This window comes from Pseudomonas sp. NY15463 (assembly GCF_048068415.1).
In the GTDB taxonomy this organism is placed as follows: domain Bacteria; phylum Pseudomonadota; class Gammaproteobacteria; order Pseudomonadales; family Pseudomonadaceae; genus Aquipseudomonas; species Aquipseudomonas mosselii_C.
In genome coordinates this window covers 226,291-338,262 of the sequence record NZ_JBLUQD010000002.1, presented here as the reverse complement: position 1 = coordinate 338,262, position 111,972 = coordinate 226,291, and the positions used below count along the sequence as shown (strand labels likewise).

The 111,972-nt window shown below is 62.8% G+C and carries 111 protein-coding genes (2 of these 111 cut by a window edge); 85 read left to right on the top strand and 26 right to left on the bottom strand.

All coding sequences use genetic code 11. From position 1 onward, the window contains the following. The 14 genes from ACNFIC_RS05775 to ACNFIC_RS05710 all read left to right on the top strand — a co-directional run. Positions 1–352 carry the 3' end of a methyl-accepting chemotaxis protein gene (locus ACNFIC_RS05775; protein WP_138218677.1) on the top strand. 1,271 nt of this gene lie to the left of the window's left edge, so only the last 352 of its 1,623 coding nucleotides appear in the window; its start codon lies beyond the left edge, outside the window; the stop codon is at positions 350–352. A 5-nt stretch (positions 353–357) separates the two neighbouring features. Beyond that, the gene (locus tag ACNFIC_RS05770; RefSeq protein WP_138218675.1) at positions 358–873 is read left to right on the top strand and encodes a chemotaxis protein CheW; all 516 of its coding nucleotides are present in this window, start codon (positions 358–360) and stop codon (positions 871–873) included. Further along, entirely contained in the window at positions 870–2,108 is a 1,239-nt protein-coding gene (locus ACNFIC_RS05765; RefSeq protein ID WP_138218673.1) for a CheR family methyltransferase, read from the top strand. The genes ACNFIC_RS05770 and ACNFIC_RS05765 overlap by 4 nt, the downstream gene beginning before the upstream one ends. Next, positions 2,105–2,773: a chemotaxis protein CheW gene (locus ACNFIC_RS05760; protein ID WP_138218671.1), complete on the top strand. Its 669-nt coding sequence runs from the start codon at positions 2,105–2,107 to the stop codon at positions 2,771–2,773. The genes ACNFIC_RS05765 and ACNFIC_RS05760 overlap by 4 nt, the downstream gene beginning before the upstream one ends. Further along, positions 2,770–5,052: a hybrid sensor histidine kinase/response regulator gene (locus ACNFIC_RS05755; RefSeq protein WP_138218669.1), complete on the top strand. Its 2,283-nt coding sequence runs from the start codon at positions 2,770–2,772 to the stop codon at positions 5,050–5,052. The genes ACNFIC_RS05760 and ACNFIC_RS05755 overlap by 4 nt, the downstream gene beginning before the upstream one ends. Next, on the top strand, positions 5,049–6,062 hold the full coding sequence (locus tag ACNFIC_RS05750; protein ID WP_138218667.1) for a chemotaxis response regulator protein-glutamate methylesterase: 1,014 nt from the start codon (positions 5,049–5,051) through the stop codon (positions 6,060–6,062). Before ACNFIC_RS05755 ends, ACNFIC_RS05750 begins: the two co-directional genes overlap by 4 nt. Before the next feature lie 51 nt (positions 6,063–6,113). Next, positions 6,114–7,118, top strand: coding sequence for a response regulator (locus ACNFIC_RS05745; protein ID WP_138218665.1), 1,005 nt, complete (start codon positions 6,114–6,116; stop codon positions 7,116–7,118). 263 nt (positions 7,119–7,381) lie between these two features. Beyond that, a protein-coding gene (gene prfB, locus ACNFIC_RS05740) for a peptide chain release factor 2 (protein WP_138218663.1) occupies positions 7,382–8,477 on the top strand; the annotation gives its coding sequence in 2 pieces (ribosomal slippage) (positions 7,382–7,453 and positions 7,455–8,477; 1,095 coding nt in all). A gap of 93 nt (positions 8,478–8,570) precedes the next feature. Then, positions 8,571–10,073, top strand: coding sequence for a lysine--tRNA ligase (gene lysS, locus ACNFIC_RS05735; protein ID WP_138218661.1), 1,503 nt, complete (start codon positions 8,571–8,573; stop codon positions 10,071–10,073). 185 nt (positions 10,074–10,258) lie between these two features. Then, entirely contained in the window at positions 10,259–10,963 is a 705-nt protein-coding gene (locus tag ACNFIC_RS05730; protein ID WP_138218659.1) for a TetR/AcrR family transcriptional regulator, read from the top strand. A 26-nt stretch (positions 10,964–10,989) separates the two neighbouring features. Then, the gene (locus ACNFIC_RS05725; RefSeq protein ID WP_138218657.1) at positions 10,990–11,538 is read left to right on the top strand and encodes a hypothetical protein; all 549 of its coding nucleotides are present in this window, start codon (positions 10,990–10,992) and stop codon (positions 11,536–11,538) included. Positions 11,539–11,702: 164 nt separating this feature from the next. Further along, on the top strand, positions 11,703–12,980 hold the full coding sequence (locus tag ACNFIC_RS05720; RefSeq protein ID WP_138218655.1) for a flavohemoglobin expression-modulating QEGLA motif protein: 1,278 nt from the start codon (positions 11,703–11,705) through the stop codon (positions 12,978–12,980). Beyond that, the gene (locus ACNFIC_RS05715; protein ID WP_138218653.1) at positions 12,952–13,875 is read left to right on the top strand and encodes an alpha/beta hydrolase; all 924 of its coding nucleotides are present in this window, start codon (positions 12,952–12,954) and stop codon (positions 13,873–13,875) included. Before ACNFIC_RS05720 ends, ACNFIC_RS05715 begins: the two co-directional genes overlap by 29 nt. Next, positions 13,872–14,198: a hypothetical protein gene (locus tag ACNFIC_RS05710; RefSeq protein WP_138218651.1), complete on the top strand. Its 327-nt coding sequence runs from the start codon at positions 13,872–13,874 to the stop codon at positions 14,196–14,198. The genes ACNFIC_RS05715 and ACNFIC_RS05710 overlap by 4 nt, the downstream gene beginning before the upstream one ends. 116 nt (positions 14,199–14,314) lie before the next feature. On the opposite strand, the gene ACNFIC_RS05705 is transcribed toward ACNFIC_RS05710, so the two are convergent. From ACNFIC_RS05705 to ACNFIC_RS05690, 4 genes are read right to left on the bottom strand one after another with little or no spacing between them, the layout of a single operon-like run. Further along, the gene (locus ACNFIC_RS05705) at positions 14,315–15,103 is read right to left on the bottom strand and encodes an OmpA family protein (RefSeq protein ID WP_138218649.1); all 789 of its coding nucleotides are present in this window, start codon (positions 15,101–15,103) and stop codon (positions 14,315–14,317) included. A gap of 48 nt (positions 15,104–15,151) precedes the next feature. Then, a complete protein-coding gene (locus ACNFIC_RS05700) occupies positions 15,152–15,565 on the bottom strand; it encodes a DUF4398 domain-containing protein (protein WP_138218647.1) in 414 nt (137 codons plus the stop codon). Positions 15,566–15,621: 56 nt separating this feature from the next. Then, positions 15,622–15,810: a hypothetical protein gene (locus tag ACNFIC_RS05695; RefSeq protein ID WP_138218645.1), complete on the bottom strand. Its 189-nt coding sequence runs from the start codon at positions 15,808–15,810 to the stop codon at positions 15,622–15,624. A gap of 21 nt (positions 15,811–15,831) precedes the next feature. Continuing rightward, positions 15,832–16,176 carry a pilin assembly protein gene (locus tag ACNFIC_RS05690; protein WP_138218643.1) on the bottom strand — a complete coding sequence of 115 codons (345 nt, stop codon included), beginning with the start codon at positions 16,174–16,176 and terminating at the stop codon, positions 15,832–15,834. A gap of 144 nt (positions 16,177–16,320) precedes the next feature. Here ACNFIC_RS05690 and ppc point away from each other — a divergent pair, with 144 nt between their 5' ends. From ppc to ACNFIC_RS05655, 7 genes are all read left to right on the top strand, one after another. Beyond that, on the top strand, positions 16,321–18,948 hold the full coding sequence (gene ppc, locus ACNFIC_RS05685) for a phosphoenolpyruvate carboxylase (RefSeq protein WP_416780271.1): 2,628 nt from the start codon (positions 16,321–16,323) through the stop codon (positions 18,946–18,948). A gap of 259 nt (positions 18,949–19,207) precedes the next feature. Further along, the gene (gene adk / locus ACNFIC_RS05680; protein WP_028691565.1) at positions 19,208–19,858 is read left to right on the top strand and encodes an adenylate kinase; all 651 of its coding nucleotides are present in this window, start codon (positions 19,208–19,210) and stop codon (positions 19,856–19,858) included. A 157-nt stretch (positions 19,859–20,015) separates the two neighbouring features. Beyond that, positions 20,016–20,690 carry a tRNA (adenosine(37)-N6)-threonylcarbamoyltransferase complex dimerization subunit type 1 TsaB gene (gene tsaB / locus ACNFIC_RS05675; protein WP_416780269.1) on the top strand — a complete coding sequence of 225 codons (675 nt, stop codon included), beginning with the start codon at positions 20,016–20,018 and terminating at the stop codon, positions 20,688–20,690. Between the two features lie 149 nt (positions 20,691–20,839). Continuing rightward, positions 20,840–21,127, top strand: a complete 288-nt coding sequence (locus ACNFIC_RS05670; RefSeq protein WP_138218637.1) for a hypothetical protein — start codon at positions 20,840–20,842, stop codon at positions 21,125–21,127. A 3-nt stretch (positions 21,128–21,130) separates the two neighbouring features. After that, positions 21,131–22,000, top strand: coding sequence for a DUF72 domain-containing protein (locus ACNFIC_RS05665; RefSeq protein ID WP_416780267.1), 870 nt, complete (start codon positions 21,131–21,133; stop codon positions 21,998–22,000). Positions 22,001–22,031: 31 nt separating this feature from the next. Beyond that, on the top strand, positions 22,032–22,862 hold the full coding sequence (locus ACNFIC_RS05660) for an isocitrate lyase/PEP mutase family protein (protein ID WP_416780265.1): 831 nt from the start codon (positions 22,032–22,034) through the stop codon (positions 22,860–22,862). Between the two features lie 6 nt (positions 22,863–22,868). Further along, positions 22,869–23,558: an extensin family protein gene (locus ACNFIC_RS05655; RefSeq protein ID WP_416780263.1), complete on the top strand. Its 690-nt coding sequence runs from the start codon at positions 22,869–22,871 to the stop codon at positions 23,556–23,558. A gap of 2 nt (positions 23,559–23,560) precedes the next feature. Here the strand turns inward: ACNFIC_RS05655 and ACNFIC_RS05650 are convergent, their stop codons facing one another. Further along, complete coding sequence (locus ACNFIC_RS05650; protein ID WP_416780262.1) at positions 23,561–24,181, bottom strand: energy transducer TonB; 621 nt, start codon at positions 24,179–24,181, stop codon at positions 23,561–23,563. A 95-nt stretch (positions 24,182–24,276) separates the two neighbouring features. Between ACNFIC_RS05650 and ACNFIC_RS05645 the strand changes: the two genes are divergently transcribed. After that, on the top strand, positions 24,277–25,059 hold the full coding sequence (locus ACNFIC_RS05645; RefSeq protein WP_138218627.1) for a class I SAM-dependent methyltransferase: 783 nt from the start codon (positions 24,277–24,279) through the stop codon (positions 25,057–25,059). A gap of 113 nt (positions 25,060–25,172) precedes the next feature. On the opposite strand, the gene ACNFIC_RS05640 is transcribed toward ACNFIC_RS05645, so the two are convergent. Beyond that, the gene (locus tag ACNFIC_RS05640; RefSeq protein WP_171030917.1) at positions 25,173–25,802 is read right to left on the bottom strand and encodes a TetR/AcrR family transcriptional regulator; all 630 of its coding nucleotides are present in this window, start codon (positions 25,800–25,802) and stop codon (positions 25,173–25,175) included. A gap of 182 nt (positions 25,803–25,984) precedes the next feature. Between ACNFIC_RS05640 and ACNFIC_RS05635 the strand changes: the two genes are divergently transcribed. Both ACNFIC_RS05635 and ACNFIC_RS05630 read left to right on the top strand, forming a co-directional pair. Continuing rightward, on the top strand, positions 25,985–27,079 hold the full coding sequence (locus ACNFIC_RS05635; RefSeq protein WP_138218624.1) for an efflux RND transporter periplasmic adaptor subunit: 1,095 nt from the start codon (positions 25,985–25,987) through the stop codon (positions 27,077–27,079). A 6-nt stretch (positions 27,080–27,085) separates the two neighbouring features. After that, the gene (locus ACNFIC_RS05630; protein ID WP_416780259.1) at positions 27,086–30,154 is read left to right on the top strand and encodes an efflux RND transporter permease subunit; all 3,069 of its coding nucleotides are present in this window, start codon (positions 27,086–27,088) and stop codon (positions 30,152–30,154) included. Between the two features lie 86 nt (positions 30,155–30,240). On the opposite strand, the gene ACNFIC_RS05625 is transcribed toward ACNFIC_RS05630, so the two are convergent. From ACNFIC_RS05625 to plsB, 3 genes are all read right to left on the bottom strand, one after another. Further along, the gene (locus ACNFIC_RS05625; RefSeq protein ID WP_138218620.1) at positions 30,241–30,930 is read right to left on the bottom strand and encodes a DUF4197 domain-containing protein; all 690 of its coding nucleotides are present in this window, start codon (positions 30,928–30,930) and stop codon (positions 30,241–30,243) included. A gap of 32 nt (positions 30,931–30,962) precedes the next feature. Then, positions 30,963–31,361 (bottom strand): YbaY family lipoprotein, encoded by a 399-nt coding sequence (locus tag ACNFIC_RS05620; RefSeq protein ID WP_138218619.1) that lies wholly within the window; start codon positions 31,359–31,361, stop codon positions 30,963–30,965. Positions 31,362–31,501: 140 nt separating this feature from the next. Continuing rightward, positions 31,502–33,991, bottom strand: coding sequence for a glycerol-3-phosphate 1-O-acyltransferase PlsB (plsB, locus tag ACNFIC_RS05615; RefSeq protein ID WP_138218617.1), 2,490 nt, complete (start codon positions 33,989–33,991; stop codon positions 31,502–31,504). Between the two features lie 230 nt (positions 33,992–34,221). On the opposite strand from plsB, the gene ACNFIC_RS05610 reads away from it, so the two are divergent. After that, positions 34,222–34,431 carry a cold-shock protein gene (locus ACNFIC_RS05610; RefSeq protein WP_110992443.1) on the top strand — a complete coding sequence of 70 codons (210 nt, stop codon included), beginning with the start codon at positions 34,222–34,224 and terminating at the stop codon, positions 34,429–34,431. A gap of 119 nt (positions 34,432–34,550) precedes the next feature. Here ACNFIC_RS05610 and ACNFIC_RS05605 read toward each other — a convergent pair whose 3' ends face one another. The 4 genes from ACNFIC_RS05605 to ACNFIC_RS05590 form a co-directional block, all read right to left on the bottom strand. After that, on the bottom strand, positions 34,551–34,928 hold the full coding sequence (locus tag ACNFIC_RS05605) for a hypothetical protein (RefSeq protein WP_138218615.1): 378 nt from the start codon (positions 34,926–34,928) through the stop codon (positions 34,551–34,553). A 17-nt stretch (positions 34,929–34,945) separates the two neighbouring features. After that, the gene (locus ACNFIC_RS05600; RefSeq protein ID WP_138218613.1) at positions 34,946–35,758 is read right to left on the bottom strand and encodes a putative RNA methyltransferase; all 813 of its coding nucleotides are present in this window, start codon (positions 35,756–35,758) and stop codon (positions 34,946–34,948) included. After that, complete coding sequence (gene dapE / locus ACNFIC_RS05595; protein WP_138218611.1) at positions 35,758–36,909, bottom strand: succinyl-diaminopimelate desuccinylase; 1,152 nt, start codon at positions 36,907–36,909, stop codon at positions 35,758–35,760. The genes ACNFIC_RS05600 and dapE overlap by 1 nt, the downstream gene beginning before the upstream one ends. A 149-nt stretch (positions 36,910–37,058) precedes the next feature. Then, entirely contained in the window at positions 37,059–39,650 is a 2,592-nt protein-coding gene (locus tag ACNFIC_RS05590) for a glycosyltransferase (protein WP_416780256.1), read from the bottom strand. 224 nt (positions 39,651–39,874) lie between these two features. On the opposite strand from ACNFIC_RS05590, the gene tcdA reads away from it, so the two are divergent. Then, positions 39,875–40,684 carry a tRNA cyclic N6-threonylcarbamoyladenosine(37) synthase TcdA gene (gene tcdA / locus ACNFIC_RS05585; RefSeq protein WP_138218607.1) on the top strand — a complete coding sequence of 270 codons (810 nt, stop codon included), beginning with the start codon at positions 39,875–39,877 and terminating at the stop codon, positions 40,682–40,684. Between the two features lie 60 nt (positions 40,685–40,744). Here the strand turns inward: tcdA and ACNFIC_RS05580 are convergent, their stop codons facing one another. From ACNFIC_RS05580 to ACNFIC_RS05565, 4 genes are all read right to left on the bottom strand, one after another. Then, positions 40,745–41,155, bottom strand: coding sequence for a SufE family protein (locus ACNFIC_RS05580; protein ID WP_138218605.1), 411 nt, complete (start codon positions 41,153–41,155; stop codon positions 40,745–40,747). After that, positions 41,152–42,357: a cysteine desulfurase gene (locus tag ACNFIC_RS05575; protein ID WP_138218603.1), complete on the bottom strand. Its 1,206-nt coding sequence runs from the start codon at positions 42,355–42,357 to the stop codon at positions 41,152–41,154. The genes ACNFIC_RS05580 and ACNFIC_RS05575 overlap by 4 nt, the downstream gene beginning before the upstream one ends. A gap of 78 nt (positions 42,358–42,435) precedes the next feature. Further along, a complete protein-coding gene (dapD, locus tag ACNFIC_RS05570; RefSeq protein ID WP_138218601.1) occupies positions 42,436–43,470 on the bottom strand; it encodes a 2,3,4,5-tetrahydropyridine-2,6-dicarboxylate N-succinyltransferase in 1,035 nt (344 codons plus the stop codon). Between the two features lie 31 nt (positions 43,471–43,501). Continuing rightward, complete coding sequence (locus ACNFIC_RS05565) at positions 43,502–43,849, bottom strand: ArsC family reductase (RefSeq protein WP_138218599.1); 348 nt, start codon at positions 43,847–43,849, stop codon at positions 43,502–43,504. A 282-nt stretch (positions 43,850–44,131) separates the two neighbouring features. On the opposite strand from ACNFIC_RS05565, the gene ACNFIC_RS05560 reads away from it, so the two are divergent. Further along, positions 44,132–45,778, top strand: a complete 1,647-nt coding sequence (locus tag ACNFIC_RS05560) for a Na+/H+ antiporter (RefSeq protein ID WP_138218597.1) — start codon at positions 44,132–44,134, stop codon at positions 45,776–45,778. Here ACNFIC_RS05560 and ACNFIC_RS05555 read toward each other — a convergent pair. The 4 genes from ACNFIC_RS05555 to map form a co-directional block, all read right to left on the bottom strand. Next, on the bottom strand, positions 45,771–46,520 hold the full coding sequence (locus tag ACNFIC_RS05555; protein ID WP_138218595.1) for a hypothetical protein: 750 nt from the start codon (positions 46,518–46,520) through the stop codon (positions 45,771–45,773). The genes ACNFIC_RS05560 and ACNFIC_RS05555 overlap by 8 nt on opposite strands. A gap of 144 nt (positions 46,521–46,664) precedes the next feature. Further along, positions 46,665–47,861 carry a succinyldiaminopimelate transaminase gene (gene dapC, locus ACNFIC_RS05550; RefSeq protein WP_138218593.1) on the bottom strand — a complete coding sequence of 399 codons (1,197 nt, stop codon included), beginning with the start codon at positions 47,859–47,861 and terminating at the stop codon, positions 46,665–46,667. Positions 47,862–47,882: 21 nt separating this feature from the next. Then, on the bottom strand, positions 47,883–50,585 hold the full coding sequence (locus tag ACNFIC_RS05545) for a [protein-PII] uridylyltransferase (RefSeq protein ID WP_416780251.1): 2,703 nt from the start codon (positions 50,583–50,585) through the stop codon (positions 47,883–47,885). A 26-nt stretch (positions 50,586–50,611) separates the two neighbouring features. Next, complete coding sequence (map, locus tag ACNFIC_RS05540) at positions 50,612–51,394, bottom strand: type I methionyl aminopeptidase (protein ID WP_138218589.1); 783 nt, start codon at positions 51,392–51,394, stop codon at positions 50,612–50,614. Between the two features lie 450 nt (positions 51,395–51,844). On the opposite strand from map, the gene rpsB reads away from it, so the two are divergent. The 23 genes from rpsB (at position 51,845) to ispD (ending at position 77,827) form a co-directional block, all read left to right on the top strand. Beyond that, positions 51,845–52,582 (top strand): 30S ribosomal protein S2, encoded by a 738-nt coding sequence (rpsB, locus tag ACNFIC_RS05535; protein WP_138218587.1) that lies wholly within the window; start codon positions 51,845–51,847, stop codon positions 52,580–52,582. 185 nt (positions 52,583–52,767) lie between these two features. Continuing rightward, on the top strand, positions 52,768–53,631 hold the full coding sequence (tsf, locus tag ACNFIC_RS05530) for a translation elongation factor Ts (protein WP_138218585.1): 864 nt from the start codon (positions 52,768–52,770) through the stop codon (positions 53,629–53,631). A 181-nt stretch (positions 53,632–53,812) separates the two neighbouring features. After that, entirely contained in the window at positions 53,813–54,556 is a 744-nt protein-coding gene (gene pyrH / locus ACNFIC_RS05525; protein ID WP_003252294.1) for a UMP kinase, read from the top strand. Further along, positions 54,553–55,110, top strand: a complete 558-nt coding sequence (frr, locus tag ACNFIC_RS05520; protein ID WP_138218583.1) for a ribosome recycling factor — start codon at positions 54,553–54,555, stop codon at positions 55,108–55,110. The genes pyrH and frr overlap by 4 nt, the downstream gene beginning before the upstream one ends. A gap of 15 nt (positions 55,111–55,125) precedes the next feature. Next, entirely contained in the window at positions 55,126–55,881 is a 756-nt protein-coding gene (gene uppS, locus ACNFIC_RS05515) for a polyprenyl diphosphate synthase (RefSeq protein ID WP_138218581.1), read from the top strand. Further along, positions 55,881–56,696: a phosphatidate cytidylyltransferase gene (locus tag ACNFIC_RS05510; protein ID WP_138218579.1), complete on the top strand. Its 816-nt coding sequence runs from the start codon at positions 55,881–55,883 to the stop codon at positions 56,694–56,696. The genes uppS and ACNFIC_RS05510 overlap by 1 nt, the downstream gene beginning before the upstream one ends. Then, positions 56,693–57,883: a 1-deoxy-D-xylulose-5-phosphate reductoisomerase gene (ispC, locus tag ACNFIC_RS05505; protein ID WP_138218577.1), complete on the top strand. Its 1,191-nt coding sequence runs from the start codon at positions 56,693–56,695 to the stop codon at positions 57,881–57,883. The genes ACNFIC_RS05510 and ispC overlap by 4 nt, the downstream gene beginning before the upstream one ends. 42 nt (positions 57,884–57,925) lie before the next feature. Beyond that, on the top strand, positions 57,926–59,278 hold the full coding sequence (gene rseP, locus ACNFIC_RS05500) for an RIP metalloprotease RseP (protein WP_138218575.1): 1,353 nt from the start codon (positions 57,926–57,928) through the stop codon (positions 59,276–59,278). A gap of 76 nt (positions 59,279–59,354) precedes the next feature. Further along, positions 59,355–61,703, top strand: coding sequence for an outer membrane protein assembly factor BamA (gene bamA, locus ACNFIC_RS05495; RefSeq protein WP_138218573.1), 2,349 nt, complete (start codon positions 59,355–59,357; stop codon positions 61,701–61,703). Positions 61,704–61,747: 44 nt separating this feature from the next. Further along, entirely contained in the window at positions 61,748–62,251 is a 504-nt protein-coding gene (locus ACNFIC_RS05490) for an OmpH family outer membrane protein (protein ID WP_138218571.1), read from the top strand. A gap of 1 nt (position 62,252) precedes the next feature. Beyond that, on the top strand, positions 62,253–63,308 hold the full coding sequence (gene lpxD / locus ACNFIC_RS05485; protein WP_138218569.1) for a UDP-3-O-(3-hydroxymyristoyl)glucosamine N-acyltransferase: 1,056 nt from the start codon (positions 62,253–62,255) through the stop codon (positions 63,306–63,308). A gap of 112 nt (positions 63,309–63,420) precedes the next feature. Further along, positions 63,421–63,861, top strand: a complete 441-nt coding sequence (gene fabZ / locus ACNFIC_RS05480; protein ID WP_003252314.1) for a 3-hydroxyacyl-ACP dehydratase FabZ — start codon at positions 63,421–63,423, stop codon at positions 63,859–63,861. After that, complete coding sequence (gene lpxA, locus ACNFIC_RS05475; RefSeq protein WP_138218567.1) at positions 63,858–64,634, top strand: acyl-ACP--UDP-N-acetylglucosamine O-acyltransferase; 777 nt, start codon at positions 63,858–63,860, stop codon at positions 64,632–64,634. The genes fabZ and lpxA overlap by 4 nt, the downstream gene beginning before the upstream one ends. 1 nt (position 64,635) lies before the next feature. Further along, complete coding sequence (gene lpxB, locus ACNFIC_RS05470; protein ID WP_138218565.1) at positions 64,636–65,763, top strand: lipid-A-disaccharide synthase; 1,128 nt, start codon at positions 64,636–64,638, stop codon at positions 65,761–65,763. 1 nt (position 65,764) lies between these two features. After that, complete coding sequence (gene rnhB / locus ACNFIC_RS05465; protein ID WP_138218563.1) at positions 65,765–66,388, top strand: ribonuclease HII; 624 nt, start codon at positions 65,765–65,767, stop codon at positions 66,386–66,388. 89 nt (positions 66,389–66,477) lie between these two features. Continuing rightward, positions 66,478–70,002 (top strand): DNA polymerase III subunit alpha, encoded by a 3,525-nt coding sequence (gene dnaE / locus ACNFIC_RS05460; RefSeq protein WP_138218561.1) that lies wholly within the window; start codon positions 66,478–66,480, stop codon positions 70,000–70,002. 105 nt (positions 70,003–70,107) lie between these two features. Continuing rightward, positions 70,108–71,055 carry an acetyl-CoA carboxylase carboxyltransferase subunit alpha gene (locus ACNFIC_RS05455; protein WP_138218559.1) on the top strand — a complete coding sequence of 316 codons (948 nt, stop codon included), beginning with the start codon at positions 70,108–70,110 and terminating at the stop codon, positions 71,053–71,055. Between the two features lie 158 nt (positions 71,056–71,213). Further along, entirely contained in the window at positions 71,214–72,497 is a 1,284-nt protein-coding gene (gene tilS / locus ACNFIC_RS05450; protein WP_138218557.1) for a tRNA lysidine(34) synthetase TilS, read from the top strand. Positions 72,498–72,765: 268 nt separating this feature from the next. Next, a complete protein-coding gene (locus ACNFIC_RS05445) occupies positions 72,766–74,394 on the top strand; it encodes a CTP synthase (RefSeq protein WP_138218555.1) in 1,629 nt (542 codons plus the stop codon). A gap of 3 nt (positions 74,395–74,397) precedes the next feature. Continuing rightward, positions 74,398–75,243 carry a 3-deoxy-8-phosphooctulonate synthase gene (kdsA, locus tag ACNFIC_RS05440; protein WP_138218553.1) on the top strand — a complete coding sequence of 282 codons (846 nt, stop codon included), beginning with the start codon at positions 74,398–74,400 and terminating at the stop codon, positions 75,241–75,243. Between the two features lie 152 nt (positions 75,244–75,395). Further along, complete coding sequence (gene eno, locus ACNFIC_RS05435) at positions 75,396–76,685, top strand: phosphopyruvate hydratase (protein ID WP_003252333.1); 1,290 nt, start codon at positions 75,396–75,398, stop codon at positions 76,683–76,685. Positions 76,686–76,841: 156 nt separating this feature from the next. Then, the gene (gene ftsB, locus ACNFIC_RS05430; RefSeq protein WP_138218551.1) at positions 76,842–77,123 is read left to right on the top strand and encodes a cell division protein FtsB; all 282 of its coding nucleotides are present in this window, start codon (positions 76,842–76,844) and stop codon (positions 77,121–77,123) included. Continuing rightward, entirely contained in the window at positions 77,120–77,827 is a 708-nt protein-coding gene (gene ispD, locus ACNFIC_RS05425; RefSeq protein WP_138218549.1) for a 2-C-methyl-D-erythritol 4-phosphate cytidylyltransferase, read from the top strand. The genes ftsB and ispD overlap by 4 nt, the downstream gene beginning before the upstream one ends. 120 nt (positions 77,828–77,947) lie before the next feature. Here the strand turns inward: ispD and ACNFIC_RS05420 are convergent, their stop codons facing one another. Beyond that, positions 77,948–78,850: a LysR substrate-binding domain-containing protein gene (locus ACNFIC_RS05420; RefSeq protein ID WP_138218547.1), complete on the bottom strand. Its 903-nt coding sequence runs from the start codon at positions 78,848–78,850 to the stop codon at positions 77,948–77,950. 108 nt (positions 78,851–78,958) lie between these two features. Here ACNFIC_RS05420 and ACNFIC_RS05415 point away from each other — a divergent pair, with 108 nt between their 5' ends. The 8 genes from ACNFIC_RS05415 (at position 78,959) to rpoS (ending at position 86,195) form a co-directional block, all read left to right on the top strand. Continuing rightward, positions 78,959–80,071: an S-(hydroxymethyl)glutathione dehydrogenase/class III alcohol dehydrogenase gene (locus tag ACNFIC_RS05415; protein WP_013971270.1), complete on the top strand. Its 1,113-nt coding sequence runs from the start codon at positions 78,959–78,961 to the stop codon at positions 80,069–80,071. 10 nt (positions 80,072–80,081) lie between these two features. Then, a complete protein-coding gene (gene fghA, locus ACNFIC_RS05410) occupies positions 80,082–80,930 on the top strand; it encodes an S-formylglutathione hydrolase (RefSeq protein ID WP_138218545.1) in 849 nt (282 codons plus the stop codon). A 166-nt stretch (positions 80,931–81,096) separates the two neighbouring features. After that, a complete protein-coding gene (gene ispF / locus ACNFIC_RS05405; protein ID WP_416780241.1) occupies positions 81,097–81,570 on the top strand; it encodes a 2-C-methyl-D-erythritol 2,4-cyclodiphosphate synthase in 474 nt (157 codons plus the stop codon). Next, positions 81,567–82,625 carry a tRNA pseudouridine(13) synthase TruD gene (gene truD, locus ACNFIC_RS05400; protein ID WP_416780239.1) on the top strand — a complete coding sequence of 353 codons (1,059 nt, stop codon included), beginning with the start codon at positions 81,567–81,569 and terminating at the stop codon, positions 82,623–82,625. The genes ispF and truD overlap by 4 nt, the downstream gene beginning before the upstream one ends. Continuing rightward, entirely contained in the window at positions 82,613–83,362 is a 750-nt protein-coding gene (surE, locus tag ACNFIC_RS05395) for a 5'/3'-nucleotidase SurE (protein ID WP_416780237.1), read from the top strand. Before truD ends, surE begins: the two co-directional genes overlap by 13 nt. Positions 83,363–83,400: 38 nt before the next feature. Continuing rightward, complete coding sequence (locus ACNFIC_RS05390) at positions 83,401–84,039, top strand: protein-L-isoaspartate(D-aspartate) O-methyltransferase (protein WP_171030926.1); 639 nt, start codon at positions 83,401–83,403, stop codon at positions 84,037–84,039. A 179-nt stretch (positions 84,040–84,218) separates the two neighbouring features. Then, positions 84,219–85,082: a peptidoglycan DD-metalloendopeptidase family protein gene (locus ACNFIC_RS05385; RefSeq protein ID WP_138218535.1), complete on the top strand. Its 864-nt coding sequence runs from the start codon at positions 84,219–84,221 to the stop codon at positions 85,080–85,082. Positions 85,083–85,187: 105 nt separating this feature from the next. After that, complete coding sequence (gene rpoS, locus ACNFIC_RS05380; protein WP_102684067.1) at positions 85,188–86,195, top strand: RNA polymerase sigma factor RpoS; 1,008 nt, start codon at positions 85,188–85,190, stop codon at positions 86,193–86,195. A 471-nt stretch (positions 86,196–86,666) separates the two neighbouring features. On the opposite strand, the gene fdxA is transcribed toward rpoS, so the two are convergent. Then, complete coding sequence (fdxA, locus tag ACNFIC_RS05375) at positions 86,667–86,990, bottom strand: ferredoxin FdxA (RefSeq protein WP_138218533.1); 324 nt, start codon at positions 86,988–86,990, stop codon at positions 86,667–86,669. Positions 86,991–87,129: 139 nt separating this feature from the next. Then, the gene (mutS, locus tag ACNFIC_RS05370) at positions 87,130–89,703 is read right to left on the bottom strand and encodes a DNA mismatch repair protein MutS (protein ID WP_416780234.1); all 2,574 of its coding nucleotides are present in this window, start codon (positions 89,701–89,703) and stop codon (positions 87,130–87,132) included. A 147-nt stretch (positions 89,704–89,850) separates the two neighbouring features. Here mutS and ACNFIC_RS05365 point away from each other — a divergent pair, with 147 nt between their 5' ends. The 23 genes from ACNFIC_RS05365 (at position 89,851) to recX (ending at position 107,891) form a co-directional block, all read left to right on the top strand. Continuing rightward, positions 89,851–90,588 (top strand): LexA family transcriptional regulator, encoded by a 738-nt coding sequence (locus ACNFIC_RS05365; protein WP_138218529.1) that lies wholly within the window; start codon positions 89,851–89,853, stop codon positions 90,586–90,588. Between the two features lie 482 nt (positions 90,589–91,070). Beyond that, complete coding sequence (locus tag ACNFIC_RS05360) at positions 91,071–91,424, top strand: phage holin family protein (protein ID WP_138218527.1); 354 nt, start codon at positions 91,071–91,073, stop codon at positions 91,422–91,424. Further along, entirely contained in the window at positions 91,421–91,918 is a 498-nt protein-coding gene (locus tag ACNFIC_RS05355; protein ID WP_138218525.1) for a hypothetical protein, read from the top strand. Before ACNFIC_RS05360 ends, ACNFIC_RS05355 begins: the two co-directional genes overlap by 4 nt. Next, entirely contained in the window at positions 91,915–92,496 is a 582-nt protein-coding gene (locus ACNFIC_RS05350) for a phage baseplate assembly protein V (protein ID WP_138218523.1), read from the top strand. Before ACNFIC_RS05355 ends, ACNFIC_RS05350 begins: the two co-directional genes overlap by 4 nt. A 13-nt stretch (positions 92,497–92,509) precedes the next feature. Continuing rightward, entirely contained in the window at positions 92,510–92,695 is a 186-nt protein-coding gene (locus ACNFIC_RS05345; RefSeq protein WP_138218521.1) for a Com family DNA-binding transcriptional regulator, read from the top strand. A gap of 87 nt (positions 92,696–92,782) precedes the next feature. Then, positions 92,783–93,109, top strand: a complete 327-nt coding sequence (locus ACNFIC_RS05340) for a GPW/gp25 family protein (RefSeq protein ID WP_138218519.1) — start codon at positions 92,783–92,785, stop codon at positions 93,107–93,109. Continuing rightward, the gene (locus ACNFIC_RS05335) at positions 93,106–93,987 is read left to right on the top strand and encodes a baseplate assembly protein (protein ID WP_138218517.1); all 882 of its coding nucleotides are present in this window, start codon (positions 93,106–93,108) and stop codon (positions 93,985–93,987) included. The genes ACNFIC_RS05340 and ACNFIC_RS05335 overlap by 4 nt, the downstream gene beginning before the upstream one ends. Before the next feature lies 1 nt (position 93,988). Continuing rightward, on the top strand, positions 93,989–94,600 hold the full coding sequence (locus tag ACNFIC_RS05330) for a phage tail protein I (protein WP_138218515.1): 612 nt from the start codon (positions 93,989–93,991) through the stop codon (positions 94,598–94,600). Further along, the gene (locus ACNFIC_RS05325; protein ID WP_416780230.1) at positions 94,593–97,184 is read left to right on the top strand and encodes a phage tail protein; all 2,592 of its coding nucleotides are present in this window, start codon (positions 94,593–94,595) and stop codon (positions 97,182–97,184) included. Before ACNFIC_RS05330 ends, ACNFIC_RS05325 begins: the two co-directional genes overlap by 8 nt. Further along, positions 97,181–97,597 carry a phage tail assembly chaperone gene (locus tag ACNFIC_RS05320; RefSeq protein ID WP_416780228.1) on the top strand — a complete coding sequence of 139 codons (417 nt, stop codon included), beginning with the start codon at positions 97,181–97,183 and terminating at the stop codon, positions 97,595–97,597. The genes ACNFIC_RS05325 and ACNFIC_RS05320 overlap by 4 nt, the downstream gene beginning before the upstream one ends. Continuing rightward, positions 97,594–98,508 carry a phage tail protein gene (locus ACNFIC_RS05315; RefSeq protein WP_416780226.1) on the top strand — a complete coding sequence of 305 codons (915 nt, stop codon included), beginning with the start codon at positions 97,594–97,596 and terminating at the stop codon, positions 98,506–98,508. The genes ACNFIC_RS05320 and ACNFIC_RS05315 overlap by 4 nt, the downstream gene beginning before the upstream one ends. Before the next feature lie 80 nt (positions 98,509–98,588). Further along, positions 98,589–99,755: a phage tail sheath family protein gene (locus tag ACNFIC_RS05310; RefSeq protein WP_138218509.1), complete on the top strand. Its 1,167-nt coding sequence runs from the start codon at positions 98,589–98,591 to the stop codon at positions 99,753–99,755. 13 nt (positions 99,756–99,768) lie between these two features. Further along, positions 99,769–100,278 carry a phage major tail tube protein gene (locus tag ACNFIC_RS05305; protein ID WP_138218507.1) on the top strand — a complete coding sequence of 170 codons (510 nt, stop codon included), beginning with the start codon at positions 99,769–99,771 and terminating at the stop codon, positions 100,276–100,278. Between the two features lie 12 nt (positions 100,279–100,290). Then, a complete protein-coding gene (locus tag ACNFIC_RS05300) occupies positions 100,291–100,593 on the top strand; it encodes a phage tail assembly protein (protein ID WP_138218505.1) in 303 nt (100 codons plus the stop codon). A 125-nt stretch (positions 100,594–100,718) separates the two neighbouring features. Next, on the top strand, positions 100,719–102,353 hold the full coding sequence (locus ACNFIC_RS05295) for a hypothetical protein (protein WP_416780223.1): 1,635 nt from the start codon (positions 100,719–100,721) through the stop codon (positions 102,351–102,353). Positions 102,354–102,362: 9 nt separating this feature from the next. After that, positions 102,363–103,208, top strand: a complete 846-nt coding sequence (locus tag ACNFIC_RS05290) for a phage tail protein (protein ID WP_416780221.1) — start codon at positions 102,363–102,365, stop codon at positions 103,206–103,208. Next, positions 103,183–103,389 (top strand): tail protein X, encoded by a 207-nt coding sequence (locus tag ACNFIC_RS05285; protein ID WP_416780219.1) that lies wholly within the window; start codon positions 103,183–103,185, stop codon positions 103,387–103,389. Before ACNFIC_RS05290 ends, ACNFIC_RS05285 begins: the two co-directional genes overlap by 26 nt. A 49-nt stretch (positions 103,390–103,438) precedes the next feature. Then, positions 103,439–104,473, top strand: coding sequence for a phage late control D family protein (locus ACNFIC_RS05280; RefSeq protein WP_416780217.1), 1,035 nt, complete (start codon positions 103,439–103,441; stop codon positions 104,471–104,473). Between the two features lie 176 nt (positions 104,474–104,649). After that, entirely contained in the window at positions 104,650–105,201 is a 552-nt protein-coding gene (locus ACNFIC_RS05275; RefSeq protein ID WP_138218495.1) for a glycoside hydrolase family 19 protein, read from the top strand. Continuing rightward, positions 105,195–105,695, top strand: coding sequence for a lysis system i-spanin subunit Rz (locus ACNFIC_RS05270; protein ID WP_416780215.1), 501 nt, complete (start codon positions 105,195–105,197; stop codon positions 105,693–105,695). Before ACNFIC_RS05275 ends, ACNFIC_RS05270 begins: the two co-directional genes overlap by 7 nt. Before the next feature lie 59 nt (positions 105,696–105,754). Further along, positions 105,755–106,237, top strand: a complete 483-nt coding sequence (locus ACNFIC_RS05265; RefSeq protein ID WP_138218491.1) for a CinA family protein — start codon at positions 105,755–105,757, stop codon at positions 106,235–106,237. 104 nt (positions 106,238–106,341) lie between these two features. Beyond that, the gene (recA, locus tag ACNFIC_RS05260; RefSeq protein WP_138218489.1) at positions 106,342–107,412 is read left to right on the top strand and encodes a recombinase RecA; all 1,071 of its coding nucleotides are present in this window, start codon (positions 106,342–106,344) and stop codon (positions 107,410–107,412) included. 8 nt (positions 107,413–107,420) lie between these two features. Then, positions 107,421–107,891, top strand: coding sequence for a recombination regulator RecX (gene recX, locus ACNFIC_RS05255; RefSeq protein ID WP_138218487.1), 471 nt, complete (start codon positions 107,421–107,423; stop codon positions 107,889–107,891). A 56-nt stretch (positions 107,892–107,947) separates the two neighbouring features. On the opposite strand, the gene ACNFIC_RS05250 is transcribed toward recX, so the two are convergent. Continuing rightward, the gene (locus ACNFIC_RS05250) at positions 107,948–109,066 is read right to left on the bottom strand and encodes an LOG family protein (protein ID WP_138218485.1); all 1,119 of its coding nucleotides are present in this window, start codon (positions 109,064–109,066) and stop codon (positions 107,948–107,950) included. 330 nt (positions 109,067–109,396) lie between these two features. Here ACNFIC_RS05250 and ACNFIC_RS05245 point away from each other — a divergent pair, with 330 nt between their 5' ends. After that, positions 109,397–109,603 (top strand): hypothetical protein, encoded by a 207-nt coding sequence (locus ACNFIC_RS05245; RefSeq protein WP_416780212.1) that lies wholly within the window; start codon positions 109,397–109,399, stop codon positions 109,601–109,603. Between the two features lies 1 nt (position 109,604). Here the strand turns inward: ACNFIC_RS05245 and ACNFIC_RS05240 are convergent, their stop codons facing one another. Continuing rightward, positions 109,605–110,027, bottom strand: a complete 423-nt coding sequence (locus ACNFIC_RS05240; protein ID WP_138218481.1) for a quorum-sensing-regulated virulence factor family protein — start codon at positions 110,025–110,027, stop codon at positions 109,605–109,607. Between the two features lie 212 nt (positions 110,028–110,239). Between ACNFIC_RS05240 and ACNFIC_RS05235 the strand changes: the two genes are divergently transcribed. From ACNFIC_RS05235 to ACNFIC_RS05225, 3 genes are all read left to right on the top strand, one after another. Continuing rightward, on the top strand, positions 110,240–110,950 hold the full coding sequence (locus ACNFIC_RS05235; RefSeq protein ID WP_138218479.1) for a tRNA-uridine aminocarboxypropyltransferase: 711 nt from the start codon (positions 110,240–110,242) through the stop codon (positions 110,948–110,950). A 249-nt stretch (positions 110,951–111,199) separates the two neighbouring features. Then, the gene (erdR, locus tag ACNFIC_RS05230) at positions 111,200–111,850 is read left to right on the top strand and encodes a response regulator transcription factor ErdR (protein WP_138218477.1); all 651 of its coding nucleotides are present in this window, start codon (positions 111,200–111,202) and stop codon (positions 111,848–111,850) included. Positions 111,851–111,926: 76 nt separating this feature from the next. Then, positions 111,927–111,972, top strand: the beginning of a protein-coding gene (locus ACNFIC_RS05225) for a diacylglycerol kinase (RefSeq protein WP_138218475.1). It continues 320 nt past the right edge of the window; the window shows 46 of its 366 coding nt (coding positions 1–46); its start codon is at positions 111,927–111,929; its stop codon lies off the right edge, out of view.

Below are 111,972 nucleotides of genomic sequence, written 5' to 3'. Positions count from 1 at the left end.
CGACATCGAACAGATGGTGCGCGAGATCCAGTCGGCGGTGTCGGCTGGGGTGATGGGCATGGATAAGTTCTCTGAAGAGGTGCGCCGTGGCATGTTCGAGGTGCAGCAGGTCGGCGAGCAACTGAGCCAGATCATCCATCAGGTGCAGGCGCTGGCGCCGCGTGTACTGATGGTCAACGAAGGCATGCAGGCCCAGGCCACCGGTGCCGAGCAGATCAACCAGGCCTTGGCGCAATTGAGCGATGCCAGCACTCAGACCGTCGAGTCACTGCGCCAGGCGAGTTTCGCCATCGATGAGCTGAGCCAGGTGGCTTCTGGTCTGCGCGGCGGTGTCTCGCGCTTCAAAGTCTGACGACGATGAACCATTCGCATCCCCACGAGGACCGCACGGCCAAGGGCATGCTGTACCTGCAATTTCGTATCAGGGCGCAGCGCTTTGCCCTGGATGTGCGCGAGGTGCTCGAGGTGCTGCCGCGTCGGCCACTCAAGCCCATCGCCCAGGCCCCGGCGTGGGTCGCCGGGGTGCTCGCCCACCGTGGTGAACTGGTGCCGGTGATCGATGTGTCGGCGCTGAGTTTCGGTGTGCAGGCGGCCGCGCGCAGCAGCACGCGCCTGGTGTTGGTGCGTTACCACGGCGATCCGTTGCGCCCGGCGCTGCCGCTGGGGCTGATCCTCGAACAAGCCACCGAGACTGTGCGTTGTCACCCTGATGAGTTCAAGCCGTACGGTCTGGACAACGGCGCGGCGCCTTACCTGGGCCCGGTGCGCGAGGATGCTGCTGGCTTGTTGCAGCGTATCTGCGTGGACGACTTGTTGCCCGAAGCGGTGCGCCAGTTGCTGTATCCGAATGCGCCCGGGCAGGTGCCGGCATGAGCAAACAACGGTTCTTCCGCTTCTTGCAAGAGCGCATCGGGCTGGATGTGGAGTCGGTCGGTGTGTCGATGGTCGAGCGCGCCTTGCAGCAACGCTGCAGTGTGCTGCAGGCCGTCGATCTTGACGACTATTGGCTGCGCTTGCGCCAGTCGGCCGCCGAGCAGCAGGCGCTGATCGAGGCGGTGATCGTGCCTGAAACCTGGTTCTTTCGTTACCCCGAGTCGTTCACGGCACTCGCGGGGCTGGCGCAAAAACGGGCGGCGGAACTGGCGGGAAGTCGGCCGCTGCGTATCCTCAGCCTGCCCTGTTCGACTGGCGAAGAGCCCTATTCGATCGCCATGGCCTTGCTCGACGCCGGGTTCTGCCCTGGAACGTTCCGCATCGACGGCATCGACATCAGCCCCAACTCCGTGGCCAAGGGGCAGCAGGCCGAGTATGGGCGCAACTCGTTTCGTGGCAGCGATCTGGCCTACCGCACGCGGCACTTCAGCGAGACTGGAACCGAGGATATCTACTGCCTGAGTCCGCAGGTGCGGCAAACGGTCGAGCTTCAGGTAGGCAACGTGCTGGACCCTGCGCTCAGCCGTCGCGACGGGCTGTACGATTTCGTGTTCTGCCGCAACCTGCTGATCTATTTCGATGTGCCCACCCAGCAGCGCGTGTTCGAGGTACTCAAGCGCCTGGCCGACCGTCAAGGCGTGCTGTTCATCGGGCCGGCTGAGGGTAGCCTGTTGGCACGTATGGGCATGCGTGCGTTGGGGATCGCCCAGTCGTTCGCCTACGTGCGCCAGGACGAGGCCCCAGCGCCGCTGCCGGTCAAGGCCAGCCATCCGCCCGTGCCGCCGCCGCTACCCAGCATGCCCCGCCCAGCACCACGCCCCGCGCGCGCGGCACCACTGCCGGTGGCCCCGCGCGAGAGCGAGGGGCAGTTGCTGGCGGCCATCGCCCAGGCAGCCAACGGCGGCGACAGCCGTCAGGCCCGACGCGACTGCGAGCGCTACTTGCAGCAGTTCGCACCCAAGGCCCAGGTGTATTACTGGTTGGGCCTGCTTAGCGACACTGAAGGCGATGCGGCACAGGCCATCATCCACTACCGCAAGGCCCTGTACCTGGACCCCCAGCATCCCGAGGCGCTGATGCACCTGGCTGCGCTGCTGGCCTCGCAGGGCGACCAGAGCGGTGCCCGGCGCTTGCAGGCGCGAGCGGCGCGGGTCGGCAGGGAGTCTGAACGATGAGTGTTGACTACGACATGCAGGTGATCGCCCAGGATGACGAGGCCATCGACGATTGCTGGAACCGCATCGGCGTGCACGGCAACAAGCAGTGCCCACTGTTGCAACGGCATATTCATTGCCGCAACTGTGAGGTCTACGCCGCCGCAGCCTCGCGCTTGCTGGACCGCTACGCGCAGCTTGAGCACGACGGTGACGATGCGTCGGTAGCGCTCGAACAGGCCAATAGCGGGCGTTCGATGCTGCTGTTCCGGTTGGGCGATGAGTGGCTGGCGTTGTCCACGGCCAGCTTGAGCGAGATCGCGCCGTTGCAGCCAGTGCACTCGTTGCCGCACCAGCGGTCGCGGGTATTGCAAGGGGTGGCCAATGTACGCGGGGCGCTGGTCCCGTGCCTGTCGTTGGCCGATCTGCTCGGGGTGGCGGTCGAGGCCCAGGCCCCGCGTAGCGGGCGGAGCATGCCGCGCATGCTGATCCTTGCCGCCGAGGGTGGGCCGGTGGTGGTGCCGGTGGATGAGATCGACGGTATTCATCGACTCGACCCCGAGCACCTGGAGCAGGGTCGCGACACCGCTCATTTCACTGCAGCGGTGCTGCAATGGCGCAGCCGTAGCGTGCGGGTACTGGACGAACAACATCTACTGCAAGCTGTGAAGCGGAGCCTGTCATGACCCCCGAGCAAATGCGCGATGCTTCGTTGCTCGAACTTTTCAGCCTGGAGGCCGAGGCGCAGACCCAGGTGCTCAGTGCCGGCCTGATGGCCCTGGAACGCAACCCGGCGCAGCCCGATCAGCTCGAAGCCTGCATGCGCGCGGCCCACTCGCTCAAGGGCGCTGCGCGGATCGTCGGTATCGACGCCGGGGTCAGCGTCGCGCATGTCATGGAGGATTGCCTGGTCGCCGCGCAGGAAGGTCGTCTGCAACTGCGCCCCGAGCATATCGACGCCCTGCTGCAAGGCACCGACTTGTTGATGCGCATCGCCACGCCGGGTGACAAGGGCGGCGAGGCCGCAGTGCCGGTGTTCCTGGTGCAGATGGCGGGCCTGCTGGACCCGTCGGCGGCGCTGCCGATGCCCGCGGTGCCAGCCGTTGTCGCGCCTGCGCAGTTTGAGCCGCTCGCTGTCCGCGAGCCCGACCCAGCCCCTGATGCAGAGCCGGAACCAGAACCTGCGACGCCCCGCAAGGCAGGCAAGCGCGATGCGGCTGAGCGGGTCCTGCGGGTCACGGCTGACCGTCTCAACAGCCTGCTCGATCTGTCGAGCAAGTCGCTGGTCGAGACCCAGCGGCTCAAGCCCTACCTGGCCACGCTGCAGCGTCTCAAGCGCATGCACGGCCAGGGCATGCGTGCGCTCGACGGCCTCAAGACCCAGCTCGAGGGTAGCGGCCAGGGCCCCGAAGTGCTTGACGCCCTGGCCCAGACTCAGCAGTTGCTGGCCGAAACCCAGCAAATCCTGTTGCAACAGGCCACCGACCTTGACGAGTTCGGCTGGCAGGCCAGCCAGCGCGCGCAATTGCTCTACGACACCGCCCTGGCCTGCCGCATGCGCCCGTTCGCCGATGTCTTGACCGGGCAGAGCCGCATGGTTCGAGACTTGGGGCGCTCCCTGGACAAACCGGTGCGACTGGTCGTGGAGGGCGAGAAGACCCAGGTCGATCGCGATGTCCTGGAAAAGCTCGAAGCGCCGCTGACGCACCTGCTACGCAACGCGGTCGATCATGGTATCGAACTGCCCGAGCGGCGCTTGTTGGCCGGCAAGCCTGCCGAAGGCACAGTACGCCTGCGTGCCTCGCACCAGGCCGGGTTGTTGGTGCTGGAACTGTCCGACGATGGCGCCGGTGTCGACCTCGAGCGCTTGCGCCGCAACATCGTCGCGCGTGGCCTATCGCCGGCCGAGACAGTGGCGCAGATGAGCGAGGCCGAGCTGTTGACCTTCCTGTTCCTGCCAGGCTTCAGCCTGCGCGACACGGTGACCGAGGTGTCCGGTCGCGGTGTGGGTTTGGATGCGGTGCAGCACATGGTCCGCGAGCTGCGCGGCGCCATCGAGCTGACCCAGACGGCGGGCCAGGGCTGCTGCTTCCACCTAGAGGTGCCGCTGACCCTGTCGGTGGTACGCAGCCTGGTGGTGGAGGAGGGGGGCGAGGCGTATGCCTTCCCGTTGGCCCATATCGAGCGGACTTTGGATGTACCTGCCGAGGCCATCGTGCAGATCGAAGGGCGCCAGCACTTCTGGCACGAGGACCGGCATATCGGACTGGTGGCTGCCAGCCAGTTGCTCAACCGCCCGGCTGCTCAAGGTGACGGCCAGAGCCTGCGAGTGGTGGTGATCCGCGAGCGCGACCAGTTGTATGGCGTGGCCGTGCAGCGCTTGATCGGCGAGCGGGTACTGGTGGTGATGCCGCTCGACCCGCGCCTGGGCAAGGTTCAGGATATCTCGTCGGGCGCGTTGCTCGACGATGGCTCGGTGGTGCTGATCATCGACGTCGAAGACCTGCTGCGCTCAGTGGAAAAACTGCTCAGCACCGGCCGCCTGGAGCGTGTCGAGCGGGGCGGCAAAGGCGACCGGGGTGTTCCGCGCAAGCGCGTGCTGGTGGTCGACGACTCGCTCACCGTGCGTGAGCTGCAACGCAAACTGTTGAGCAATCGCGGCTACGAAGTGGCGGTGGCGGTGGATGGCATGGACGGTTGGAACGCCCTGCGCAGCGAGGATTTCGACCTGTTGATCACCGACATCGACATGCCGCGCATGGACGGCATCGAACTGGTGACCTTGGTGCGCGGCGACCATCGCCTGCAATCGTTGCCGGTGATGGTGGTCTCCTACAAGGACCGCGAAGAAGACCGACGACGTGGACTGGATGCCGGCGCCGACTATTATCTGGCCAAAGCCAGCTTCCATGACGATGCGTTGCTGGATGCCGTCGAGGAACTGATCGGAGGTGCCCAGGGATGAAGATTGCCATCGTCAATGACATGCCCATGGCAGTCGAGGCCTTGCGTCGCGCCTTGGCCTTCGAGCCGGCGCATCAGGTGGTATGGGTGGCCAGCAATGGTGCCGAGGCCATTGCCCGCTGCGCCGAGCAGACCCCGGACCTGATCCTCATGGACTTGATCATGCCGGTGATGGACGGTGTGGAGGCCACGCGGCGGATTATGGCCGAGACCCCGTGCGCCATCGTCATTGTCACGGTTGATCGCAAGCAGAACGTGCATCGGGTGTTCGAGGCCATGGGCTATGGCGCCCTGGATGTGGTCGATACCCCCGCGTTGGGCGCCGGTGATCCCCGCGAGGCCGCAGCCCCGCTGCTGCGCAAGATCCTCAATATCGCCTGGTTGATCGGCCAGCAACGCCCCAGCACGCCGCGCGCGGTGCCGACGGCCCTGCGCGAGGCGTCGCAGCGTCAGGGCTTGGTCGCGATTGGCTCGTCAGCCGGCGGGCCGGCAGCGCTGGAGGTCTTGCTCAAAGGGCTGCCGCGCGACTTCCCGGCCGCCATCGTGCTGGTGCAGCACGTCGATCAGGTGTTCGCCGCCGGCATGGCTGAATGGCTGTGCTCCGCCAGTGGCTTGCCGGTGCGCCTGGCGCTTGAAGGGGAGCCTCCGCAGCCTGGCCAGGTGCTGCTGGCCGGAACCAATCACCACATTCGCCTGCTCGAAGGCGGTCGGTTGGCCTACACTGCCGAACCAGTCAACGAAATCTACCGCCCCTCGATCGATGTGTTCTTCGAGAGCGTGGCGCGCTATTGGAGGGGCGATGCGGTCGGCGTGTTGCTCACCGGTATGGGCCGCGATGGGGCTCAGGGGCTCAAGCTGATGCGCGAGCAGGGCTTTTTGACCATCGCCCAGGACCAGCACAGCAGTGCGGTATACGGCATGCCCAAGGCGGCGGCCGCGATTGGCGCAGCTGTCGAGATCCGTCCGCTTGAACGCATAGCCGGACGCCTGATGGATATTTTTTCGAAATGACGACATGCAATGATTCACGCCGCCTGGCCGGCAGTGATCGGGTGACTAGGGATGAATGATCTGCCAACCGAAGTTCTGACGACCACCAACGAAAATGCGGCCATGGTTTTGCTGGTGGACGACCAGGCGATGATTGGCGAGGCGGTGCGGCGCGGGCTTGCCCATGAAGACAACATCGACTTCCACTTCTGTGCCGACCCGCACCAGGCGGTGGCCCAGGCCATGCGCATCAAGCCCACGGTGATCCTGCAGGACCTGATCATGCCGGGCCTCGATGGCCTGACCCTGGTGCGCGAGTACCGCAACAACCCCGCCACCCAGGACATTCCGATCATCGTGTTGTCGACCAAGGAAGACCCACTGGTCAAGAGCGCGGCGTTCGCTGCGGGCGCCAACGATTACCTGGTCAAGCTGCCCGATACCATCGAACTGGTGGCGCGCATTCGCTATCACTCGCGCTCCTACCTCACCCTGTTGCAGCGCGATGAGGCCTACCGCGCACTGCGCGTGAGCCAGCAGCAACTGCTCGATACCAACCTGATGCTGCAACGGTTGATGAACTCCGATGGACTCACCGGACTGTCCAACCGCCGCCACTTCGACGAGTACCTTGAACTGGAGTGGCGCCGGGCAATGCGCGAGCAGCAGCAGTTGTCACTGCTGATGATCGATGTCGACTACTTCAAGGTGTTCAACGACAGCTTTGGCCATCTGGCCGGTGACGAGGCCCTGCGCCAGGTGGCCGAGGGTATTCGCGGCTGTTGCGCACGCCCTAGCGACCTGCCTGCGCGCTATGGCGGCGAGGAGTTCGCCCTGGTGCTGCCCAATACCTCGCCGGGCGGTGCACGGCTGGTGGCCGAGAAGCTGCGCCAGGGTATCATCGCCCTGAACATCCCGCACATTGCCCCGCTGCCAGGCTCGCACCTGACCGTGAGCATCGGCCTTGCGACCCAGACGCCGGCACAAGGCAGTCACTGTCGGCAGTTGATCTCGGCGGCGGACAAGGGGCTTTACCTGGCCAAGAACAACGGGCGCAACCAGGTCGGTATCGCCTGACGCCGCTCACGGTCCCTGTAGGAGCGGCCTTGTGCCGCGCAGCGGCCCCGGTGGTTTTGCAGGATGCCGAGGTCCTGGGGCCGCTTAGCGCCCCTTTCCGGCCGGTCCGGCGCCCCGGCAAGGCCGCTCCAGGGGCCGCGTAATCCTTCAGATGGTTGTTCATGCAAAGGCCATGCAGCTCCTGCCCGGCGGGTCTGCCGCCATGCTCAAGACTCGGTTATACTCGCGGGCTTTTCACCGAATTCTTGCGAGTAGCCCGCCCCATGGAAATCCAACCGATCCTGAACACCATCAAGGACCTCACCGAACGCTCCCAGTCCATTCGGGGGTATCTTTGACTACGATCACAAGCATGATCGTCTGGTCGAAGTAAACCGCGAACTCGAAGACCCGAACGTCTGGAACAAGCCCGAGTACGCCCAGGCCCTGGGCCGCGAGCGTGCCATGCTGGCCCAGGTGGTCGAGACCCTCGACAAGCTGTCCAACGGCTTGGTCGACTGCAAGGACCTGCTCGACATGGCCGTCGAGGAAGGTGATGAAGGCGCTGTCAGCGATGTCGTGACCGAGCTGGAAGGGCTTGAGGAATCCCTCGCCCTGCTCGAGTTCCGTCGCATGTTCAGCGGCGAGATGGACATGAACAACGCCTACCTGGACATCCAGGCAGGTTCCGGCGGCACCGAGGCGCAGGACTGGGCCAACATCCTGCTGCGCATGTACCTGCGCTGGGCTGACAAGCGCGGTTTCGATGCCACCATCATCGAGTTGTCCGAAGGCGAAGTCGCCGGTATCAAGGGTGCCACCGTGCACATCAAGGGCGAATACGCCTTCGGCTGGCTGCGTACCGAGATCGGCGTGCACCGCCTAGTGCGCAAGAGCCCGTTCGACTCCGGCGCGCGTCGCCATACGTCGTTCTCGGCGGTGTTCGTCTCGCCTGAAATCGACGACAAGGTCGAGATCGAGATCAACCCTTCGGACCTGCGCATCGACACCTACCGCTCCTCGGGCGCTGGTGGCCAGCACGTCAACACCACCGACTCGGCGGTGCGTATCACTCACGTGCCGACCAACACCGTGGTGGCGTGCCAGAACGAACGCTCCCAGCACGCCAACAAGGACACCGCCATGAAAATGCTGCGGGCCAAGTTGTACGAGCTGGAAATGCAGAAGCGCAACGCTGCCTCCCAGGCCTTGGAAGACAGCAAGTCGGACATCGGCTGGGGCCACCAGATCCGCTCCTACGTGCTCGACGACTCGCGCATCAAGGACCTGCGTACCGGCGTCGAGCGCAGCGACTGCCAGAAGGTTCTGGACGGCGACCTCGACCAGTACCTGGAAGCGAGCCTCAAGCAGGGGCTGTAAGCATCCAAGCGGCGGCAGGCCCATGCTATCGGGCTTGCCCCGCGATCCCTCACCCGCGTGGGGCAACGAACACCTGATGGAAAGAATGACGACATGAGCGACCTCAAGACCGAATCGCAAGACCTGCAACAGGAAGAAAACGCCCTGATCGCCCTGCGCAAGGAAAAACTTGCTGCCGAGCGCGCCAAGGGTAATGCCTTCCCCAACGACTTCCGTCGCGACAGCTACTGCAACGACCTGCAAAAGCAGTACGCGGACAAGACCAAGGAAGAGCTGGAAGCAGCCGCGATCCCGGTCAAGGTAGCTGGCCGCATCATGCTCAACCGTGGCTCGTTCATGGTCATCCAGGACATGACCGGTCGCATCCAGGTCTACGTCAACCGCAAGACCCTGCCAGAAGAAACCCTGGCGGCGGTCAAGACCTGGGACCTGGGCGATATCATCAGCGCCGAAGGCACCCTGGCCCGCTCCGGCAAGGGCGACCTGTACGTCGAAATGACCGACGTTCGCCTGCTGACCAAGTCGCTGCGCCCACTGCCGGACAAGCACCACGGCCTGACCGACACCGAGCAGCGCTATCGCCAGCGTTACGTCGACCTGATGGTCAACGAGGACACCCGCCATACCTTCCGGGTGCGTTCGCAGGTGATCTCGCACATCCGCAAGTTCCTGATCGAGCGTGACTTCCTCGAAGTCGAGACGCCGATGCTGCAAACCATCCCCGGCGGGGCTGCGGCCAAGCCGTTTGAAACCCACCACAACGCCCTGGACATGGCCATGTTCCTGCGTATCGCGCCGGAGCTGTACCTCAAGCGCCTGGTGGTCGGTGGCTTCGAAAAGGTCTTCGAGATCAACCGCAACTTCCGTAACGAAGGCGTCTCGACCCGTCACAACCCCGAGTTCACCATGCTCGAGTTCTACCAGGCGTACGCCGATTATCGCGACAACATGGACCTCACCGAGGAACTGTTCCGCGAGCTGGCGCAACTGGTGCTGGGCACCACCGACGTGCCGTACGGCGACAAGGTGTTCCACTTCGGCGAGCCGTTCGCGCGTCTGTCGGTGTTTGACTCGATCCTCAAGTACAACCCGGAGTTGACCGCTGCCGACCTGCAGGATGTCGAGCGTGCCCGTGAAATCGCCAAGAAGGCTGGCGCCAAGGTGCTTGGCCACGAAGGCCTGGGCAAGCTGCAGGTGATGATTTTCGAAGAGTTGGTCGAGCACAAGCTGGAGCAGCCGCACTTCATCACCGAGTACCCGTTCGAAGTCTCGCCACTGGCGCGCCGCAACGACGACAACCCGGCAGTGACCGACCGCTTCGAGCTGTTCATTGGCGGGCGCGAGATCGCCAACGCCTATTCCGAGCTGAACGACGCCGAGGATCAGGCCGAGCGCTTCCTGGCCCAGGTTGCCGAGAAAGACGCCGGTGATGATGAAGCGATGCACTACGACGCCGACTTCGTGCGTGCCCTGGAGTACGGCATGCCGCCGACCGCAGGCGAAGGCATTGGCATCGACCGTCTGGTGATGCTGTTGACCAACTCGCCGTCGATCCGCGATGTGATCCTGTTCCCGCACATGCGTCCACAGGCCTGAGTCGACTGGAAAAGCCGCCTTTCGAGGCGGCTTTTTCTTGCCTGTACACGTGTAGTGGCTGTGCCGGCCCTTCGCGGTCAAGGCCGCTCCGCATGGGCAATCTGCCACTGTGGGGGCGGACTTGCCCGCGAAGGGGCCGGTACAGGTCGAAAACTGACCATGAGGTAATCAGAGTGACACCTGCAATGGCCCAACAAGGCGCCGCTGGCATCGCTACCGCCGTCGCCGAAAGCGTGCAATACCAGGGTCGCAAGACCGCCCGCCAAGGCAGCGAGCAGCGCCGCCAGCAGATCCTCGACGCTGCCATGCGCATTGTCGTGCGTGACGGGGTGCGCGGTGTGCGTCACCGTGCGGTAGCCGCCGAGGCCGGCGTGCCGCTGTCGGCGACCACCTACTATTTCAAGGACATCCAGGACCTGCTGGCCGACACCTTCGCCCAGTACGTCGAGCGTAGCGCTGCCTACATGGCCAAGTTGTGGGCCAACACCGAAGGGGTGCTGCGCCAGTTGTTGGCCCAGGGCGATGGCACCCCGCAGGCCCGCGTGCGGCTGGCGGACGAAGTGGCGCGCATGACCGCCGACTACGTTATCCGCCAGCTCAACAACCGTCGTGATTTCCTCATGGCCGAACAGGGCTTCCGTCAGGAAGCGCTGTTGTGCCCGCGCCTGGCCGAACTGGTCTGCGCCCACGAGCAGATCCTGCTGCATGGCGCACGGCAGATGCTTCAGGTGGTCGGCTCGCGCCAGCCCGAGCAGGATGCCCAGATGTTGACGGCGATCATCGAGCAGATGGAATATCAGGGCCTGCTCAAGGCTGCCGATGCGCAGGCCGATGAGCAGATGCTCGCTATTCTTGTCCGATACCTGCAGATGGTGCTGGCTTCGGCCTGACGCGAACGATTTTCAAGGAGAACCTGATGAAAGCCTGGCGTGTGGTGTTGTTGACCTTGTCATTCCTCTTGCTGGGCGGTTGTCTGGTGACCTTTAACGAGCCGCTTCCGGCCAACCAGGCGGCGCCCAAGGCCTTGCTCGGCAAATGGAGCAGCAAGGACGCCTGGGGCGAGCCACTGAAGCTTGCGATCAGCCGCAGCGGTGCCGATGCCTACAAGGCGGTGGCCACGGCCAAGGGCAAGGCGCCGCAAGAGTATGTGTTCACCGTCGCGCGCCATGGCAACCGCTGGTACTTGTCTGCCGGCGTGCCCAAGCGCCTGGGCGGCAACTTCCTGATCGGCGGTTTCGATATCGTCGATGGCAACGAGCTGGTGCTCTACAACCTCGATGTCGAGCAGGTGCAGCAGGCCGTCGAGAAGAAAGAACTGAGCGGTCGCACGACCCAGGTACCAGAAGACAACGAGGAAGGCGTGTTGATCGACAGCCCGTCGGCGCGGGTGCTGGCTTATCTGGACGACCCGGCCAACTCTGATCTGTTCGTCGAAGTGGCGCGTTTTCAACGATCCGGTAAGTAGGTAGTCACCTGTGGTGGCCTCTTCGCGGGCAAGCCCACCCCCCCCCACAGGTATTGCGCTCGACTTGAAAGCATTTACGCTCCCTTTGGGAGCGGGCTTGCCTGCGAAGAGGCCGGTTCAGGCACAGCAAAGCTCGGTACTTTGCGCTAACAAGGAGTCCACCGGTGGACGAATACCAGCAGACCATACGTACCCTGTCTGATCGCATCGTCGCCGCGCAGACCCCGATCCGTGTGCTCGACGCGGTGAAGTGGGACGACAGCATTCGCCAGGGTTTTCTCCAGGCCAAGGGCAAGGAGCCACCAGCGATTGACCGGGCCTACTACCTGAACCGCCCGCTGTCGTTCGACTCCAGCGCGGTCAAGGCCGAGTTCCAGAGCATCGAGCGCGACATCACTCGCCAACTCGGCCAGTTCAACCCGGTCGGGCAGATCATGAAGCGCATGTGCAAGGAATACCGCATGGTGGTGCGTATGCTCGAAGCGCGCGGCACCGAAGATTTCGGGCTGATCTCCCAGGAGCTCTACGGCGCTGCCTCCGATGCCTTTCACGCCGGCGACCCCACCTTGGCCGACTTGGGCCTGATGCTCTCGAACTACCTCGACAACATCGATGGCCGTGGCGACCTCAAGGACGAGCCGAAGAACCTCACGGCCAAGCAAGCCGTGGAGATTCTCCAGCGTCGCCTGAACAAGGTGTTCGGCGAGGCCGAGGAAACCATCCGGGTGTTCGAGTCTGACGGTATCGTGGCGGATGCGGCCGCTGGCGCTGACTACATCAAGGTGCGCGCCGATGCCATGTTCAACAGTCGCGATGTGCGTGCGCTGGAAGTGCACGAAGGCCTAGTGCATGTCGGCACCACCCTCAACGGCCTCAATCAGCCGATCTGCACGTTCCTGGCCAAGGGCCCACCCTCTTCGACGGTGACCCAGGAAGGCCTGGCGATCCTGATGGAGGTGATCGCCTTCGCCTCCTACCCCAGCCGCCTGCGCAAGCTGGCCAACCGTACCCGGGCCATCCACATGGTCGAGGAGGGCGCGGATTTCCTGCAGGTGTTCGACTTCTTCCGAGAGCAGGGCTTCGAGATGGCCCAGAGCTACAGTAATGCCAGTCGGGTGTTCCGTGGCTCGGTCCCCAATGGGCTGCCATTCACCAAGGACTTGTCCTACCTCAAGGGCTTCATCATGGTTTACAACTACATTCAGTTGGCCGTGAAGAAGGGCAAGCTGGAGCAGATCCCGTTGCTGTTCTGTGGCAAGACCACCCTGGAAGACATGCGCACGTTGCGCCAATTGGTCGAAGAAGGGTTGGTGGAACCACCCAAGTACCTGCCGGAGCAGTTCCGCGACCTTAACGCGTTGTCGGCCTGGATGTGCTTCTCCAACTTCCTCAACCACCTGAGCCTGGACCGTATTGAAGCCGACTACGCGAACATTCTCTGAGCGCTGCCGCTTACTGGCCCTGGGCATGCTGCTGCTGGGCCTTTGCGGTTGCAGCAGCCTGCTGTTCTTCCCCGAGCCTGGCCAGCCGTTTACCCCGGCGCGGGCCAAGCTTGAGTATCGCGACCTGACTCTCACCACGGCTGACGGCGTGCGTCTGAACGGCTGGTGGTTGCCGGCCAAAGCCGGTGTGCCGGTGAAGGGCACGGTGCTGCACCTGCACGGTAACGGGGGCAACCTGCCAGGCCATCTGGGCGGCAGCTACTGGCTGCCGGAGCAGGGCTGGCAGGTGTTGATGATCGACTACCGGGGCTACGGCCTGTCCGAGGGTAAACCGAGTCTGCCAGCGGTCTATGAGGATATTGCCGCAGCGATGGCCTGGCTCGAACGCGCGCCCGAAGTGCAGGGCAAGCCGCTGGTGTTGTTGGGGCAGAGCCTGGGCGGGGCGATGGCCATTCACTACCTGGCAGCCCATCCCGAGCAGCGCCAACGCTTCAGTGCGCTGGTCTTCGACGGTGTACCGGCGAGCTATCGGGCGGTAGGGCGCTATGCCCTGAGCACCGCCTGGCTGACCTGGCCGCTGCAAGTGCCGTTGTCGTGGCTGGTGCCTGACGCTGACAGCCCGATTCACGCCATCGAGCGGCTTGCAGGCCCGCCGAAGCTGTTCTTCCATAGCATCGACGACGCTTTGGTGCCGATGAGCAATGGCATCGTGTTGTACCAGCACGCACCACCGCCACGGGTGCTGCAACTGACCCGGGGCGGCCACGTGCAGACGTTCGCCGATCCGACCTGGCGCCAGGTGATGTTGCGCTTCCTGGACGATCCAAGCCACTTCAACGGCCTGCGCCGCTTGGCCGAAGTGCCCAATTACCCTGACGAGAACAATACGCAATGAGTGAAGAACGCAACGCCATCCCGCTGATCCTGACCGGTGTCGGCAGCATCATCGTGACGGTGGGGGCCCTCTGGTATTACGGCTACCTGCATTTCGCCAAGCCCGAAGACGCCCTGTTGTTGCAGGATTTCACCATGCTCAAGACCATCCCCGGCGAGGACTACAAGGTTTCCCTTGATCCGGCACTACAGGTGGCCCAGTGCATCGATGGCGTGTTGGTGATGTTCGACACCACGCAAAAGGGCCTGACCGGGGTGCTGGTGGATAACCGCAAGCGCGCGGTGCGCTGCATGGGGCAGGAGACGCCGCAGCAGGTGCAGTGAGGGCCCATCGCGGCACAAGGCCGCTCCTCCAATGTCCGCATAAATGACGCGGTCAGTGTAGGGGCGGCCTTGTGCTGCGAATGGGCTGCAAAGCAGCCCTAAAGCGGGTTGACGCGTTACTGCGCTTGGCTAACCGAGCGCGGCATCACCGGCTGGTTGTCGTTGGAGATGGTCACCTCCACCCGACGGTTCTGCGCGCGACCGGAGTTGCTGGTGTTGTCGGCGACCGGGTACTCCTTGCCGTAGCCCTGGGCGACGATACGTGCAGGGTCGACGCCAGCGCGGACCAGTGCCATGCGCACGGCGCCGGCACGACGCTCGGACAGGCTCTGGTTATAGTTGGCCGAACCGACGCTGTCGGTGTAACCCTCGACGATCACCTTGCGCTCAGGGTTTTCCTGCAGGAACTGGGCGAGCTTGGTGATGTTGGGGTAGGCGCTGCTTTTGAGTTCGGCTTTGTTGAAGTCGAACAGCACGTCACCGAAGGTCACCAGGGTGCCGCGCTCGGTCTGCTTGGCGTTGAGGCTTTCCTGGAGCTTCTTGATCTGCGCGTCGCGGGCGTCCAGCTTTGCTTGGGCGCGCTGGGCGGCCGAGTTCTTCAGGTCGGCTTCGGCAGTGCGCAGGGCGATGGTCTGTTTGGCCACCTCTACACGCTGGTTGGTCAGGTAGGCGAGCTGATCGACTTTCTTGCTGTCCTCACGCTCCATATAGGCTTTGTCGGCCTTGTTCAGCCAGTCCTGGGCGTCCTTGGTTTCGAGCGCGGCGACCTTGCTCGATTGCGGGTCGCTTTGCAGCGCCGAGAAGTTGCTGCGGGCCGACTCCAGGTTGGCGTTCGGATCGTGGGAGCAGGCAGCCAGGCCGACGCTCAGGGCCAACAGGGCGGGGATCATGACGTAGTTGCGCATGGTATTCATCCTTTGATTGCTAACGAAGGCTCAGGGGGCGTGGCAGGCTCACTCGGCGCTGCGCATGCCTTCCTCGCGAATGTCCTGCACGCCCTGGCGGGCATCCTGCAGGGCCTTCTGGGCCTTGGCGGCCTGCGCTTTGCGTTCGGCGACGCGAGCATCCCACTCGGCCTGTTCCGCGAGCATCCGCGCCTCGTCATACTTTTTGTCGTGCATGGCGATTTCCGCCTGCTTGAACTTGTCCTGGGCGGCTTTCATTTCCACCGCGGCGAACTCGGTGCCGCCCGCGCTGACAGCCGAATTGACTGCCGATTGGGTCACGGCGTACTGCTCGCTGGGTGGCTTGCCAGCGCAACCGGCCAGTACCAGGCTGCTGCCCAGGGCCAGTGCGGCCAGCTTGAGCCCGCGCAGGTGGCTGGAGGAGGGTTTTGCGATGCGGGTCTTCATGGTAGTCAACTCCATTGGGTCACTCCTGTTAACGACGATGGCAGAGCACATTCCATCGCTGTTTCCCTGTATCAAGGCGAGCGCTTCAGCGCCCGTTTTTGCAGGGTTTTGCCGTGATGGCTATGGGCTGTGACCGAGGCGTTTTTCCGATAGTTCAGAAAAATTCGCACGCTAAATGTTTTTTTTGCTGACTGATCGGTCAGCGCTTTGGCGGGGGAACTTTGGCGTACGCTGGCGGTATCGCGGGCCTTGTGTGGCAAGGCCCGCAGCCTGGGAAGGGGTCACTGGCGATCATCGTCCGGGGCACTACCGAGGGCGTGCAGGTGACGACGCGAAAGCGCCAGGAAGCGCGGGGTGGGGCCGATGTCCTCGTACAGCGGATCGCCTTCTTCGTCGGTGGCGATTACCTGCTGGCCCTTGACGTACGGGAAGCTCGCTTCCAGCTCCTCAAGGGCGGCGGCAACCAGTTCGCCGAGCAGCGCTTCGGCGCTGCGCTTGGGGTACATCTCGATCAACGCCGCCAGGCGCGCCTCGGCCTCCATGTCCAAGTGCAGCACATGGCCGGTAGGGCTCAGGCGTCCGGCGGCATTCTGTTCCCAGTGATGGGCGAGTTCGCGGATTTTCATGATGACCTCTGTCAAAGCCTCAAAGGTGGCAATGCTTCGGATAGGCACTGTTCACTTTAGTTGCTTTAGCAGCGTGTGGCTTGCCAGGCGCCATCGGCAGTGGGCACTCTTGGCGCATGCTGTTTCCTGGAGTGGAGAGGCCCGATGAGCGATATCGATCAGCGCTTGCGTGAGGATGTGCACCTTTTAGGAGAACTGCTGGGCGAAACCATCCGCCAGCAGCATGGACAGGCATTTCTCGACAAGATCGAGGCCATTCGCCACAGCGCCAAGGCCGATCGGCTGGTGGAGGGCGAGCAACTGAGTTCGACCCTCGACGGATTGGCCGAGGACGAACTGCTGCCGGTGGCGCGCGCGTTCAACCAGTTTCTCAACCTGGCCAACATCGCCGAGCAGTATCAGTTGATCCACCGTCGCGACCCTGACCAGCCCGAGCCCTTCGAGGCCAGGGTGCTGCCCGAGTTGCTGGCGCGGCTCAAGGCTGCCGGGCATGGCGATGACACTTTGGCCCGACAGGTGGCGCGTCTGGATATCCAGTTGGTGCTCACCGCTCACCCTACCGAGGTGGCACGCCGCACGCTCATCCAGAAATACGATGCCATCGCGGCGCAACTGGCGGCGCAGGATCACCGTGACCTGCTGCCCGCCGAACGCCAGCAGGTGCGCGAGCGCCTGCGCAGATTGATTGCCGAGGCCTGGCACACCGAGGAGATCCGCCGCACCCGGCCCACCCCGGTGGATGAAGCCAAGTGGGGCTTCGCGGTGATCGAGCATTCGCTGTGGCAGGCCATTCCCAGCCACTTGCGCAAGGTCGATGCGGCATTGTTCGAGGCCACCGGGCTGCGCTTGCCGCTGGAGGCCGCACCTGTGCGCTTTGCCTCTTGGATGGGCGGCGATCGTGATGGCAACCCGAATGTCACTGCCGTGGTGACGCGTGAGGTGCTGCTGCTGGCGCGCTGGATGGCTGCCGACCTGTTCCTGCGCGATATCGACGCCCTGGCGGCAGAGCTGTCGATGCAGGCGGCCAGCGCTGCCCTGCGCGAGCAGGTCGGCGACAGTGCCGAACCGTACCGCGCGCTGCTCAAGCAGTTGCGCGAGCGGCTGCGTGCCACCCGGGCCTGGGCGCATGCCTCGTTGGCCACCCCGCAACCGGCCAGCGCCGCCGTGCTGCACGACAACCGCGAACTGATCGCGCCGCTCGAGCTGTGCTACCAGTCGCTGCATGCCTGTGGCATGGGCGTGATCGCCGACGGTCCGTTGCTCGACTGCCTGCGCCGGGCGGTGACCTTCGGCCTGTTCTTGGTGCGTCTGGATGTACGCCAGGACTCGGCGCGCCATCGCGATGCGCTGTCGGAGATCACCGATTACCTGGGACTTGGGCGTTACGCCGACTGGGACGAGGAGCAGCGCATTGCCTTCTTGCAGGCTGAACTGAAGAACCGCCGGCCACTGCTGCCGGGGCATTTCAGGCCCCAGGCGGAAACCGCCGAGGTGCTTGCCACCTGCCGCGAGATCGCCGCCGCCCCAGCGGCCTCATTGGGCTCCTACGTGATCTCCATGGCGGGCGCCGCTTCCGACGTGCTGGCGGTGCAATTGCTGCTCAAAGAAGCCGGCCTGACCCGGCCGATGCGTGTGGTGCCGCTGTTCGAAACCCTGGCTGACCTGGACAATGCCGGCCCCGTGATGCAGCGGCTGCTGGGCCTGCCGGGTTACCGCGCAGGATTGCATGGCCCGCAGGAGGTGATGATCGGCTATTCCGACTCGGCCAAAGATGCGGGCACTACCGCAGCCGCCTGGGCCCAGTATCGGGCCCAGGAGAGTCTGGTGCGCATCTGCCGCGAGCATCAGGTCGAGCTGCTGTTGTTCCATGGCCGCGGCGGCACGGTCGGGCGTGGCGGTGGTCCGGCGCATGCGGCGATCCTGTCGCAGCCGCCAGGTTCGGTGGGCGGGCGTTTCCGCACGACTGAACAGGGCGAGATGATCCGCTTTAAGTTCGGCTTGCCGGGCATCGCCGAGCAGAACCTCAACCTGTACCTGGCCGCCGTGCTGGAAGCCACCTTGTTGCCCCCGCCGCCACCGCAGCCAGCCTGGCGTGCGCTGATGGACCAGTTGGCCGCCGATGGCGTGAAGGCCTACCGCGACGTGGTGCGCGAGAATCCCGACTTTGTCGAGTATTTCCGCCAGTCGACCCCTGAGCAGGAACTCGGTCGCCTGCCGCTGGGCAGTCGTCCAGCTAAGCGCAGGGCGGGCGGTATCGAGAGCCTACGGGCTATCCCGTGGATTTTCGGCTGGACCCAGACCCGCTTGATGCTGCCAGCCTGGCTGGGCTGGGAAACCGCGCTGAACAACGCGCTGGCGCGGGGGCAGGGCGAGTTACTGGCGCAGATGCGCGAACAGTGGCCGTTCTTCCGTACCCGCATCGACATGCTCGAAATGGTGTTGGCCAAGGCCGATGCGCAGATTGCCGAGGCCTACGACCAACGTCTAGTGCAACCGCAACTGCTGCCATTGGGGGTGCATCTGCGCGACCTATTGTCGCAGTCGTGCCAGGTCGTGCTGGGCCTGACCGGGCAGCCGGTGCTACTGGCGCACAGCCCCGAAACCCTCGAATTCATCCGTTTGCGCAACACTTACCTGGACCCGTTGCACCGCTTGCAAGCCGAGTTGCTGGCCCGCTCGCGCAGCCGCGAAGCCGCTCTGGATAGCCCATTGGAGCAGGCCTTGTTGGTGACCGTGGCGGGTATCGCGGCGGGGTTGCGCAACACCGGGTAAGTGGATGGCGCGCGGATGCCGCTAAGCCAGGCCGGTGCCAAGCCGAGGCTGTAGAAGGCATGGTTGCGCTGGGCGCAACCTGCCCACTGACGGGCTGCACCGGACCCTTGGCTGCCCCTTTGGGACGCTTGTCGGGGGGGCGGGCGCTGTGTATCTTGAGCAGCCCTCTGACCGATTTTGCGGTCTCGTCCGATTTTCCGGAGTTGGCCTTGTGCGCCGAATCCGTTGATTTACATAAAAAAATTATGAGGAGCACAAGATGCGCGTAATTCTGCTGGGAGCTCCCGGGGCCGGTAAAGGTACTCAGGCAAAGTTCATCACCGAAAAGTTCGGTATTCCACAGATCTCCACCGGTGACATGCTGCGTGCTGCCGTCAAGGCCGGCACCCCCCTGGGCCTGGAACTCAAGAAAGTCATGGATGCCGGTCAGCTGGTCTCCGATGAGTTGATCATCAGCCTGGTGAAGGAGCGCATCGCCCAGCCTGATTGCGCCAATGGCTGCCTGTTCGACGGTTTCCCGCGCACCATCCCGCAAGCTGAAGCCATGGTCGCCGCGGGTGTCGATATCGATGCGGTGGTCGAGATCGCCGTGGACGACGAAGAGATCGTCGGCCGCATGGCCGGCCGTCGTGTGCACCTGGCCTCGGGGCGTACCTACCACATCCAGTACAACCCGCCGAAAGTCGAAGGCAAGGACGACGTCACCGGCGAAGACCTGATCCAGCGCGACGATGACAAGGAAGAAACCGTACGCCATCGCCTGTCGGTCTACCACAGCCAGACCAAGCCGCTGGTGGACTTCTACCAGAAGTTGTCGGCCGCCAACGCCGGCAAGCCGAAGTACAGCCATATCGAAGGGGTAGGCTCGGTCGAGTCGATCACTGCCAAGGTGCTCGCAGCCCTGAGCTGATCTACCGGCACGCATGAAAACGGCCCGCTTGCGGGCCGTTTTCGTTTGTCCGCCACAACGCCCCCTTGTAGGCGCGGCACGAGGCCGCGCCTACACACACAGGCCACTGCTGCCCTATAATGCCGCGTCTTTACTCCTGCCCCTGGATACCCGTTCGATGACCACCTTGTTGGCCCTGGATACCGCCACCGAAGCCTGTTCCGTCGCCCTGCTGCATGACGGCAAGGTGACCAGCCACTATGAGGTGATCCCGCGTATGCACGCGCAAAAGCTGCTGCCGATGATCAAGCAGTTGCTGGCCGACTCGGGCGTGGCCTTGAGCGCAGTGGATGCCATCGCCTTCGGCCGTGGCCCGGGCGCGTTCACCGGCGTGCGTATCGCCATCGGCGTGGTCCAGGGCCTGGCGTTCGCCCTCGAACGCCCCGTGCTGCCGACATCTAACCTGGCTGCCCTGGCCCAAGGCGCCCTGCGCCGTCATGGTGTGCAGCAGGTTGCGGCGGCTATCGATGCGCGCATGGACGAGGTGTACTGGGGCTGCTATCAGGCTGAACAGGGCGAGATGCGCCTGATCGGCCAGGAGGCGGTGATCGCCCCTGAACGCGTGGCCTTGCCCGACGACTTGGGTGACGATTGGTATGGCGCCGGTACCGGCTGGAGCCTGGCTGAACGCCTGGCGGTAAAACTGACAGCGAGCGATCCGGCCGCGTTGCCCGATGCTCAGGACATCGTCAGCCTGGCCCGTTTCGCCTGGACCCGTGGCGAGGCGGTGGACGCTGAGTTGGCGCAGCCTGTGTACCTGCGCGACAACGTGGCGACGCCAAAGGCGCGTTGACGGATACCTTCACAGGTTTGCAATGGGGCGGTTCCTGCCCCTAAGTGTTAAACCTTTTGCGCGATCTGTGGTCTAGTTATCAGTTCGGGCATTAGCGATGGATCTCTGATGCTGCTAAATTGCCATCATTGGTCTTGAGTGCAACGTTCATGCGTATCGACGGCTTCGCCTCACAGAGCTACCCCATCAAGCGCGCACCGCGTAAGGCGCCGCTGCGCGATGAGGCCGTCAGTGAAGAGGCCGAAGCGATCGATGAGGCAGACATACAGTACACCCGCAGCAACCGTCGCAAGAGCGACCTGCCGGCCCGCCAGCAGGACATGATCTTCCCGCGTGCCCGCGACCGGCGCACGTCCACCGCCCTTGCCAGCTACCTGACCACCGCAGGCTTTACCGATTGGGACATGGAAGTGCTGGGGCTGGACCTGTACATTTGACGGATGATTCGGTCCCCACTGCCTTACTTTCTCGGTTGCCCGTCCTGGAGCGAAAACGCCTGGCGCGAGTACCTCTATCCTGCTGACGCGCGCACGGGTGATTTTCTTGGGCTATACAGCCAGGTATTCAATGCCGTCGAAGGCAACACCACCTTCTATGCGCGCCCTGCGCCTGCCACCGTGGAGCGGTGGGCGCGCATCATGCCTGCGGGCTTTCGCTTCACTGCCAAGTTTCCCGGCGATGTCAGCCATGTAGATGACTTGCGTGGCCAGCTTGATTCGGCGCTTGCGTTCACCCAGTTGATGGCCCCGCTGGGCGAGCGGGTTGCGCCGTACTGGCTGCAATTGCCCGCGCAGTTCGGCCCGGCGCGATTGGCCGAGCTTGCGTATTTTCTCGACGAGTTGCGTGTGCCGGTTGCGGTAGAGGTGCGTCACGATGCCTTCTTCGCGCGCGGCGAAGAGGAGCGCCAGCTCAACCGCCTGCTGCATGAGCGTGGGATCGAACGCATCTGCCTCGACCCGCGAGCCTTGTTCAGTTGCACCTCGCGCGAGCCGAGCGTGCTGCACGCCCAGGCCAAGAAACCCAAGGTGCCGCCGCGGCCTTGCGCGTTCAGCCTGCACCCGCAGGTACGTTTCATCGGCCATCCTGAGCTTGAAGCCAACGAGCCGTTCCTGAGCCCTTGGGTAGACAAGGTCGCCGGCTGGATCGAAGAAGGCCGCAGCCCGTATGTCTTTCTGCATACCGCCGACAACCGGCTGGCCGCCGCACTCGCCCAACGCTTCCATCAGCGTCTGATGCAGCGTTTGCCAGGGCTTGAGGGATTGCCGGAATTGCCACGTGCGCCCGAGGTCGAACAATTGGGCCTACTCTGACCACGCGTCGAACACTGCCGGAGGTTGAACCATGGATGTGCAAACCCTACGAGCCGAAGCCTTCAAGGCATTACACGCGCGCGATGGCGCGTTCGTTATCCCCAATCCGTGGGACGCCGGTTCGGCGAAACTGCTGGCAAGCCTCGGCTTCGAGGCCCTGGCGACCACCAGTGCGGGGCTCGCATTCAGCCTTGGCCGGCCAGATGCCGAGGCGGCGTTGAGCCTGGATGAAACCCTGGATAACGCCAGTGCCATCGTCGATGCCACGCCGCTGCTGGTGGCAGCCGATCTGGAGAACGGTTTCGGCGAGCAGCCCGAGGTGTGTGCCCAGACCATCCTGAGCGCCGCCGAGGCGGGCCTGGTGGGCGGCTCGATCGAAGATGCGAGCGGCCGCAGCGAGGCGCCGATCTATGATTTCGCGCTGTCCGTGGCGCGTGTGCGGGCGGCGGTAGCGGCAGCGCGCAGCCTGCCATTCCCATTCATGCTCTGCGCCCGGGCGGAAAACCTGCTGCACGGGCGCCTGGACCTGGACGACACCATCAAACGCCTGCAAGCCTACGTCGAGGCCGGAGCGGACGTGCTGTATGCGCCAGGGCTGCGCACGGTCGATGAAGTCCGCGCAGTGGTGCAGGCGCTGGCGCCCAAGCCTGTGAACGTGCTGATGGGCATGCCCGGGATGGCGCTGAGCGTGAATCAACTGCAGGACCTGGGCGTGAAGCGCATCAGCGTCGGCTCTTCGCTGGCCCGCGCTGCGCTGGGTGCCTTCGAGCGTGCTGCGCTGGAAATCCGCGATCAGGGCACGTTCGGCTATGGCGAGCAGGCGCTGCCGTTCGCCCGGCTCAATGACCTGTTCCGCCGCTGAGGCCCTGTGCGCATTGGGTTGGCCGCGTTGGCGGCGCTACTGACGTCGGTCGGCGCTGCCTGGCAACTCGGCTGGCGCCTGCCAAACGCTTGGAACCCTTGGGCTGTGCTGGACGTGCAGCAAGCGCCGAACCTGCTGACTGCCTACAAACTGTCGCGCCTGAGGGATGATCCTGAGTTGTGTCGCAGGTCCTTGCAAACCTCGACCTTGCGTGTGAAGTCGCAGGCTGATAGCCCGCCTGATGCCAACTGCCCCTTGCACAATGTCTGGCGTGTAGAGGGTGGTCAAGCGCGCGTGAGCAGCAGCTTTCTTGCCAGTTGTCCGCTGGCGGTGGCCTATGCTCTGTTCGAGGTGCATAGCCTGCAACCGGCCGCGCAGCGCGTATTCGGCCAGCCGGTGACGCAGGTCGATCACCTCGGCAGCTTTGCCTGCCGCAACGTCTACCACCGCAAGCAGGGGCGATTGAGTCAGCACGCCACGGCCAATGCGTTGGACATCAGCGGTTTTCGCCTCAAGGACGGGCAGCGCATCGTGCTGCTGAGCGACTGGCAAGGGGAGGGGGACAAGGCGCGTTTTCTACGCCAAGTGCGCGATGGCGCCTGTGACAGCTTCAGCACCGTGCTGGGGCCGGACTACAACGCCGCCCACCGCAATCACTTTCACCTGGACATGGGGTTCTGGCAGGTCTGCCGCTGACCTCAGGCGTGCACGCGCACGTTGTTCAGCACCACCGGGCGTGCCCAGTGGGTGTCGAACTCCAGCGCCTGCTGCTGTTGCTCAAGGGTGGTTTGGTCGAACGGCTCGGGCGCCGGATCCAGCAGGTTGCGCTCCAGTTCGGCGATTGGCAGGAACAGCGGGCGCGGCGATGGACCTGGACCCGGTTCGCCGGCAGGCTGGCCTTGGCTCATCACCACCGGGCGCAACCAGCTGTTGTTCAGGTCGAGCTGGCGCTGTTGGTCGATCAGCTCAGCGGCGCTGAAAGGCTCGGGGGCCGGTGGCAACAGCTTGGCTTCGAGTTCGGCCTTGGGCAGGAACAGCGGCTCGGGCGGCGCCACGATGGTGTCCTGCACCGGCAGGGCACGTTGAATTTCGATCAGTGCGAGGGCCTTGGCACCGCCGATGGGTTCGCCGCTTTGCTGGTCGTACTGCACCAGTGCCTGGCTGACACTGTCGACCTCCAGCGCTTGCTGGTCGGCCATCGCGCGGGCGAAGAAATCCTGCCACAGGTGGCTGACGCCACCCAATGCCTGGGTATTCTGCCGACCGTAGTTGCCGACAGGCGACAGGTAGGTCAAGCCGATGGGAAGAGTATCTGTCATGGCAGTCGCGCGCGTTGTGCTCTGGCAGAATAGCGGGATATTCGCTGTATCGGCCGTGGCCGGGCGTTCATTAATTTTTTCGAGTGCAGTATTGGATGGCAGAGCAAGGGCAGGGCACAGGTATCAGGGTCGAGGCGCTGGCTCCGGCGTTCCAGGCGCAGGCGCAGCAGTGGGCTGAGCGTCTGGGGTTGCCGCTGGCGGACGAAATGGCCGAATTTGCCGTGCAGGTCGGTGCCGATGGGTTGCAGATCCAGCAGTTGGGGCCGCAGGCGCCAGGCCCGGTGCGGGTCGACTTCGTCGAGGGTCAGGCGGCGCATCGGCGCCTGTACGGTGGTGGCAGCGGGCAGATGATCGCCAAAGCCGTGGGCATTGCCCAGGGCGTGCGCCCGCAGGTGCTCGATGCCACCGCAGGGCTTGGCAAGGATGCTTTCGTGCTGGCCAGCCTGGGTTGCCAGATGACCTTGATCGAGCGCCAGCCGCTGATCGCCGCGCTGCTGGAAGATGGTCTGGCTCGTGCGCGTGGGGATATGGAAGTCGGTGAGATCGTCGAACGTATGCGGCTATTGACCGGCAATGCCATTGAGCGCATGCGCGGTTGGGAAGGCGAGGCACCGCAGGTGATCTACCTCGACCCGATGTTCCCACATCGCGACAAGAGCGCGTTGGTGAAGAAGGAGATGCGCGTGTTCCGCCCGCTGGTGGGTGACGACCTGGATGCCCCGGCGCTATTGGAAGCGGCCTTGGCGCTGGCCACGCATCGTGTGGTGGTCAAGCGCCCGCGCAAGGCACCGATCATCGACGGGCCAAAGCCGAGCCATAGTCTTGAAGGCAAGTCGAGCCGGTATGACATCTACCCGAAGAAGGCGTTGAAAGCCTGAAGGGTAAACCCGCTCCCGCAGGATTGCGCCAAGCCTGAATCCTGCGCTGCACCCGTAGGCGCGGCCTCGTGCCGCGATACGTGCCATCTTGCGGCTGATTCAAGGCATTGTTTTCAAGCTTGGAAGGCGCGCAAGAATATCCCCACCACCTCGCGCACATGGGCCTCGGCCGCCTCGCCTTGCAGCGGCCCCGCACACCCCAGCAGCAAGCGATAATCCGGTGCTCCCTTGACCAGGCAGAAGAAATGCTCCGCCGCATGCAGCGGGTTGTCGATGCACAGCAGGCCGCGTTCGTGGGCCCCGCGCAGCAGCGCCTCCATGCCCGCCAACACCCGCTTGGGCCCGGCCTCGTAGAAATACTCGCCAAAGCTTGGATCGAGGCTGCCCTGGGCAATGATCAGGCGACTGAGCTTGACCGCCTCGTCACTGCTGATAAGCGCCTGAAAGCCCCGCGCGATGGTCAACAGCACGTCTTCCACCGGCGCACCTTCGGGGTACTCGAAAAGCAGATCCGGCAGTTGCATCTGGCAGGTCGCCATGACTGCTGCGCAGAACAGTGTCTGTTTGTCGGTGAAGTGACTGTAGACCGTCAGTTTCGAAACACCTGCCGCCGCAGCGACCGCATCCATGCTGGTGTTGGCATAGCCAAGGCTCAGGAACAGCGCCTTGGCGGCCTCGAGGATGGCCTCGCGTTTGGCCAGGTCCTTTGGCCGGCCTGGGCCGATGGGTGCGTCATTGGACATGGGGAACCGTATCGTGGGTGAAAGTGCGCCATCTTACCGGGTCGAGAGCGATCCGGGGCCAGCATGCGTTGCAACGTTAATCTGGTTTTTCTCTCGGCAACCGCTTCCCGGAGACGTTTGGCTGATTTAGTATACTCGCCAGTATAAATATTAGCTGCGTCCTCTGCCGAAGGTTTTCCATCATGTTGCGTCGTGCATTGTCGTTCGCCCTGCCTGCTGCCCTCTTACTGCTCACCGCCTGCGGCCAGGAGGCCGCGCCCCCGGCCGCGCCGCGTCCAGCGCTGGTGATCCAGCCTCAGCCAACGGGGGCGTCTGCCGACAGCTACCCTGGCGAAGTCCGCGCGCGCTTCGAGCCTGAGCTGGCGTTTCGCATCGCCGGCAAGGTCAGCAAGCGCCTGGTTGAAGAGGGGCAGCGGGTCAAGGCTGACCAGCCGTTGGCCGAACTCGATCCGCAAGACGTACGCCTGCAACGTGAGGCCAGCCATGCGCAAGTAGCCGCCGCCGAGGCGAACCTTGCACTGGTGCGTGCCGAGCGTGACCGCTACCAGAAGCTGCTGGAGCGTGGGATGGTCAGCCATTCGCAGTTCGACAATGCCGAAAACCTCTACCGCGCAGGTCAGGCCCGCCTCAAGCAGGCCAAGGCCGAGCTTGACGTGGCAGGTAACCAGACCGAGTACACGGTGTTACGCGCGCCACAGGCCGGTGTGATCGCCAAGCGCCAAGTGGAAGTGGGCCAGGTGGTGGCTGCGGGGCAGACGGTTTTCACCTTGGCGGCTGACGGCGAGCGTGAGGTACTGATTGGCTTGCCTGAACAGCAGTTCGCCCGTTTCTCGGTGGGGCAGGCGGTCAGCGTCGAGCTGTGGTCGCACCCCAATGAACGTTTCGAGGCGCGCATCCGCGAGTTGTCGCCAGCGGCGGATCCTCGCTCGCGCACGTTCGCTGCACGCATCGCCTTCAACGGCGTCGCACCTGCCGAGCTGGGCCAGAGTGCGCGGGTGTTCATTGCACATGCCGAGCAGGCGCCGCTGGCGGTGCCGCTTTCGGCGGTCAGTGCCGAGGCAGGGCAGACCTATGTGTGGCGGGTGGGCCAGGATAACCGTTTGCAGCGCGCGCCCGTGCGCCTGGGCGCGTATGGGGCCGACAGCGTGCCGGTGCTCGAAGGCTTGCAGGCCGGCGACTGGGTGGTCGCTGCCGGCGGCCATGTGCTGCGCGAAGGCCAGCAGGTCCGTCCAGTGGACCGCAACAACCGCAACGTGAACCTGGCGACCAAGGAGTAAGTCAGCATGGGTTTCAACCTTTCCGCCTGGGCGCTGCGCAATCGTCAGATCGTGTTGTTCCTGATGATCCTGCTGGCGGCGATTGGCGCTGTGTCCTACACCAAGCTGGGCCAGAGCGAAGATCCTCCGTTCACCTTCAAGGCCATGGTCGTGCGTACCCTGTGGCCGGGTGCCACCGCCGAAGAAGTCTCGCGCCAGGTTACCGAGCGCATTGAGAAGAAACTCATGGAGACCGGCGAGTACGAGAGGATCGTGTCGTTCTCGCGCCCCGGCGAGTCGCAGGTCACGTTCATGGCGCGCGACTCGCTGCATTCCAAGGATATTCCGCAGTTGTGGTACCAGATCCGCAAGAAGGTCGCGGACATCAAGCACACCCTGCCGCCCGAAGTGCAGGGCCCATTCTTCAACGATGAGTTCGGGACCACCTTCGGTAACATCTACGCATTGACCGGCCCTGGTTTCGACTACGCGGTTCTCAAGGACTATGCCGATCGCATCCAGGTCCAACTGCAACGGGTCAAGGATGTAGGCAAGGTCGAGTTGGTGGGGCTACAGGACGAGAAGATCTGGATCGAGCTGTCCAATACCAAGCTGGCCACCCTCGGCGTGCCGCTGGCCTCGGTGCAGCAAGCGCTGCGTGACCAGAACGCGGTGAGCACCGCAGGCTTCTTCGAAACCCCCAGCGAGCGTTTGCAGTTGCGGGTGAGCGGGCGTTTCGACAGCGTCGAGCAGATCCGCCAGTTCCCGATTCGGGTGGGTGACCGCACGTTCCGTATCGGCGATGTCGCCGAGGTCCAGCGCGGCTTCAACGACCCACCCGCGCCGCGTATGCGCTTTATGGGCGAGGACGCCATCGGCCTTGCCGTGTCGATGAAGGACGGCGGTGACATCCTCGAGTTGGGCAATGCCCTGGAGGGCGAGTTCGCCCGCCTGGCGCAGGGCCTGCCGGCAGGCATGCAGTTGCGCAAGGTGTCCGATCAGCCGGCGGCGGTCCAAGCCGGGGTTGGCGAGTTCGTCCAGGTGCTGGTCGAGGCACTGGCCATCGTGTTGCTGGTGAGCTTCTTCTCGCTGGGTGTGCGCACCGGGTTGGTGGTCGCCTTGGCGATTCCGCTGGTGCTGGCCATGACCTTCGCCCTGATGCACTACTTCGGTATCGGCCTGCACAAGATCTCGCTGGGGGCCCTGGTGCTGGCTTTGGGGTTGCTGGTGGACGATGCGATCATCGCCGTGGAGATGATGGCGATCAAGATGGAACAGGGCTACGACCGGCTCAAGGCGGCCAGCTATGCCTGGTCGAGCACCGCATTCCCGATGCTCACCGGCACGTTGATCACCGCCGCGGGTTTCCTGCCAATCGCCACGGCCGCCTCCGGCACGGGCGAATACACCCGCTCGATCTTCCAGGTGGTGACCATCGCCTTGCTGACCTCGTGGGTCGCGGCGGTGTTGTTCGTGCCGTACCTGGGCGAGCGCCTGCTACCGGACCTGGCCAAGCTTCACGCGGCGCGCCATGGCCACGACGGGCAGGCCCCCGACCCATACGCCACGCCGTTCTACCAGCGCGTGCGGCGGCTGGTGGCCTGGTGCGTGCGGCGGCGCAAGACGGTGATTGTGCTGACCATCGCGGTCTTCGTTGGCAGCATCGTGCTGTTTCGTTTCGTGCCGCAGCAGTTCTTCCCGGCTTCCGGGCGCCCGGAACTTATGGTTGACCTCAAGCTGGCCGAAGGTGCCTCGTTGAGCCACACCACCGAGCGTGTTCAGCAACTCGAAGCGCTGCTCAAGCAGCAGGAAGGTATCGAAAACTACGTGGCCTATGTCGGCACGGGTTCGCCACGCTTCTACCTGCCGTTGGATCAGCAACTGCCCGCAGCGAGCTTCGCCCAGTTCGTGGTACTGGCCCAATCGTTGGAGGCGCGCGAGCGCCTGCGCAGTTGGTTGATCGCGACCCTCGACGAGCAGTTCCCTGACCTGCGTGCGCGTGTCACGCGTCTGGAAAACGGACCGCCCGTGGGCTATCCGGTGCAGTTCCGCGTCACCGGCGAGCACATCGACAACGTGCGTGCTCTGGCTCGCGAGGTGGCGGCCAAGGTGCGCGAGAACCCGCATGTGGTGAACGTGCACCTGGACTGGGAAGAGCCGAGCAAAATGGTGTACCTGAACATCGACCAGGACCGCGCCCGTGCGTTGGGGGTGAGTACAGCGCACCTGTCGAGCTTCCTGCAGAGTTCCCTGACCGGCAGCCATGTCAGCCAGTACCGCGAAGATAACGAGCTGATCGAGATCCTTCTGCGCGGCACCCCTGAGGAGCGCCGCGCGCTGGGCAACCTGGGCAGCCTGGCTTTGCCTACCGACAACGGCCAGAGTGTGGCGCTGAGTCAGGTGGCGACGTTGGAGTACGGTTTCGAAGAGGGGGTGATCTGGCACCGCAACCGCCTGCCAACGGTCACCGTGCGCGCCGATATCTATGGCAAGGAACAGCCGGCCACGCTGACTCAACAGATCCTGCCGTCCTTGCAGCAGATCAAGGCCAAGTTGCCGGATGGCTATCTGCTGGAGGTGGGCGGCACGGTCGAGGACGCCGAACGCGGCCAGCGCTCGGTGAACGCAGGTATCCCGTTGTTCATCGTGGTGGTGCTGAGCTTGCTGATGATCCAGCTGCGCAGTTTCTCGCGAATGTTCATGGTGTTCCTCACTGCACCCCTGGGGTTGATCGGCGTCACCTTGTTCCTGCTGGTGTTCCGCCAGCCGTTCGGTTTCGTCGCCATGCTTGGGACGATCGCCTTGGCGGGCATGATCATGCGTAACTCGGTGATTCTGGTGGACCAGATCGATCAGGATATCGCCGCAGGGTTGAGCCGTTGGGAGGCAATCATCGAAGCCACCGTGCGACGTTTCCGGCCGATCGTGCTGACTGCCCTGGCGGCGGTGCTGGCGATGATTCCGCTGTCGCGCAGCGTGTTCTATGGGCCGATGGCGGTGGCGATCATGGGCGGCTTGATCGTCGCCACGGTGCTGACGCTGCTGTTCCTGCCGGCGCTGTATGCGGCGTGGTTCAGGGTCAAGAGCAGTCGCTAGCGACGAGTGTCAAGCTGCAACATAGCGGGCCAGTGACGGCCCGCTTTTTCTTGCAGCTTGCAGCTCACCACTTGCAGCTGCGCGCTTCAAAGCGCGCCGAACACCTTCTTGGCCAGGCTGGTCGCTGCCTGTGCTGGGTTCTTGCGAATGCTTTCTTCCTGCTTGGCGATCATCTCGAACAGGCCATCCAGGGCTTTTTCGGTCACGTAGCTTTCGATGTTGGCGCTCTTGGCGTCGATCACGCCCAGGCCTGCGGCTTGGCCGGCGAAGTTGTTGTACTGCTTGGCCAGGCCCACCTGGTCGGTGGCTTGCTTGACGATCGGCAGGAACTTGGCGCGGATCTCTTCGCGACTGCTCTTGTTCAGGTATTGGGTGGCGGAGTCATTGCCGCCGCTGAGGATGCCCTTGGCATCGGTCACGGTCATCTTCTTCACCGCATCCACCAGAATGGCCTGGGCCTGCGGTACGGCCGCCTCGGCCGCCTTGTTCATGCTGGCTTCCAGTGCTTCGACCTGGTCGCCCTTGCCGAACATCTTCATGGCCTTGGCTGCCTTGCCCAGTTTACCTGGCAACTCGATGCGCACATCGGGGTTGTTGCTGAAGCCGCCTGGGGTGCTCAGTTGCTTGACGGCAACCTGCGCGCCTTGGGTGAGGGCATCTTTAAGGCCCGTGGAGGCATCGCCTTGGGACAGGTCGCTGAGCGACAGGGCCAGGGCGCTGGCCGACAGCAGCAGGCCGGCGCATAGGGTGGTGAAGCGCAGGGAGGTGCGAAGCATGGGGATTTCCTTATGGGCAAAATGGAGCGGGTTCAGCGAGCCGGATCGACTTTGATCCGCAGCGGCTGCGGGTCGTTACCGTCGAGTGCCACGCCGTGCTGCTCGGTGTTGATGAACAGTAGCTGGCCGTCCAGCGTGATGCGCGCGCTCAGCGCGTAGCGGTGGCCGGGCTTGACCTGGGCTGGATCGTACGTGAGGTGGAACGGCAGCGGCACGTTGCCTTTTACCGGGCCTGTCTGGCTGGCCAGGGTCACTGCCGGGGCATCCATCAGCGATACGTCCTGCAGGCTCACGCTCAAGGTGGCGGACGGCGGCAGGGCGATGCGCTGCAGGTAGAAGACTTCGCCATCGAGGCTGGCGTGAGGCGTAGGCGTAGGGGTGGAGCAGGCCGCGAGCAGGGTGGCGCAGCACAGGCTAAAGAGTTTTTTCATGGAATCTCCGGTGCACAAGGGGTTGGCTTGTGGCCAACCCCTCGGACTTTAGCGGATTTTCGCCGGATGTGCGGCCCTGCGCGGGAAGCGGAGGCCGTCTGCGTCGGCAATGCGCCGATGCGCCGTACCCCGGCGAACCGTCATTCTGCCGGCAAAGGCCCCGGTGTTTCGCCGTGATGCAGCGCCACCTGACGGATCGACAGACGCAGTTCGGCCGACAGCACGCGCTTGGCTACACCTTCGGCCAGTTCGCCGAGCTTGTCGTGATGGCCGAGCTTGCCGCTAGCATCCGGGCGCAGCACGCCTTCGCGTACCAAGGTCTGGATGAAATGGCGGAACAGGGTCTTGTCGAAGAACTCCGGGGCGTTGAGCCCATGCAGGATCGACAGGCGCTGGGCCATCATCACGCACAGCTCCTCCAGCTCTTCGGCAGTCAGCGTGTGCTGGCCGCTGTTGAGCAACAGCGAGGTGGCCATGTAGAAGCGTTGCAGGGTCTGGGTGATGGTGCGGGCCAGCAGGGTCAGCAGCACGAACTGCCGCGAGCTTGGCGCCGGGCGCAGGTACACGCCGTTCTCGAAGCGCAGCAGGCCCTGCTCGACCAGTGCGTTGAGCCATTGGTCGATCACCTCGTCCAGTTGCTCGGGTGCCCAGCGCAGGAACAGCTCGGCCTGCAAGTAGGGATACAGCGCACGTACGTATTGCCCGACCAATTCGCGGCTCATGCGCGAGCTGCTCTGGAAGAAACTCGCCAGCAGCCCCGGCAGGGCGAAGATATGCAGCACGTTGTTGCGGTAGTAGGTCATCAGGACTGCGTTGGCTTCGTCCAGGTAGAGGATGCGCCCCAACGCATCTTTCTGCTCGGCCAGCAGGTCCATACCCAGCACATGCGTGATCAGCGCCTGGCCGTCGCCTTCGGGCAGGGTGGTGTGCGGTGAGTAGGGCACTTGGCGCAGCAGGGCCAGGTACAGGTCCAGCACCCGGTTCAGGGCCCGTTCGTCGAGGGCCAGGCGGCTGGTCGACAACAGTGCCAGGGCCACCAGGTTGACCGGGTTGACCGCAGCGGCCTCGTTGAGGTGGCGGGCCACGGTTTCGCCCAGGCGTGTGGTGGTGTCGTTGAGCCAGGCCGGGCGGTACTGTGGCGCCAGGTCCTGCTCGCGCCAGCCGGGTTGCTGCTCATCGAGGAAAGCATTCAGCCGGATCGGCTCGCCGAAGTTGACCGACACCTGGCCGAAGCGCTGCTTGAGGGCGCCAATGACCTTGAAGATGTCGAAGATCGATTCTTTCTTCTTGCTCGCTCCGCGTAGTTCGCCGAGGTAGGTGCGGCCTTCGAGCACCCGCTCGTAGCCGATGTACACCGGTACGAAGACGATCGGTGTGCGTGAGGAGCGCAGGAAGCTGCGCAGGGTGATCGACAGCATGCCGGGGCGCGGCTGGAGCATGCGCCCGGTGCGCGAGCGGCCACCTTCGACGAAGTACTCCACCGGGAAACCCTTGGTGAACAGGGTGTGCAGGTACTCGTTGAACACCGCCGTATACAGCGGATTGCCCTTGAAGGTGCGGCGCATGAAGAACGCCCCACCGCGCCGCAGCAGGCCGCCGATCAGCGGCATGTTGAGGTTGATGCCGGCGGCGATGTGCGGCGGCGTCAGGCCGTTGCGAAACAGCAGGTAGGACAGCAGCAGATAGTCGATATGGCTGCGGTGGCAGGGCACGTAGATGACCTCGTGGCCCGGGGCGATGCCCTGCACCTGCTCGATGTGGTTGACCTTGATGCCGTCGTAGATCTTGTTCCAGAACCAACTGAGCACCACTTCGAGGAAGCGGATGGCGGTGTAGGTGTAGTCCGAGGCGATTTCGTTGCCGTAGTGCAGCGCCTTGGCCTCGGCCTTGGCGTAGGGGATCTTCTCGCGCTCGGCCTCGTCGCTGATCGCCTGGCGCACCAGTGGGTCGTGTACCAGGCCCTTGACCAGGTTGCGCCGATGCGAAATATCCGGGCCGATAACTGCGGTCTTGAGATTGCGAAAGTGTACCCGCATGACCCGCTGGGCCATGCGCACCGTGCGCTCATGGCCTTTGTTGTGATCGACCAGTTCGCGCAGGTGAATCGGCGCTGAGAACTGCACGCGGGTCTTGCGCCCGAGAATCAGGATGCTCAGCAGCCGGCGCAGGCGCCCGGTGACCGCCCAGCTGTCGGCGAACAGCAGTTTCCACGGGCTCGATTCGCTGGCTGGGGTCTGCCCCCAGAACACGCTGACCGGGATGATCTGGGCATCCTCTTCGGCGTGTTGGGTGATGGCGGCGACCAGGCGCTGTAGGGTCGGTGGCGCGCCACGCTTGTCGTGGCGGCCGAGCCAATCGGGGTCAGGGGTGAGGTAGAAGAACGCCGCCGGTTCCTGCAAGGGGCCAACCGCCACCGGCAATACCGGGCGCGGCAGCCCTGCTTTGGTGCACTCGCGGTCGATCACAGCCAGATCGGTGAGCGAAGGCGAGGGCAGGGCGTAGAACACCGGGCGGCTGCGATCGAGCTTGAGCGTCAGCGAGGACTGGTTGATGGTCTCGGAGCGCACCCATAGGTACAGCACGCGACGCAGGGCGCCGAAGATGAGGCGGCGCAAGGGGGAACGGGTCATGGGGTTGGTGCCCTGGATGAGATCTTTCGAGTGTTTTCCACGGTATTAGTCTGCCGTATCTGCGTAAGTTCAGCAAAAATCGGCAAAAATACCGCCCGTCATGAATTTTTTTTGTTCCCTGTCATATACTCGGCCTGCTGCTTGCTTAAGTATTGACAAGCCGCAACGGCGCGGGTGGTGAGCCCCTGCCAGCAAGGCGATCTTCAAAATAAAAATCCGGAGTAGTTCAGATGTCGTCTCGTGAGACTGGGAATGTGAAGTGGTTCAACGATGCCAAGGGTTATGGCTTCATTCAGCGCGACGGTGGTGCGGATGTGTTCGTCCACTATCGGGCAATTCGCGGTGAGGGGCATCGCACCCTGGTCGAGGGACAACAGGTGGAGTACGCCTTGGTACAGGGCCAGAAAGGCCTCCAGGCCGAAGACGTCGTCGGTCTCTGACCGCCGCCGCAAGCGGTAAGCCTCAAGCTGCAAGCTGACCGTGGAGCTTGCAGCCTGATGCGTCCGAACTTGCAGCTTGTCGCTTACAACTCGCAGCTTGTAGCTTTGAGTGCTTAGCTTCAGTGTGTACGCCAGGTGATTTCCTGTTCACCGTCGGCGCTGATGCGGATCCAGCGATCGGCATCCTCTTCCCCGTCTTCCTCGCTCCAACTGCCGGGTGCGCAGCGCACTTCGACCGCGAGTGCGGCGAACGCCGCGCGCGCGCAGGCGATGTCATCGGCCCACGGGGTCTGGTCGCTCTCCAGGTACAAGCTGTTCCATTTCCCTACAGCCTTCGGTAACCAAGTGACCGGAATGTTACCGGCCATGCACTTGAAGGTCTGGCCTTTTTGCTTCCATTCGCTGCACGGGCCAAGGGCCTCGGTGAGCCAGGTGGCGATCTGCCGGTGATCGACGTCGTCGTCCTTGAGGTAGATCTCGATATCGGGTTGACGCATAGGGGGCTCCAGTGTGCTCAGTCTTGGCGCACGAAATAGTCATAACGCATGGAAACCGTGACGTCGAACGGTTCGGGCTGCTCGATCACCTGTGCGCGTTTTTCGGCGCTGGCGCGCCAGCCGTGCGGAGTCATGGCCAACAGGTCGGCGCGGGCCTTGGCCTCGACCAGGCTCAGGCGAAATTCGAGTACCTCGCTGTGGGCGTGCTGCATGCCTTGAGGAATCAGGGCGAGGTGCTTGTCGTCAGCGTAGGGGCGAACCTCATCGTAGAGCACCTCGCGCAACTCCATCAGGTGGCCGCTGGTCGGCCCCACCCGCATCAGGCCGCCGCCGGGGGCGAGCAGGCGCTTGGCTTCTTGCCAGTCCAGCGGGCTGAAGACGCTGGCGATGAAGCCGCAGCTGGCATCGGCCAGCGGCACGCGGGCCATGCTGGCGACCATCCAGGTCACTTCGGGGGCGCGCCGGCAGGCACGCTTGACCGCCTCGCGGGAGATGTCCAGGGCGTAGCCGTCGGCGCTTGGCAGCGCCTCGGCAAGCTGGGCGGTGTAGTAGCCCTCGCCACAGCCGATATCCAGCCAGGCGGACGGGGTGCGTTCGGCAGCCAACTGCGCCAGGCGGCGGGCCACCGGCGCGTAGTGGCCTGCTTCGAGGAAGTCGCGGCGGGCCTCGACCATGGCCTGGTTGTCGCCTGGGTCGCGGCTGTTCTTGTGCTGTACCGGCAGCAGGTTCAGGTAGCCCTGGCGGGCGCGGTCGAAACGGTGGCCGGCAGGGCAGGCCACGCCGTTGTCGAGCCGCGCCAGGGGCGCCTGGCAGAGAGGACAGGCGAGCATCAGGCGAGCAACCGCACCAGGGTCTGGTAGTAGATCTCGGTCAGTAGGTCGAGGTCGCTGGCCAGGATGCGTTCGTCAACCTGGTGAATGGTGGCGTTGACCGGGCCCAGCTCGACCACCTGGGTGCCCATGGTGGCGATGAAGCGACCATCAGAGGTGCCACCGCTGGTGGACGGTTGGGTGTCGCGACCGGTGACGGCCTTGATGCTCGAAGAGACCGCATCGAGCAGCTCGCCCGGCTCGGTGAGAAACGGCAGGCCCGACAGCGCCCAGTCGATGGTCCACTCCAACTGGTGCTTGTCCAGAATCGCCGCGACCCGCTGTTGCAGACCTTCGACCGTGGATTCGGTGGAGAAACGGAAGTTGAACAGCGCAGTCAGCTCGCCAGGCACCACGTTTGTGGCACCGGTACCGGCATTGAGGTTGGAGATCTGGAAGCTGGTCGGCGGGAAGAATGCGTTGCCTTCGTCCCAGTGCTCGGCGGCCAGTTCCGCCAGGGCCGCAGCGGCCAGGTGGATCGGGTTGCGTGCCAGGTGCGGATAGGCCACGTGACCTTGCTTGCCGCGCACGGTCAGCTTGGCGCCGAGCGAGCCACGACGGCCGTTCTTGACCACGTCACCGAGCAGTTGGGTACTCGACGGTTCCCCGACGATGCACCAGTCCAGGCGCTCGTTGCGGGCCTTGAGCAACTCGACCACGGCCTTGGTGCCATAGTGGGCCGGGCCTTCCTCGTCGCTGGTGATCAGGAAGGCCACTTTGCCGCGGTGGTTCGGGTAGTCCTGCACGAAGCGCTCGCAGGCGACCACCATCGAGGCCAGGCTGCCCTTCATGTCGGCGGCGCCGCGGCCGCAGAGCATGCCGTCGGCGTCGATCAGCGCGTCGAACGGCTCGTGTTGCCACTGCTGCACGGGGCCGGTGGGGACCACGTCGGTGTGCCCGGCGAAGCACAGCACCGGACCCTCCTGGGTGCCGTGGGTGGCCCAGAAATTGTCGACGTCTTCGAAACGCAGCGGTTCGAGCTGGAAGCCGACAGCGCCCAGGCGGTTCATCATCTGAGTCTGGCAGTCAGCGTCGACCGGGGTGACCGACGGGCGACGGATCAGGTCACAGGCCAGTTGCAGGGTAGGCGAGAGCTCGGCGGGGGCCGTCATGGGGAACTCCGGGGCAAGGCAAGGCGGGAAAATCCAAGGGGCGTTATCTTATATCAAATGACTTCGTCGGGCACTCTGCGCTTTATGAGCGATCACGAACTCGCAAGCCCGCTCCCACAGGGTACGCGGCGGGCTTGCGAACATCGGTCTCAGACGGTTTGGGCCTCGGTAGCCTTTTCCACCGGCTTGGGCAGCGATGACAGAAACGCCATCACCAATGCCGCTACATAGGGCAACGATTGCACCAGCAACATCGCCACCCAGAAACGCATGTCCGAACTCGGCAGCCCCTGCACCAGGTAGATACCGAGTGCCGCGCCCCACAGCAGCAACATGATGAACAGCTCTTCACGTGCTTCGGAAATCGCCACCAGTAAGCCATGGCTGTCGGCATTCTTAGGCGTGCGGAAGAACGGCATGCTGCTGGTGAAGAACCCATACAGCACCGCCTTGGCGATGGTATGCGACAGCGCCAGGCCCGCCAGTGCCGCCGCAAAGGCATCCTTGAGGTCGACACCGACAGCGCGCCGATACAGGAACACGATCTTGCCAACCTTGAAGAAGAACAGCGCCAGCGGCGGGATGGCGAAAATCATCAGCGGCGGGTCGACCCGGTGCGGCACGATGATCATTGCCGCCGACCACAACAGTGCCCCGACGGTGAAGAAGATGTTCATGCCATCGGCGATCCACGGCAGCCAGCCGGCCAGGAAGTGATAGCGCTGGCCACGGGTCAGCTCGCTGCCTTTGCCGCGCAGCAGGGCGCTGGTGTGGTGCTTGATGATCTGGATGGCACCGTAGGCCCAGCGGAAACGCTGCTTCTTGAAGTCGATGAAGGTGTCGGGCATCAGGCCCTTGCCATAGCTGTTGTGTGCATAGGCAGCCGACAGGCCTTTCTCGAACACCCGCAGGCCTAGCTCGGCATCCTCGCAAATGCACCATTCGGCCCATCCCAGTTCTTCGAGCACCGAACGTCGGGTCATGGTCATGGTGCCGTGCTGGATGATCGCGTCACGGTCGTTGCGGGTGACCATGCCGATGTGGAAGAAGCCTTTGTATTCGCTGTAGCACAGCTTCTTGAAAGCGCTTTCGTGCTGGTCGCGGTAATCCTGCGGCGATTGCACCACGGCGATTTTCGGGTCGGCGAAGTGCGGCACCATATGCTTGAGCCAGTTGCGGTCGACGCAGTAGTCCGAGTCGATCACCGCGATCACTTCTGCATCCTTGGCGGTGTGCGGGATCAGGTAGTTGAGCGCGCCACCCTTGAAGCCTGCGAGGGGCGCCACATGGAAGAACTTGAAGCGCGGCCCGAGCTTTTCGCAATGAGCCTTCAGCGGCTCCCAGACGGCGGGGTCCTTGGTGTTGTTGTCGATCACCAGCACTTCGTAATCGGGGTAGTCCAGCGCTGCGAGGGCGTCGAGGGTCTGTTTGACCATCTCGGGCGGCTCGTTGTAGCACGGCACATGCACCGAAACCTTCGGGCGATAGGCGCTGTCGCCGTGCACCGGCAAGAATTCGCGGCGTCGTTTGTGTATCCACACCGCCTCGGCCAGCTCATGCGCCTCGGTCAGCAATACGATGAACACGCCCAACGCGCCCAGCGCCAGCAACACGCCGACGGTCAGGCTGAACCAGGTGCTGTATTGCTGGCTGTAGTCGTAGCCGATCCACACCAGCACCGATCCGCACAGGAACGTGATGAAGGTGAGGAAGGTGCGTCCACGCTGGCGCAGCGTCGAGCCGTCGATCAGCAGCACCGCCAGGGCGATCATCGCCAGGACCACCGAGGCCACGGCCAGGGCCCGCCATTGTGGAATGGCCACGATCGGGCCTTCGAAGTTGAATTTCTGCTGGCGCTCGGCGTTGAACACGCCCCAATAGGCGCCCACCGAGCCCTCGTCGCTGGCCTTCCAGGGTTGGTCATAGGCTTCGATGACGAAGTAGTTGTAGCCGCGTCGGTTGAGGGTATTGACCAAGGTGCGCAGGTAGATGGCCTGGTCGGCTTGAGTGGCGTCGGCGCCGCCACGCATGCGGCCATTGCTCGGCCAGCCGACTTCGGAGAGCAGTAGCGGCTTACGCGGGAACTGCTTGCGCAGCTCGCGGGCGCGGTCGAGGACGAACTGCACCGAATCTTTCATCGGCACGAACTCCCAGTACGGCAGGATGTGCGCGGCGATCAGATCGACATGCTTGGCCAGTTCGGGGTGCTCCTTCCAGATGTGCCATTGCTCGCTGGTGGTCACCGGCACCTTCACGGCCTTGCGCACCCGATCGAGGTAGGCGATCAGCTCCTCGGGGGTGACCTCTTCGCGAAACAGCGCTTCGTTACCGACCACTACTCGCACCACGCTACGCGAGCTGTTGGCCAGGCCGATGGCTTTTTCGATCTCGCGCTCGTTGCGCTCCAGGTCCTTGCTGATCCAGATACCCAGGGTGACCCGCAAGCCCAGCTCCTCGGCCAGGTGCGGCACCTCTGCCTGGGTACCCTCGACGGTGTAGATACGGATGTTGTCGGTCAGCTTGTTCAGCTGTTCCAGGTCCTGGCGAATCTCGTCCTCGCTGGGGTACTGGCCCTTTTGCGGGCTTTCACCCAGGCGAAACGGCGAATAGGAAAAGCCGGAAATCTGTTCCGGCCAGACGGGCGCGGACACCGGGCGGTTGATCAGGGCCCAGAACCCGGTGAACAGCGCGGCGATGGCCAGGACCACCACCAGGTTGAGGCCGAACTTGCGTGATGACATAGGTGTTTCCGAAGAGGGGAGCGGGCGCATGATTTCAGCCCTGTCGCACAAGGCTGAGCGTTGGATATGCGACAGAGGATGAAGTTCTTCGCCGACTCAGTTGTCGTCCATATCGTTTGGTTCGATAAGACATTAAAGCAGGCTTGGTAGGATTCTTTCCAACGGCAGCCTGTGAAGCGGCCTCTTGCCCTATAATGCGCGCCGGTTTTTTTCGAGTTTCGAGCATGAGCACAGAAGATCCACGCTTTGCCGGTGTCGCCCGGCTGTATGGCGACCAAGGGCTGCAACGCCTGGCACAGGCCCATGTGGCGGTGGTCGGCATCGGCGGGGTCGGCTCGTGGGTGGCCGAGGCCCTGGCGCGCAGTGGCGTGGGCGAGATCAGCTTGTTCGACCTGGACGATGTCTGTGTCAGCAACACCAATCGCCAGGCGCATGCGCTGCAAGGGCAGGTCGGGCGGCCCAAGGTCGAGGTGATGGCCGAGCGCCTGCGTGCGATCAACCCGGCCATCAATGTTCATGCGGTGGCCGACTTCGTCACCCGCGAGAGCATGGCCGAGCACATCACCGAGCAGATGGACTGCGTGATCGACTGCATCGACAGCGTGATGGCCAAGGCCGCACTGATCGCCTGGTGCAAACGGCGCAAGATCGCCATCATCACCACCGGTGGGGCAGGTGGGCAGATCGATCCTACCCAGATCCAGATCGCCGACCTCAACAAGACCTTCAACGATCCGTTGGCCTCGCGGGTACGCTCGACGTTGCGCCGGGACTACAACTTCTCGCGCAACACCAGTCGCAACTATCAGGTCCCGTGCGTGTTCTCCAGCGAGCAACTGCGCTATCCGAAGGGCGATGGCAGCGTGTGCCTGCAAAAGAGCTTCGTTGGTGAGGGTGTGCGCCTGGACTGTGCAGGGGGCTTTGGTGCGGTGATGATGGTGACCGCCACCTTTGCCATGGTGGCGGCGAGCAAGGCCATCGAAAAACTCGTGGGCGGTGCGCGGCGGCCTTCGGAGCGGGTCAAGGCCGAGTAGCCGCCCTGTGCAAGCGGGTTTGCCGTAGTGCCGGACCACTGCGCAACAGGCTGCGCCGATTCAGCGCCTTGACGCCAATTCCGCCATACGCTGCAACACCGCATGCAGCCCATTGGCGCGTGACGGCGACAACTGACGCTCAAGCCCTAGCCGGGTAAACCACTGCCCCAGGTCCAGCTCAGCCAGCTCGTCACTGGCCAACCCCTGGACCCGCACCAGCAGCAATGCCAGCAACCCGCGCAACAAACGCGCATCGCTGGTGGCCTTGAACCGCCATTGCCCATCCACCTGCGTAGCGACCAGCCACACCAGGCTTTCGCAGCCATGCACGCGGTTGGACTCGTGCTTTTCACTGTCCTGTAGCGGCTCCAGCCGCTCACCCCATTGCATCAGCAAGCGAGCGCGCTGCTCCCAGCCGCGCGCCTGCTCGAAGCTCTCCAGCGCCTGGTTGGCATCGACTGAAAGGCTCATCGCAGTAGCTCCAGGCCTTGGTCGAGGGCGTCGAAGAAACGCTGTAGGTCGTCGCTGTCGTTGTAGAGTCCCAGCGACACACGGATCGCGCCCTCCAACTGCATGCCCTTGAGCAACGGCATGGCGCAGTGGTGTCCGGCGCGCACGGCGATGCCCTGCTCGGTGAGCAGGTGGGCGATATCGGCGTTGTGCACGCCGTCGACGACGAAACTGGCCAGCGCCGCCTGGGGCGAGGCCAGCACCCGGATGCCGTCACGATCGGCCAGACCGCGCAGCAGGTGCTGATGCAGGCTGGCTTCGTGGTTGGCCACGGCGTTGGCGTCGAGGCTGGCGAGGTAGTCCAGGGTCGCGCCCAGGGCGATGATGCTGGCGATAGGCGGCGTTCCCGCCTCGAACCCCAGCGGTGCCGGGCGAAAGCTTGCACTCTGGTAGTCGGCCAATTGCACCATTTCGCCGCCGTACTGCCAGTGGCGCAGCAGCGCCTGCGCCTGCACGCGACCGTACAGCACGCCCACGCCGTCCGGGCCATATAGCTTGTGGCTGGAAAATACGTAGAAATCGCAGCCCAGTTGCTGCATGTCGTGACGGCCATGCACGATCCCTTGGGCGCCATCGACCACGCTTAGCGCCCCTTGGGCACGGGCATGGCTGAGCAACGCGGCCAGCGGCTGCCAGGTGCCGAGTACGTTGGACAACTGGCTGAGCGCAACCAGTCGGGTGCGTGGGCCGATCAGTTGCAGGGCGTGGTCCAGGTCGATGCAGCCGTGCTCGTTCAGCGGCAGCACCACCAGGCGCAGGCCTCGGCGCTGAGCCAACTGCTGCCAGGGCAGCAGGTTGGCATGGTGCTCCAGGGCGCTGATTGCGATCTCGTCGCCCGCCTCGAAATGCGGCTCCAGGCCATACGCCAGCAGGTTGAGCGCCGAGGTCGCACCGTGGGTGAAGACGATCTGCTGCGCATCCGCTGCATTCAGCCAACGGGCAAGCTTGTCGCGGGTGGCTTCGAAGGCTTGGGTCGCCAGGGCGCCGGGCAAGTGCTGGGCACGGTGCACGTTGGCCGCGCCATGGCCGTAATAGTGGCTCAGGGCGTCGATCAGGGCCTGCGGCTTCTGGGTGGTCGCGGCGCTGTCCAGGTAGGTCTGGTGCTGGCGTTGCAAGGCGGCGATGGCGGGGAAATCGGCACGCCAGGGGGAGGGCTGGAACATGTTCGCGGGGCCTGGAATGAAAAATCGGGTCTGCCCGTTAGAGCAGCCCCGATCTTATCACTTCGAACCGGCAGGTTCTCAGTTGTGGGCGTGCAGCGCCTCGTTCAGCTCGATGGCCGACTTGTGGGTCTTGCACTCCACGGCGCCGTTGAGCGAATTGCGACGGAACAGCAGGTCGGTCTGGCCGGCCAGGTCACGGGCCTTGACCACTTTGACCAGTTGGTTGTGCTCGTCGAGCAGGTTCACCTTGGTGCCGGCGGTGATGTACAGGCCTGCTTCAACGGTGTTGCGGTCGCCCAGCGGAATGCCGATCCCGGCGTTGGCGCCGATCAGGCAGCCTTCGCCGACCTTGATGACGATGTTGCCGCCGCCGGACAGGGTGCCCATTGTCGAGCAGCCGCCGCCCAGGTCCGAACCCTTGCCGACGAATACGCCCGCCGAGACGCGGCCTTCGATCATGCCTGGGCCTTCGGTGCCAGCGTTAAAGTTGACGAAGCCTTCGTGCATGATGGTGGTGCCTTCGCCGATGTAGGCGCCCAGGCGCACACGGGCGGTATCGGCGATACGCACGCCAGCCGGAACTACGTAGTCGGTCATCTTCGGGAACTTGTCCACCGAGAACACTTCCAGCAGTTCACCCTTCAGGCGTGCTTCGAGTTGCAGCTCGGCCAGCTCGCTCAGGTCAACCGCACCCTGGTTGGTCCAGGCTACGTTCGGCAGCAGCGGGAAGATACCGGCCAGCGATACACCGTGCGGCTTGACCAGGCGGTGCGACAGCAGGTGCAGCTTGAGGTAGGCCTCGGGGGTGGAGGTCAGCGCTGCGTCTTCGGCCAGCACGGTGGCGACCAGTGGCTTGTGGCTTTCGGCCAGGCGGGTCAGCAGTGCCGCTTGGGCGGCGTCGACCGGCTTGACCGCTTCGGCCAGCTGCGCTGCCTGTGTATTGCTGAAGGCGATGGCCTGGTTGCCACCTTCGTAGCCCAGCACCGGCGCGATGGCGGCGATCAGCTCAGCCGAAGGATTGAGTACCGGTTGTGCGTAGAAGACTTCGAGCCAGGCGCCCTGGCGGTTCTGGGTGCCGACGCCGAAGGCCAGGCTGAACAGGGTATTGGACATGTGATTACCTCGTGCGAAATAGGGTAGGGGCTCAGGCCAGGGCGGCGGCGTACAGGTCGGGCTTGAAACCCACCAGGGTGCGCCCGCCGAGGTCAAGCACCGGGCGCTTGATCATCGATGGCTGGGCGAGCATCAGTTCGACGGCCTTGGCCTGGTCGAGATCGGCCTTGCTGGCGTCGTCGAGCTTGCGGAAAGTGGTGCCGGCACGGTTGAGGATGGTTTCCCAGCCGTGTTCGGCGCACCAGCGGTTCAGGCTGTCACGGTCGATACCTTGAACCTTGTAGTCGTGGAAGTCGTAGCCGATGGCCTTTTCTTCAAGCCAGGTGCGGGCCTTTTTCATGGTGTCGCAGGCTTTGATGCCGTAGAGAGTGTAAGCCATTGAATGCCTGGGGCAGCCGGGCTGGGCCGGATGTCCCGATACTCCTTGAAGATTGGGTGGGGCCGATTATGCGGTATCGAGGGGGGGGATGCCACGGCTGCGGGCCTGAAGGCGCTGCGCGAGGGCCGTCACCCCGTTGTGGGTAGCATTATGTTACATATTCGCGGGTTGTTTGCGACCATCGTGCAGCGGTCCACTCTAGCGGGTCGCCGCTAACATATTGTTTCAATGGCGAAGTTTCGTCCGTTGTAGTTTTTCGAATTGCACAGGAAGCCCGTGGCCATGCAGTCAGCCTATACCGTCCTTATCCTGCTGATGCTGGTGAGTGTGTCGAAACTGGTCGGGCGGGTGATCCCGCTGCCGTTGCCGCTGGTGCAGATAGCTGCCGGCGCCTTGCTCGCCTGGCCGACCCTGGGACTGCATGTGGCGTTGGACCCTGAGCTGTTCCTGTTTCTGTTCCTGCCGCCGTTGTTGTTCGCCGATGGCTGGCGCATTCCCAAGCGTGAGCTGTGGCGCATCCGTGGGCCGGTGGTGGCGCTGGCGGTGGGGCTGGTGCTGTTCACCGTGGTGGGGGCGGGCTACTTCATTCATTGGCTGTTGCCGAGTATCCCGCTCCCGGTAGCCTTCGCCTTGGCGGCGGTGCTGTCGCCGACCGACGCGGTGGCAGTGTCGGCCATCACCCAGGACCGCTTGCCCACGCCGCTGATGCACATGCTCCAGGGTGAAGCACTGATGAATGACGCTTCGGGCCTGGTGACCTTCAAGTTCGCCCTGGCCGCCGCGATTACCGGAGTGTTCTCGTTGACCGAGGCCAGCCTGAGCTTCGTGCTGGTGGCCCTTGGTGGCCTGGCGGTCGGGGTGGTATTAAGTTGGCTGATCGGCCGTCTGCGCACCTGGATGATCGCTCGTGGCTGGGATGATCCGGCCACCCATGTGGTGTTCATGCTGCTGTTGCCGTTCGCCGCCTACGTGCTGGCTGAGCGCTTGGGCGTTTCGGGCATCCTCTCGGCGGTAGCTGCCGGCATGATGCAGAGCTGGCTCGACCTGCTGCCCCGGCAGACCAGCACGCGCCTGCTCAATCGCAGCGTCTGGTCGCTACTGGAGTTTGCCTTCAACGGCCTGATCTTCCTGCTACTGGGGCTGCAACTACCCGACATTATCAAGGCCGTAGTCAGCCACGAGACCACCGTATGGCCCACGTTGGCCTGGCGCTGCCTGGACGTGTTGGCGATATTCGCGGCGTTGATCCTGTTGCGCTTCGTCTGGGTGCAGAGCATCTGGCGGGCGATTGGCGTGGTGCGGCGCTGGCGCGGCAAGGCGCAATTGGTGCTGATGCCGACAGCGCGCTCGTGCTGGCTGCTGACCTTGGGTGGCGTGCGCGGGGCGGTGACCTTGGCGGGCGTGATGTCGGTGCCATTGGTCTTGGGGGCGGGGCAGGCTTTCCCCGAGCGCGACTTGCTGATCTTTATCGCCGCTGGCGTGATCCTGCTGTCGCTGATCAGCGCCTGCATCGCCCTGCCGATCCTGTTGCGCGGCGTAACCAAAAGCCCGGATGAGCGCCTGCATCAAGAGGTGCAGGAGGCCTGGCGAAGAACCGCAGAGGCCGCGATCCATGCCTTGGAGGCCGAAGAGGTGATCGACGCCAGCGCCCCTCAGGATGCGGCTCAGGCTACCCTGGCGGTGGAACTCAAGGCGCGCCTGATGGCTGAGTACCGCGATGAGCTGGAAAGTTACAACGACAGTGACGAAGCCCGCGCGCTGGCCGCGCAAATGGACCTGCTCGAACGCCGGCTGCGCCTGCGTGCGCTGCGCGCCCAGCGCCTGGAGCTGTACAACCTGCATCGTCAGCATCTGGTTGGCGATGAGGTAGTACGCCAGGTGTTGGGCGAGCTGGACATGAGCGAGGCGAACCTGGGCGCGGTCAGGTAACGTCGGGCGAGCCTTTGCCTGGGTAGATCATGCGCATGAACTGCTTGTCCTTGGCGCTAAGCTCAACGGCCCAGTCAGAGGCGTGATCACCTACGGTGTACGCATTATTGATGGGATAGTGCATGATCGATTTTCGATCGTAGCGCAGGGTGATCCTGGGTTGGTAGGTGATCGGATCGTAGTTCTGGCTGATCAGTCGCTCGGCGATCTCATCGTAATCGGGATGCGCGCGTTCCTCTTCGCTGAACCGCGTGCTCAGGTAACGGCGCAGCGCCGCTTTGTCCCAGGCAATGCCCGCGTCGGGGTGCTGGTGCTCGTGGTAAAGCCCCAGGGCATGCCCGAACTCATGCAGTACCATCGCGTGCAAGTTTGGGTCGGCAGGTTTGACCCCAAGAATCATGGTCGCACCGTTGGTATCGCGTCTGTACCTGCCGTAATCGCTCTGGTTGAGCGTTTCTGGGCCATCGGTGCGAATGACGATTTCTGCGTGCCGCTGGTCGTTGTCGAGCAGCTCGAAGTTCAACTGCGCATGCTCCAGCCATTGCGACCCAATGTCGACTATCTGCCGCTTGAAGCCCTCATCCGGTGCGCCCAGAAACGAGATACGCAGCGTTTGTCCGGTGTTCCAGAAGGCTTCGGGCAGGCCTATCGAGCGCTTGAAACGGCTGGGTATGGAGGGCGTCTTGCCTTGCAATGACTGGTGTAGCTGATGCACCGTCTTTTCTATCAAGTAATCAATCATGTTACGGGCCTGCGTGTTAGGAAAGGCCGTAAGGTGCGATGGAACAGCGGGCGTTGTGCGTTACATATTGCGCGCGTCGATGTCGGTAAGCGGTAGTCGAGCGTGGCGGGTGGGCCTGCACCAACGTGCAGGCCCTGGTGACGATCAGCGCGCCTGCAGGAAGGTGCGAATCCGTTCGGCGGCTTCGATGCATTCGGCCAGCGGCGCAACCAAGGCCATGCGCACGCGTCCGGCACCTGGGTTCACGCCGTCGACTTCACGGGACAGGTACGAGCCGGGTACCACGGTCACATGCTGGTCTTCGAACAGATCGCGGGTGAAGTCGGCGTCACAGCCCGGGACCTTGGCCCACAGGTAGAAGCTGCCGTCAGGGCGCTTTACGTCGAGCACCGGTTGCAGGATGTCCAGCACGGCATCGTACTTGGCCCGGTACTGGTCGCGGTTGGCGCGCACATGGGTTTCGTCGTTCCAGGCCGCGATGCTGGCCAGTTGCGTTTGCACCGGCATGGCGCAGCCATGGTAGGTGCGGTACAGCAAGAACGGTTTGATGATGCTGGCGTCACCCGCCACGAAGCCCGAGCGCAGGCCTGGCAGGTTGGAACGCTTGGACAGGCTGTGGAACACCACGCAGCGGGCGAAGTCGCTGCGGCCAAGCTCGGCGCAGGCGGTCAGCAGGCCCGGTGGCGGGGCGTCTTCATCGAAGTACAGTTCGCTGTAGCACTCGTCCGAGGCGATCACGAAGTCGTGCTCATCGGCCAGGGCGATCAGCTTCTTCAGCGTGTCCATGGGCACCAGCGCACCGGTAGGGTTGCCTGGAGAGCACAGGAACAGGATCTGGCAGCGTTTCCAGACCTCGGCTGGCACCGCGTCGAAGTCTGGGTTGAAACCATTGCTTTCGAGGCATGGCAGGTAATGCGGGGTGGCGCCGGCGAGCAAGGCTGCGCCTTCGTAGATCTGGTAGAACGGGTTGGGGCTGACCACCAGGCCGTCATCGGCACGGTTGACCACGGCCTGTGTGAAGGCGAACAGCGCTTCACGGGTGCCATTGACCGGCAGTATATGGCGCTCGGCGTCGAGCCAGCCGGCCGGGACCTTGAAGCGTCGTTCGCACCACTGGCCGATGGCCTGGCGCAAGGCCGGCAGGCCCAGGGTGCTCGGGTAGACGGCGAGCTTGTCGAGGTTGTCGGCCAGGGCCTTGGCCACGAACGCCGGCGATTCGTGCTTCGGCTCGCCGATCGAAAGGGCGATGGCTCGTTTGTCCGCCGCTGGAGTCACGCTGCCGAGCAGCGCGCGCAGTTTTTCGAACGGGTAGGGCTGAAGCTGGGTCAAGGCATGGTTCATCGGCGCAAGGTCTCGTAATCGTCAAAAGGTCATGCGGGTAGGGCTGGCGTCACTGGCCTGGCCGGCTTGCAGTTGCTCGATGATGGCCTCCTGCAAGCGGCTGCACAGCTGCGGGTCGGACAGCGGCTGGTTGTCGGCGTCGGTGATGAAGAACACGTCTTCCACCCTTTCGCCGAGGGTGGCGATCTTGGCGTTCTGCAACGACAGGTCGAACTCCAGGAAGATCCGTCCGAGACGAGCCAGCAGGCCTGGTCGGTCCGGCGCGGTAATTTCGAGGATGGTCACAGGGCGCTGTGCGTCGTTGAGAATGGTCACCTGGGGGGCGAAATTGAAGTGCTTGAGCTGACGCGGCACGCGGCGCTGGATGATGGTCGGGTAGTCCTCGGGGTTGCGCAGCGCTTCGGTGAGGCCGTCACGGATCTGCTTGACCCGCTGCGGGTTGTTGCCGATCGAACCGCCGTCATTGTCGAGCACGATGTAGGTGTCCAGGGTGAACTGGCTGCTCGAGGTGATGATACGTGCGTCGTGAATGTTCAGGTTGAGCTGGGACATCGCGGCCACAGTCACGGCGAAGAAATCGTGCTGGTCGGGCGCATAGATGAAGATCTGCGTGCCCCCCTCGAATTCGCGCTGGGTCGTTTCCTTGATCAGCACCAGCGGGCCGCCATCGGCTGGCTGCTGCAGGATGGCGTCGGTGTGCCAGGCTACATCGGCAGCGTTGTGTTTAAGGAAATAGTCGTCGCCCAACTGCGCCCACAACTGCTCGACGTCGTCCGGATCGGTGCCTTCGCGAACCAGGATATCCAGCGCGGCCGATTGCGTCTGGCGGATCTGCTCCTCACGGTCCAGCGGATTTTCCAGGCCACGGCGCAGGGCACGCTTGGTTTCGGTGTACAACTGGCGCAACAGGCTGGCGCGCCACGAGTTCCACAGGCTGGGGTTGGTAGCGTTGATATCGGCCACGGTCAGTACGTAGAGGTAATCCAGGCGCGTTTCGTCGCCCACATGCAGGGCGAAATCGTTGATCACCTGTGGGTCTGACAGGTCCTTGCGCTGGGCGGTGGTGGACATCACCAGATGGTTCTGCACCAGCCAGACAATCAGCCGGCTGTCCCAGGCTGGCAACTGATGGCGTTCGCAGAAGGCCTGGGCATCCACGGCGCCGAGTTCCGAGTGGTCGCCCTGACGGCCTTTGCCGATGTCGTGGTACAGCCCCGCCAGGTAGATCAGCTCGGGCTTGGGCAGACGGCCCATGAGCTTGCTGGCCAGTGGGAATTTCTCCGAAACCGGCGTGTACTGGAGCTTGCGCAGGTGCTTGATCAGGTTGAGGGTGTGCGCATCGACCGTATAGATGTGGAACAGGTCGTGCTGCATCTGCCCGACGATCAGGCCGAACTCCGGCAGGTAGCGGCCGAGGATGCCGTAGCGGTTCATCCGACGCAGGTTGCGGTGGATACCGATCTCGCACTTGAACAGTTCGATGAACAGGCTGGTATTGCGGATATCGTGGCGGAACTTGTCGTCGATCAGGTGCCGGTGCTCGCGCAGCAGGCGCACGGTATCGGCGCGTACCCCCTTGATATCGGGATGCTGGGCCATCAGCACGAAGATCTCGAGCATGGCGAACGGGGTGCGGCGGAACACGTTCGGGTTGGTTGCTTCTATATAGCCGTCGTGCAGGCGAAAACGCGCATTGAGCGGTTGCGTGGTGCCACTGTCGTCATCGGCGAGGATGACTTCCTCGAAGTGCTGGATGATCAAGTCGCACAGTTGGCTGATGCTCATCACCACCCGGTAGTACTGCTGCATGAACTGCTCGATGGCGCGCTTGGGGTTGTCGTCGCTGAAACCCAGCAGGCCGGCGACGCTGCGCTGGTGGTCGAATAGCAGGCGGTCTTCGGCGCGTCCGGCGAGCATGTGCAGGGCATAGCGCACCCGCCACAGGAACGCTTGCGAGGAGGCCAACAGCTCGTTCTCGCTTTCGAGCAGAAAGCCTTCGTCGGCCAGAGCGTTCAGGTTGAGGGTGCCGTACTGGCGACGGGCTACCCAGAGTACCGTCTGGATGTCGCGCAAACCGCCAGGCGAGCCCTTGACGTTGGGTTCGAGGTTGTACTCGGTGTCGTTGTACTTGTGGTGGCGGGCCTTGAGTTCGGCGCGCTTGGCCAGGAAGAACTCGCGGCTGGGCCACATGTGCGCGGTGCTGGTTACCTCCAGCATGCGCTGGCGCAGCGGCTCGGGCCCGGCGATGGTGCGGCTTTCCATCAGGTTGGTGATGACCGTGAGGTCGGCGCGGGCTTGCTCGGCGCACTCATCGACCGTACGCACGCTCTGGCCCACTTCCAGGCCAATGTCCCACAACAAGGTCAGGAAGCGTTCTATGGCGTCGCGGTACAACTCGTGCTCGGCACTGTCCAGCAGGATCAGCAGGTCGATATCCGACCAGGGGTGCAGTTCGCCGCGTCCGTAACCGCCCACCGCTATCAGGGCGATACCGTCTGGCTTGCCCCAGTCGAACTGGCGCCAGGCCTGTTGCAGGACGTTGTCGACGAACCATGCGCGGTCCTCGATCAGTCGACGGATTTCACCGCCTTCGCGAAAACGTCTGTCGAGCACTTCGCCAGCCAGGCGGATCGCCTTCTTGAACGCGGCGATGGGGCTAGCTTTGAGGGCCAGTTCCGCCTGGAACTGACCGGGGTCGAACAGCTCGGGATCCACCTGGGGCATCGAGTCGCGTTCCTGTTAGATGAGAATCAGGCCGAGGTGCGCGGGATGGTGTCGTCCTTGCGCAGGGTGAAAATCTCGTAGCCGGTGGCCGTCACGACCAGCGTGTGCTCCCACTGTGCCGAGAGCTTGCGGTCCTTGGTAATGGCGGTCCAGCCGTCGCCGAGCACCTTGGTATCGGCTTTGCCTTGGTTGATCATTGGCTCGATGGTGAAAGTCATGCCTTCCTTGAGTTCCATGCCGGTGCCTGCGCGGCCGTAGTGCAGGATCTGCGGTTCTTCATGGAACACCTTGCCGATGCCGTGGCCACAGAATTCGCGTACCACCGAGAAACCGTTCTTTTCCGCGTGTTTCTGGATCACCTCGCCGATGTCGCCGAGGCGGCAGCCGGGCTTGACCAGCTCGATGGCCTTGTACAGGCATTCCTGGGTGACCTTGGACAGGCGCTCTGCCCAGGGCGCGACGCTGCCGACATGGAACATGCGGCTGGTATCGCCGTGGTAGCCGTTCTTGATCACCGTTACATCGATGTTGAGGGTGTCGCCATCCTTGAGCGGCTTCTCGTTGGGGATGCCGTGGCACACCACATGGTTGATCGAGGTGCAGATCGACTTGGGGAAGCCTTTGTAGTTGAGCGGTGCCGGGATGGCCTGCTGGACATTGACGATGTAGTCGTGGCATAGGCGATCGAGTTCTTCGGTGGTGACCCCGGGCTTGACGTGCTCCGCGATCATTTCCAGGACTTCGGCGGCCAGGCGGCCGGCGATGCGCATCTGTTCGATGTCTTCTGCGGTCTTGATGGTGACGGTCATTACAGGCTCTCTACGGCGCCGCGTGCGGCGCGAACGAACGGGAAAGACCAGATTCTACCAGAGCGTGGCCGTGGCCGTGAGCGGCAAGACATTAAGCAGCAAGCAGCAAGCAGCAAGCAGCAAGCAGCAAGCAGCAAGCAGCAAGCAGCAAGTAGCAAGTAGCAAGCAAAGGCAGATTTGCTTTTGCGTGATTTTCGAGTCATAAGCTGCAAGCCGCAAGAAATACTGTTTGGCTTGCAGCTTGCAGCTTGCAGCTTGCAGCTTGCAGCTCATGTGGGTTCCGTTCGTCTTTGGGTTGTGGTATAACATGCGCCGCTTTCAGGGGACGACCTCTGTTGGCTCAAACCCACACACGTGTCGACACGATGACCTGGGTGCCCCGCTTGTTCGCAAGTGCGGGTTGGTCATTGGGATACGTGGAGGCCCAACCCGACTTACCAAGGAACTATCATGTCCCAAGTCAACATGCGCGATATGCTGAAGGCCGGTGTGCACTTCGGCCACCAGACCCGTTACTGGAACCCGAAAATGGGCAAGTACATTTTCGGCGCGCGCAACAAGATTCACATCATCAACCTGGAAAAAACCCTGCCGATGTTCAACGACGCTCTGTCGTTCGTAGAGCGCCTGGCCCAGGGCAAGAACAAGATCATGTTCGTCGGCACCAAGCGTTCCGCCGGCAAGATCGTCGCCGAGCAAGCTGCTCGTTGCGGTTCGCCATACGTTGACCACCGCTGGTTGGGCGGCATGCTGACCAACTATAAAACCATCCGTGCTTCGATCAAGCGTCTGCGCGACCTGGAAACCCAGGCCGAAGATGGCACCTTCGCCAAACTGACCAAGAAAGAAGCCCTGATGCGTTCGCGCGATCTGGAAAAACTGGACCGCAGCCTGGGTGGTATCAAGGACATGGGCGGTCTGCCTGACGCACTGTTCGTCATCGACGTCGATCACGAGCGCATCGCGATCACCGAAGCCAACAAGCTGGGCATCCCGGTCATCGGCGTTGTCGATACCAACAGCAGCCCAGAAGGTGTTGACTTCGTCATTCCAGGTAACGACGACGCCATCCGCGCCATCGAGCTGTACATGACTTCGATGGCTGACGCTGTCATCCGCGGCCGCAACAACGTTGCTGGCGGCACCGAAGTCTACGCTGAAGAAGCGGCTGCACCTGCTGCCGAGTAATAGACGCTAGCGTCGACTTGGCACGCGAAAAGGGGGCTTTGCCCCCTTTTTGCCACCTTGAAATCCTGCTGTCAGCAATGGCCCTACATCATGGTCGTGCTGAGCTTAAAGCAGCGGATTTGCAGAATTTAACGCCCGTGACAAGCGGGTGGAATGGTTGAAAAACTTTCCAAGAGGATTTTGAAATGGCAGCAATTACTGCAGCGCTGGTCAAAGAACTGCGCGAGCGTACCGGCGAAGGCATGATGGATTGCAAAAAGGCCCTGGAAAAGGCCGGCGGCGACATCGAAAAAGCCATTGACGACATGCGTGCCTCGGGCGCCATCAAGGCCGCCAAAAAGGCAGGCAACGTTGCCGCCGAAGGCGCCATCGCTGTCAAGACCGACGGCAAGACTGCCGTTCTGCTGGAAGTGAACTCGCAGACCGACTTCCTGGCCCTGCAAGACGACTTCAAGAACTTCGTTGCCGAAAGCCTGGAAGAAGCCTTCGCCCAGAAGCTGACCGACGCCGCTCCGCTGATCGCCTCGCGTGAAGCCGCTCGTGAAGCCCTGGTCGCCAAGTGCGGCGAGAACGTCAACATTCGTCGCCTGGTGCGCGTTGAAGGTGACGTTGTCGGTGCCTACCTGCACGGCAACAAGATCGGCGCTGCCGTTGTCCTGAAAGGCGGTGACGTCGATCTGGCCAAGAACATCGCCATGCACGTCGCTGCTTCGAACCCAGAGTTCCTGGATGCGTCGGAAATTTCCGCCGAGGCTATCGAGCGCGAGAAGAACGTCTTCCTGCAGCTGAACGCCGACAAGATCGCTGGCAAGCCTGAGAACATCGTTGAGAACATGATCAACGGTCGTATCACCAAGTTCAAAGCCGAAGCCTCGCTCAAAGAGCAAGCCTTTGTCATGAACCCAGAAGTCAAGGTTGGCGAGCTGGCCAAGAAAGCCGGTGCTGAAATTGTTTCCTTCACCTACTTCAAGGTCGGCGAAGGCATCGAGAAGCCGGTTGACAACTTCGCTGAAGAAGTTGCCGCCCAGGTAGCTGCCGCCAAGCAGTAAGACGGACTCGTCTGTCGCCCCGAAGAGGCTGCCCGCTCACGCGCGCAGCCTCTTTGTCAAAACGGAGAAAGGTTTATAAGACCTGGCTCCGCTGGCACTGAAGCAGTGCCACGCTACAGTTAGCAGGCTGCAAACAGCCCGCACGGAATTTTCTAAAAGTACGCCGCAGGAGAGACTCGCAATGGCTCAGCAGGTGAGTGGTCGCCAACCTCGCTATAAACGCATTTTGCTCAAACTTAGCGGCGAGGCCCTGATGGGCTCGGAAGACTTCGGGATCGACCCGAAGGTGCTGGATCGCATGGCCCTGGAAGTGGGTCAACTGGTCGGTATCGGTGTCCAGGTCGGCCTGGTCATCGGTGGCGGTAACCTGTTCCGCGGTGCCGCGCTCAGCGCAGCCGGCATGGACCGTGTCACCGGCGACCACATGGGCATGCTGGCCACCGTGATGAACGGCCTGGCCATGCGCGACGCCCTGGAGCGTTCGAACATCCCGGCGCTGGTCATGTCGGCCATTTCGATGGTCGGCGTCACCGATCATTACGATCGTCGCAAAGCTATTCGTCACTTGAACTCCGGTGATGTGGTAATTTTCTCCGCCGGTACTGGCAACCCGTTCTTCACCACCGACTCCGCAGCCTGCCTGCGCGCCATCGAAATCGATGCCGACGTGGTATTGAAGGCGACCAAGGTCGATGGTGTGTACACTGCCGATCCATTCAAGGATCCACACGCCGAGAAGTTCGATCACCTCACCTACGACGAGGTGCTGGATCGCAAGCTCGGTGTCATGGACCTGACCGCAATCTGCCTGTGCCGCGACCACAAGATGCCATTGCGGGTATTCAACATGAACAAGCCTGGCGCCCTGCTGAACATTGTGGTGGGTGGCGCTGAAGGTACTTTGATCGAGGAAGGCCAAGCATGATCAACGACATCAAGAAAGACGCCCAGGAGCGCATGAGCAAATCCCTGGAGGCCCTGGCCCGCAACCTGGCGGCGATCCGCACCGGTCGAGCTCACCCGAGCATCCTGGACGGCGTCAAGGTGCCAGCCTGGGGCAGCGACATGCCGCTGAACCAAGTGGCTGCGATCACCGTCGAGGACGCCCGTACCCTCAAGATCGTCGCCCACGACAAGAACCTCAGCGCGGCCATCGAGAAGGCCATTCTGACCTCCGACCTGGGCCTGAACCCGTCCAGCGCCGGTACCACCATTCGTGTGCCGATGCCTGCCCTGACCGAGGAAACCCGCAAGGGCTACACCAAGCAGGCCAGTGGCGTTGCCGAAGATGCCAAGGTCGCCGTGCGCAACGTGCGCCGTGACGCTTTGGCCGACCTGAAGAAGTTGACCAAGGACAAGGAAATCAGCGAAGACGAAGAGCGTCGTGCCGCTGATGAAATCCAGAAACTGACCGACAAGTTCGTCGCCGAAGTGGATGCAGCGTTCAAAGCCAAGGAAAAGGACCTGATGGCCGTTTAAGGCCGAGGTTTTTTAATGGAAAAGACCAAGCTGGCGGCACCGGGTTCGGTGCCGCGTCACGTCGCAATCATCATGGATGGTAACAACCGCTGGGCGAAGAAGCGCCTGTTGCCCGGTGTTGCCGGGCACAAGGCCGGCGTCGATGCCGTACGTGCGGTGATCGAGGTGTGCGCAGAGGCGAAGGTCGAGGTGCTCACGCTCTTCGCCTTCTCCAGCGAGAACTGGCAGCGTCCGGCCGAAGAGGTCGGCGCGTTGATGGAGCTGTTCTTTTCGGCGCTACGTCGCGAGGCCAGGCGTTTGAACGAGAACAACATCGCCTTGCGTATCATTGGTGATCGTTCGCGCTTTCATCCTGAGTTGCAGGCGGCCATGCGCGAAGCCGAGGCCGTCACCGCTGGCAGCAACCGCTTCATCTTGCAGATCGCCGCTAACTACGGCGGTCAGTGGGATATCGCCCAGGCGGCTCAGCGCCTGGCGCGTGAAGTTCAGGCCGGGCATCTGCGCCCGGACGACATCACTCCGCAGTTGTTGCAGACGTGTCTTGCCACTGGCGACCTGCCGTTGCCCGATTTGTGCATCCGAACGGGGGGCGAGCGGCGCATCAGCAACTTCCTCCTGTGGCAGCTGGCTTATGCCGAGCTGTATTTCTCCGACCTTTACTGGCCGGACTTCAAACACGAGGCCATGCGCAATGCGCTGGCCGATTTCGCCTCGCGCCAGCGCCGCTTCGGTAAGACCAGCGAGCAGGTCGAGGCTGGAGCTCGTGCTTAATGCTTAAACAACGCATCATTACTGCGCTGATCCTGTTGCCGATCGCATTGGGAGGGTTCTTCCTGCTCAACGGCGCCGATTTCGCGCTGTTCATCGGCCTGGTGGTGACACTTGGCGCTTGGGAGTGGGCGCGCCTGGCCGGGCTGGTTGCCCAGTCGCTGCGTGTCGCCTACGCGGCTGTCGTCGCCGGTGGCTTGATGCTGCTGTACATCTTGCCGGAGCTGGCGCCCTGGGTGTTGGGGGCTGCGGTGATCTGGTGGGCCCTGGCGACCTGGCTGGTACTTACCTATCCGCGCAGCAACGACCTCTGGGCCAGCGCCGCTTGCCGGTTGTTGATCGGCCTGCTGGTGCTGCTGCCGGCCTGGCAGGGGCTGGTGCTACTCAAGCACTGGCCGCTGGGGAACTGGCTGATTCTCGCAGTCATGGTGCTGGTATGGGCGGCTGATATTGGTGCCTACTTCTCTGGCCGTGCCTTCGGCAAGCGCAAGCTGGCGCCGCAGGTCAGCCCCGGCAAGAGCTGGGAGGGCGTGTATGGCGGCCTGGTGGTCAGTTTGCTGATTACCCTGGTCGTGGGCGTGAGCCGCGATTGGAGCATCGGCGAGCTGTTGCTGGGCCTGCTGGGTGCGGTGGTGGTGGTCATGTCTTCGGTGGTCGGTGACCTGACCGAAAGCATGTTCAAGCGCCGTGAGGGCATCAAGGACAGCAGCAACCTGCTGCCTGGCCATGGCGGTGTGCTTGATCGGATCGACAGCCTGACCGCAGCCATTCCGATGTTCGCTGTGCTGCTGTGGGCTGCCGAATGGGGTGTCATGTGAGCCAGGTGCAGCGCATCACCGTGCTGGGGGCTACAGGCTCCATCGGCTTGAGCACGCTGGATGTGATCGCCCGCCACCCTGATCGCTATCAGGTGTTCGCCCTGAGTGGCTATTCGCGTATCGACGAGTTACTGGCCTTGTGCGTGCGTCATCGCCCGGCATTCGCCGTGGTGCCGAGTGCCGATGGTGCGGTGCGCCTGCGCGAAGGTCTCAATGCGGCCGGTTGTGCTACGGAGGTGCTGGAAGGCGAAGCCGGGCTGTGCCAGGTCGCTGGTGCGCCTGAGGTCGACGCGGTCATGGCGGCCATCGTCGGCGCTGCGGGTCTGCGACCGACGTTGGCGGCGGTAGAGGCGGGCAAGAAGGTGCTGCTGGCCAACAAGGAAGCTTTGGTGATGTCCGGGGCGCTGTTCATGGAGGCAGTGCGTCGCAGTGGTGCTGTGCTGCTGCCGATCGACAGCGAGCATAACGCGATCTTTCAGTGCATGCCGGGCGACTACAGTCGTGGCCTGGGCGCCGTTGGCGTGCGCCGTATCCTGTTGACCGCCTCGGGTGGGCCGTTTCGCCAGACGCCGGCGGCCGAGCTGATGGATGTCACCCCCGAGCAGGCGTGTGCCCATCCCAACTGGTCGATGGGGCGCAAGATCTCGGTGGACTCTGCCAGCATGATGAACAAGGGGTTGGAACTGATCGAAGCCTGCTGGCTGTTCGATGCCGCGCCGCAAAACGTCGAGGTGGTGGTTCATCCGCAAAGCGTGATTCATTCGCTGGTGGACTACATCGACGGCTCGGTACTTGCCCAGTTGGGCAACCCGGACATGCGCACCCCGATCGCCAATGCCCTGGCCTGGCCGGAGCGTATCGACTCGGGCGTGGCGCCGCTCGATTTGTTCAGCGTCGCCCGTCTGGATTTCCAGGCCCCCGACGAACAGCGCTTCCCTTGCCTGCGTCTGGCGCGTCAGGCTGCCGAGGCGGGTAACAGTGCCCCGGCGGTGCTCAATGCGGCCAATGAAGTGGCAGTGGAGGCGTTTCTTGAGCGGCGCATCCGCTTCCCGGAAATCGCAGGTATGATCGAGCGTGTACTCGACCAGGAGCCTGTGGTGCCGGTCGCCACGCTCGATGCGGTATTCGCTGCCGACCAGCGCGCCCGGGAGTTGTCCCGTGAGTGGCTGCGGCGCCACGGTCGCTGACCGGCAGCCGACGGCTGCGTCAACGTCATCCGGAGATTGGACATGTCTGCGCTCTACATGATTATCGGCACGCTGGTGGCGTTGGGTGTGCTGGTCACCTTCCACGAATTCGGCCATTTCTGGGTGGCGCGTCGTTGTGGAGTCAAGGTGCTGCGTTTCTCGGTGGGCTTCGGCACGCCGCTGGTGCGTTGGCATGACCGCCACGGCACCGAGTTCGTGGTGGCGGCGATTCCGCTGGGCGGTTACGTCAAGATGCTCGACGAGCGCGAAGGTGAGGTGCCGGCTGCGTTGGCTGGGCAGTCGTTCAATCGCAAGACGGTAGGGCAACGTATTGCCATCGTGGCGGCCGGGCCGGTCGCCAACTTCCTGCTGGCCATCCTGTTCTTCTGGATCATCGCAATGCTCGGCACGCAGCAGGTGCGGCCGGTGATTGGCTCAGTCGAATCGGGCAGCCTGGCGGCCAGTGCTGGGTTGAGCGCCGGTCAGGAAATCGTTTCCATCGACGGCAAGCCGACCAACGGCTGGTCGGCGGTGAACCTGCAACTGGTCCGCCGTCTCGGCGAGAGCGGCACCTTGCGCGTAGACGTGCTGGATGAAGGCGCCACGACACCGCGTCAGCATGACATTGTCCTCGATCACTGGCTCAAGGGCGCCGACGAGCCCGATCCGATCCAGTCCCTGGGCTTGCGCCCCTGGCGCCCTGCGGTGGTGCCGGTGCTTGCCGAGATTGATCCCAAGGGGCCGGCTGCCGCTGCCGGGCTCAGGAGCGGCGACAAGCTGCTGGCCCTGGACGGCGCTGCGCTGAGTGATTGGCAGCAGGTGGTCGATGCCGTACGTGCCCGTCCCGAGCGTAAGGTGACCCTGCGTATCGAGCGTGACGGTGCGCCACTCGACGTTGCCGTGACCCTGGCGCGTAAGGGCGAGGGGCAGGCCGCGGGTGGCTACCTCGGGGCAGGCGTCAAGGCTGGCGAATGGCCGGTGCAGATGCTTCGCGAAGTCAGCTATGGCCCGCTGGAGGCGGTGGGCGAGGGGCTTTCGCGAACCTGGAACATGAGCGTCCTGACCCTCGAATCACTAAAGAAAATGCTGTTCGGGGAGCTCTCGGTAAAAAACTTGAGTGGACCGATAACCATTGCTAAAGTGGCGGGCGCTTCAGCCCAGTCGGGCGTTGGGGATTTCCTGAATTTCCTGGCCTACCTGAGCATAAGCCTGGGGGTTCTGAATCTGCTGCCCATCCCGGTACTGGATGGGGGGCATTTGCTGTTCTACCTGATCGAGTGGGCGCGCGGTCGCCCGCTCTCGGATCGGGTGCAAGGTTGGGGGGTCCAGATCGGTATCAGTTTGGTCGTCGGGGTGATGTTGCTCGCCCTGATCAACGATCTGGGTCGACTATAAAAGCTTCGCTCAATCGCGAAACCTGCCGTACTTTTTGCGGCGGGTTGTTTATTGCCAGTTGGAATAAAAGGACTTCATGAAACGTCTGCTGCTAACTGCGGTCCTCTCCGCACTGATGATCGCTGAAGTTCACGCCGAGTCCTTCACCATCTCCGATATTCGCGTCAACGGCCTGCAGCGGGTTTCCGCCGGCAGCGTGTTCGGCGCCTTGCCGTTGAACGTGGGCGACCAAGCGGACGATAGCCGCCTGGTCGATTCGACCCGTTCGCTGTTCAAGACCGGCTTCTTCCAAGACATCCAGCTGAGTCGCGACGGCAATGTCCTGATCATCAACGTGGTCGAGCGCCCATCGGTCGCAAGCATCGAGATCGAAGGCAACAAGGCGATCAGCACCGAAGACCTGATGAAAGGCCTGAAGCAGTCGGGCCTGGCCGAAGGCGAGATCTTCCAGCGTGCGACCCTCGAAGGTGTGCGTAACGAGCTGCAGCGCCAGTACGTGGCCCAGGGCCGCTACTCGGCCGAGGTCGACGCCGAAGTCGTACCGCAGCCGCGCAACCGCGTTGGCCTTAAGATCAAGATCAACGAAGGCACGGTCGCTGCGATCCAGCACATCAACATCGTCGGCAACACCGTGTTCGACGATGAGGAGCTGTCGCAGCTGTTCGAGCTGAAGACCACCAACTGGCTGTCGTTCTTCAAGAACGACGACAAGTACGCCCGCGAGAAACTCTCCGGTGACCTCGAGCGCCTGCGCTCGTACTACCTGGACCGCGGCTACATCAACATGGACATCGCCTCCACCCAGGTGTCGATTACCCCGGACAAGAAGCACGTCTACATCACGGTCAACGTCAACGAAGGCGAGAAGTACACCGTGCGTGACGTGAAACTCTCGGGTGACCTCAAGGTGCCGGAAGACCAGGTCAAGTCGCTGCTGCTGGTGCAGCCTGGCCAGGTGTTCTCGCGCAAGGTCATGACCACCACCTCCGACCTGATCACCCGTCGCCTGGGTAACGAAGGCTACACCTTCGCCAACGTCAACGGCGTGCCGCAACCGCACGATGAAGACCATACCGTCGACATCATGTTCGTGGTTGATCCGGGCAAGCGTGCCTACGTCAACCGCATCAACTACCGTGGCAACACCAAGACCGAAGACGAAGTGCTGCGCCGCGAAATGCGCCAGATGGAAGGCGGCTGGGCATCGACTTACCTGATCGACCAGTCCAAGACCCGTCTTGAGCGTCTGGGCTTCTTCAAGGAAGTCAACGTCGAAACCCCACCGGTGCCGGGCACCGATGACCAAGTCGACGTGAACTACGCGGTCGAAGAACAGGCCTCGGGCTCGATCACCGCCAGCGTCGGCTTTGCCCAGAGCGCCGGTCTGATCCTGGGTGGTTCGATCAGCCAGAGCAACTTCCTGGGTACCGGTAACAAGGTGTCCATCGGCCTGACCCGTTCGGAATACCAGAGCCGCTACAACTTCGGCTTCGTGGACCCCTACTTCACTGCCGACGGCGTGAGCCTGGGCTACAACGCCTTCTACCGCAGCACCAACTACGACGACCTTGACGTTGACGTGGCGAGCTACGCGGTCGACAGCCTCGGTGCGGGTGTCAGCCTCGGCTACCCGATCAGCGAAACCTCGCGCCTGACCTACGGCCTGACCGTGCAGCAAGACAAGATCAAGACCGGGAAGTACACCGTCGACGAGATTTTCGACTTCCTGAAAGACGAAGGCGACAACTTCCTGAACTTCAAGGCTTCGATCGGCTGGTCCGAGTCGACCCTGAACAAAGGTGTGCTGGCGACCCGTGGTCACTCCCAGAGCCTGACCCTGGAAACCACCGTGCCGGGCAGCGACCTGTCGTTCTACAAGCTCGACTACCGCGGCCAGCTGTTCAAGCCAATCAACAACGACTACACCCTGCGCCTGCACACCGAGCTGGGCTATGGTGACGGCTTTGGCTCGACCTCCGGCCTGCCGTTCTACGAGAACTACTACGCCGGTGGCTTCAACTCGGTGCGTGGCTTCAAAGACAGTACGCTCGGCCCGCGCAGTACGCCGAGTACCGGCAAGAACCCGGGCACCATCACCGACCCGGACCAGGACCCGCTGCCGTTCGGCGGTAACGTCCTCGTCCAGGGTGGCGTGGAGTTGCTGTTCCCGCTGCCGTTCGTCAAGGACCAGCGTTCGCTGCGCACGTCCGTGTTCTGGGACGTGGGTAACGTGTTCGACACCAACTGCGGCTCCAAGCCTGATTGCACCAAGGTCGGCTTCAGCGACATGGCCAGCTCCGTCGGCCTGGGCGTAACCTGGATCACTGCGCTGGGCCCGCTGAGCTTCAGCCTGGCGATGCCGATCAAGAAACCGCAAGACGCCGAAACCCAGGTGTTCCAATTCTCTCTGGGCCAGACCTTCTGAGGTCGGCCCTCGTACAACGACAACGGTTTATCCAGGAGTGCATCGTGCGTAAGTTGACTCAACTGGCCATCGTGGCCGCGGCGCTGGTCGCCACCCCGGCTTTCGCCGAAATGAAGGTTGCCGTGCTGAACTATCAGATGGCCCTGCTCGAATCCGATGCGGCCAAGAAGTACGCAGTTGATGCCGAGAAGAAATTTGGCCCGCAACTGACCAAGCTCAAGACTCTCGAGAGCAGCGCCAAGGGCATCCAGGACCGTCTGATCAAGGGCGGCGACAAGATGCAGCAGCAAGAGCGCGAGCGCCTGGAACTTGAATTCAAGCAAAAAGCCCGCGACTTCCAGTTCCAGTCCAAGGAACTCAACGAAGCCAAGGCCGTAGCCGACCGTGACATGCTCAAACAGCTCAAGCCGAAACTCGACGGTGCTGTCGAGGAAGTCATCAAGAAGGGCGGCTACGACCTGGTGCTTGAGCGCGGCGCGGTCATCGATGTCAAACCTCAGTACGACATCACCCGCCAGGTCATCGAGCGTATGAACCAAGCGCGTTGATATGACCGTGACCATGACGCTCGGCCAATTGGCCGAGGCCCTCGGGGCGCAGCTAAAAGGCTCCGAGGCGCTGCCGATCACCGGGCTGGCGACCTTGCAGGACGCCGGGCCTGGGCAGTTGAGCTTCCTTGCCAACAAGCAGTACCGCAAGTTCCTTGACGATACTCAAGCCGGGGCGGTGCTGCTCAAGGCCGAGGATGCCGAGGGCTTTGCTGGCAACGCCCTGATCGTGGCAGATCCCTACCTGGCCTATGCGCGTATTTCGCACCTGTTCGACCCTAAACCAAAGGCTGTGGCGGGTATTCATCCCAGCGCCGTGGTGCATGAGGACGCTCAGGTCGATGCCAGCGCCAGCATCGGTCCGTTCGTGGTGGTCGAGGCCGGTGCGCGGATTGGCGCCCACGTGACGGTCGGCGCGCACAGCGTTATCGGCGCGCGCTGCGTGATCGGTGAAGGCGGGTGGCTCGCGCCACGGGTCACGCTGTATCACGACGTTACCATCGGTAAGCGTGTGGTGATTCAGTCCGGCGCGGTGATCGGGGGCGAAGGCTTCGGCTTTGCCAATGAAAAGGGTGTGTGGCAGAAGATCGCCCAGATCGGTGGGGTCACCCTTGGTGACGACGTCGAGATCGGTGTGAACACCGCCGTTGATCGCGGTGCGCTGTCCGACACGCGCATCGGCAATGGCGTCAAGCTCGACAACCAGATCCAGATCGCCCATAACGTGCAGGTCGGTGACCACACGGCAATGGCGGCCTGTGTCGGTATTTCCGGTAGCACCAAGATCGGCAAGCACTGCATGATTGCTGGCGGTGTCGGCATGGTCGGTCACATCGATGTTTGCGATAACGTATTTGTCTCCGGTATGACCATGGTCACCCGTTCCATTACCGAACCGGGCGGCTATTCTTCCGGAACGGCCATGCAGCCTTTGGCCGAATGGCGCAAGAGCGCCGCGCGTATCCGTCAGCTCGACGAGATGTCCAAGCGTCTCCAGCAGCTGGAAAAACGTGTCGACACCGTGACCTCAGGTGGCCAGCCGACATCAGAAGGCTGATACCATTTCCTGAGCAAGAGAACAGTCGCTGGCCGGCGCCTCTTTGACTTTGCAAGAGGAGCGCGTGGTCAGCACCTGCGCTCCCTATTCTTATTACAGGCTTCCCCCCGAAATGATGGACATCAACGAGATTCGCGAATACCTGCCTCACCGTTACCCGTTCCTGCTGGTGGATCGTGTCACGGATCTGGACTTCGAGGCCCAGAGCATTCGTGCCTACAAGAATGTCAGCATCAATGAGCCGTTCTTCAATGGCCACTTCCCGGCACATCCGATCATGCCGGGCGTGCTGATCATCGAGGCGATGGCCCAGGCAGCCGGGATTCTCGGATTCAAGATGCTCGACGCCAAGCCGGCCGACGGCACCCTCTACTATTTCGTTGGTTCCGACAAGCTGCGCTTCCGTCAGCCGGTACTGCCGGGCGACCAGTTGGTGCTGGAAGCCAAGTTCCTCAGCCGCAAGAGCATGATCTGGAAGTTCGAATGCCGTGCCTTGGTCGACGGCAAGCCAGTCTGTTCGGCTGAAATCACCTGCGCGGAACGCTCCCTATGAGTTCGATTGACCCTCGGGCAATCATCGACCCTTCGGCCAAGCTGGCCGAGGGTGTCGAGGTTGGCCCCTGGTCGATCGTCGGCCCCGATGTGGAAATCGGGGAGGGTAGCGTGATTGGCCCGCATGTGGTGCTCAAGGGGCCGACGCGCATCGGCAAGCACAACCGCATCTACCAGTTCAGCTCCATCGGTGAAGATACCCCTGACCTCAAGTACAAGGGTGAACCGACGCGTCTGGTGATCGGCGATCACAACGTTATCCGCGAAGGCGTGACCATTCACCGTGGCACGGTGCAAGATCGTTCCGAAACGACCTTAGGTGATCACAACCTGATCATGGCGTACGCCCACATCGGCCACGACAGCGTGATCGGCAACCACTGCATCCTGGTCAACAACACTGCGTTGGCGGGCCACGTACACGTCGGCGACTGGGCCATTCTGTCCGGTTATACGCTGGTGCATCAGTACTGCCACATCGGCGCTCACGCCTTCTCAGGCATGGGCACGGCGATCGGCAAGGACGTCCCGGCCTTCGTCACCGTCTTCGGCAGCCCCGCCGAAGCACGCAGCATGAACTTCGAGGGCATGCGCCGCCGTGGCTTCAGTGATGAGGTCATCCATGCTCTGCGCCGCGCCTACAAGATCGTCTATCGTCAGGGGCTGACCGTCGAAGAGGCGGTGAAGGAACTCGATGAGCTGGTTGGCCAGTACCCGGAAGTGGACCTGTTCCGTCAGTCGATCCTGAATTCCGAACGCGGCATCACCCGCTGATATGGCCCAGCTCTGTGTTGCGCTGGTCGCGGGCGAAGCCAGCGGCGACATCCTCGGTTCCGGCCTGATGCGCGCCATCAAGGCGCGTCACCCCGATGTGCGGTTCATCGGGGTAGGTGGGCCGTTGATGGAAGCCGAAGGCATGCAGTCATATTTCCCCATGGAGCGTCTGGCTGTCATGGGGCTGGTGGAAGTGCTGGGGCGCCTGCGTGAGCTGCTCAAGCGGCGCAAGCTGCTGATCGAGGCGCTTATCGATGAGAGACCCGATGTTTTCATCGGTATCGATGCCCCGGATTTCACCCTCAATATCGAACTCAAGTTGCGTCAGGCCGGGATCAAGACCGTGCACTACGTCAGCCCTTCGGTCTGGGCCTGGCGGCAGAAGCGCGTATTGAAGATCCGCGAAGGCTGTGACCTGATGCTCACCTTGCTGCCATTCGAGGCACGTTTCTACGAGGAGCAAGGGGTTCCGGTGCGTTTCGTGGGCCACCCATTGGCAGACACCATCCCGCTGGAGGCCGATCGCGCGGCGGCGCGCGTCGAGTTGGGGCTGGCAGACGGCCCGGTGGTTGCGCTGATGCCGGGCAGCCGTGGTGGCGAAGTCGGGCGTCTGGGGGCGTTGTTCCTGGATGCCGCCCAGCGCCTGCGGACGCTGGTGCCAGGGGTGCGCTTCGTGCTGCCGTGCGCCAATGCTTCGCGCCGTGCGCAGATCGAACAGATGCTCGAAGGTCGTGAGCTGACAGTGCAACTGCTCGATGGTCAGTCGCACCTGGCCTTGGCGGCATGCGATGCGGTATTGATCGCCTCCGGCACGGCGACCCTTGAGGCGATGCTGTACAAGCGCCCCATGGTGGTAGCCTACCGCCTGGCGCCGCTGACGTACTGGATCCTCAAGCGCATGGTCAAGAGTCCTTACGTCTCGCTGCCCAACCTGCTGGCCCAGCGCATGCTGGTGCCGGAACTGTTGCAGGACGCCGCTACCAGCGAGGCCTTGGCCAGTACGCTGGCGCCCTTGGTGCGCGATGGCGCGCAGCAGACCGAACGCTTCGACCAGATTCACCGTACCCTGCGCCGTGACGCCTCCAACCAGGCGGCTGATGCGGTGCTGGCCTTGCTCAAGGACCGTTGACATGCAGATGGGACTGGATTTCAACTTGGTCGAGGACCTGGTGGCCGGCGTTGACGAGGTGGGTCGCGGCCCGCTGTGCGGCGCGGTGGTCACGGCGGCGGTGATCCTCGATCCGAGCCGCCCGATCCTGGGCCTGAACGACTCGAAGAAGCTAACCGAAGCCAAGCGTGAGGCGCTGTTCGACGAGATCCGTGAAAAGGCCTTGAGCTATTGCATCGCGCGTGCCGAAGTGCACGAGATCGACCAGTTGAACATCCTCCAGGCCACCATGCTGGCCATGCAGCGTGCGGTCGAGGGTTTGCACATCACGCCGAAGCTTGCGTTGATCGACGGTAACCGCTGCCCGAAACTGGCCGTCCCATCGGCGCCGGTGGTCAAGGGCGATTCGCAGGTACCGGCCATCGCGGCGGCTTCGATCTTGGCCAAGGTCACCCGTGATCGCGAGATGAGTGCCTTCGAGCTGATCTACCCGGGTTACGGCATTGGCGGGCACAAGGGTTATCCCACACCGGTGCACCTGGAGGCGTTGGCGCGCCTGGGGCCTACGCCGATTCACCGGCGTTCGTTCGCGCCGGTAAGGGCCGCATGGGAGGCCCGCGAAGGCGCCTCTACCTCGTTGATCTGATCCATTGGGGCCGCGTAGCGGCCCCAAACGTTCCGGCTATTTACGCTACAATCGCGCCCTTGTCGTTCAGCACTGCTACAGGATTTTCCATGTCGGTTTCCTTCGTTCACCTTCGCGTGCACTCCGAATTCTCCTTGGTCGATGGCCTAGTGCGGATCAAGCCGCTGGCCAAGGCCTTGGCCGGGATGAACATGCCGGCGGTGGCGATCACCGACCAGAGCAACATGTGCTCGCTGGTGAAGTTCTACAAGACCGCGATGGGCGCGGGGATCAAGCCGATCTGTGGTGCCGACCTGTGGCTGGCCGGCGCCGACGCCGAGGCGCCACTGTCGCGCATTTGCTTTCTGGCGATGAACCCCAAGGGCTACCGCAATCTCACCGAGCTGATCTCGCGTGGCTGGACCGAGGGCCAGCGCAACGGCCTGGTGGTCATCCAGCGCGACTGGATCGCCCCGGCCAGCGAAGGTCTGATCGCACTGTCCGCAGGTCGCGAAGGTGATATCGGCATGGCCTTGCTGGCCGGCCGCCAGGGCGAGGCCGAGGCGTTGCTTGGCGACTGGATGGCGATGTTCCCGGAGCGTTTCTATGTCGAGTTGCAGCGCACCAACCGTGCCGGTGACGAAGAGTATGTTCACGCCGCCGTGGCTTTGGCCGACCAACTCGGCGCGCCGCTGGTGGCGACCAACGACGTGCGCTTCATCAAGCAGACCGACTTCGACGCCCACGAGACCCGCGTGTGCATCGGCGAGGGCTGGACCCTGGACGATCCGCGCCGCCCACGCAGCTACAGCGACCAGCAATACCTCAAGTCGCCCGAGGAGATGGCCGAGCTATTCAGCGACTTGCCGGATGCCATCGCCAACACGGTCGAGATTGCCAAGCGCTGCAACATCAGCGTGCAGTTGGGCAAGTATTTTCTCCCAGACTTCCCGACGCCCAACGGCATGGGTATCGACGACTACCTGCGGCATGTCTCCCACGAGGGCCTGGAGGAGCGCCTGGCGGTGCTCTGGCCGAAGGACACCACGCCCAACTATGAAGAGAAGCGCCAGGTCTACCTGGACCGTTTGAAGTTCGAACTGGATATCATCATCCAGATGGGCTTCCCCGGTTACTTCCTGATCGTAATGGACTTCATCAAGTGGGCCAAGAACAACGATGTGCCGGTCGGCCCTGGCCGGGGCTCGGGTGCCGGCTCGCTGGTGGCCTACGTACTGAAGATCACCGACCTCGACCCGCTGGCCTACGACCTGCTGTTCGAACGTTTCCTCAACCCTGAACGTATTTCCATGCCCGACTTCGACGTCGACTTCTGCATGGACGGTCGTGACCGGGTGATCGACTACGTGGCAGAGGCGTACGGGCGCAATGCCGTGAGCCAGATCATCACCTTCGGCACCATGGCCGCCAAGGCGGTGGTGCGTGACGTGGCGCGGGTACAGGGTAAGTCGTACGGGTTGGCGGACCGTCTGTCGAAGATGATCCCGTTCGAAGTGGGCATGACCCTGGAGAAGGCCTACGAGCAGGAAGAGATCCTGCGCGATTTCCTCAAGGGCGACGAAGACGCCCGCGAGATCTGGGACATGGCCCTCAAGCTCGAAGGGGTCACCCGTGGTACCGGCAAGCACGCCGGTGGCGTGGTGATCGCGCCGACCAAGCTCACCGACTTCTCACCGATCGCGTGTGACGAAGAGGGTGGCGGCCTGGTGACCCAGTTCGACAAGGACGACGTCGAGGCAGCGGGGCTGGTGAAGTTCGACTTCCTTGGCCTGCGTACGCTCACGATCATCAAGTGGGCGATGGAGATCATCAATCGCGAGCAGAAGAAGCGCAATCTGCCCGACGTCAATATCGACTTCATCCCGCTGGACGATCGCAAGACCTACGAGCTGTTGCAAAAAGCCGAAACCACGGCGGTGTTCCAGCTTGAATCGCGCGGCATGAAAGAGCTGATCAAGAAGCTCAAGCCCGACTGCCTGGAAGACCTGATCGCATTGGTTGCACTGTTCCGCCCGGGGCCGCTGCAGTCGGGCATGGTGGACGACTTCATCAACCGCAAGCACGGCCGCGCAGAGCTGGCCTACCCGCACTCGGACTACCAGTACGAAGGCCTCAAGCCGGTCCTGGCGCCGACCTACGGCATCATCCTGTATCAGGAACAGGTGATGCAGATCGCCCAGGTCATGGCCGGCTACACCCTCGGTGGCGCCGACATGCTGCGCCGGGCAATGGGTAAGAAAAAACCCGAGGAAATGGCCAAGCAACGCGGTGGCTTCATCGAAGGCTGCGTGGCCAACAATATCGATGCTGACCTTGCGGGTAACATCTTCGACCTGGTGGAGAAGTTCGCAGGTTACGGCTTCAACAAATCCCACTCCGCAGCTTACGGGCTGGTGTCGTACCAGACCGCCTGGCTGAAGACTCACTATCCAGCGCCATTCATGGCGGCGGTGTTGTCGGCGGATATGCACAACACCGACAAGGTGGTGGTGCTGGTGGAGGAAGTGCGCAGCATGAAGCTGCGCCTGGATGCGCCGGATGTGAACTTCTCGGACTTCAAGTTCACTGTCAACGACGACGGGCGCATCGTGTACGGCCTGGGCGCGATCAAAGGCGTCGGTGAGGGGCCGGTGGAGGCGATCGTCGAAGCCCGCGCGCAGGGAGGTCCGTTCAAGGACCTGTTCGACTTCTGTGAGCGTATCGACCTCAAGCGCGTCAACAAGCGTACCCTCGATGCGTTGATCCGCAGTGGCGCACTGGACCGGCTGGGCCCGCACTTCTATGACGAAATCAAGGCCTACCAGGCCCACATCGATATCAACCGCGCGACCTTGTTGTCGGCGCTCGGCGAGGCGATCAAGGCTGCCGAGCAAGCGGCGCATACCGCCGACAGCGGCCATGTCGACCTGTTCGGCAGCATGTTCGACGCGGCGGATGTCGACGTCTATGCCAATCATCGCAAGGTGCGTGAGCTGACGCTCAAAGAGCGCCTGAAAGGCGAAAAGGACACCCTGGGCCTGTACCTGACCGGTCACCCGATCGACGAGTACGAGGCCGAGATCCGCCGCTTCGCCCGCCAGCGCATCGTTGACCTCAAACCTGCGCGCGATACCCAGACCATCGCCGGCATGATCATTGCGTTACGCGTGATGAAGAACAAGAAGGGCGACAAAATGGGCTTCGTGACCCTCGACGACCGCTCCGGGCGCATCGAGGCGTCGCTGTTCGCTGACGCTTTCATGGGCGCCCAGGCCCTGTTGCAGACCGACGCGATGGTGGTGGTGGAAGGGGAGGTGAGTAACGACGACTTCTCCGGCGGCCTGCGCTTGCGCGTCAAGACGGTCATGACCATGGAGGATGCGCGCACCAAGCTGGCCGAAAGCCTGCGACTGAAGGTCGCCCATGACGCGCTCAAGGGCGATCGCCTGAACTGGCTGGGTGAGCTGATTACCCGTCACCGTGGCGGTTGCCCGATTACCCTGGAGTACACCGGCAGTGACGCCAAGGCGATGCTGCAGTTCGGTGAACAGTGGTGCATCGACCCGGCCGATGGACTGATCCAGGCGCTGCGTGACCAGTTCGGACGTGAGAACGTCTTCCTGCAATACCGTTGAAACGACGAATTTTAATCTCGACCTTTATGCGCCTGATCCCTTAAGGTATGGCGCCAAACGGATCAACCGGCCGGCCGCCTGGCCGTAGACCCAAGACGGAAGCCTATGAACCCGAATTTCCTCGATTTCGAACAGCCGATTGCCGACCTGCAAGCCAAGATCGAAGAGCTGCGCCTGGTGGGTAACGACAACTCGCTGAACATCAGCGACGAGATTTCCCGTCTGCAAGACAAGAGCAGCACACTGACCGAAAGCATCTTCGGCAACCTGACCAGCTGGCAGATCGCCCGCCTGGCCCGTCACCCGCGCCGCCCGTACACCCTCGACTACATCGAGCACATCTTCACTGAGTTCGAAGAGCTGCACGGTGACCGTCATTTCTCCGATGACGCTGCCATCGTCGGGGGCACCGCGCGCCTGAACGACCAGCCGGTCATGATCATCGGCCACCAGAAAGGCCGTGAAGTGCGCGAGAAGGTGCGCCGCAACTTCGGTATGCCGCGTCCTGAAGGCTACCGCAAGGCATGCCGCCTGATGGAAATGGCCGAACGCTTCAAGATGCCGATCCTGACCTTTATCGACACGCCTGGCGCCTACCCGGGCATTGACGCTGAAGAGCGCAACCAGAGCGAGGCGATCGCCTGGAACCTGCGCGTGATGGCCCGTCTGAAGACCCCGATCATCGCCACCGTCATCGGTGAAGGTGGTTCCGGCGGCGCGCTGGCCATCGGCGTGTGCGACCAGCTGAACATGCTGCAGTACTCCACCTACTCGGTGATCTCGCCGGAAGGCTGCGCCTCGATCCTGTGGAAGACCGCTGACCGTGCGGCCGATGCTGCCGAGGCCATGGGCGTGACCGCCGAGCGTCTCAAAAGCCTGAACATCGTCGACAAGGTCATCCAGGAGCCGCTGGGCGGCGCCCACCGTGACCCACAGGCAATGGCCGCCAACGTGCGTGCCGACCTGATCGAGCAACTGGACATGCTCGGCAAGCTTGACCATGACGCGCTGCTCAAGCGCCGTTACGATCGCCTGATGAGCTACGGTCTCTGATGGATTTCGGGGGCCGCGTTGCGGCCCTTTCGCGGCACAAGGCCGCTCCTACAGAGATAACGGCAGTATCAAAGACTGCGCGATCCCTGTAGGAGCGGCCTTGTGCCGCGAACGGGGCGCAAAGCGCCCCCGTCGATCTTGCCCCCTGTGAGGCCTTGATGCTCAACCTCACCCCCTGGCTAAACGCCCCCGCTTGGTATGTTGCCTTCTCCGGTGGCCTCGACTCCACCGTCCTGCTGCACCTGCTCGCCGACTACGCCCGTACCCATCGAGCACCGCCACTGCATGCCGTGCACATCCACCATGGCCTGCAAGCCGCCGCCGATGCCTGGCCCGAGCACTGCCGTTCGGTATGCGATGCCTTGGGCGTGGAGTTCGATGTCATCCGCGTACGTGTCATACCCGGTGCGAGCCTGGAGCAGGCTGCCCGAGACGCCCGCTACGCGGCGTTCGAAAAGTTGCTGGTTCCAGGTGCAGTGCTGTTCACGGGCCAGCACCGTGACGACCAGGCCGAAACCTTGTTGTTTCGCCTGCTGCGCGGTGCCGGCCTGCGTGGACTCAGTGCCATGCCGCAGACCCGCGCGCTTGGCTTGGGCAGCCTGGTGCGGCCACTGTTGAAAACCTCGCGCCAGCAGTTGCAGGCTTACGCCGATGCCCACGGACTGAGCTGGGTCGAAGATCCCAGCAACGCCGACAGCGCCTTTGCCCGCAACTACCTGCGCGGCGAAGTCTTCCCGTTGCTGCGTCAACGCTGGCCACAGGCTGAGGCCAACCTGGCGCGCAGTGCCGAGCACTTGGGCGAGGCGCTGGGGCTGCTGGAGGAGTTGGCCGAAACCGACCTGATGGCAGCCAGCGTCGATGCGCCGCTCCCTTGGCTCGGTGTGGAGTCCCTGAATCTTGATGCGCTCAAGGCGTTGTCGCCGGCCCGTCAGCGCAATGCCTTGCTGTATTGGTTCAGCCAGCGCACCCGGCTTCCTGACACTCGCCATTGGGCCGGCTGGAGCGACCTGCGCGATGCTGCCGCGGATGCCCAGCCGGTGTGGCGGCTGACCGATGGCGAGCTGCATCGCAGTCATGGCCGGATCTGGTGGGTCAGCGCTGCCTGGCTGGATGCGCCGCACGCTGTGCAGCCTTGGCATGACCCGAGCCAACCCCTGCACCTGCCCGGCAATGGCCATGTGTGGCTGGGTGGCGGCCAGGGCGGGGAGGGCTTGCGCATCGCCTATCGCCAAGGCGGTGAGGTGATGCAGTTGCCTGGGCGCGGTCGGCGTGATCTCAAGCGCTTGCTCAACGAGGCGCAGATCCCGCAGTTCGTGCGTGCGCGCCTGCCGTTGCTGTACCGCGGCGAGCAGTTGCTGGCAGTGGCCAACCTGTCCTGGTCGACTGAGCAGGATTACCAGTTGCACTGGCAACCTGCGACCCGCGTGCAAGGTTTGAGCTGAAGGGTACATTCGGGTAGACTACCCTCCCTTCTTGATACAGCTTCTGTGGGTTCCTCGAAAACACAGGAGTTGCCGATTACCAAGCAGTTTTTTGCTGGGCTGATTCTTAAAATGACGAGCGAGCTCCAAACTGGGTACACCCCGGTCTGTACAGACGCGGCAGTTGTTCGAGATGCACTGTGATTGACGCAGGTGATCGGGGGCTTCGGCCTTCCTTCGCTTTCTCCGGCGGCCCATGCCGCCTTAACGCAGACTTCTAGGGTTTTTCATGACGCGCTACATATTCGTCACGGGCGGTGTTGTTTCTTCATTGGGGAAAGGCATTGCCTCGGCTTCCCTGGCGGCCATCCTGGAAGCGCGGGGGCTCAAGGTCACCATGCTCAAGCTGGACCCGTACATCAACGTCGATCCGGGCACCATGAGCCCGTTCCAGCACGGTGAAGTGTTCGTCACCCACGACGGCGCCGAGACCGACCTCGACCTGGGCCACTACGAGCGGTTCATCCGCACCACGATGACCCAGAACAACAACTTCACCACCGGCCGCATCTACGAGCACGTGCTGCGTAAGGAGCGTCGTGGTGATTACCTGGGTGCGACCATCCAGGTCATCCCGCATATCACCGACGAGATCAAGCGCCGCATCATCAAAGGTGCAGGCGACGCCGACGTCGCGCTGGTCGAGATCGGCGGCACCGTCGGTGACATCGAGTCGCAGCCGTTCCTCGAGGCCATCCGCCAGTTGCGCGTCGAAGTGGGCTCCAAACGCGCGATGCTGATGCACCTGACCCTGGTGCCGTACATCGCCACCGCTGGCGAGACCAAGACCAAGCCGACCCAGCACTCGGTCAAGGAACTGCGCTCCATCGGTCTGCAACCGGACGTGCTGATCTGCCGCTCCGATCACCCGGTCGATGCCTCGTCGCGTCGCAAGATCGCACTGTTCACCAACGTCGAAGAGCGTGCGGTGATTTCGCTGGAAGACGTCGACACCATCTACAAGATTCCTGGTGTGCTGCACGCACAGGGCCTGGACGACTTCGTCGTCGAGCGCTTCGGCCTGCAGTGCAACAGCGCCGACCTGTCCGAGTGGGACAAGGTGGTCGATGCCAAGCTCAACCCTGAGCAGGAAGTCACCATCGCCATGGTCGGTAAGTACATGGAGCTTCTGGATGCGTACAAGTCGCTGATCGAAGCGATGAGCCACGCCGGCATTACCAACCGCACCAAGGTCAACCTGCGTTATATCGACTCCGAAGACATCGAGAACCAGGGCACCAGCCTACTCGAAGGCGCCGATGCCATTCTTGTCCCGGGCGGCTTCGGTCTGCGTGGCGTCGAAGGCAAGATCACTGCCGTGCAATATGCCCGTGAGAACAAGGTTCCCTACTTGGGCATCTGCCTCGGCATGCAGGTCGCGGTGATCGAGTTCGCGCGTAACGTGATGGGCTGGAAAGACGCCAACTCCACTGAGTTCGATCGCAACAGCGGCCACCCGGTCGTCGGCCTGATTACCGAATGGGCAGATGCCACCGGCGCGGTCGAGATCCGTACCGAAGCGTCCGACCTGGGCGGCACCATGCGCCTGGGCGCTCAGGACTGCCAGCTGACGGCCGGCTCCAAGGTTCACGACTGCTATGGCAGCGACGTGATCACCGAGCGCCACCGTCACCGCTACGAAGTGAACAATAACCTGCTGCCACAACTGGTCGAGGCTGGCCTGGTGGTTTCCGGTCGTTCCGATGACGGCGCGCTGGTCGAAGTGGTCGAGTCGAAGGATCATCCATGGTTCGTCGCCTGCCAGTTCCACCCGGAGTTCACCTCGACGCCACGTGACGGTCACCCGCTGTTCAGCGGTTTCGTCAAGGCTGCCCTGGCACAGAAGAACAAGGCCTGATCCATGACTCAGAAGATCATTCGCGTCGGTAACATCGAGATCGCCAACGACAAGCCGTTCGTCCTGTTCGGCGGCATGAACGTCCTGGAATCCCGTGACCTGGCCCTGAAGGTCTGCGAGGAGTACGTGCGGGTGACCGAAAAGCTCGGGATCCCGTACGTGTTCAAGGCCAGCTTCGACAAGGCCAACCGCTCGTCGGTGACCTCGTACCGCGGCCCGGGCATGGAAGAAGGCCTGAAGATCTTCGAGGAGATCAAGCGCACCTTCAACGTGCCGGTGATCACTGACGTGCACGAGCCCTACCAGTGCGAACCGGTGGCCAAAGTGTGCGACATCATCCAGCTCCCGGCCTTCCTGTCGCGCCAGACCGATCTGGTCGTGGCGATGGCCAAGACGGGTGCCGTGATCAACATCAAGAAGGCGCAGTTCCTTGCGCCTCACGAGATGAAGCACATCCTCGCCAAGTGCGTCGAGGCCGGCAACGACCAGTTGATCCTGTGCGAACGCGGTTCGAGCTTCGGCTACAACAACCTGGTGGTGGACATGCTCGGCTTCGGCATCATGAAGCAGTTCGAGTACCCGGTGTTCTTCGATGTCACCCATGCGTTGCAAACGCCGGGTGGTCGTGCCGATTCCGCCGGTGGCCGCCGTGCTCAGGTCACCGACCTTGCCAAGGCTGGTATGAGCCAGGGTCTGGCGGGCCTGTTCCTCGAAGCGCACCCGGACCCGGACAACGCCAAGTGCGACGGTCCGTGCGCCCTGCGCCTGGACAAGCTGGAGCCGTTCCTGAGCCAGCTCAAGCAACTGGACGACCTGGTGAAGAGTTTTCCGACGGTAGAAACCGCGTAAAGCTCGTTTCTCGGGTAAAGTACCGCCCGTTCCACCCCTGACCGTTAGGTCAGGGGCTCCCTTCGCCAGGCCTGCCCGTGCCATGTCGCCTGGTGAACGGCAAGAATTCCCAAAGCTGCGTTGTTTTCGTCAATTCTGGAGTGCTTACAACAATGGCAAAGATCGTCGACATCAAAGGTCGTGAAGTTCTCGACTCGCGTGGCAACCCGACCGTAGAAGCCGATGTACTGCTCGACAACGGTATCATCGGCAGCGCCTGCGCGCCGTCGGGTGCCTCCACTGGCTCGCGCGAAGCGCTGGAGCTGCGTGATGGCGACAAGAGCCGTTACCTGGGCAAGGGCGTACTCAAAGCCGTTGCCAACATCAACGGCCCGATCCGTGACCTGCTGCTGGGCAAGGATCCGTCCGACCAGAAAGCCCTGGACCGCGCGATGATCGAGCTGGACGGTACCGAGAACAAGGCCAAGCTGGGCGCCAACGCCATCCTGGCCGTCTCCCTGGCTGCCGCCAAGGCCGCTGCCCAGGACCAGGACCTGCCGCTGTACGCGCACATCGCCAACCTCAACGGCACCCCTGGCCAGTACTCGATGCCGGTGCCGATGATGAACATCATCAACGGCGGCGAGCACGCCGACAACAACGTCGACATCCAGGAGTTCATGGTTCAGCCGGTTGGCGCCAAGACCTTCTCCGACGGCCTGCGCATGGGCACCGAGATCTTCCACCACCTCAAGGCTGTGCTCAAGGCCCGTGGCCTGAATACCGCCGTGGGTGACGAAGGTGGCTTTGCCCCGAACCTGGCTTCCAACGAAGACGCCCTGGGCGCTATCGCCGAAGCCGTCGAGAAAGCCGGCTACAAGCTGGGTACCGACGTTACCCTGGCCCTGGACTGCGCTGCGTCGGAATTCTATGAAGACGGCAAGTACAACCTTTCCGGTGAAGGCAAGTCGTTCGATGCCGAAGGTTTCGCCGATTACCTCAAAGGTCTGACCGAGCGCTTCCCGATCATCTCCATCGAAGACGGCCTGGACGAGTCCGATTGGGCTGGCTGGAAGATCCTGACCGACAAGATCGGTGAGAAAGTTCAACTGGTAGGCGACGACCTGTTCGTCACCAACACCAAGATCCTCAAGGAAGGCATCGAGAAGGGCATCGGTAACTCGATCCTGATCAAGTTCAACCAGATCGGCTCGCTGACCGAAACCCTGGAAGCCATCCAGATGGCCAAGGCTGCCGGCTACACCGCCGTCATCTCGCACCGTTCGGGCGAAACCGAAGACTCCACCATTGCCGACCTGGCAGTCGGTACCGCTGCCGGCCAGATCAAGACCGGTTCGCTGTGCCGTTCCGATCGCGTCAGCAAGTACAACCAACTGCTGCGTATCGAAGAGCAACTGGGCGCCAAGGCCGTCTACCGTGGCCGCGCCGAGTTTCGCGGCTGAGCAAGAGATGGTAAAAAGGCAGCAGCCGGGGCAGCCCGAACGTTCTGAGTGACCGTTCAGGCATCTCCCACGGGTTTCTGTCGACGAAGCCTGGCCTCGGCCAGGCTTCGTGCTATTGGAAGCTCGCTGCGGCGGCCTTTATACCTGGATATCTTCATGCGCAGTCCCTATTGGTTGTTTCTTGTCCTGCTCCTGCTGCTCGGCGGCCTGCAATACCGCCTTTGGGTGGGTAATGGCAGCCTGGCGCAAGTGGCCGAGCTCAAGCAGCAGATTGACGAACAGCACGCCGAGAACGAGCGGCTGCTGGAGCGTAATCGTGTGCTCGATGCCGAGGTCCTGGAGTTGAAGAAAGGTATGGAGACCGTGGAAGAGCGGGCTCGTCATGAACTGGGGATGGTCAAGGACGGCGAAACCCTCTACCAGCTGCCGCAAAAATGACCCACCCATTACCGGCTTTCTGGGCCGTGATTCCTGCTGCGGGTGTCGGTGCCCGTATGGCTGCCGACCGCCCCAAGCAATACCTGCCGCTGGGCGAGCAGACCCTTCTCGAGCACAGCCTCGACTGTTTTCTCGACCACCCTGCGCTCAAGGGCGTGGTGGTCAGCATTGCCGATGACGATCCGTACTGGCCTGGCTTACGCTTGGCCAGCGATCCGCGCATACAACGAGCGCCCGGCGGGCGCGAGCGTGCCGACTCTGTGCTCAACGCGTTGCTGCTGCTGCATGCGCAAGGTGCGGCGGACGACGACTGGGTGCTGGTGCATGACGCCGCCCGGCCGAACCTGGCGCGCAGCGATCTCGACCGCTTGCTGGTCGAGTTGGCCGACGACCCGGTGGGTGGCCTGTTGGCGGTCCCGGCACGCGACACCCTCAAGCGCGCTGGCGCAGATGGCCGGGTGAGTGCCACGGTCGACCGCAGCACCATATGGCAGGCCTATACGCCGCAGATGTTCCGTCTGGGGATGCTGCACCGTGCCCTGGCCGAGTGCCTGGTGTCGGAGGTTGCGGTCACCGATGAATCGTCCGCCATCGAATGGGCCGGATACGCGCCCCGGTTGGTGGAAGGGCGCAGTGACAACCTAAAGGTGACTCGCCCGGAAGACTTGGAGTGGTTGCGTCAGCGCTGGGCTGTCCGGCGCTGACTCCCAAGGAGCGGCCTTGCCGGAGCGCAGGCCCGGCCCCGGCGATTTTGCATGAGTCCGAAATTTTAGGGCCGCTTCGCGCCCCTTTCCGGCCGGTCCGGCGCCCCGGCAAGGCCGCTCCTACACGGCGGTGGCCCGATATTCCGGTAGCCCCGCCAATCCTTCCTTCATGTAGTCCACCAGTCGCCTGACCTTGGGCGACAGGTGACGTTGTTGCGGATACAGCGCCCACACGGCGGTATTGGGTGGCTGGTGGGCTTCGAGCAGCGATACCAGTGCGCCGCTGTGCAGGTGTTCGAGCACGTAGTAATCCGGCAACTGACACAACCCCATGCCTTGCAGCGCCGCGTCCAGTACTGCTTGGCCACTGTTGCAGCGCCAGTTGCCTTGCACCCGTTGGCTGATTTCGCGGCCATCTTGTTGCAGTGCCCACAGGTCGGAGCTGCCGATCAGGCAGTTGTGCCGCGCCAGCTCCGACAGACTATGGGGCCTACCATAGCGTTCCAGATACGCCGGTGAAGCGCACAGGTACATGCGCCGTGGCGCCAGGCGCGTGGCCACCAGCCGCGAATCTTGTAGGCGCCCCAGGCGGATCGCCAGGTCCATGCCTTCGTGCAGTAAGTCCAAGGTGTGGTTGCTCAACTCCACTTCCACCCGCAGCTGTGGGTACAACCCCATGAACCGCGTCACCAGCGGCACGATGAAGCGTTCACCATAGGCCACCGCACAGGTCATGCGCAGCAGTCCCTTGGGCTCGCTGGCCAAATCGCCCATGGCCCGCAGCGCTTCCTCGCGGCCATCTTGCAAGCGTTGGCAGTGTTGCAAGAATGTCTGGCCGGCCTCGCTCAAGGTGACCCGGCGGGTGCTGCGGTACAGCAGCCGGGTTTGCAGACGTTCTTCGAGCCGGGCGATCTGCCGACTGATGTGCGAGGAGGACACTCCCAGGCGCTCGGCTGCCGCAGTGAACTGCCCGATCTCGGCAACTGCGACGAACTCGTCGATCCCTTCCCAGCCGTTGAGCATCAATTATCCCTGTGTGGCAATAATGTTTTTTAACTGGTCGGATTATTCCCCAAAAGCCTGTGAATTACACTGTTCGTCTGTATTCGACCCCCAGTCTGGAGACCGTTGATGATCAAGTCCCGCGCCGCCGTAGCCTTCGAGGCCAAGAAACCCCTGGAAATCGTCGAAGTCGACGTGGCCATGCCCAAGGCCGGTGAAGTGCTGCTGCGCGTCGTCGCCTCCGGCGTCTGCCACACCGACGCCTACACCCTATCGGGCGCCGACCCGGAAGGCATTTTCCCGTCGATCCTGGGCCATGAAGGCGGGGCCATCGTCGAGGCGGTGGGCGAGGGCGTTACGTCCGTGGCGGTGGGTGACCATGTGATCCCGCTGTACACCCCAGAATGCGGCAAGTGCAAATTCTGCCTGTCGGGCAAGACCAACCTGTGCCAGGCCATTCGTGCCACCCAGGGCAAGGGCTTGATGCCTGACGGCACCACGCGTTTCAGCTACAAGGGCCAGCAACTGTTCCATTACATGGGTACCTCGACGTTCTCCGAGTACACCGTGCTGCCGGAAATCTCCGTTGCCAAGATCCAGAAAGAAGCACCGCTGGAGAAGGTCTGCCTGCTCGGCTGTGGCGTCACCACCGGTATCGGTGCAGTCCTCAACACCGCCAAGGTCAAGGCCGGCGACACCGTGGCCATCTTCGGCCTGGGCGGCATCGGCCTCTCGGCGGTGATCGGTGCTGTCAAGGCCAAGGCCTCGCGCATCATCGCCATCGATATCAACCCGGCCAAGTTCGAGATCGCCCGTCAGTTGGGCGCCACCGACTGCATCAACCCGAAGGACTACGACCGTCCGATCCAGGAAGTCATCGTCGACCTTACCGACGGTGGCGTGGACTTCTCCTTCGAGTGCATCGGCAACGTGCAATTGATGCGTGCCGCGCTGGAGTGCTGCCACAAGGGTTGGGGTGAGTCGGTGATCATCGGCGTTGCCGGTGCTGGCCAGGAAATCGCAACCCGTCCTTTCCAGCTGGTGACCGGTCGGGTCTGGCGTGGTTCGGCGTTCGGCGGCGTGCGTGGCCGCAGCGAGCTGCCTAGCTACGTCGAAATGTCCGAGAAGGGCGAGATTCCGCTCGACACCTTCATCACCCACACCATGGGCCTGGAAGACATCAACAAGGCCTTTGATCTGATGCACGAAGGCAAGAGCATTCGCAGCGTCATCCACTTCTGAGGCCTTTGCCATGACGCTGGATAACATCTCCTGCCAGAAAAGCTTCGGCGGCTGGCACAAGCGCTATCGGCACCGCTCCACGGTGCTGGGCTGCGACATGGTGTTCGCCGTTTACCTGCCACCGCAGGCCGAGCAAGGCGAGAAACTGCCGGTGCTCTACTGGCTCAGTGGCTTGACTTGCACTGACGAGAACTTCATGCAGAAGGCCGGTGCCCAGCGCCTGGCCGCCGAGCTTGGCTTGATCATCGTCGCGCCCGACACCAGCCCGCGTGGCGATGGGGTGCCGGGCGATCCAGACGGTGCCTGGGACTTTGGCCTGGGGGCGGGTTTTTACCTCAACGCTACCCAGCAACCGTGGGCTCAGCACTACCGCATGCACGACTATGTGGTGGACGAGTTGCCGAAACTGATCGAGGCGCACTTCCCGGCCTCCGATCAGCGCGGCATCAGTGGTCATTCCATGGGCGGGCACGGTGCACTGGTGTGCGCGTTGCGTAACCCTGGGCGCTACCGTTCGGTGTCGGCGTTCTCGCCTATTAGCAATCCCATCGATTGTCCGTGGGGTGAGAAGGCGTTCTCGCGTTACTTAGGCGAAGACCGCGCACGCTGGCGCGAGTGGGATGCCAGCGTGTTGCTGGCCGAGGCGGGCGAGTGTCCACCGCTGCTGGTAGACCAGGGCGACCGTGATGATTTCCTCGACAAGCAGCTCAAGCCGCAGGCGTTGGAGCAGGCTGCGCGCAAGGGGGGACATACGCTGACCCTGCGTCTGCAGCCAGGCTATGACCACAGCTACTACTTCATCGCCAGCTTCATCGACGAGCACCTGCGCCATCACGCGCTGGCCTTGGGGCGCCTTTAAGCTACAAGTGGCAAGCTGCAAGCGACAAGTAAAAGCCGGACCGCGTGGGCTGACGTTTCGCGATCTGGCTTTTACTTGCAGCTCGAAGCTCGCTTGCGACTCGTCTGCGCCCAAGACTGCGCAAAGCAGGTAGAATCACGCCCTGACTCAATCAGGGCGTTTTTCTATGCGTATTGGCCACGGCTACGATGTGCACCGTTTTGCCGACGGTGATTTCATTACCCTGGGCGGGGTGCGTATCCCCCACAAATACGGCCTGCTGGCCCACTCCGACGGCGACGTGCTGCTGCACGCCGTCAGCGATGCCTTGCTCGGTGCTGCGGCCCTGGGCGACATCGGCAAGCATTTCCCCGATACCGACCCGCAGTTCAAAGGGGCTGACAGCCGTGTGCTGTTGCGTCATGTGGTTGGCGTGGTGCGTGGCAAAGGCTGGAAGGTTGGCAATGTCGATGCCACCATCGTGGCCCAGGCGCCCAAGATGGCCCCACACATCGAAACCATGCGTCAGCGCATCGCCGAAGACCTGCAGGTGGACCTCGACCAGGTCAACGTCAAGGCCACCACCGAAGAGAAGCTCGGCTTCACCGGTCGCGAGGAGGGCATTGCCGTGCACGCTGTCACCCTGCTGTTGCCAGCATGACCGAACTGGAGCTGCTGGGGCCAAGGGCCTCGGGCGAGGCGTTGGGCACTGCGGTGCTCAAGGCAGTGGCCGAAGATTTCCAGGTCGATGAAGTGCTCGACATCCCGTTGTCCGGGCAGGGTGAGCACCTGTGGCTGTGGGTCGAGAAACGCGACCTCAATACAGAGGAAGCCGCCCGCCGCCTGGCCCGCGCTGCCGGTGTGCCGGTGCGCACCATCAGCTATGCCGGCCTCAAGGATCGCCAGGCCCTGACCCGCCAGTGGTTCAGCCTGCACTTGCCGGGCAAGGCCGACCCCGACCTGTCGCGCGCTGAAGACGACACGCTGCGTGTGCTCAAGCAGGTGCGCCATTCGCGCAAATTGCAGCGTGGAGCACATTCGGCCAACGGCTTCACCTTGCGTCTGACCGGTCTGACCACCGAGCACGCGGCGATCGATGCGCGCCTCGAACAATTGAAGCAGTGCGGTGTGCCGAACTATTTCGGTGCCCAGCGTTTCGGGCATGCCGGCGGCAACGTCCACGATGCCCAGGACTGGGCCGCGCGCCAAGCGTTGCCTGAGCAGCGCAATGTGCGTTCACGACTGCTTTCGGCCGGGCGCAGCTACCTGTTCAACCAGGTGCTGGCCGCCCGAGTGGCCGACGGCACGTGGCAGCGTGCTCAGGTCGGCGACCTGCTGGCCTTCACCGACAGCCGCAGTTTCTTTGCAGCGGGTGAGCAGGAGTGTTCCGATCCGCGCCTGGCGATTCTCGACCTGCACCCCACCGGTCCGCTGTGGGGCGAGGGCGATGCACCGGGCGCTGGCGCCCCCCAGGCTTTGGAAAGCGCCATTGCTGCCCGCCATCCGGCGCTGTGCCAATGGCTGGCGCGCGCGGGCATGGATCACGAACGACGCATTCTGCGGCTCCCTATTGGGCGGCTGACGTGGCATTATCCCGAGCCTGATATTCTGCAACTGGAATTCGTCCTTCCGGCCGGATGCTTCGCCACCGTGGTGGTGCGCGAACTCGTCGATCTGGTGCCGGTAGGGCAGACGGACAGCCCATGCGTATTCTGATTTCCAATGACGACGGTGTTACCGCTCCCGGCCTCGCCGCGCTCCATGCTGCGCTGGCCGATTATGCCGAGTGCGCGGTGATTGCCCCTGACCAAGACAAGAGCGGTGCCGGCAGTTCCCTGACGCTGGACCGCCCGCTGCACCCGCAGGTGCTCGCCAACGGCTTCATCAGCCTCAACGGCACCCCCACCGACTGCGTGCACCTGGGGCTCAACGGCTTGCTGGCCGATGCGCCGGACATGGTGGTATCGGGGATCAACCTGGGTGCCAACCTAGGCGATGACGTGCTGTATTCCGGCACCGTCGCCGCAGCGCTGGAAGGGCGCTTCCTCGGGGGGGCGTCGCTTGCGTTCTCGCTGGTGTCGCGCCAGCCCGACAACCTGCCGGCCGCTGCGTACATCGCCCGTCGTCTGGTCGAGGCACAGGCGCGCCTTGAGCTGCCGCCGCGCACCGTTTTGAACATCAACATTCCCAACCTGCCGCTGGCGCATATCCGTGGCATCCAGCTGACGCGCCTGGGGCACCGCGCACGCGCCGCAGCGCCGACCAAGGTGGTCAACCCACGCGGGAAGGAAGGTTACTGGATTGCCGTGGCCGGTGACGCCGAGGACGGCGGGCCGGGTACGGACTTCCATGCGGTGATGCAAGGCTATGTTTCCATTACGCCTTTGCAGCTCGACCGCACCTTCAACGACGCCTTCGAGTGCTTCGATGGCTGGCTGGAGGGCGTGCTCTGATGCGCGAGCAGGACGATCTGATGCGCCGCGGGATCGGCATGACCTCCCAACGTACTCGCGAGCGGTTGATCCAGCGCTTGTACGAGGAGGGTGTATCGAACGCCAAGGTGCTCGAAGCCATTCGTCGTACCCCGCGCCATCTGTTCGTCGACGAAGCCCTGGCCCATCGGGCCTATGAAGATACCGCGCTGCCGATCGGGCACAACCAGACCATCTCGCAGCCGTTCATGGTCGCGCACATGAGCGAGTTGTTGCTGGAGGCCGGGCCACTGGACAAAGTGCTGGAGATCGGCACCGGCTCCGGCTATCAGACCGCGATCCTCGCCCAGTTGGTGGAGCGGGTGTTCTCGGTCGAGCGCATCAAGGTTCTGCAGGACCGGGCCAAGGAGCGTCTGCTCGAGCTTAACCTACGTAACGTGGTGTTTCGCTGGGGCGATGGCTGCGAAGGTTGGCCGGCACTGGCACCGTACAACGGCATCATCGTGACCGCTGTGGCCCCTGAGGTGCCCCAGGCCCTGCTCGACCAGCTCGCTCCCGGCGGGCGTATGGTGATTCCGGTGGGCCCTGCCGGAGAAGCTCAGCAATTGATGCTGATCGTGCGCGAAGAGCACGGTTTCTCCCGGCGTGTGCTCGGAGCGGTGCGTTTCGTGCCACTGTTGGGCGGCCCGCTGGCCTGAGGCGCCCCGGATAATATTTGCGCCCTCAACGAATTACTCGGCGTGGGCCCTGTCTATTCGGCGAGGCTGGCGCATACCGCGAGGCTGACCGAGCCCCTTAATTACGAGCGGCTCGGGTATAATTGCAACAATATTGCATTTCATATCGTCATCTTTACTGCACCATGAGGGGAGCGCGGGTGGGTCACACAGTCGTTCGGCAGCGCAGGTATCGTTCGGGTTTGAAGCTTCTGGTGCTCGCGCTTGCCATGGGAACCCTGTTGGCCGGTTGCTCGAGCACAGGCTCCAGCGGTGCGCGCGTGGTCGATCGCAGTAATGGCGCCAGCAGCGCGCCCAAGCGTCCTACGGTCACCTCGGGACAATACGTGGTCAAGCCAGGTGACACCCTGTTCTCCATCGCCTTCCGCTACGGCTGGGACTACAAGGAACTTGCTGCGCGCAACAACATTGCAGCTCCCTACACCATCCGTCCGGGGCAGGCCATTCGCTTCAACAGTACCGCCGGAGGATCCACGACGGTCGTTTCCAGCCCTTCTTCGTCAAGCAAGACAACGGTCATTCGTCGGCCAATTGCCACTACTGCGCCAGCCTCCACGGGTGGCAAAACGGCCACCGTGGCGCCTTCGACCTCGACGCAAACGGTTGCCCAGGTCCCGGCTGCAGAGCGCGCCGTAGGCGGCTGGACATGGCCTGCGAACGGTGTGCTGATTGGAAAATTTGCTTCAAACGGTAGTTTGAATAAAGGCATTGATATCGCCGGTGATTTGGGACAGCCTGTTTTTGCCGCGTCTGATGGTGCAGTGGTTTACGCCGGCAGTGGCTTGAGGGGTTACGGCGAGCTGGTCATCATCAAACACAGCGATACCTACGTCAGTGCCTACGGTCATAACCGCAGGCTTTTGGTTCGGGAGGGGCAGCAGGTCAAGGCAGGGCAGACGATTGCAGAGATGGGGTCTACGGGCACTGATCGGGTGAAGCTGCACTTTGAGATTCGCCGCCAGGGCAAACCCGTCGATCCGCTCCAGTTCTTGCCGCGCCGTTGATCCAAGTTCCGGCCTGTTCCTTGAATGTAGAGGGGACGGGCTCCAGCGCTGCCATGGAAAGGTGACGCTCGAGTCTGAGTTCGAACTCAGCAAAGGACTACAACAATGGCTCTCAGCAAAGAAGTGCCGGAGTTTGACATCGACGATGACCTGCTCTTGATGGAGACAGGGATCGTTTTGGAAACGGATGTGGTGTCAGACGAACCTGCTGTACCATCGGTTCGGACCAAGTCGAAACAGGGCGCCTCGCTCAAACAGCACAAATACATCGATTACAGCCGTGCGCTCGATGCCACCCAGCTGTATCTCAACGAGATCGGTTTCTCGCCTCTGCTTTCGCCGGAGGAAGAAGTACATTTCGCGCGGCTTTCGCAAAAAGGCGACCCGGCAGGTCGCAAGCGTATGATCGAAAGCAACCTGCGTCTGGTGGTGAAGATTGCTCGCCGTTACGTCAACCGTGGGTTATCACTGCTCGACCTGATCGAGGAGGGCAACCTGGGTCTGATCCGCGCGGTCGAGAAGTTCGACCCCGAACGAGGTTTCCGCTTCTCGACCTACGCTACTTGGTGGATCCGTCAGACCATCGAGCGCGCGATCATGAACCAGACGCGCACTATCCGGCTGCCGATCCATGTGGTCAAGGAACTCAACGTTTACCTGCGCGCCGCGCGGGAACTGACGCAGAAGCTCGACCACGAACCGTCACCTGAAGAAATCGCCAGCTTGCTGGAGAAACCAGTGTCGGAGGTCAAGCGCATGCTGGGGCTGAACGAGCGGGTTTCGTCGGTGGACGTGTCCCTTGGCCCTGACTCAGACAAGACACTGCTTGACACCCTCACCGATGACCGCCCGACTGACCCTTGCGAGTTGCTGCAAGACGATGACCTGTCGCAGAGCATCGATCAGTGGCTGGGCGAACTGACCGACAAGCAGCGTGAAGTGGTGGTGCGGCGTTTTGGCCTACGAGGCCATGAAAGCAGTACGCTGGAAGACGTTGGCCTGGAGATCGGCCTGACCCGCGAGCGGGTACGGCAGATTCAAGTGGAAGGGCTCAAGCGCCTGCGCGAGATCCTGGAGAAAAATGGCTTGTCCAGCGAGTCGCTGTTCCAGTAGCCGCCAGTACACCTGGCAAAAACGCCCCGATGACCTCGGGGCGTTTTCGTTGATGTGGCCGAAACATTGATTTATCTACCGCCATCACTTTACATGTAAGCGTTCTCTTACGCGTTATGTAAGCAAACGGCGTCGGGATAGGTAAATAAACGTCCTTCTCGGTGTATGTATTTTTCTAAGTTATTGTATTTAAAGAATTTATTAGATTTTTCTAAATATGTCAGATGAAACTCCCTGAGAAATCTACCCCTTGTTACCTGCCTGAAAATCGCTAGTATTCGAACTGTGCCAAGGGACAGGCACAGGCTTTCAAGGATGATGGCCAAGGACATCGCACGACGCGATTCATCAGGACGATGAGTTGGGATATACAGGGACTACGGAAAAAATGTGGGCGGGTCAAACCGCCCCTTTTTTTGCCCGCTGAAAAGCAAAAAGGCCCGTTGCGGGCCTTTTTCGTGTGTGAACGTTTTAGCGCTCCAGATCGGCAACCTTGCCAGGTTTACCGTCCCACGCTTCGGCGTCCGGCAGGGCGTCCTTCTTCTCGGTGATGTTCGGCCAGATTTCAGCCAGCTCGGCGTTGAGCTCGATGAAGTTCTCCATGCCTGCCGGGATCTCGTCTTCCGAGAAAATGGCCTGGGCCGGGCACTCAGGCTCGCACAGCGCACAGTCGATGCACTCGTCCGGGTGAATCACCAGGAAGTTCGGGCCTTCGTAGAAGCAGTCCACCGGACAGACTTCCACGCAGTCGGTGTACTTGCATTTGATGCAGTTGTCGGTGACGACGAAGGTCATTTCTAATTCTCTCCTCAGGCGACGGCAGCTTGCCCTTCCTTCCAGGGCAGCGCGGTTCACGATTTTGGCTGCAGGCCAGGCTAATAACCTGCAGCACACGCAAACCGCGCCGGATTCTACCAGCTTGCGCGGGTGGTCGTTATAACAGGTTTTTCAGTTGATATAGCATTTCGATAGCTTGGCGCGGCGTCATGTCGTCCAGCTCCAGCTTGCCCAGCTTCTCGATGGCTGGGTGCGGCAGGCTGGCGAACAGATCGCTTTGGTGCGGCACGTTGGGCTCGCCCTTGCGCTGGCTGGCAGGTGGCGCTTCGTGCGGCAGGCTCGCGGTCTCCAGGCGCCCCAGGTGCTCGCGGGCACGCTGGATCACCGCTCCCGGTACGCCGGCCAGTTGAGCCACGGCCAGGCCATAGCTCTGGCTGGCTGGGCCTGGCAGTACATGGTGCAGGAAGACGATGCGCTCGTTGTGCTCGGTGGCATTCAAGTGCACGTTGGCCACCAGCGGCTCACTCTCCGGCAGCACGGTCAGCTCGAAGTAGTGGGTGGCGAACAGCGTGTAGGCGCGCAGTTGGGCCAAGCGCTCAGCGGCGGCCCAAGCCAGTGAAAGGCCGTCGAAGGTACTGGTGCCACGGCCGACTTCGTCCATCAGTACAAGGCTACGCTCGGTGGCGTTGTGCAGGATATTAGCGGTTTCGCTCATCTCGACCATGAAGGTCGAGCGCCCACCTGCCAAGTCGTCGCTTGAACCGATGCGGGTAAAGATGCGATCAACCAGCGACAGCTCGCAGCGTGCGGCTGGAACGAAGCTGCCAATATGGGCCATCAGCACGATCAGCGCGGTCTGGCGCATGTAGGTGGACTTACCGCCCATGTTCGGGCCGGTGATGATCAGCATGCGCGTGCTGTTGTCCAGCCCCAGGTCATTGGCCACGAACGGTGTGGTCAGCACTTGCTCGACCACGGGATGGCGACCTTGCTCGATACGCAGGCACGGCTCGTCGACGAAGCTTGGGCAGTTCAAGTCCAGGTTGAGCGCACGTTCTGCCAGGTTGCTCAGTACGTCCAGCTCGGCGAGGGCGGCGGCGCTGTCTTGCAGCGGCGCCAAGTGGCCGATGAGGGTTTCGAGCAGGGCGTCGTAGAGCATCTTTTCGCGTGCCAGGGCACGGCTCTTGGCCGACAACGCCTTGTCCTCGAAGGCCTTGAGTTCCGGGGTGATGAAGCGCTCTGCGCCCTTGAGGGTCTGGCGGCGGATGTAGTCCGCAGGGGCTTGTTCAGCTTGCTTGGTCGGCAGCTCGATGTAGTAGCCGTGCACACGATTGTAGCCGACCTTCAGGTTGGCCAGGCCGGTGCGGGCTTTCTCGCGGGCTTCGAGGTCGATGAGGAATTGTCCGGCGTTTTCGCTCATCGCCAGCAGTTCGTCCAGTTCGGTGTCGTAGCCGGTCTTGAGTACACCGCCGTCACGAATCACCGCAGGCGGGTTGTCGATGATCGCCCGCTCCAGTAGGCCAGCCAGCTCCGGGTAGGTACCGGTGATGGCGGCCAGGCGTGCCAGGTGCGGCGCCTCCAGCTCGGCCATGGCGTTCTGCAATTCAGGCAGTGCGCCCAGGGCATCGCGCAGGCGCGCCAAGTCGCGTGGGCGGGCATTGCGCAGGCCGATACGGGCCAGGATGCGCTCGATATCGCCGATTTCCTTGAGTTGCGGCTGGAGCTTTTCGAAGCGGTAGCCGTCCAGCAGGCAGCGGATCGAGTCCTGACGGGCCTTGAGGACTTTAAGGTCGCGCAGTGGGCGGTTTAGCCAACGGGTCAGCAGCCGGCTGGCCATGGCAGTCTGGCAGCGGTCGATGACCGACTGCAGGGTATTGTCGCGGCCCCCGGCCAGGTTGATGTCCAGCTCCAGGTTGCGCCGGCTCGCTGCATCGAGGATGACCGTGTCGTCCATGCGCTCATGGCGCAGGCTGCGCAGATGCGGCAGCGAGGTGCGCTGGGTTTCCTTCGCGTAACTCAGCAGGCAGCCGGCGGCGCCGATGGCCAGGGTCAGCTTGTCGCAACCGAAGCCCTTGAGGTCTTGCGTGGCGAACTGCTGGCACAGGCTCTTGCGGGCCGAGTCGCGGTCAAAGTCCCACGGCGCTCGACGACGGGCGCCCGGGCGCTTTTCGGCAGGCAAGCCCTGAGGCCAGTCGTCGGGGATCAGCAGTTCCACAGGGTTGATGCGTTCGAGCTCTGCCAGCAGGTTCTCCCAGCCCTTGATCTCCTGCACGGTGAAGTTGCCGCTGGTGATGTCCAGCACGGCCAGGCCGAACAAGCGCTCGTCACCCAGCAGCGCGGCGATCAGGTTGTCGCGGCGCTCGTCGAGCAGCGCCTCGTCACTGACCGTACCGGGGGTGATGATGCGCACCACCTGGCGCTCCACCGGGCCCTTGCTGGTAGCGGGATCGCCGATCTGCTCGCAGATCACCACCGACTCGCCGAGCTTGACCAGCTTGGCCAGGTAGCCTTCCAGCGAATGGAACGGAATCCCGCACATGGGAATGGACTGCCCCGCCGACTGCCCGCGGGCGGTCAGGGTGATATCCAGCAGTTTCGCGGCCTTCTTTGCATCTTCATAGAAGATCTCGTAGAAGTCGCCCATGCGGTAGAACATCAGCTGGTCTGGGTGCTGGTTCTTCAGCTTCCAGTACTGCTGCATCATCGGGGTGTGTGCGGAGAGATCAGACATTCGGGGCCTTGAAGCAGGTGGTCTGGTGGCAAATTGCGAAACCGGCAATGGTACAGGCTTTTTCCGAGCGCTGCAGGTTTGCGGGGGAGGCGCACAGGGGCATTTACGGGCTTGCATTGCGCCGTGCGCGGCTGCATTATGCACGCTATGCAAAAACGCAATGTAGCTTCTACCCTCAAAGCGCTGCTCGATCGCCACGGCCTGTCCCCGACGGAGCTGCATCGGCGCACGGGCGTACCGCAATCCACGCTCTCGCGCATTTTGAGCGAGAAGATCGTCGACCCTTCCGACAAGCACGTGTCGAAGATCGCCGACTACTTCGGCATCAGCACCGACCAGCTACGCGGCCGGGCCGAGCTGGGCGCGTCGCGTGAAAGCGCAGCCGTCACAACGGGCCATTCGGCGTTGAGCGACATCAGCCTGTGGGATGATGAAACCCCCGTCGAGGACGACGAGGTCAGCGTACCCTTTCTTCGTGAGGTCGAGTTGGCAGCAGGATCAGGACGATTCGTCATCGAAGAGAGCGAGCACGCGCGCTTGCGGTTCGGCAAGCGCAGCCTGCGTCACAACGGTGTGCAGTTCGACCACGCCAAGTGCGTGACGGTGCGCGGCAACAGCATGTTGCCGGTGCTGCGCGACGGCGCGACGGTCGGGGTCAACACCGGGCGTTGCAGCATCGGTGACATCATCGATGGCGACCTCTACGCCATCAACCACAACGGCCAACTGCGGGTCAAACAGGTGTATCGCCTGCCTACCGGTATTCGCCTGCGCAGCTTCAATCGCGACGAACACCCTGACGAAGACTACAGCTTCCAGCAAATGCAGGATGAGCAGATCAGCCTGCTGGGTCATGTGTTCTGGTGGGGCATGTACGCCCGCTGATCGACCCATTTGCACAGAAAACCCGCTTCGGCGGGTTTTTTTTCGCCTGCAGAAAATCCCTACAAACCTTGTAGCGCATAGCCTTCATGCAATTCAGGCAGTTCGAACGCATAAAAACTTGAATAAACGCATTGACTGCATATGCGTTAGTGCATAATCTGTGTCTCAAGCCGGTCAGCAACCGGTTGTTACACAGGCAGCGATGAACAGGCCTCGACTGTTCAGAGGGTTGGCAACTGGCCCGGGTGTGCAGCGTAAAGCACCACGAACAGTTATCTGGCGGGCAGGCGGCCGCGGTCGGAGTCATCAATTCGAAGCGCAATCGCACGGCGTCACCAGTCGTGGCCTGCGGTTGGACAACGCATTACTGAAGGGCCTGGCGAACCGGGCCCTTTGGAATGTCGCGTACCTCGTGACGACATCTCACACACAACACGTCCCGCTGGCATGCCGCCAGCGGGCATCACACAGGAGACAGGACAGTGACGAACGAGCAACAGACGTTGCTGGAAATGCCGCTCTGGCTGGTGATCGTCCTGGCATTGCTGGGCGGTCTATCCGGCGAGATGTGGCGCGCCGACAAGGCGGGTGCCCGAGGCTGGGGGTTGATCAGGCGGCTGGCGCTGCGTTCCGGGGCCTGCATGGTCTGCGGGGTATCCACAGTCATGCTGTTGTATGCCAGCGGCATGTCGATCTGGAGCGCCAGCGCCTTCGGCTGCCTGACCGCCATGGCCGGCGCCGATGTGGCTATCAACCTTTATGAGCGTTGGGCGGCCAAGCGCCTGGGGCTACAAGGCCCGGCCGAGGGAGATCGCACCTTGAAGGAGGAAGCATGAGCCAACTGGCGACGTTACAGGCGACTCTCACCGCCGCCATTCGTGAGGCGATGCCGGATCTTGCGTCGGTTGACGCGGATTCCACTGTAGGAAATGTCACTGCGCTACCCGCGCTGCGCCACGGCATCGTCAGCATGGTGGCCGACGCTGCGCCCCGCGATGGGCGTTCGGTGCTGGCCGTCACCTTCGAGGCCGATATCACCCCCGACAGCGCCAGCGGCGACGCTCGCCTGCAAGGCAGCGAGCTGGCGGCGCAACTGATGGACCTGCTGCGTCAGCAGCTCTGGGGCCTGGAGTTCGTTGAATCGACGCGCAACGTGCAGGCGCAGTATCAGGATGCCCAATGGAAGGTGCGTTGGGAGCAGCCGGTGCTGCTAGGGGATCCGCATTGGGACTGGCCCGACCAGCCTCCGGGTAGCCTGCTGTTGGGCTTTGCCCCGGACACGGGCGCGGGCAACGAAGACAAGTACATCAAGCCGGAGGACCTGGCATGAGCTACGCCAGCGCTATGCACGACCGCATGCTGGCCAGCGTACTGATCCCTTGCCGTGTGGTCGCGGTGGACCTGGCCGCCGCCCGCGTGCGGGTGTCCGATGGCGATGGCTGGACCAGTGCCTGGGTGCGCTGGCATTCCTTGGCCGCAGGCAAGGCCCGGCACTGGCGTGCGCCAAGCCTGGACGAGCAAGGGGTGCTGGTCAGCCCCAGCGGCGAGCCGGCCCAGGGCACGTTCGTGCCGGGGCTGTACGGTAACGCCGGTACTGCGCCGGACAACCGCGATCACATCGAAGCCTGGCATTTCGACGACGGTGGCTCGCTGAGCTACGACTGGCAGGCCGGGCGCTATGACATCCAGCTGCCTGCCGGCAATGCCACCATCACGGTAGGGGCGAGCACGCTGCTGGTGAACGACGGCGCCATCACCCTCAAGGCTACGGCCGTCACCGTGCAAGGCACGTCCATCACCCTCGACGGCCCGGTCGCCATCAACGGCGTACTCAGCGTCAGCGGCGACATCAACGGCGGGGGACGGATCCTCGACACTGCCGGCAACACCGCCAACCACAAGCACTAGGAAGGTTGCACACATGCTCAAGGACCTGCGTTGCGGCAAGTGCGCGCGATTGCTCGCCCGCACGGGCAGCTTTACCGAATTGCAGATCAAGTGCCCCCGTTGCGGGACGCTGAATCATGCCCGGGCCACGAGCCCCGAGCGATCGCCTGAGAGCGACATGACCGCGGCTGCGTCCGCGTCCCATCCCTCGCTGCAATAAACAGAAGGCGCCTGCCGGCGCTTTCTGCCATCAGGAGAACGCTATGCATATCCACGAACGGGATGCGCCTGCGTCGGGAGGTGCCCCTTGATCGGCATGGACCGCCGTACCGGGCAACCCTTGAGCGGCGTTGCCCATCTGCGCCAATCCATCGAAGACATCCTCACTACGCCCCTCGGCAGCCGGCGCATGCGCCCCGAGTACGGCAGCCAACTGCGCCGTTATGTCGACCTGCCGGTCAACCAAGGCTGGAAAAGCGCGGTACAGGCGGAAGTGGCCCGCGCCCTCGGGCGTTGGGAACCGCGCCTGAAGCTTGAACGGGTGCGGGTGGTGTCGGTGCTTGACGGCCAAGTCAGCCTGGCCCTCAGTGGCCGTTACCTGGGCGACGACATGTTGTTGGAGGTGAGCGTATGAGCCAGGTCGATCTGTCAAAATTGCCAGCCCCGCAACTGCTCGAAGACCTGGATTTCGAGGTGCTTTACCAAGAAGATCTGGAGACCTTCCGCACGCAACTGGGCGAGCGCTGGAACGCCAGCCTGGAAAGCGATCCGGTGACCAAGCTGCTGGAGGTAGGCGCCTACCGCAAGCTACTCAATCGCGCGCGTATCAACGACGCAGCCAAGTCACTGTTGTTGGCCTATGCCCAGGGTAGCGACCTTGAGCACTTGGCGGCCAATGTCGGTTTGCAGCGTCTGGTGATCCAGGCCGAAGACCTGACTGCCACGCCGCCGGTCGAAGCGTTGCTGGAACTCGACGATGCCCTGCGCGAGCGGGTGCAACTGGTCTACGAAGGTCTGACCACCGCCGGCCCGCGCAACAGCTACATCCTGCATGCCCGCAACGCCTCCGGGCAGGTGGCCGACGCTACCGCCGAGAGCCCGTCGCCGGCAGTGGTCGAGGTCAGCGTGCTGAGCCTGGAGGGCGATGGCACCGCCAGCCCCGCATTGGTTGCCGAAGTGGCGGCCTACCTCAGCGACGACGACATCCGTCCGGTGGCCGACCGGGTTCAGGTACGCAGTGCCGAGATCCTGCCGTATCGCATCAATGCGGTATTGCACATGGCCGGCGATGGCCCGGAGTACGAAGCCATCCTGGCCGAGTGTCGACGGCGCTTGCAGGCCGGGATCAATCCGCGTCGGCGCCTGGGCGTCGAAGTGGCCCGCTCGGGTATCGATGCGTTGCTGCACATCGACGGCGTCAGCCGGGTCGAGCTGATTGGTTGGTCCGATCTGCAGCCAAGCAAGGCCCAGGCGGCCTGGTGCACCGGCTTCGACCTGACCCGTGGAGGCTGACATGCAAAGCCTTCTGCCGTTTAACCGCACGCCGCTGGAGCGCGCCCTGGAAGTTGCTGCCGACGAGGACCTCAAGGCCGGCCTGCGCACCCTCTACAACCCCGATACCTGCCCTGCACACCTGTTGTACCAACTGGCCTGGGCTTGGTCGGTGGACCGTTGGGACGACAGCTGGAGCGAGGCGATCAAGCGCTCGGTGATCCGCTCGGCGTTCTACGTGCATGCCCACAAAGGCACCTTAGGCGCCCTGCGCCGCGTGGTGGAGCCATTCGGCTACCTGATCGAGGTGCGTGAATGGTGGCAGTTAGACCCACCCGGCGTGCCCGGCACCTTTGCCTTGAAAGTCGGGGTCGAGAGCGCCGGTATCGACGAAAGCACTTTTCTCGAACTCAGTCGCCTGATCGAGGACGCACGGCCGGTCAGCCGTCACCTGATTGGTCTGGACATCAGCCTGGAAAGCCTGATCCCGGCCTATCAGGCGCTGAGCGTCAGCGATGGCGAGATGCTCGAGGTGTTCCCCTGGGAAGCGGCGGACATCGACGTACACCTGGTTGCCAGCCAACAGCTGAACGACCACACCCTGGACATATTGGACATTTACCTCAATGGCTAACTCAACCACTCAATTCGGTGGGTTCCTGACCAATGTCGGCATCGCCCAGCAGGCCAATACTGCCGCGCTGGGGCTGCCTTGGAACATCACCCACATGCTGATCGGCGATGCCGGCGGCGAACCTTCGCAAACCCCCGACCCAACGCCTAAAGCGACACAGGACGCCTTGGTGCGCCAGGTCTACCGGGCGCAACTCAACGCGCTGTACCCATCGCCTGCCGACCCCAATGTGCTGGTGGCGGAGCTGGTGCTGCCACCGGAAATCGGCGGCTGGTGGATCCGTGAGCTGGCGCTGGAGGACGCCAGCGGCAACTTCATCGCCGTGGCCAAGCCTGCGCCGAGCTACAAGCCGCTGCTGGCGCAAGGCTCGGGGCGTACCCAGACCATCCGCATGCACGTGGTATTTGGCAACCAGGCCAATGTCACCTTGAAGATTGACCCGAGCGTGGTGCTGGCAACGCGAGACTACGCCGACAAGGCGCGGGAAGCGGCCGAGCTGTACACCCGCAACCAGCTCAAGGCGCATGTCGAAGCGCCAGACCCCCACCCGCAGTACCTGCGCCGTGCGGATGTGGCCAAGGACGCCGGACAACTGGCCTGGCTGGGCACCGCCACTGGCACTGCCAATGCACTGGTGCTCAAGCTCAAGAGCACCGAATCGACCCTGGCAGCTTATGCGGCGGGCCAGCGCTTCCAGTTCCAGGCCAGCGCCAGCAACACCGGGGCTGTGACGGCGCGTATCAACACCCTGGCCGCCGTGGCCGTGAAAAAGGCCGGTACTGCTGGTCTGGTGGACCTGGTGGCCGGTGATATCCGCGCTGGCGCCCTGTACGACTTGAACTACGACGGCACCTACTTCCAACTGGGTGGCGGCGTTAGCGCCGGGAAGGCATTCGAGCGCTTTTCGTTCGAGGCCTCTGTGGGGCAGACCACGTTCAACCTGCCGCACACCATCGGCAGCACCATCGTGCTGCGCAACGGGCGCGAGGTGACCGATTACCAGTCGGATGGGCAGAAGATTGTCTTCCGTACGGCGTGTGCGCTGGGTGATTCGGTAGAAATTCTCGCGTTCAGTACGTTCCTGGCGGCTAATAGTTATACCAAGGCCGAAGTACAGGAATTGATGAAGACTGCCTCTGCGCTACCGGTCGGGACTATGTTGCCCTTTCCGCGCGGTACCGTGCCTGCCGGGTTCCTCGAAGTTGATGGCAGTGCGCAAAGTGTGGCGGTCTATCCGGACTTGGCGGCGTACCTGGGCGGCGCGTTCGACAAGGGCGATGAAGGGGCGGGATTCTTCCGACTTCCAGATACTCGCGGGGAGTTCTTGCGCGGTTGGGATCATGGGTTGGGTGTAGATAGCGGGCGAGAACTTGGCTCACACCAGTTCGATGCTTTCCAAGGGCACTTCCACAACGTACGCGCCGGTAATACCAATGGCGGTTTGGGTATTGTCACTGGCAACGCTACCGGTGGCACCGCGCTGCTGGACGGTAATACCTATCCCACCGGAGGCTCGGTTGTCCAAGCGGTCACCGATGGAACGAATGGTGTGCCGCGTACTGCCTCGGAAACACGGCCGAGAAACATTGCAGTCATGTGGTGCATCAAAGCTTGGAACGCGCCAGTTAATCAAGGCCAGATCGACGTAAATGCTTTGGTGGAGGAACTGGCAGCGGCGCGCTCGTCCACTCCTGTAGGTGCAATCTTGCCATTCCCCAAGGCTGAGATCCCGGCAGGTTATCTTGAGCTGGATGGCAGCATGTACAACGCAGCCGTGTTTCCTGATCTGGCTCGCTATCTCGGAGCCAGTTACAACAAGGGAGATGAGCCAAGCGGCTATTTCCGTTTGCCGGACTATCGCGGTGAGTTCCTGCGTGGTTGGGACCATGGGCGAGGTGTTGATACGGACCGTAGCCTTGGTAGTTGGCAAAAGGCGACTCCGATCACATTCGACCCAACGGTGGCTACCACGGCGGTGACTGGACTTCACACTTCAGGTACCGATGCCACTATTCGGGCCGATATCGGCCTGGACACGTTGGACTCGGCTTTCTATCCGAACGTGAATGCAGGCGTCATTGCTGCCACCTCGACTGGATATGCAGAAACACTAGGGGGTACGCGGCCGCGCAACACCGCTGTCATGTGGTGCATCAAGGCATGGAATGCGCCAATCAACCAGGGCCAACTGGACGTGAAAGCCCTGGTTGAGGAATTGACCGCAGTACAGAAGGACCGCCAAGGCTTCATCTCGGAGGCCCTGCCCATCACGCCCGGTAGCCAGTCCATTCTTAACCATAACCTTGGTTATCCGCCGGATGTGACATCGATTGAGTTGTACTGGGAGTGCATGGTGGCTCAGGCCGGCTGGGTACCAGGTGAGACCTTCCGGCGTGGCGAGTTCATTCACATCACCACCCAGTCGGCGAATACCTACGGTGCTTACTTTTACAACATTTCGCCAACGCAGCTCACTGTGGGCATGGGTGGGGGCAGTACCTGGGTGATCCCAAACAAAATCACGGGGGTAGCGGTGGTGATCACCCTCGCCAACTGGCGTTTGCGAGTGAGGATCAAGGCATGATTGTTCAACGTTTCTATTGCCTGCCTGATGGGCAGTTTTTTGGCAGCTGGACGGGCGATCCACAATCGGATCACGACCCATTGGCTGCTCAGCAGTATGTCGAAGTGCCCTATGCGCCACAGAGCACCGATTACTTCTGGGATGCAGAGGGGCAGGCTTTTTACTTGCCGCCTTCTCCTGCTATTGAGCGTGAATGGCGCGATAGAGAAATGGCTGAATTGGTCTGGATAAGGGACCGGCACCGCGATCAGCTTGAAATGGCAGTTGATACCGCCCTCGATACTGATCAGTTCGCAGCGTTTCTCGTATACCTGCAGCAGTTGCGTGATTGGCCACAAGCCGATGAATTCCCGGATGTGGCTGCTCGTCCTGTGGCACCTGTTTTCCTTGAGCAATTCAGGAGCGTGGTATGAGCCGTAGCGATGATCTGGCGCTGATCGAGAGCGGCATGCTCACGGTGCGTGGTGTCAACAACACTGTTGTGCTTAGCAACAAGGTTCTGACCGTGCAGGACACGGGCTTCGTTCTGGCTGACGCCTCGGCAGGCCAGCTTAAAATTACCTTGCCTGTCGCAAGCACACCCATGGACGTTCGCATTCAGCGCATCGACAACACTGCTAACCGTCTGCTGGTGTATGCCGCCAAGGGAGAGAGCATCAAGTTCCACACGCATCTGCGGGAAGGTGGGTATCCGTTCTGCATGGTGCTGGGTGGCGGTGACTTCTGGCATCTGCGCAGTGATGGTGCTGGCAGTTGGGTACTGATTGACCGGTTGGACAAGACGGCCGCGGGCAGGGTGGTCTTCGATACTTCGATCGCGCTGAATCCCGGCGGTTGGGGTAAGCCGAGTGGCGTGCTGTTGAGTCGCACGGACTGGCCATGGTTATGGGATCACGCTCAGCAATCCGGGATGCTGGTGAGTGAGGCCGATCGAACTGGCATGGAAGGTTGTTGGACCTCAGGCAATGGTTCCACCACTTTCCGTATGCCTGAGCTGCGCGGTGAATTCCTGCGAGCATTCGATGAGGCGCGCGGCCTGGATCAGGGGCGCCAGGCTGGCTCTCGCCAGCTAGGTAGCCTGCAGGTTTTGGACTCGACTGTTTCAACCAGTACCGTTACCGGACTCTATAACCCGTCGACGCCTGAAAACGAAGCTGCTTCTCGAGCTGGGCTGGACCCCATCAACGCAGCAGAGTACGGCAATGCGGCCAGTTATGTAGGCGTAGGTGGAGGAAACAGTGCAAAGGCGATAAACGAACCCAACAACTTTGGTGTCTCCCGCCCCAGAAACATTGCTCAGCCTGTTCGTATCAAACTGATTTGAGTGCGAGTACCCGTTTCACACCCCTCAAGGCCCCGCACCCGCGGGGCCTTTTCACATCTGAATCTTGGAGCAAAACCCCTATGAGTGGATTCTTCCACGGCGTTACCGTGACCAACGTCGACACTGGCGCACGCAGCATCGCGCTGCCGTCGTCCTCGATCATCGGCTTGGTCGACACCTTCACCGAAGGCCCTGACGCTACTGCCAAGGCAGGCGATCTGGTGCTGATCACCAGCGAACGCGAAGCGGTCGCGGCGTTCGGCCCTGACGCGGCGATCACCAAGGCCTGCCGCGCCATCTACACCCGCGCCAAGGCGGTCATCGTCGCCTGCGGCGTGGCCAAGCTGAGCGACCCGGCCGAGCAAACCTCGGCGATCATCGGCAGCGTGCTGGCCGATGGCAAGCGCACCGGCCTGCAAGCGTTGCTCGATGGTAAAAGCCGCTTCAACGCCCAGCCACGCCTGCTGGTCACGCCCAAGCACAGCTCGACCGATGCCGTCGGCAATGCGCTGGTGGCCCTGGCCGACAAGCTGCGCGCCATCGCCATCATCGACGGTCCCAACACCACCGACGAGGCGGCTATCGCCTACGCCGGCAACTTCGGCGCCAAGCGCGCGTTCCTGGTCGATCCGGGCGTGCGTTACTGGGACAACGATGAAGCGGCCACAGTGGATGCGCCGGGCTCGGCCTGGGTCGCCGGCTTGTTCGCCTGGACCGACAGCGAGTACGGCTTCTGGGCCTCGCCGTCGAACAAGGAGTTCGTCGGTATCACTGGCACCACCCGCGCGGTGGAGTTCCTCGATGGCGACGACACCTGCCGCGCCAACCTGCTGAACAACGCCAATATCGCCACCATCATCCGCGACGACGGTTTCCGTCTTTGGGGTAACCGTACCCTGTCGAGCGATCCGAAATGGGCCTTCGTCACCCGCGTGCGGACCATGGACATCGTCATGGACGCGATCCTCTACGGGCACAAGTGGGCGGTCGACCGCTCCATCACCGCCACCTACGTCAAGGACGTCACCGAGGGCCTGCAAGCCTTCATGCGCGACCTGAAGAACCAGGGCGCGATCATCAACTTCGAGGTCTACGCCGACCCTGAGCTGAACACCGCCAGCCAGCTGGAGCAGGGCAAGGTGTATTGGAACATCCGCTTCACTGACGTACCGCCTGCCGAAAACCCCAATTTCCGTGTCGAAGTCACCAACCAGTGGCTGACCGAAGTCCTCGATTCTGCCGCTTAAGGAGCGCATCTACATGGCAATGATTCCCGAAACACTGGCCAACCTGAACCTGTTCGTCGATGGCGTGAGCTTCCAGGGCGACGTGCCCAGCCTGACCCTGCCCAAGCTCACCCTGAAAATGGAAGAGCACCGCCCCGGCGGCATGGACATGCCGGTCGAGATGGACCAGGGCATGGAAAAGCAGGAAGCCGCCTTCACCACCACTGGCGTGCGCCGCGAAGCCCTGAAGTTCTTCGGTCTGGCCGATGGCAACGGCTTCAACGGCACCTTCCGTGGCGCCTTCAAGGGCCTCAAGGGCCAGATCAACCCGGTCGTGGTGAGCCTGCGCGGCACCCTCAAGGAAGTTGATATGGGTGACTGGAAGTCTGGCGACAAAGCCGAGATCAAGCACAGCGTCAGCGTCACCTACTACAAGCTGGAAGTCGACGGTCGGCTGATCTACGAGATCGACGCCTTGGGCATGAAGCGGGTGATCGACGGCGTCGACCAACTGGCCGCCCAGCGCGCCGCCCTGGGCTTGTAAGGAGGTTACCCAATGGCTCAAGCGAAAAAGCTTCCCCAGTGGCTCACCGTCGACGCCGAGCGCGTGACCGTGCGCCTGTCGCGCCCGAGCGAGGCCAACGGCGTGCAGGTCGACAGCCTGTCGCTGCGCGCGCCCACCGTGCGTGATATCCGCAGTGCTCAGTTGGGCGGCGCCAAGGACGATGAGCAACGCGAACTGAACCTGTTCGCCTCGCTCGCCGAAGTCGGTGTCAAGGACCTCGAAGGTCTGGCCCTGAAGGACTACAGCCGCCTGCAAAGCGGCTACTTTCGCCTGGTCCAGGACGACGAGCTTTGACCCTGCCCGGCAAAAGGCCGCCGCGCGGCGGCTGGCCACGGAGCTGAACTTTTCCGCGAGCGAGATCATGAGCATGTCGTACCCCGACATGCTCTGGTGGCTCGGGGAGTGACAAGGAGGAACGCATGGCGAACACACAGGTGTTCACCCTCGGCGTCACCAGCAACCAGTCTCTGGGCAGTGCCATCGACACGTTGCGCGAGCCGCTTGAACGGCTGCGCGGGCAGGTCGATGGCACCCGGCTCGGGCGGCTGATCGGCGAGGTCATCCGCCTGGGGCTGGAACTGGACAAGGTACGCCAGGTGGAGCGGCAACTGACCACCGAACAGGCGTGGGCGCATGAGGATCAGATTGATCGGCTGCGACGAGAGGGGGATGAGGTCGAGCGCTTGCGCAGGCGTTACCTGTCTCTGGCACGCAAGCCAATCCAGTTGCACATTGAACGGACCACCGCCGCTGCGACTCCCGATACCGACAGGTCGCCAGCGGCACCTGAGGCTTCAAGGGGCGAGGGCATGGTGCCAACTGCCCAGCCCTCGCCGAATGATTCTCCAGAGCCAAGAAGCGCTGAGCACGGACGTGTGCCGATGGAGTCGGCCATCCCGGCGCTCAAGGTGATGTTCAGTCTATTAGGCGTCGCCGCGACGGCTCTGCTTCCGTTGGTGGCTTATAAGGGCTACAAGGCTTTACCGCCCGGCGTGCGGCAGGCTGGGCTGAGCAACGCCAAGGAAAACCTGGCGCCTGCGGTCGTATCGTTAGTGGGCGCTGGCGCTGTCGCTTACTTCAAGGACAGCGGTCGCGATCAAGCCGATGTGATGGGCGGGGGCGTGGGAACGCTGCTCGGTACCTTGGGCGGCGCGGTGCTCGGCGGGATGACGAAGACCGCCCTAGGCAAGCAATACGGCCCGCTGATCGGTGGCATCCTGGGGGGCGTTGTCGGTAGCGGGGTAGGCACCTCGATCTTCGACCTGTTTGCCGGCAAGGACAGTGCTGATGGCAAGCAGGTCGCTTCAGCGCAAGGCTCCAGCGCCGCTTCGTCTTCAGGCAGGCGAACAAGCGTAGCCCGAGGCGAAGAGGAAGAGGAGGAGGAAGAAGAGGAGGAAGAGGAGGAGGAGGAGGAGGAGGAGGAGGAAGACCAATCTGAGGCGCAATCCGCGTCGGCAGTCAACTCCGCTGTACTCGGCGTCACTTCGCTCGTCGGCTCGATGGGCAAGACCGCAGCAGCCCCCCCTGGTGCGTCGTTGGCGCGCCGCGCGATGCGGCGTGTACCGGGTCTGTCGTTGCTCACTACAGGTATGCAGTTGGCCGAAACCTACAACAGCGACGCCACTCCAGAGCAAAAGCTGGAAGGTTACGGCACCGCCGTTGGCGGGTTGGGTGGTGGCTTGGCCGGTGCGGCTGCCGGTGCGGCGATTGGTTCGGTCGTGCCGGTCGTTGGCACGCTGATTGGCGGCCTGATCGGCGGGGCACTCGGGAGCATGGGCGGAGAAAGTCTCGGCGGCTTTCTGGGCAAGTCGTTAGGCTCAGGCCCTGACGCCACGCCTACCCCGGCAAACCCAGCGTTGCCACCCCCTCAACCGCCAGCGCCAATCAACCAGCAATTCACCTTCACCGCCAACATGCCGGTCACCTTCACCAACAGCCTGTCCGACCCAAGCGTACTCCAGCAACTGGAAGGTATCGCCCGTCGGCAACTGGAGGAACTGATGCGTCAGGCCCGTTCGGTGCAGCTGGCGGACACCCCACACATCGCACTTTAAGGAGCATCCATGACTTATCTGGAGCAGCTGCAAGCCACGCTGCGCGCCTTGGTCGAGGCGGGGGAGGCAGGGCGGCGGCGAGTCGACGCCATGCTCGACCCGATGGACGAGGCAATCGTTCACGTCAAGGGCGCAGTTACCGAGCTGGAGGGTTTGCCTGTGGTCGGCCCGATCATCGGCGCCAAGCTACAACGCGCGCTGCGCGCCATCGACCGGGCCCAGGCGCGGGTGACCAAGGTGGTTGCCAAGTACGACCAGGCATTGGGCGTGGTGCGCCAAGTGCGTGAACGTATCGACGCGTTTGCCGGCCATGTGGCCAAGGCGGGCGCGGCGATTCGCCGGGTGGTGGGCGAGGTGCGCAGCAGCGTCAGCGGCGTGTTGCAGACCCTGGGCTTCGCGCCCGAGGCCACGCCCGCCGCCGAGGCGGTCAAGCCGTTCCCCCACCTGTTGGTGTTGCAGCCCTTGCAGCCGGGCGCCGCGCCTTACTACTTCAACCTCGACACCGCAGCCTTCGACCAGTTGCGCCGACAAACACGCTTTCGCTGGGCCGGGCAGGAACGCCTCGGCCGCGACAGTGCGCAACAGGCGGTCAGCCAGGGCGAGGAGCACATCACGCTTAGCGGGGCGATCTTTCCCGGTTTCAAGGGCGGGATTGGCCAGTTACAGGCCTTGCGCAGCATTGGCCGGCAGCTCCAGCCGTTATCGCTGACGACCGGTTACGGCGAAGTCCTGGGTAACTGGTGCCTGACCAGTGTCGAAGAAACCCAGACTCAACTGCAGGCCGACGGCATTCCACGCAAACAAGGCTTTTCATTGGAGTTCGTAAGTTATGGCCAAGACTTGTACCACGTCTGAGGGCGACCTGTTGGACACCCTTTGCCAGCATTACTACGGGCATTTGGGCGGTGTGGTCGAGGCGGTGCTCGCGTTCAACCAAGGGCTGGCCGACGAAGCGCAGCCGTTTCGCGCCGGGGTCAACATCGTGCTGCCGGAGCTGACCGCACCGGTCAGCGAAACCGTTCAACTGTGGGACTGACACGGAGGGCGGCGCGGCCACGCGTCGCCCCTTACACGGAGACACCACCATGAAACCTGTGTTCAGCATCCAGGCTGATGGCAACGACATCACCACGCTGATCAACGACCGCCTGCTGCTGATGCGCACCACCGACAAGCCGGGCCTTGAGTCGGACGACTTCGAGCTGCGCATCGACGCCCGCGACGGAGCCTTGGCGTTGCCCGCGCGCGGTGCGGTATTGGCCGTGCACCTGGGGTATGCCGGGCAAGCGCTGCACCTGTTGGGACGTTACACGGTCGATGAAGTGGAGTTGTCCGGGCCGCCAGATACCTTGGTGATTCGCGGCAAGGCCAGTGACCTGCGTGGCAGCGGCAAGACCATCCGCAGCGGCAGTTGGGAGGGTGTCACCTTGCAGCGCATCGTCGCAGACATCGCCACGCGCAACGGCTGGCAGGCGGTGTGCCCGGTGACCACGCAGATACCGCGCATCGACCAGTACAGCGAGTCGGACTTCAACTTCATCACCCGTGTTTCTCGCCAGCACAACTGCACCGCCAAGCTCGCCAACGGTCAGTTGCTGGTGCTACCCCGCCAGGGCGGAACCAGTGCCAGTGGCCAAGCACTGGGCGTGGTAACCCTCAACCGCACTGAGGTTAACCAATGGCAGTTTCGCCTGGCTGATCGAACCACCCACAAAGTTGTGCGCACCCGCCATCAGGATAGCGCCACGGGGCGCTTGCAGACGGTCGAGCTGGATAACGGCGAAGCGCCGGAGGGGTTGCAACCGGTTTATACCGATCGCCATCTGTATCCCAGTCGCGCTGCCGCCGAACAGGCCGCGCGTGCACGCTTGGCCAGCTTCAACCGCGACACCGCCAGCGTGCGCCTGGACATGCCCGGACGCACCGACCTGTTCGCCGAACGCAGCATCGAGGCGCGCGGCTTTCTGGCCGGGCTCGACGGGCTTTACCTGATCGAGTCGGTGGAGCAGGTGTTCACCAGCAGTGGATGGCGCACCACTTTGCAGTGCAACGGCGGCCAGCAGGGCAAGGCCAAGGGCCGCGCGACGGGCAAGGCCAGCCCGCTCAAGGTGCAGCGTTGAACAGGTGAGCGGCATTTCCCCATGTAGCGGCGCGCGAGCGCTTTTTATAGTCAGCTCCCGCTCAAACGAGAGGCGCTGCGATCTCATTGAAAGCCCCGTGCTTCGAGCCATCGCCCATGAGCGAGTCCCGGCGGCATCTGCCGCCTTTCGATCAGACAGCAATGGAGCATGCCGTGATGGAACTGACTGCACGACAACTGAGTGATATCTACCCCCTCGCCGGTCAACGCGTCGAGGTATTTCTACCCGCGCTGAACGAGGCCATGGCGCGTTGGGACATTGACCATCCCAAGCGCATTGCCGCGTTCCTCGCGCAGGTTGGCCACGAGTCTGGCCAGCTGCGTCACGTCAAGGAATTGGGTAGCGACAAATACTTGGCCCGCTACGACACCGGCCGCCTGGCCAGGCTTCTGGGCAACACCCCTGAGCTCGACGGCGATGGCCAGCGCTATTGCGGGCGCGGCCTGATCCAAGTGACCGGCCACAATAACTACCAGGCTTGTAGTCGTGCGCTGTTTGGCGACGAACGCCTGCTGGCGCAGCCGCAGATGCTTGAGCAGCCGCGCTGGGCCTGCGAGTCGGCGGCGTGGTTCTGGCAATCACGTGGGCTCAACGGACTTGCCGACCAAGGCGAGTTCAACCGCATCACCCGGCTGATCAATGGTGGCCTGAATGGCCTGAGTGAGCGCTTGCAGTTATGGGCCCGGGCGCGGGAGGTGTTGTGTTGAGTCGTTGGCAATTGGGGCTGTGGGTGTTGTGCATGCTGCTGTTCGGGGCGCTGGCCTGGCAGGTCCAGGCCTGGCGCTACGGGCGTCTGCTGGTCGCGCAGGAAACCGAACTTGTGCAGCAGCGCCTGGACCAGGCCGAGGCACTGCATGGCCTGCTGCTGGCCGAGCGCGAGCAGCGCCAGGGGCTGGAGCGGCGCCTGCACGACAGTGAATCGAAACATTTCAAGGAGCTGAACGATGTTCAGGACGCCCAGGCTCGTTTGCGTGATCGCCTTGCTACTGCCGATCTGCGGCTGTCGGTCTTGGTCGAGCGCGACGCCGGTTGCCGTGCAGTGCCTGCCACCCCCAGCGCCAGCGGCGTGGATGATGGCCCCGTACGCGCCCGACTTGACCCAGCGCATGCTCGACGAATTATCGCCATCACCGACGACGGCGACCGCGGACTGATCGCCCTGCGCGCCTGCCAGGACTATGTGCGTGCTCTGGCACCTTGAGCGCTTGCCAGGCTTTGGGAGGGTGATAGGGTAGGGCGGATTCTTGCCAGGAGACCGTCATGGACCCGATCACTGTTCTCTCCACCCGCCTGGGTGAGCATCTGCGGCGTTTCAACGCTCAGGTCAGTACCGCCGAATCCTGCACCGGTGGTGGCATTGCCGAAGCCATCACACGTGTCCCTGGTAGCTCGGCGTGGTTCGAGGCCGGTTACGTCACCTATTCCAATGCCCAGAAAACCCGCCAGTTGGGCGTGCCCACTGCGCTGTTCACGCAAGTGGGCGCAGTCAGCCAGGAGGTGGTCGAAGCCATGGTGCGCGGGGCCCAGGCGGCCAGTGGCGCGCGCTTTGCCGTGGCGGTCAGTGGTGTAGCGGGCCCGGATGGCGGCTCGGCGGCCAAGCCGGTAGGCACGGTATGGCTGGCCTGGGCCGATGGCGTGCACATCAGCAGTGAGCGGCGCCACTTCGAAGGGGACCGCGAGGCAGTCCGCAGACAGACGGTGATCGCCGCGTTAGACGGCTTGTTACAGCTTGGTGGGGAGTAAATCGCCCAACGGGGGTTTGCGGAAACGAATCCCTGTGGAATAATACTGGCTACTTATACAGTTATTCCGGCCGTCAGGGCCACGTCGAACACGTGAGGATATCAATGGACGACAACAAGAAGCGCGCCTTGGCTGCGGCCCTGGGTCAAATCGAACGCCAATTCGGCAAAGGCGCGGTCATGCGCATGGGCGACCACGAGCGTCAGGCTATCCCCGCCATCTCCACTGGCTCCCTGGGCCTGGACATCGCCCTGGGCATCGGCGGCCTGCCGAAGGGTCGTATCGTTGAGATCTACGGCCCGGAATCTTCGGGTAAAACCACGCTGACCCTGTCGGTCATCGCAGAAGCCCAGAAAAACGGTGCTACCTGCGCCTTCGTCGATGCTGAGCATGCCCTCGACCCTGAATACGCTGGCAAGCTGGGCGTCAACGTCGACGACCTGCTGGTCTCTCAGCCGGACACCGGCGAGCAAGCCCTGGAAATCACCGACATGCTGGTGCGTTCCAACGCCGTCGATGTGATCATCGTCGACTCGGTGGCGGCTTTGGTACCTAAGGCAGAGATCGAAGGCGAGATGGGCGACATGCACGTCGGCCTGCAGGCCCGTCTGATGTCCCAGGCGCTGCGTAAGATCACCGGTAACATCAAGAACGCCAACTGCCTGGTCATCTTCATCAACCAGATCCGTATGAAGATCGGCGTGATGTTCGGCAGCCCGGAAACCACCACCGGCGGTAACGCTCTGAAGTTCTACGCGTCGGTTCGCCTGGACATCCGTCGTACCGGTGCGGTCAAGGAAGGCGACGAAGTGGTCGGCAGCGAAACCCGCGTCAAGATCGTCAAGAACAAGGTCTCGCCGCCGTTCCGTCAGGCCGAGTTCCAGATTCTTTACGGCAAGGGCATCTACCGCAACGGTGAAATCATCGACCTGGGTGTTTCCCAAGGTTTGGTGGAGAAATCCGGTGCCTGGTACGCCTACCAGGGCAACAAGATCGGCCAAGGCAAGGCTAACGCTGCCAAGTACTTGCACGAAAACCCGGCCATCGGTGCTGAGATCGAGAAGCAGATCCGCGATAAGCTGCTGACCGCCGGTGCCGCTGCTGCTGCCGCCGCCAAAGCCGCTGCTGCCGAAGCCGATGCCGATGACATGGCTGACGCCGACGCTAATTACTGATCTGTCCCATGTCCGCCGTACTCGACACCCCCGTCGCCGTTCGGCGGACAGCCATGGACCTGCTTGCGCGCCGTGAGCACGGTCGCGTCGAGCTGACGCGCAAACTGCGTCAGCGCGGTGCTCCCGATGAGTTGATCGAGCCTGCGCTCGATCGGCTTGCCGAAGAAGGGTTGCTCAGCGAAGCCCGCTATCTGGAGAGCTTTATCCGCTACCGTTCCGGTGCCGGTTACGGCCCTGCGCGTATTCGGGAGGAGTTGGGCCAACGGGGCCTTTCCCGTAGCGATATTGAGCAGGCGCTGCGTGAGAGCGAAGTGGACTGGAAAGAGCGCTTGCGAGATGTCTGGCAGCGCAAGTTCGCCGGTCAGCGCCCTGTCGATCCGCGCACCCGCGCACAGCAAACGCGCTTTCTCGCTTACCGTGGTTTTCCCATGGATATGATTGGCAGGCTGCTCAACGGTCGCGACCTAGACGACTATTAATGAATGCCCCGAATAGCCGATGCCGGTAGGTATTGGCTATTCGGGGCATTTTGCGTTCAGCTTACCTTCATGGCCTCCCGTGCCCGTTGCGTGGTGTGCATCGGTTCGGGTTTGGCCCAGTTCTCCGGCAGGTTGATGAAATCCACCAGCTCGCGCAGGCGGCCCAAGGCGCGACCGTTGAAGGCGAAGGTCAATCGGGTCAGGTGGCTGAAGTTGCCTTCCTCATGTTCGACTCCGCTATCTGCTTGCTGGCGATAGCACCCACTCAGGCGCAGGTCAGCGAAGCTCTCTTCGATGTCCTGTAGTGCCGCGTCGCTCAAGCGGTGCTGCATACGAATCACGAACTGATTCTTCAGCCAGCGGCTGGAGTGGTAGTTGCGATAGAACTGCCGGATTTCCTCCACGGCCTCGTCGGCACTGTGGGCCATGCGCACCAGCTTGAGGTCGCTGGGCAAAATGTAACGGTTGGCTTCAAGTTGGCGGCTGATGAACGCCAGTGCGTCCTGCCAGAAGCTGCCGCCCGGTGAGTCCAGCAGGACCACGGGCACCAGCGGGCTTTTACCGGTCTGGATCAGGGTCAGTACTTCCAGCGCTTCGTCCAGCGTGCCAAAGCCACCGGGGCATAGCACGAGCGCATCGGCCTCTTTGACGAAGAACAGCTTGCGAATGAAGAAGAAGTGGAACGGCAATAACCGGTCAGTGCCATCGACCGTGGCGTTGGCGTGCTGCTCGAATGGCAGGGTGATATTGAAGCCCAGGCTGTGGTCGGTGCCGGCGCCTTCGTGGGCGGCGGCCATGATGCCGCCGCCGGCACCGGTGATGACCATCAGGTCGGCGCGTGCAAGCGTAGCGCCCAGTTCACGGGCCAGCGCATACATCGGATGTTCCTGCGGCGTGCGGGCCGAGCCGAATACCGTGACTTTGCGGCGCCCTTTGTAGCGTTCGAGGGTACGGAACGAATGGTCGAGCTCTCGAAGCGCCTGCAGGGTGATCTTGGCGTTCCAGCGATTACGGTCGTCATGCGCCATGCGCAGGACCGTCAGCAGCATGTCGCGATACAGCGCAAGGTTGGGGCTGTTCGGGGCAACCAGTTGCAGTTGCTCGTCGATCTTGCTCAGGTCTATACCCTGTTCCCGGAAGTGCTCGGACAGGCGCTCGTTCGATTGGTAGGGCATTCAACGTCTCCTTCTGCAGCAAAACCTCTGACCGGGCCGATGGTGTGCCCCGGCCGCGACGCCTGATGTGTCGCAGGCTGCTTTGGCTCGAGTGTGCGCGTCGAGCATTGCAGTAGGCCTTCAAGGCCGTGTTGCAGGGTAAAGTCCATCCTCTCTCGTGTGTTTTGAGCGAAACGCAATCGGTAGACGCTCGCTTTCAATCTAGACGCCAGAGCCGGTTCCTGCTGCTGCATGAGGCGGCCAGGGGCCCGCTGGTCGGATAGGATCCAATCTTTTCGAAGCTTTGATTAACTGAACGAGTGGCGGGAGGCGATGCGCGGAGGTGGCACTATGCGTCGGCTGGTGATCGAGGTGGAGACACAACTGTACGCCCAGTTGTCACGGGCGGCTCAAGACAATGGCCTGAGCATTGAGCAGGAGTGCCAGCGGCGTTTGCAGGGCCTGGACCGGCACTCGCATTATCTTCAGGCGTTGCTGGCAGACCTGCGCGCCGAAGAAGAACAGCGACGCGCCAGTGCCCGCGACGAGGTCGCCTGAATCACTTTTTCTTGTTGCCGGCCACGCAGCTGGCGCCGTCGAACGCTTGGTCCATGATCGGCTGATTGGTTTTGTAGACGGTGAAGCGGTAAACCAGCACGGCGCCTTTGGACATCAGTTGACGGTAGCCGTTGTTGCGGCACACGCTGTCACCCAGCTGGCTGCGGACTTGTTCGGGGTTGGCGAGCATGCGCTCGGCGTGACTCTGGCGCACACTCAGGTGGTTGACCAGCGCCTTGCCTTTCTCGACGGTGTACCCTTGGTCGAGGATATCCTCATTGATGGCGCGCGGGGTGCCAACGCTGCTTTCCTTGGCGACCTTCTGCAGCATCTGGGTCAGCTCGTACTCCTGCTTGGAGGCAGCCTGGGCGGCCAGCGGCAGGGCGAGCAGCAGGCTCAGGGTCGGGACGATAAAACGCAGCATGAATCTCTCCTGGTTCGATGACTGGCACTTTGACCTGCGCCGGCGGGCGGCGTTCCATCAAACCACGTGGTCGCCAGGCCGCCAAAGCAAGGATTATAAAGGAGCGGTGCGCACCGCTGCACGGCAAAACACGAGCGCTCTGGTAGACTGGCACTTTGTTTTCGTCGAGTCGTTCCTGTGTCCGTTCCCTCTTTGTGCCTAGGCCTGCTGCCATGAGCCATGCAGTCGCGCGCTTGCGCGCCGAGCGGCTGGCACGCAGCGTCAAACCTTTCATTGCGCGCGGTTCGCGCGCCGAGCGTTGCCCTGACTGCCGCGTGATCGCCACCCATTGCCTGTGTGCCTGGAAACCTCGCGTGCAGGCCGACTCCGGCGTTTGCCTGCTGATGCATGACACTGAGCCACTGAAACCTACCAATACCGGCTGGTTGATCGCCGACCTCATCGAAGACACCGCCGCCTTTGGCTGGCTGCGTACTTCGGTGGACGAGGGCCTGCTGGCGCTCCTCGATGACCCGCAGTGGCAACCTTACATCGTCTTTCCGGGAGAGTTCGTCGCCCAGCAGCGGGTGGTCAGCGAGGTGGTGCGCGAGCCGGGCAAGCGGCCGCTGTTCATCTTGCTCGATGCGACCTGGACCGAGGCGCGCAAGATGTTTCGCAAGAGCCCGTACCTGGACCGCTTCCCGGTGCTGAGCCTGCAGGCCGAGCAGATGTCGCGCTATCGCCTGCGCCGCTCCAAGCGCGACGATCACTTCTGCACCGCCGAAGTGGCCGCCATGTGCCTGGACCTGGCCGGTGACAACCAGGCCTCGCAAGCGCTAGACGCGTACCTTGACGTGTTCAGCCTGCACTACCTCAGTGGCAAGCGGCGTCTGCCGCTTGACGAGCAGGATGAGGTGCACCGGCGTTTGCATACCTTCCTATAGTCCAAGGGGCAGCCGCGACGGATTGGTTCATACTGTCGCGGCTGACCACCAGGGTAGGCGCGACGACCGGGCATTTGGCTTGACCCCCCGCAGCGTGCTCGTCATCCTTGGCCCCGCTTCGGGCACGGCGAAGCGACTCTCCTGGTTTTCGCCGTGCCATCCCGGCCGACGGCTCTGCCGTCCTGGCCATGAGTTGCCTGCCAGGCGCCCCGTACTCTACGTCTGGCACAGAACAGGATCCCTAGATCGATGGCCACGTACGAAATCCTGATTGCCGATGACCACCCGTTGTTCCGCAGCGCCTTGCGCCAGGCCGTTACCCTCGGCCTCGGGCCCGACGTGCGTTTGGTCGAGGTGGCAAGCATCGCTGAGCTTGAAAACCGCTTGACCGAAAAAGCCGACTGGGATTTGGTCCTGCTGGATCTCAACATGCCTGGCGCCTACGGCTTCTCTGGCCTTGTGCTGCTGCGCGGCCAGTACCCGCAGATTCCAGTGGTGATGGTCTCGGCCCAGGAGGAAGCCGCGGTAGTGGTCAAGTCGCGAGAGTTCGGTGCCAGTGGCTTCATTCCCAAGTCGAGCAACCTGGAGGAGATCCAGGATGCCGTGCAGAAGGTGCTCGATGGTGAGGTCTGGTGGCCGCCCCAGGCATTCGAGAAGGTCGATGTGTCGGCCGAGGCCAAGGCTGCCAGCGAAGGCCTGGCGAGCCTGACGCCACAGCAGTTCCGGGTGCTGACCATGGTCTGCGAAGGGCTGTTGAACAAGCAGATCGCCTACGAACTGAATGTGTCGGAAGCGACCATCAAAGCCCACGTGACCGCGATCTTCCGCAAGCTGGGCGTACGTACCCGTACCCAGGCGGCCTTGCTGTTGCAACAACTGGAATCGGTTTCGGCCGGCTAAATTCGCGCCTTCACGCTTTTTTGACCCTGGTTGAACTAGCCTGCGGGCCTTTTTCTCGGTGTAGTGACGGACACACATGTCGCCATTCAAAGGCCAGACAGGCCTCAAACGTATCTTCAATG

Excerpts from the sequence above, each read along its gene's own strand:
- ACNFIC_RS05355 (WP_138218525.1), top strand. The coding sequence starts at position 91,421 with ATGAGCCAACTGGCGACGTTACAGGCGACTCTCACCGCCGCCATTCGT.
- fdxA (WP_138218533.1), bottom strand. The coding sequence starts at position 86,990 with ATGACCTTCGTCGTCACCGACAACTGCATCAAATGCAAGTACACCGAC.
- ACNFIC_RS05345 (WP_138218521.1), top strand. The coding sequence starts at position 92,510 with ATGCTCAAGGACCTGCGTTGCGGCAAGTGCGCGCGATTGCTCGCCCGC.
- pyrH (WP_003252294.1), top strand. The coding sequence starts at position 53,813 with ATGGCTCAGCAGGTGAGTGGTCGCCAACCTCGCTATAAACGCATTTTG.
- plsB (WP_138218617.1), bottom strand. The coding sequence starts at position 33,991 with ATGACCCGTTCCCCCTTGCGCCGCCTCATCTTCGGCGCCCTGCGTCGC.
- ACNFIC_RS05445 (WP_138218555.1), top strand. The coding sequence starts at position 72,766 with ATGACGCGCTACATATTCGTCACGGGCGGTGTTGTTTCTTCATTGGGG.
- ACNFIC_RS05760 (WP_138218671.1), top strand. The coding sequence starts at position 2,105 with ATGAGTGTTGACTACGACATGCAGGTGATCGCCCAGGATGACGAGGCC.
- ACNFIC_RS05310 (WP_138218509.1), top strand. The coding sequence starts at position 98,589 with ATGAGTGGATTCTTCCACGGCGTTACCGTGACCAACGTCGACACTGGC.
- map (WP_138218589.1), bottom strand. The coding sequence starts at position 51,394 with ATGACCGTCACCATCAAGACCGCAGAAGACATCGAACAGATGCGCATC.
- ACNFIC_RS05280 (WP_416780217.1), top strand. The coding sequence starts at position 103,439 with ATGAAACCTGTGTTCAGCATCCAGGCTGATGGCAACGACATCACCACG.
- erdR (WP_138218477.1), top strand. The coding sequence starts at position 111,200 with ATGGCCACGTACGAAATCCTGATTGCCGATGACCACCCGTTGTTCCGC.
- ACNFIC_RS05555 (WP_138218595.1), bottom strand. The coding sequence starts at position 46,520 with ATGATTGATTACTTGATAGAAAAGACGGTGCATCAGCTACACCAGTCA.
- tilS (WP_138218557.1), top strand. The coding sequence starts at position 71,214 with ATGCTCAACCTCACCCCCTGGCTAAACGCCCCCGCTTGGTATGTTGCC.
- ACNFIC_RS05275 (WP_138218495.1), top strand. The coding sequence starts at position 104,650 with ATGGAACTGACTGCACGACAACTGAGTGATATCTACCCCCTCGCCGGT.
- ACNFIC_RS05390 (WP_171030926.1), top strand. The coding sequence starts at position 83,401 with ATGACCTCCCAACGTACTCGCGAGCGGTTGATCCAGCGCTTGTACGAG.
- eno (WP_003252333.1), top strand. The coding sequence starts at position 75,396 with ATGGCAAAGATCGTCGACATCAAAGGTCGTGAAGTTCTCGACTCGCGT.
- ACNFIC_RS05575 (WP_138218603.1), bottom strand. The coding sequence starts at position 42,357 with ATGTTCCAGCCCTCCCCCTGGCGTGCCGATTTCCCCGCCATCGCCGCC.
- ACNFIC_RS05590 (WP_416780256.1), bottom strand. The coding sequence starts at position 39,650 with ATGTCATCACGCAAGTTCGGCCTCAACCTGGTGGTGGTCCTGGCCATC.
- ACNFIC_RS05545 (WP_416780251.1), bottom strand. The coding sequence starts at position 50,585 with ATGCCCCAGGTGGATCCCGAGCTGTTCGACCCCGGTCAGTTCCAGGCG.
- ACNFIC_RS05665 (WP_416780267.1), top strand. The coding sequence starts at position 21,131 with ATGATTCGGTCCCCACTGCCTTACTTTCTCGGTTGCCCGTCCTGGAGC.
- ACNFIC_RS05705 (WP_138218649.1), bottom strand. The coding sequence starts at position 15,103 with ATGCGCAACTACGTCATGATCCCCGCCCTGTTGGCCCTGAGCGTCGGC.
- ACNFIC_RS05330 (WP_138218515.1), top strand. The coding sequence starts at position 93,989 with ATGCAAAGCCTTCTGCCGTTTAACCGCACGCCGCTGGAGCGCGCCCTG.
- ACNFIC_RS05420 (WP_138218547.1), bottom strand. The coding sequence starts at position 78,850 with ATGCTCAACGGCTGGGAAGGGATCGACGAGTTCGTCGCAGTTGCCGAG.
- fghA (WP_138218545.1), top strand. The coding sequence starts at position 80,082 with ATGACGCTGGATAACATCTCCTGCCAGAAAAGCTTCGGCGGCTGGCAC.
- ACNFIC_RS05365 (WP_138218529.1), top strand. The coding sequence starts at position 89,851 with ATGCAAAAACGCAATGTAGCTTCTACCCTCAAAGCGCTGCTCGATCGC.
- bamA (WP_138218573.1), top strand. The coding sequence starts at position 59,355 with ATGAAACGTCTGCTGCTAACTGCGGTCCTCTCCGCACTGATGATCGCT.
- recX (WP_138218487.1), top strand. The coding sequence starts at position 107,421 with ATGTCCGCCGTACTCGACACCCCCGTCGCCGTTCGGCGGACAGCCATG.
- ftsB (WP_138218551.1), top strand. The coding sequence starts at position 76,842 with ATGCGCAGTCCCTATTGGTTGTTTCTTGTCCTGCTCCTGCTGCTCGGC.
- ACNFIC_RS05710 (WP_138218651.1), top strand. The coding sequence starts at position 13,872 with ATGAGTGAAGAACGCAACGCCATCCCGCTGATCCTGACCGGTGTCGGC.
- ACNFIC_RS05765 (WP_138218673.1), top strand. The coding sequence starts at position 870 with ATGAGCAAACAACGGTTCTTCCGCTTCTTGCAAGAGCGCATCGGGCTG.
- ACNFIC_RS05755 (WP_138218669.1), top strand. The coding sequence starts at position 2,770 with ATGACCCCCGAGCAAATGCGCGATGCTTCGTTGCTCGAACTTTTCAGC.
- ACNFIC_RS05700 (WP_138218647.1), bottom strand. The coding sequence starts at position 15,565 with ATGGAGTTGACTACCATGAAGACCCGCATCGCAAAACCCTCCTCCAGC.
- frr (WP_138218583.1), top strand. The coding sequence starts at position 54,553 with ATGATCAACGACATCAAGAAAGACGCCCAGGAGCGCATGAGCAAATCC.
- ACNFIC_RS05565 (WP_138218599.1), bottom strand. The coding sequence starts at position 43,849 with ATGGCTTACACTCTCTACGGCATCAAAGCCTGCGACACCATGAAAAAG.
- ACNFIC_RS05285 (WP_416780219.1), top strand. The coding sequence starts at position 103,183 with ATGGCCAAGACTTGTACCACGTCTGAGGGCGACCTGTTGGACACCCTT.
- dapD (WP_138218601.1), bottom strand. The coding sequence starts at position 43,470 with ATGTCCAATACCCTGTTCAGCCTGGCCTTCGGCGTCGGCACCCAGAAC.
- ACNFIC_RS05510 (WP_138218579.1), top strand. The coding sequence starts at position 55,881 with ATGCTTAAACAACGCATCATTACTGCGCTGATCCTGTTGCCGATCGCA.
- ACNFIC_RS05580 (WP_138218605.1), bottom strand. The coding sequence starts at position 41,155 with ATGAGCCTTTCAGTCGATGCCAACCAGGCGCTGGAGAGCTTCGAGCAG.
- ACNFIC_RS05730 (WP_138218659.1), top strand. The coding sequence starts at position 10,259 with ATGGCCCAACAAGGCGCCGCTGGCATCGCTACCGCCGTCGCCGAAAGC.
- ACNFIC_RS05335 (WP_138218517.1), top strand. The coding sequence starts at position 93,106 with ATGAGCCAGGTCGATCTGTCAAAATTGCCAGCCCCGCAACTGCTCGAA.
- tcdA (WP_138218607.1), top strand. The coding sequence starts at position 39,875 with ATGAGCACAGAAGATCCACGCTTTGCCGGTGTCGCCCGGCTGTATGGC.
- ACNFIC_RS05265 (WP_138218491.1), top strand. The coding sequence starts at position 105,755 with ATGGACCCGATCACTGTTCTCTCCACCCGCCTGGGTGAGCATCTGCGG.
- lpxD (WP_138218569.1), top strand. The coding sequence starts at position 62,253 with ATGACCGTGACCATGACGCTCGGCCAATTGGCCGAGGCCCTCGGGGCG.
- truD (WP_416780239.1), top strand. The coding sequence starts at position 81,567 with ATGACCGAACTGGAGCTGCTGGGGCCAAGGGCCTCGGGCGAGGCGTTG.
- ACNFIC_RS05560 (WP_138218597.1), top strand. The coding sequence starts at position 44,132 with ATGCAGTCAGCCTATACCGTCCTTATCCTGCTGATGCTGGTGAGTGTG.
- adk (WP_028691565.1), top strand. The coding sequence starts at position 19,208 with ATGCGCGTAATTCTGCTGGGAGCTCCCGGGGCCGGTAAAGGTACTCAG.
- ACNFIC_RS05670 (WP_138218637.1), top strand. The coding sequence starts at position 20,840 with ATGCGTATCGACGGCTTCGCCTCACAGAGCTACCCCATCAAGCGCGCA.
- ACNFIC_RS05640 (WP_171030917.1), bottom strand. The coding sequence starts at position 25,802 with ATGTCCAATGACGCACCCATCGGCCCAGGCCGGCCAAAGGACCTGGCC.
- rseP (WP_138218575.1), top strand. The coding sequence starts at position 57,926 with ATGTCTGCGCTCTACATGATTATCGGCACGCTGGTGGCGTTGGGTGTG.
- ppc (WP_416780271.1), top strand. The coding sequence starts at position 16,321 with ATGAGCGATATCGATCAGCGCTTGCGTGAGGATGTGCACCTTTTAGGA.
- recA (WP_138218489.1), top strand. The coding sequence starts at position 106,342 with ATGGACGACAACAAGAAGCGCGCCTTGGCTGCGGCCCTGGGTCAAATC.
- dapC (WP_138218593.1), bottom strand. The coding sequence starts at position 47,861 with ATGAACCATGCCTTGACCCAGCTTCAGCCCTACCCGTTCGAAAAACTG.
- dnaE (WP_138218561.1), top strand. The coding sequence starts at position 66,478 with ATGTCGGTTTCCTTCGTTCACCTTCGCGTGCACTCCGAATTCTCCTTG.
- dapE (WP_138218611.1), bottom strand. The coding sequence starts at position 36,909 with ATGACGGCCCCCGCCGAGCTCTCGCCTACCCTGCAACTGGCCTGTGAC.
- ACNFIC_RS05290 (WP_416780221.1), top strand. The coding sequence starts at position 102,363 with ATGACTTATCTGGAGCAGCTGCAAGCCACGCTGCGCGCCTTGGTCGAG.
- rnhB (WP_138218563.1), top strand. The coding sequence starts at position 65,765 with ATGCAGATGGGACTGGATTTCAACTTGGTCGAGGACCTGGTGGCCGGC.
- ACNFIC_RS05660 (WP_416780265.1), top strand. The coding sequence starts at position 22,032 with ATGGATGTGCAAACCCTACGAGCCGAAGCCTTCAAGGCATTACACGCG.
- ACNFIC_RS05300 (WP_138218505.1), top strand. The coding sequence starts at position 100,291 with ATGGCTCAAGCGAAAAAGCTTCCCCAGTGGCTCACCGTCGACGCCGAG.
- ACNFIC_RS05635 (WP_138218624.1), top strand. The coding sequence starts at position 25,985 with ATGTTGCGTCGTGCATTGTCGTTCGCCCTGCCTGCTGCCCTCTTACTG.
- ACNFIC_RS05620 (WP_138218619.1), bottom strand. The coding sequence starts at position 31,361 with ATGAAAAAACTCTTTAGCCTGTGCTGCGCCACCCTGCTCGCGGCCTGC.
- tsaB (WP_416780269.1), top strand. The coding sequence starts at position 20,016 with ATGACCACCTTGTTGGCCCTGGATACCGCCACCGAAGCCTGTTCCGTC.
- kdsA (WP_138218553.1), top strand. The coding sequence starts at position 74,398 with ATGACTCAGAAGATCATTCGCGTCGGTAACATCGAGATCGCCAACGAC.
- ACNFIC_RS05240 (WP_138218481.1), bottom strand. The coding sequence starts at position 110,027 with ATGCTGCGTTTTATCGTCCCGACCCTGAGCCTGCTGCTCGCCCTGCCG.
- ACNFIC_RS05250 (WP_138218485.1), bottom strand. The coding sequence starts at position 109,066 with ATGCCCTACCAATCGAACGAGCGCCTGTCCGAGCACTTCCGGGAACAG.
- ACNFIC_RS05630 (WP_416780259.1), top strand. The coding sequence starts at position 27,086 with ATGGGTTTCAACCTTTCCGCCTGGGCGCTGCGCAATCGTCAGATCGTG.
- ACNFIC_RS05315 (WP_416780226.1), top strand. The coding sequence starts at position 97,594 with ATGAGCCGTAGCGATGATCTGGCGCTGATCGAGAGCGGCATGCTCACG.
- rpoS (WP_102684067.1), top strand. The coding sequence starts at position 85,188 with ATGGCTCTCAGCAAAGAAGTGCCGGAGTTTGACATCGACGATGACCTG.
- ACNFIC_RS05235 (WP_138218479.1), top strand. The coding sequence starts at position 110,240 with ATGAGCCATGCAGTCGCGCGCTTGCGCGCCGAGCGGCTGGCACGCAGC.
- ACNFIC_RS05600 (WP_138218613.1), bottom strand. The coding sequence starts at position 35,758 with ATGCTCGCCTGTCCTCTCTGCCAGGCGCCCCTGGCGCGGCTCGACAAC.
- ACNFIC_RS05645 (WP_138218627.1), top strand. The coding sequence starts at position 24,277 with ATGGCAGAGCAAGGGCAGGGCACAGGTATCAGGGTCGAGGCGCTGGCT.
- rpsB (WP_138218587.1), top strand. The coding sequence starts at position 51,845 with ATGTCCCAAGTCAACATGCGCGATATGCTGAAGGCCGGTGTGCACTTC.
- ACNFIC_RS05750 (WP_138218667.1), top strand. The coding sequence starts at position 5,049 with ATGAAGATTGCCATCGTCAATGACATGCCCATGGCAGTCGAGGCCTTG.
- ACNFIC_RS05770 (WP_138218675.1), top strand. The coding sequence starts at position 358 with ATGAACCATTCGCATCCCCACGAGGACCGCACGGCCAAGGGCATGCTG.
- ACNFIC_RS05320 (WP_416780228.1), top strand. The coding sequence starts at position 97,181 with ATGATTGTTCAACGTTTCTATTGCCTGCCTGATGGGCAGTTTTTTGGC.
- ispD (WP_138218549.1), top strand. The coding sequence starts at position 77,120 with ATGACCCACCCATTACCGGCTTTCTGGGCCGTGATTCCTGCTGCGGGT.
- tsf (WP_138218585.1), top strand. The coding sequence starts at position 52,768 with ATGGCAGCAATTACTGCAGCGCTGGTCAAAGAACTGCGCGAGCGTACC.
- lpxB (WP_138218565.1), top strand. The coding sequence starts at position 64,636 with ATGGCCCAGCTCTGTGTTGCGCTGGTCGCGGGCGAAGCCAGCGGCGAC.
- ACNFIC_RS05415 (WP_013971270.1), top strand. The coding sequence starts at position 78,959 with ATGATCAAGTCCCGCGCCGCCGTAGCCTTCGAGGCCAAGAAACCCCTG.
- ACNFIC_RS05745 (WP_138218665.1), top strand. The coding sequence starts at position 6,114 with ATGAATGATCTGCCAACCGAAGTTCTGACGACCACCAACGAAAATGCG.
- ACNFIC_RS05455 (WP_138218559.1), top strand. The coding sequence starts at position 70,108 with ATGAACCCGAATTTCCTCGATTTCGAACAGCCGATTGCCGACCTGCAA.
- mutS (WP_416780234.1), bottom strand. The coding sequence starts at position 89,703 with ATGTCTGATCTCTCCGCACACACCCCGATGATGCAGCAGTACTGGAAG.
- uppS (WP_138218581.1), top strand. The coding sequence starts at position 55,126 with ATGGAAAAGACCAAGCTGGCGGCACCGGGTTCGGTGCCGCGTCACGTC.
- ispF (WP_416780241.1), top strand. The coding sequence starts at position 81,097 with ATGCGTATTGGCCACGGCTACGATGTGCACCGTTTTGCCGACGGTGAT.
- ACNFIC_RS05325 (WP_416780230.1), top strand. The coding sequence starts at position 94,593 with ATGGCTAACTCAACCACTCAATTCGGTGGGTTCCTGACCAATGTCGGC.
- lpxA (WP_138218567.1), top strand. The coding sequence starts at position 63,858 with ATGAGTTCGATTGACCCTCGGGCAATCATCGACCCTTCGGCCAAGCTG.
- ACNFIC_RS05350 (WP_138218523.1), top strand. The coding sequence starts at position 91,915 with ATGAGCTACGCCAGCGCTATGCACGACCGCATGCTGGCCAGCGTACTG.
- lysS (WP_138218661.1), top strand. The coding sequence starts at position 8,571 with ATGAGCGACCTCAAGACCGAATCGCAAGACCTGCAACAGGAAGAAAAC.
- ACNFIC_RS05305 (WP_138218507.1), top strand. The coding sequence starts at position 99,769 with ATGGCAATGATTCCCGAAACACTGGCCAACCTGAACCTGTTCGTCGAT.
- ACNFIC_RS05650 (WP_416780262.1), bottom strand. The coding sequence starts at position 24,181 with ATGACAGATACTCTTCCCATCGGCTTGACCTACCTGTCGCCTGTCGGC.
- ACNFIC_RS05610 (WP_110992443.1), top strand. The coding sequence starts at position 34,222 with ATGTCGTCTCGTGAGACTGGGAATGTGAAGTGGTTCAACGATGCCAAG.
- ACNFIC_RS05295 (WP_416780223.1), top strand. The coding sequence starts at position 100,719 with ATGGCGAACACACAGGTGTTCACCCTCGGCGTCACCAGCAACCAGTCT.
- surE (WP_416780237.1), top strand. The coding sequence starts at position 82,613 with ATGCGTATTCTGATTTCCAATGACGACGGTGTTACCGCTCCCGGCCTC.
- fabZ (WP_003252314.1), top strand. The coding sequence starts at position 63,421 with ATGATGGACATCAACGAGATTCGCGAATACCTGCCTCACCGTTACCCG.
- ACNFIC_RS05725 (WP_138218657.1), top strand. The coding sequence starts at position 10,990 with ATGAAAGCCTGGCGTGTGGTGTTGTTGACCTTGTCATTCCTCTTGCTG.
- ACNFIC_RS05245 (WP_416780212.1), top strand. The coding sequence starts at position 109,397 with ATGCGTCGGCTGGTGATCGAGGTGGAGACACAACTGTACGCCCAGTTG.
- ACNFIC_RS05690 (WP_138218643.1), bottom strand. The coding sequence starts at position 16,176 with ATGAAAATCCGCGAACTCGCCCATCACTGGGAACAGAATGCCGCCGGA.
- ACNFIC_RS05625 (WP_138218620.1), bottom strand. The coding sequence starts at position 30,930 with ATGCTTCGCACCTCCCTGCGCTTCACCACCCTATGCGCCGGCCTGCTG.
- ACNFIC_RS05605 (WP_138218615.1), bottom strand. The coding sequence starts at position 34,928 with ATGCGTCAACCCGATATCGAGATCTACCTCAAGGACGACGACGTCGAT.